Origin of the sequence: Pseudomonas sp. MWU349, assembly GCF_017947325.1 — a bacterium.
Lineage (GTDB): Bacteria > Pseudomonadota > Gammaproteobacteria > Pseudomonadales > Pseudomonadaceae > Aquipseudomonas > Aquipseudomonas protegens.
On the sequence record NZ_JAFEVP010000003.1, the window covers coordinates 112,427 to 227,529 of the forward strand.

At 61.7% G+C, this 115,103-nt stretch carries 102 protein-coding genes and 3 tRNA genes (1 of these 105 cut by a window edge); 63 read left to right on the forward strand and 42 right to left on the reverse strand.

The annotated features are described in order from the left end of the window. Positions 1-59: 59 nt before the first annotated feature. The gene (recN, locus tag KCG88_RS12580) at positions 60-1,733 is read right to left on the reverse strand and encodes a DNA repair protein RecN (RefSeq protein ID WP_011059186.1); all 1,674 of its coding nucleotides are present in this window, start codon (positions 1,731-1,733) and stop codon (positions 60-62) included. 250 nt (positions 1,734-1,983) lie between these two features. Between recN and grpE the strand changes: the two genes are divergently transcribed. The 8 genes from grpE (at position 1,984) to KCG88_RS12620 (ending at position 12,483) form a co-directional block, all read left to right on the forward strand. Beyond that, positions 1,984-2,550, forward strand: a complete 567-nt coding sequence (grpE, locus tag KCG88_RS12585; RefSeq protein ID WP_047283881.1) for a nucleotide exchange factor GrpE — start codon at positions 1,984-1,986, stop codon at positions 2,548-2,550. Positions 2,551-2,652: 102 nt separating this feature from the next. Then, the gene (gene dnaK, locus KCG88_RS12590; RefSeq protein WP_047283882.1) at positions 2,653-4,569 is read left to right on the forward strand and encodes a molecular chaperone DnaK; all 1,917 of its coding nucleotides are present in this window, start codon (positions 2,653-2,655) and stop codon (positions 4,567-4,569) included. A gap of 322 nt (positions 4,570-4,891) precedes the next feature. After that, complete coding sequence (dnaJ, locus tag KCG88_RS12595) at positions 4,892-6,016, forward strand: molecular chaperone DnaJ (RefSeq protein WP_015634112.1); 1,125 nt, start codon at positions 4,892-4,894, stop codon at positions 6,014-6,016. Positions 6,017-6,026: 10 nt separating this feature from the next. Next, on the forward strand, positions 6,027-6,833 hold the full coding sequence (gene dapB, locus KCG88_RS12600) for a 4-hydroxy-tetrahydrodipicolinate reductase (protein WP_047283883.1): 807 nt from the start codon (positions 6,027-6,029) through the stop codon (positions 6,831-6,833). Positions 6,834-7,089: 256 nt separating this feature from the next. Beyond that, positions 7,090-8,226, forward strand: coding sequence for a glutamine-hydrolyzing carbamoyl-phosphate synthase small subunit (carA, locus tag KCG88_RS12605; RefSeq protein ID WP_210712492.1), 1,137 nt, complete (start codon positions 7,090-7,092; stop codon positions 8,224-8,226). 129 nt (positions 8,227-8,355) lie between these two features. Next, the gene (gene carB, locus KCG88_RS12610) at positions 8,356-11,577 is read left to right on the forward strand and encodes a carbamoyl-phosphate synthase large subunit (protein ID WP_047283884.1); all 3,222 of its coding nucleotides are present in this window, start codon (positions 8,356-8,358) and stop codon (positions 11,575-11,577) included. After that, the gene (gene greA / locus KCG88_RS12615; RefSeq protein WP_011059193.1) at positions 11,574-12,050 is read left to right on the forward strand and encodes a transcription elongation factor GreA; all 477 of its coding nucleotides are present in this window, start codon (positions 11,574-11,576) and stop codon (positions 12,048-12,050) included. The genes carB and greA overlap by 4 nt, the downstream gene beginning before the upstream one ends. 28 nt (positions 12,051-12,078) lie before the next feature. Then, positions 12,079-12,483 (forward strand): MFS transporter, encoded by a 405-nt coding sequence (locus tag KCG88_RS12620; protein WP_210712493.1) that lies wholly within the window; start codon positions 12,079-12,081, stop codon positions 12,481-12,483. Positions 12,484-12,495: 12 nt separating this feature from the next. On the opposite strand, the gene KCG88_RS12625 is transcribed toward KCG88_RS12620, so the two are convergent. Beyond that, positions 12,496-12,804 (reverse strand): YhbY family RNA-binding protein, encoded by a 309-nt coding sequence (locus tag KCG88_RS12625; RefSeq protein ID WP_007920867.1) that lies wholly within the window; start codon positions 12,802-12,804, stop codon positions 12,496-12,498. A gap of 104 nt (positions 12,805-12,908) precedes the next feature. Between KCG88_RS12625 and rlmE the strand changes: the two genes are divergently transcribed. From rlmE to KCG88_RS12715, 18 genes are all read left to right on the forward strand, one after another. Beyond that, complete coding sequence (gene rlmE / locus KCG88_RS12630) at positions 12,909-13,538, forward strand: 23S rRNA (uridine(2552)-2'-O)-methyltransferase RlmE (RefSeq protein ID WP_047283886.1); 630 nt, start codon at positions 12,909-12,911, stop codon at positions 13,536-13,538. Between the two features lie 201 nt (positions 13,539-13,739). Next, complete coding sequence (ftsH, locus tag KCG88_RS12635; protein ID WP_011059197.1) at positions 13,740-15,644, forward strand: ATP-dependent zinc metalloprotease FtsH; 1,905 nt, start codon at positions 13,740-13,742, stop codon at positions 15,642-15,644. An 8-nt stretch (positions 15,645-15,652) separates the two neighbouring features. Beyond that, entirely contained in the window at positions 15,653-16,504 is an 852-nt protein-coding gene (folP, locus tag KCG88_RS12640) for a dihydropteroate synthase (protein ID WP_047335680.1), read from the forward strand. A gap of 16 nt (positions 16,505-16,520) precedes the next feature. Next, complete coding sequence (glmM, locus tag KCG88_RS12645) at positions 16,521-17,858, forward strand: phosphoglucosamine mutase (RefSeq protein WP_047335681.1); 1,338 nt, start codon at positions 16,521-16,523, stop codon at positions 17,856-17,858. 66 nt (positions 17,859-17,924) lie between these two features. Beyond that, the gene (gene tpiA, locus KCG88_RS12650) at positions 17,925-18,680 is read left to right on the forward strand and encodes a triose-phosphate isomerase (RefSeq protein ID WP_011059200.1); all 756 of its coding nucleotides are present in this window, start codon (positions 17,925-17,927) and stop codon (positions 18,678-18,680) included. Positions 18,681-18,684: 4 nt separating this feature from the next. After that, on the forward strand, positions 18,685-19,068 hold the full coding sequence (gene secG / locus KCG88_RS12655) for a preprotein translocase subunit SecG (RefSeq protein WP_015634120.1): 384 nt from the start codon (positions 18,685-18,687) through the stop codon (positions 19,066-19,068). A 29-nt stretch (positions 19,069-19,097) separates the two neighbouring features. Continuing rightward, positions 19,098-19,183: transfer RNA gene (locus tag KCG88_RS12660), tRNA-Leu, on the forward strand. A 96-nt stretch (positions 19,184-19,279) separates the two neighbouring features. Then, a tRNA-Met gene (locus KCG88_RS12665) sits at positions 19,280-19,356 on the forward strand. A gap of 130 nt (positions 19,357-19,486) precedes the next feature. Continuing rightward, the gene (rimP, locus tag KCG88_RS12670) at positions 19,487-19,945 is read left to right on the forward strand and encodes a ribosome maturation factor RimP (protein WP_041120545.1); all 459 of its coding nucleotides are present in this window, start codon (positions 19,487-19,489) and stop codon (positions 19,943-19,945) included. Positions 19,946-19,992: 47 nt separating this feature from the next. After that, positions 19,993-21,474, forward strand: coding sequence for a transcription termination factor NusA (gene nusA, locus KCG88_RS12675; protein ID WP_011059201.1), 1,482 nt, complete (start codon positions 19,993-19,995; stop codon positions 21,472-21,474). Positions 21,475-21,501: 27 nt separating this feature from the next. Further along, complete coding sequence (gene infB / locus KCG88_RS12680) at positions 21,502-24,018, forward strand: translation initiation factor IF-2 (protein ID WP_047335682.1); 2,517 nt, start codon at positions 21,502-21,504, stop codon at positions 24,016-24,018. A gap of 159 nt (positions 24,019-24,177) precedes the next feature. Then, the gene (rbfA, locus tag KCG88_RS12685; protein ID WP_011059203.1) at positions 24,178-24,579 is read left to right on the forward strand and encodes a 30S ribosome-binding factor RbfA; all 402 of its coding nucleotides are present in this window, start codon (positions 24,178-24,180) and stop codon (positions 24,577-24,579) included. A gap of 3 nt (positions 24,580-24,582) precedes the next feature. Continuing rightward, positions 24,583-25,500, forward strand: a complete 918-nt coding sequence (gene truB, locus KCG88_RS12690) for a tRNA pseudouridine(55) synthase TruB (protein ID WP_011059204.1) — start codon at positions 24,583-24,585, stop codon at positions 25,498-25,500. A gap of 115 nt (positions 25,501-25,615) precedes the next feature. Further along, entirely contained in the window at positions 25,616-25,885 is a 270-nt protein-coding gene (rpsO, locus tag KCG88_RS12695; RefSeq protein WP_011059205.1) for a 30S ribosomal protein S15, read from the forward strand. Positions 25,886-26,082: 197 nt separating this feature from the next. Continuing rightward, entirely contained in the window at positions 26,083-28,188 is a 2,106-nt protein-coding gene (gene pnp / locus KCG88_RS12700) for a polyribonucleotide nucleotidyltransferase (RefSeq protein WP_015634122.1), read from the forward strand. Between the two features lie 118 nt (positions 28,189-28,306). Next, a tRNA-Thr gene (locus KCG88_RS12705) sits at positions 28,307-28,382 on the forward strand. 427 nt (positions 28,383-28,809) lie between these two features. After that, complete coding sequence (locus KCG88_RS12710; protein WP_047335683.1) at positions 28,810-29,340, forward strand: hypothetical protein; 531 nt, start codon at positions 28,810-28,812, stop codon at positions 29,338-29,340. 321 nt (positions 29,341-29,661) lie between these two features. Next, on the forward strand, positions 29,662-29,958 hold the full coding sequence (locus KCG88_RS12715; RefSeq protein WP_047283892.1) for a DUF6388 family protein: 297 nt from the start codon (positions 29,662-29,664) through the stop codon (positions 29,956-29,958). A 40-nt stretch (positions 29,959-29,998) separates the two neighbouring features. On the opposite strand, the gene nadC is transcribed toward KCG88_RS12715, so the two are convergent. Further along, a complete protein-coding gene (nadC, locus tag KCG88_RS12720; protein ID WP_047283893.1) occupies positions 29,999-30,847 on the reverse strand; it encodes a carboxylating nicotinate-nucleotide diphosphorylase in 849 nt (282 codons plus the stop codon). Between the two features lie 363 nt (positions 30,848-31,210). Between nadC and KCG88_RS12725 the strand changes: the two genes are divergently transcribed. The 5 genes from KCG88_RS12725 (at position 31,211) to KCG88_RS12745 (ending at position 37,757) form a co-directional block, all read left to right on the forward strand. Continuing rightward, positions 31,211-33,439 carry a DUF1631 domain-containing protein gene (locus KCG88_RS12725; RefSeq protein ID WP_047335684.1) on the forward strand — a complete coding sequence of 743 codons (2,229 nt, stop codon included), beginning with the start codon at positions 31,211-31,213 and terminating at the stop codon, positions 33,437-33,439. A 63-nt stretch (positions 33,440-33,502) separates the two neighbouring features. Continuing rightward, complete coding sequence (gene ampD, locus KCG88_RS12730) at positions 33,503-34,063, forward strand: 1,6-anhydro-N-acetylmuramyl-L-alanine amidase AmpD (protein ID WP_047283894.1); 561 nt, start codon at positions 33,503-33,505, stop codon at positions 34,061-34,063. After that, positions 34,060-34,896 (forward strand): regulatory signaling modulator protein AmpE, encoded by an 837-nt coding sequence (gene ampE / locus KCG88_RS12735; protein ID WP_047283895.1) that lies wholly within the window; start codon positions 34,060-34,062, stop codon positions 34,894-34,896. Before ampD ends, ampE begins: the two co-directional genes overlap by 4 nt. 262 nt (positions 34,897-35,158) lie before the next feature. Further along, entirely contained in the window at positions 35,159-37,189 is a 2,031-nt protein-coding gene (locus tag KCG88_RS12740) for a methyl-accepting chemotaxis protein (RefSeq protein ID WP_210712494.1), read from the forward strand. Positions 37,190-37,385: 196 nt separating this feature from the next. Further along, the gene (locus tag KCG88_RS12745) at positions 37,386-37,757 is read left to right on the forward strand and encodes a hypothetical protein (RefSeq protein ID WP_047283897.1); all 372 of its coding nucleotides are present in this window, start codon (positions 37,386-37,388) and stop codon (positions 37,755-37,757) included. Here the strand turns inward: KCG88_RS12745 and KCG88_RS12750 are convergent. Together KCG88_RS12750 and cra are read right to left on the reverse strand one after the other, a co-directional pair. After that, positions 37,743-38,534 (reverse strand): TatD family hydrolase, encoded by a 792-nt coding sequence (locus KCG88_RS12750; protein WP_047335686.1) that lies wholly within the window; start codon positions 38,532-38,534, stop codon positions 37,743-37,745. The genes KCG88_RS12745 and KCG88_RS12750 overlap by 15 nt on opposite strands. Positions 38,535-38,537: 3 nt before the next feature. Next, positions 38,538-39,533: a catabolite repressor/activator gene (gene cra, locus KCG88_RS12755; RefSeq protein ID WP_210712495.1), complete on the reverse strand. Its 996-nt coding sequence runs from the start codon at positions 39,531-39,533 to the stop codon at positions 38,538-38,540. Between the two features lie 301 nt (positions 39,534-39,834). On the opposite strand from cra, the gene ptsP reads away from it, so the two are divergent. The 4 genes from ptsP (at position 39,835) to KCG88_RS12775 (ending at position 47,085) form a co-directional block, all read left to right on the forward strand. After that, the gene (ptsP, locus tag KCG88_RS12760) at positions 39,835-42,696 is read left to right on the forward strand and encodes a phosphoenolpyruvate--protein phosphotransferase (RefSeq protein ID WP_210712496.1); all 2,862 of its coding nucleotides are present in this window, start codon (positions 39,835-39,837) and stop codon (positions 42,694-42,696) included. Next, complete coding sequence (pfkB, locus tag KCG88_RS12765; protein ID WP_210712497.1) at positions 42,696-43,637, forward strand: 1-phosphofructokinase; 942 nt, start codon at positions 42,696-42,698, stop codon at positions 43,635-43,637. The genes ptsP and pfkB overlap by 1 nt, the downstream gene beginning before the upstream one ends. 11 nt (positions 43,638-43,648) lie before the next feature. Further along, positions 43,649-45,394, forward strand: a complete 1,746-nt coding sequence (locus KCG88_RS12770) for a PTS fructose-like transporter subunit IIB (RefSeq protein WP_210712498.1) — start codon at positions 43,649-43,651, stop codon at positions 45,392-45,394. A gap of 149 nt (positions 45,395-45,543) precedes the next feature. After that, positions 45,544-47,085, forward strand: coding sequence for an alkaline phosphatase D family protein (locus KCG88_RS12775; protein WP_210712499.1), 1,542 nt, complete (start codon positions 45,544-45,546; stop codon positions 47,083-47,085). A 144-nt stretch (positions 47,086-47,229) separates the two neighbouring features. Here KCG88_RS12775 and KCG88_RS12780 read toward each other — a convergent pair whose 3' ends face one another. Then, positions 47,230-49,761, reverse strand: a complete 2,532-nt coding sequence (locus KCG88_RS12780) for a sulfite reductase flavoprotein subunit alpha (protein ID WP_210712500.1) — start codon at positions 49,759-49,761, stop codon at positions 47,230-47,232. A 156-nt stretch (positions 49,762-49,917) separates the two neighbouring features. Next, on the reverse strand, positions 49,918-52,224 hold the full coding sequence (locus KCG88_RS12785; protein ID WP_210712501.1) for a TonB-dependent siderophore receptor: 2,307 nt from the start codon (positions 52,222-52,224) through the stop codon (positions 49,918-49,920). Between the two features lie 207 nt (positions 52,225-52,431). Here KCG88_RS12785 and KCG88_RS12790 point away from each other — a divergent pair, with 207 nt between their 5' ends. From KCG88_RS12790 to KCG88_RS12805, 4 genes are read left to right on the forward strand one after another with little or no spacing between them, the layout of a single operon-like run. Further along, the gene (locus KCG88_RS12790) at positions 52,432-53,112 is read left to right on the forward strand and encodes a Fe2+-dependent dioxygenase (RefSeq protein WP_041115955.1); all 681 of its coding nucleotides are present in this window, start codon (positions 52,432-52,434) and stop codon (positions 53,110-53,112) included. Between the two features lie 3 nt (positions 53,113-53,115). Further along, positions 53,116-53,901 carry a tetratricopeptide repeat protein gene (locus KCG88_RS12795; RefSeq protein WP_047283907.1) on the forward strand — a complete coding sequence of 262 codons (786 nt, stop codon included), beginning with the start codon at positions 53,116-53,118 and terminating at the stop codon, positions 53,899-53,901. 55 nt (positions 53,902-53,956) lie between these two features. After that, positions 53,957-54,220 (forward strand): ribbon-helix-helix domain-containing protein, encoded by a 264-nt coding sequence (locus KCG88_RS12800; protein ID WP_047283908.1) that lies wholly within the window; start codon positions 53,957-53,959, stop codon positions 54,218-54,220. Continuing rightward, complete coding sequence (locus tag KCG88_RS12805; RefSeq protein WP_210712502.1) at positions 54,217-54,495, forward strand: type II toxin-antitoxin system RelE/ParE family toxin; 279 nt, start codon at positions 54,217-54,219, stop codon at positions 54,493-54,495. Before KCG88_RS12800 ends, KCG88_RS12805 begins: the two co-directional genes overlap by 4 nt. A gap of 70 nt (positions 54,496-54,565) precedes the next feature. Here KCG88_RS12805 and KCG88_RS12810 read toward each other — a convergent pair whose 3' ends face one another. The 5 genes from KCG88_RS12810 to KCG88_RS12830 form a co-directional block, all read right to left on the reverse strand. Further along, positions 54,566-55,729, reverse strand: coding sequence for a type III PLP-dependent enzyme (locus tag KCG88_RS12810; protein ID WP_047335701.1), 1,164 nt, complete (start codon positions 55,727-55,729; stop codon positions 54,566-54,568). Between the two features lie 678 nt (positions 55,730-56,407). Beyond that, the gene (locus KCG88_RS12815; RefSeq protein ID WP_047283911.1) at positions 56,408-57,565 is read right to left on the reverse strand and encodes an ABC transporter ATP-binding protein; all 1,158 of its coding nucleotides are present in this window, start codon (positions 57,563-57,565) and stop codon (positions 56,408-56,410) included. After that, complete coding sequence (locus KCG88_RS12820) at positions 57,562-58,215, reverse strand: ABC transporter permease (protein WP_011059225.1); 654 nt, start codon at positions 58,213-58,215, stop codon at positions 57,562-57,564. The genes KCG88_RS12815 and KCG88_RS12820 overlap by 4 nt, the downstream gene beginning before the upstream one ends. A 12-nt stretch (positions 58,216-58,227) precedes the next feature. Next, positions 58,228-59,121, reverse strand: a complete 894-nt coding sequence (locus KCG88_RS12825) for a glycine betaine ABC transporter substrate-binding protein (RefSeq protein WP_047283912.1) — start codon at positions 59,119-59,121, stop codon at positions 58,228-58,230. A 24-nt stretch (positions 59,122-59,145) separates the two neighbouring features. Further along, entirely contained in the window at positions 59,146-59,862 is a 717-nt protein-coding gene (locus KCG88_RS12830) for an ABC transporter permease (protein ID WP_047335702.1), read from the reverse strand. A 349-nt stretch (positions 59,863-60,211) separates the two neighbouring features. Between KCG88_RS12830 and KCG88_RS12835 the strand changes: the two genes are divergently transcribed. After that, on the forward strand, positions 60,212-61,795 hold the full coding sequence (locus tag KCG88_RS12835; protein ID WP_015634141.1) for a peptide chain release factor 3: 1,584 nt from the start codon (positions 60,212-60,214) through the stop codon (positions 61,793-61,795). A gap of 261 nt (positions 61,796-62,056) precedes the next feature. Next, on the forward strand, positions 62,057-62,299 hold the full coding sequence (locus KCG88_RS12840) for a hypothetical protein (RefSeq protein WP_199521933.1): 243 nt from the start codon (positions 62,057-62,059) through the stop codon (positions 62,297-62,299). Positions 62,300-62,403: 104 nt separating this feature from the next. Here the strand turns inward: KCG88_RS12840 and KCG88_RS12845 are convergent, their stop codons facing one another. The 11 genes from KCG88_RS12845 to KCG88_RS12895 form a co-directional block, all read right to left on the reverse strand. Continuing rightward, positions 62,404-63,375 carry a peptide ABC transporter ATP-binding protein gene (locus tag KCG88_RS12845; protein ID WP_011059230.1) on the reverse strand — a complete coding sequence of 324 codons (972 nt, stop codon included), beginning with the start codon at positions 63,373-63,375 and terminating at the stop codon, positions 62,404-62,406. Continuing rightward, positions 63,375-64,343 (reverse strand): ABC transporter ATP-binding protein, encoded by a 969-nt coding sequence (locus KCG88_RS12850; RefSeq protein WP_011059231.1) that lies wholly within the window; start codon positions 64,341-64,343, stop codon positions 63,375-63,377. The genes KCG88_RS12845 and KCG88_RS12850 overlap by 1 nt, the downstream gene beginning before the upstream one ends. A gap of 10 nt (positions 64,344-64,353) precedes the next feature. Continuing rightward, positions 64,354-65,265, reverse strand: coding sequence for an ABC transporter permease subunit (locus KCG88_RS12855; protein WP_011059232.1), 912 nt, complete (start codon positions 65,263-65,265; stop codon positions 64,354-64,356). Between the two features lie 11 nt (positions 65,266-65,276). Beyond that, the gene (locus tag KCG88_RS12860) at positions 65,277-66,287 is read right to left on the reverse strand and encodes an ABC transporter permease subunit (protein ID WP_011059233.1); all 1,011 of its coding nucleotides are present in this window, start codon (positions 66,285-66,287) and stop codon (positions 65,277-65,279) included. Between the two features lie 73 nt (positions 66,288-66,360). Beyond that, the gene (locus tag KCG88_RS12865) at positions 66,361-67,956 is read right to left on the reverse strand and encodes an ABC transporter substrate-binding protein (RefSeq protein WP_047283915.1); all 1,596 of its coding nucleotides are present in this window, start codon (positions 67,954-67,956) and stop codon (positions 66,361-66,363) included. Between the two features lie 78 nt (positions 67,957-68,034). Then, positions 68,035-69,441, reverse strand: a complete 1,407-nt coding sequence (locus tag KCG88_RS12870; protein WP_047283916.1) for an OprD family porin — start codon at positions 69,439-69,441, stop codon at positions 68,035-68,037. A 166-nt stretch (positions 69,442-69,607) separates the two neighbouring features. Continuing rightward, positions 69,608-71,209: an ABC transporter substrate-binding protein gene (locus KCG88_RS12875; protein ID WP_210712503.1), complete on the reverse strand. Its 1,602-nt coding sequence runs from the start codon at positions 71,207-71,209 to the stop codon at positions 69,608-69,610. Between the two features lie 309 nt (positions 71,210-71,518). Continuing rightward, positions 71,519-73,144, reverse strand: coding sequence for an ABC transporter substrate-binding protein (locus KCG88_RS12880; RefSeq protein ID WP_047283918.1), 1,626 nt, complete (start codon positions 73,142-73,144; stop codon positions 71,519-71,521). Positions 73,145-73,257: 113 nt separating this feature from the next. Beyond that, positions 73,258-73,665, reverse strand: coding sequence for a hypothetical protein (locus tag KCG88_RS12885; RefSeq protein WP_210712504.1), 408 nt, complete (start codon positions 73,663-73,665; stop codon positions 73,258-73,260). A gap of 265 nt (positions 73,666-73,930) precedes the next feature. After that, a complete protein-coding gene (locus KCG88_RS12890; protein WP_047283920.1) occupies positions 73,931-74,494 on the reverse strand; it encodes a cupin domain-containing protein in 564 nt (187 codons plus the stop codon). A gap of 195 nt (positions 74,495-74,689) precedes the next feature. Then, entirely contained in the window at positions 74,690-75,406 is a 717-nt protein-coding gene (locus KCG88_RS12895) for an SIMPL domain-containing protein (protein WP_047283921.1), read from the reverse strand. Between the two features lie 229 nt (positions 75,407-75,635). Here KCG88_RS12895 and KCG88_RS12900 point away from each other — a divergent pair, with 229 nt between their 5' ends. The 3 genes from KCG88_RS12900 to KCG88_RS12910 all read left to right on the forward strand — a co-directional run bounded on the left by KCG88_RS12900 (position 75,636) and on the right by KCG88_RS12910 (position 79,277). Beyond that, positions 75,636-76,898 carry an ATP-binding protein gene (locus KCG88_RS12900; RefSeq protein WP_015634149.1) on the forward strand — a complete coding sequence of 421 codons (1,263 nt, stop codon included), beginning with the start codon at positions 75,636-75,638 and terminating at the stop codon, positions 76,896-76,898. Next, complete coding sequence (locus KCG88_RS12905; protein ID WP_011059240.1) at positions 76,891-77,451, forward strand: response regulator transcription factor; 561 nt, start codon at positions 76,891-76,893, stop codon at positions 77,449-77,451. The genes KCG88_RS12900 and KCG88_RS12905 overlap by 8 nt, the downstream gene beginning before the upstream one ends. Before the next feature lie 98 nt (positions 77,452-77,549). Then, complete coding sequence (locus tag KCG88_RS12910; RefSeq protein WP_047283922.1) at positions 77,550-79,277, forward strand: ABC transporter ATP-binding protein/permease; 1,728 nt, start codon at positions 77,550-77,552, stop codon at positions 79,275-79,277. Between the two features lie 96 nt (positions 79,278-79,373). Here the strand turns inward: KCG88_RS12910 and KCG88_RS12915 are convergent, their stop codons facing one another. Next, positions 79,374-79,565 carry a hypothetical protein gene (locus KCG88_RS12915; RefSeq protein WP_210712505.1) on the reverse strand — a complete coding sequence of 64 codons (192 nt, stop codon included), beginning with the start codon at positions 79,563-79,565 and terminating at the stop codon, positions 79,374-79,376. A gap of 13 nt (positions 79,566-79,578) precedes the next feature. Continuing rightward, on the reverse strand, positions 79,579-81,219 hold the full coding sequence (locus tag KCG88_RS12920) for a phospholipase (RefSeq protein ID WP_210712506.1): 1,641 nt from the start codon (positions 81,217-81,219) through the stop codon (positions 79,579-79,581). Between the two features lie 244 nt (positions 81,220-81,463). Between KCG88_RS12920 and KCG88_RS12925 the strand changes: the two genes are divergently transcribed. Then, complete coding sequence (locus KCG88_RS12925; protein WP_047283925.1) at positions 81,464-82,405, forward strand: AEC family transporter; 942 nt, start codon at positions 81,464-81,466, stop codon at positions 82,403-82,405. 54 nt (positions 82,406-82,459) lie between these two features. Here the strand turns inward: KCG88_RS12925 and KCG88_RS12930 are convergent, their stop codons facing one another. From KCG88_RS12930 to gatC, 6 genes are all read right to left on the reverse strand, one after another. Then, positions 82,460-82,840 carry a carboxymuconolactone decarboxylase family protein gene (locus tag KCG88_RS12930; protein WP_011059245.1) on the reverse strand — a complete coding sequence of 127 codons (381 nt, stop codon included), beginning with the start codon at positions 82,838-82,840 and terminating at the stop codon, positions 82,460-82,462. Next, positions 82,837-83,901: a calcium/sodium antiporter gene (locus tag KCG88_RS12935; RefSeq protein ID WP_080965378.1), complete on the reverse strand. Its 1,065-nt coding sequence runs from the start codon at positions 83,899-83,901 to the stop codon at positions 82,837-82,839. Before KCG88_RS12935 ends, KCG88_RS12930 begins: the two co-directional genes overlap by 4 nt. Positions 83,902-83,951: 50 nt before the next feature. Then, positions 83,952-84,326 (reverse strand): septal ring lytic transglycosylase RlpA family protein, encoded by a 375-nt coding sequence (locus KCG88_RS12940; RefSeq protein WP_011059247.1) that lies wholly within the window; start codon positions 84,324-84,326, stop codon positions 83,952-83,954. Positions 84,327-84,513: 187 nt separating this feature from the next. After that, a complete protein-coding gene (gene gatB, locus KCG88_RS12945) occupies positions 84,514-85,959 on the reverse strand; it encodes an Asp-tRNA(Asn)/Glu-tRNA(Gln) amidotransferase subunit GatB (protein WP_210712507.1) in 1,446 nt (481 codons plus the stop codon). Between the two features lie 10 nt (positions 85,960-85,969). After that, complete coding sequence (gene gatA, locus KCG88_RS12950) at positions 85,970-87,421, reverse strand: Asp-tRNA(Asn)/Glu-tRNA(Gln) amidotransferase subunit GatA (protein WP_047335709.1); 1,452 nt, start codon at positions 87,419-87,421, stop codon at positions 85,970-85,972. A gap of 16 nt (positions 87,422-87,437) precedes the next feature. Continuing rightward, on the reverse strand, positions 87,438-87,725 hold the full coding sequence (gene gatC / locus KCG88_RS12955; protein WP_011059250.1) for an Asp-tRNA(Asn)/Glu-tRNA(Gln) amidotransferase subunit GatC: 288 nt from the start codon (positions 87,723-87,725) through the stop codon (positions 87,438-87,440). A gap of 211 nt (positions 87,726-87,936) precedes the next feature. Between gatC and mreB the strand changes: the two genes are divergently transcribed. The 8 genes from mreB to tldD all read left to right on the forward strand — a co-directional run bounded on the left by mreB (position 87,937) and on the right by tldD (position 99,114). Beyond that, positions 87,937-88,974, forward strand: coding sequence for a rod shape-determining protein MreB (gene mreB, locus KCG88_RS12960; protein WP_002555108.1), 1,038 nt, complete (start codon positions 87,937-87,939; stop codon positions 88,972-88,974). Positions 88,975-89,116: 142 nt separating this feature from the next. Beyond that, complete coding sequence (gene mreC / locus KCG88_RS12965; RefSeq protein ID WP_072451275.1) at positions 89,117-90,214, forward strand: rod shape-determining protein MreC; 1,098 nt, start codon at positions 89,117-89,119, stop codon at positions 90,212-90,214. Then, positions 90,214-90,705, forward strand: a complete 492-nt coding sequence (gene mreD / locus KCG88_RS12970) for a rod shape-determining protein MreD (RefSeq protein ID WP_011059252.1) — start codon at positions 90,214-90,216, stop codon at positions 90,703-90,705. Before mreC ends, mreD begins: the two co-directional genes overlap by 1 nt. Before the next feature lie 43 nt (positions 90,706-90,748). After that, positions 90,749-91,354, forward strand: coding sequence for a Maf family protein (locus KCG88_RS12975; protein ID WP_210712508.1), 606 nt, complete (start codon positions 90,749-90,751; stop codon positions 91,352-91,354). Between the two features lie 56 nt (positions 91,355-91,410). Continuing rightward, entirely contained in the window at positions 91,411-92,868 is a 1,458-nt protein-coding gene (gene rng, locus KCG88_RS12980; RefSeq protein WP_047283930.1) for a ribonuclease G, read from the forward strand. A 75-nt stretch (positions 92,869-92,943) separates the two neighbouring features. Then, positions 92,944-96,747: a YhdP family protein gene (locus KCG88_RS12985; RefSeq protein ID WP_210712509.1), complete on the forward strand. Its 3,804-nt coding sequence runs from the start codon at positions 92,944-92,946 to the stop codon at positions 96,745-96,747. Positions 96,748-96,805: 58 nt separating this feature from the next. Next, the gene (locus tag KCG88_RS12990; protein WP_210712510.1) at positions 96,806-97,645 is read left to right on the forward strand and encodes a carbon-nitrogen hydrolase family protein; all 840 of its coding nucleotides are present in this window, start codon (positions 96,806-96,808) and stop codon (positions 97,643-97,645) included. A 26-nt stretch (positions 97,646-97,671) separates the two neighbouring features. After that, entirely contained in the window at positions 97,672-99,114 is a 1,443-nt protein-coding gene (tldD, locus tag KCG88_RS12995; RefSeq protein WP_011059257.1) for a metalloprotease TldD, read from the forward strand. A 49-nt stretch (positions 99,115-99,163) separates the two neighbouring features. On the opposite strand, the gene yjgA is transcribed toward tldD, so the two are convergent. After that, the gene (yjgA, locus tag KCG88_RS13000) at positions 99,164-99,685 is read right to left on the reverse strand and encodes a ribosome biogenesis factor YjgA (RefSeq protein ID WP_011059258.1); all 522 of its coding nucleotides are present in this window, start codon (positions 99,683-99,685) and stop codon (positions 99,164-99,166) included. 108 nt (positions 99,686-99,793) lie between these two features. Between yjgA and pmbA the strand changes: the two genes are divergently transcribed. The 6 genes from pmbA (at position 99,794) to KCG88_RS13030 (ending at position 105,162) form a co-directional block, all read left to right on the forward strand. Next, positions 99,794-101,140 (forward strand): metalloprotease PmbA, encoded by a 1,347-nt coding sequence (gene pmbA, locus KCG88_RS13005; protein ID WP_210712511.1) that lies wholly within the window; start codon positions 99,794-99,796, stop codon positions 101,138-101,140. Between the two features lie 238 nt (positions 101,141-101,378). Continuing rightward, on the forward strand, positions 101,379-101,774 hold the full coding sequence (locus KCG88_RS13010) for a hypothetical protein (protein WP_047283934.1): 396 nt from the start codon (positions 101,379-101,381) through the stop codon (positions 101,772-101,774). After that, complete coding sequence (locus KCG88_RS13015; protein ID WP_210712512.1) at positions 101,767-103,143, forward strand: class II fumarate hydratase; 1,377 nt, start codon at positions 101,767-101,769, stop codon at positions 103,141-103,143. The genes KCG88_RS13010 and KCG88_RS13015 overlap by 8 nt, the downstream gene beginning before the upstream one ends. A gap of 28 nt (positions 103,144-103,171) precedes the next feature. Further along, positions 103,172-103,621 carry a hypothetical protein gene (locus KCG88_RS13020; RefSeq protein WP_047283936.1) on the forward strand — a complete coding sequence of 150 codons (450 nt, stop codon included), beginning with the start codon at positions 103,172-103,174 and terminating at the stop codon, positions 103,619-103,621. 1 nt (position 103,622) lies between these two features. Beyond that, a complete protein-coding gene (locus KCG88_RS13025; RefSeq protein WP_047283937.1) occupies positions 103,623-104,234 on the forward strand; it encodes a superoxide dismutase in 612 nt (203 codons plus the stop codon). 34 nt (positions 104,235-104,268) lie between these two features. Beyond that, positions 104,269-105,162 (forward strand): ZIP family metal transporter, encoded by an 894-nt coding sequence (locus tag KCG88_RS13030; protein WP_047283938.1) that lies wholly within the window; start codon positions 104,269-104,271, stop codon positions 105,160-105,162. Positions 105,163-105,191: 29 nt separating this feature from the next. Here the strand turns inward: KCG88_RS13030 and KCG88_RS13035 are convergent, their stop codons facing one another. The 10 genes from KCG88_RS13035 to KCG88_RS13080 all read right to left on the reverse strand — a co-directional run bounded on the left by KCG88_RS13035 (position 105,192) and on the right by KCG88_RS13080 (position 112,262). Next, the gene (locus KCG88_RS13035; protein WP_047283939.1) at positions 105,192-105,464 is read right to left on the reverse strand and encodes an HPr family phosphocarrier protein; all 273 of its coding nucleotides are present in this window, start codon (positions 105,462-105,464) and stop codon (positions 105,192-105,194) included. 16 nt (positions 105,465-105,480) lie between these two features. After that, positions 105,481-106,338 carry an RNase adapter RapZ gene (rapZ, locus tag KCG88_RS13040; RefSeq protein WP_011059266.1) on the reverse strand — a complete coding sequence of 286 codons (858 nt, stop codon included), beginning with the start codon at positions 106,336-106,338 and terminating at the stop codon, positions 105,481-105,483. A gap of 2 nt (positions 106,339-106,340) precedes the next feature. Then, positions 106,341-106,805 (reverse strand): PTS IIA-like nitrogen regulatory protein PtsN, encoded by a 465-nt coding sequence (gene ptsN / locus KCG88_RS13045; RefSeq protein WP_011059267.1) that lies wholly within the window; start codon positions 106,803-106,805, stop codon positions 106,341-106,343. A 12-nt stretch (positions 106,806-106,817) separates the two neighbouring features. Beyond that, on the reverse strand, positions 106,818-107,123 hold the full coding sequence (gene raiA / locus KCG88_RS13050) for a ribosome-associated translation inhibitor RaiA (protein WP_011059268.1): 306 nt from the start codon (positions 107,121-107,123) through the stop codon (positions 106,818-106,820). Positions 107,124-107,248: 125 nt separating this feature from the next. After that, positions 107,249-108,742 carry an RNA polymerase factor sigma-54 gene (locus tag KCG88_RS13055; RefSeq protein WP_011059269.1) on the reverse strand — a complete coding sequence of 498 codons (1,494 nt, stop codon included), beginning with the start codon at positions 108,740-108,742 and terminating at the stop codon, positions 107,249-107,251. Between the two features lie 182 nt (positions 108,743-108,924). Next, entirely contained in the window at positions 108,925-109,650 is a 726-nt protein-coding gene (lptB, locus tag KCG88_RS13060) for an LPS export ABC transporter ATP-binding protein (protein WP_011059270.1), read from the reverse strand. Continuing rightward, on the reverse strand, positions 109,650-110,195 hold the full coding sequence (gene lptA, locus KCG88_RS13065; protein ID WP_011059271.1) for a lipopolysaccharide transport periplasmic protein LptA: 546 nt from the start codon (positions 110,193-110,195) through the stop codon (positions 109,650-109,652). The genes lptB and lptA overlap by 1 nt, the downstream gene beginning before the upstream one ends. Further along, entirely contained in the window at positions 110,182-110,754 is a 573-nt protein-coding gene (gene lptC / locus KCG88_RS13070) for an LPS export ABC transporter periplasmic protein LptC (RefSeq protein WP_047283940.1), read from the reverse strand. The genes lptA and lptC overlap by 14 nt, the downstream gene beginning before the upstream one ends. Before the next feature lie 9 nt (positions 110,755-110,763). Beyond that, the gene (locus KCG88_RS13075; RefSeq protein WP_011059273.1) at positions 110,764-111,288 is read right to left on the reverse strand and encodes an HAD family hydrolase; all 525 of its coding nucleotides are present in this window, start codon (positions 111,286-111,288) and stop codon (positions 110,764-110,766) included. Then, positions 111,288-112,262, reverse strand: a complete 975-nt coding sequence (locus KCG88_RS13080) for a KpsF/GutQ family sugar-phosphate isomerase (protein ID WP_011059274.1) — start codon at positions 112,260-112,262, stop codon at positions 111,288-111,290. The genes KCG88_RS13075 and KCG88_RS13080 overlap by 1 nt, the downstream gene beginning before the upstream one ends. A gap of 264 nt (positions 112,263-112,526) precedes the next feature. Between KCG88_RS13080 and KCG88_RS13085 the strand changes: the two genes are divergently transcribed. The 4 genes in view from KCG88_RS13085 to KCG88_RS13100 are tightly spaced (at most 11 nt apart) and all read left to right on the forward strand, a layout consistent with a single transcriptional unit that may run on beyond the window. Then, on the forward strand, positions 112,527-113,336 hold the full coding sequence (locus tag KCG88_RS13085; protein WP_011059275.1) for an ATP-binding cassette domain-containing protein: 810 nt from the start codon (positions 112,527-112,529) through the stop codon (positions 113,334-113,336). After that, on the forward strand, positions 113,336-114,133 hold the full coding sequence (gene mlaE / locus KCG88_RS13090; RefSeq protein ID WP_011059276.1) for a lipid asymmetry maintenance ABC transporter permease subunit MlaE: 798 nt from the start codon (positions 113,336-113,338) through the stop codon (positions 114,131-114,133). Before KCG88_RS13085 ends, mlaE begins: the two co-directional genes overlap by 1 nt. Further along, positions 114,133-114,600, forward strand: a complete 468-nt coding sequence (gene mlaD / locus KCG88_RS13095) for an outer membrane lipid asymmetry maintenance protein MlaD (protein ID WP_011059277.1) — start codon at positions 114,133-114,135, stop codon at positions 114,598-114,600. The genes mlaE and mlaD overlap by 1 nt, the downstream gene beginning before the upstream one ends. Before the next feature lie 11 nt (positions 114,601-114,611). Next, positions 114,612-115,103 carry the 5' portion of an ABC transporter substrate-binding protein gene (locus KCG88_RS13100; protein ID WP_019093344.1) on the forward strand. Its footprint extends 162 nt past the window's final position, so the window shows 492 of its 654 coding nt (coding positions 1-492); the start codon lies at positions 114,612-114,614; its stop codon lies beyond the right edge, outside the window.

Sequence of the window (115,103 nt, forward strand, 5' to 3'; positions counted from 1 at the left end):
GAAGGCGACCCTAGGGTCGCCTTCGTGTTTTGTGCCTATATAAAAGAAGCGCTGAAGGTTCAGGCCTTGGCGGTCACCACCATTTTCTTGGCGTGGGCCAGAGATTCCTTGGTCAGGTCGATGCCGCCGAGCATCCGCGCCACCTCCTCGACCCTCTCATTCTTGCCCAGTTTGGAGACTGCGGTATGAGTGGCATCGCTGCCGCGCACCTTGTGCACGAACAGATGCTGATGCCCCTGGGCGGCGACTTGCGGCAGGTGTGTCACGGTCAATACCTGGCCACGTTCGCCGAGGCGGCGCAGCAGCTGGCCGACGATCTCGGCTGTCGGGCCGCCAATCCCCACGTCGACTTCGTCGAATACCAGTGTGGGAACCCGCGAGGTCTGCGCGGTGATGACCTGGATCGCCAGGCTGATACGTGACAGCTCACCGCCGGAAGCGACTTTCGCCAGGGCCTTGAGGGGCTGCCCGGGGTTGGCGCTGACCAGCAGTTCCACCTGTTCCAGGCCGTTGGGCAGCAGTTCATCGCTGCTGTTGGCGCGCAGCTCGATGGTGAAGCGCCCGCCGGGCATGCCCAGGCGCTGGATTTCCTGCTCCACCGCGCTGGCCAGGCTGGTCGCGGCCTGCTGACGCAACTGGCTCAGCTCCTGGGCTTTCTCCTGATAATGGCGAGCGAAGGATTGCAGCTCTTCGCCCAGCCGTTCGATGGATTCGTCATTGGCGTCCAGAGTCTCGATTTCATCCAGCAGGGTTTGCTGCATGGCGGCGAGTTCGAAGGGCTGGATGCGATGCTTGCGCGCCAGGGTATAGATGGCGTCGAGGCGTTCTTCGAGTTGTTGCAGGCGTGCCGGATCAGCGTCGAAGTGGTCAAGGAAGCGATTCAACTCGCCCACGGCTTCTTCGACCTGGATCTGCGCGCTGGCCAGCAGGTTGGTGGCCTCCCCCAGGGAGCCCGAGGAGTTGCCGATGCTCGACAGGCGGTTGAGGCTGACAGTCAGGGCGTTCAGGACATTGCCTGAATCACTTTCGCTGCATTGCTCCACCACCTGACGGCAGATGCCCAGCAGGGTTTCGGCATTGGTCAGGTTCTTGTGCTCCTGCTCCAGCTGTTCGAGTTCGTTTTCCCCGAGTCCCAGGTTTTCCAGTTCTTCGAGCTGGTAGCTGAGCAGTTGGTGGCGAGCGCGCTGCTCGTCGCCGGAGTTGGACAGGCGCTCCAGCTCCAGGCGGGTCTGGCGCCAGCGCTGCGCAGCCAGTTGCACCTGGCGCGCCAGGTCGGTTGCGCCTGCGTACTCATCCAGCAGGCGCCTATGGGTATCGGTCTTGAGCAGCGACTGGTGTTCATGCTGGCTGTGGATATCGATCAGCAGTTCGCCCAGGGCTTTCAAGTCTCCGAGCGGGCAGGGCGTACCGTTGATATAGCCGCGGGAACGTCCCTCGGCCGTGATGACCCGACGCAGGATGCACGGGCCGTCGGTGTCCAGGTCACGCTCGGCCAGCCAGGCGTGGGCCTCGGGGATATCCGCCAGATCAAAGGTGGCGAGGATATCGGCCTTGTCGGCCCCGGGGCGTACCACGCCGCTGTCGGCACGATCACCCAGGGTCAGGCCGAGCGCGTCGAGCATGATCGACTTGCCGGCACCGGTCTCGCCGGTAATGACGCTCATCCCGCGATCGAGTTCCAGATCCAGGTGTTCGACGATGGCGTAATTGTGTACGGACAGGTGCACCAGCATTAAGGCCGCTCCCAAACTAGATGTCTGGTTATTTATACAGTGTTTTGTTTCGAGCTGACAATGCCCTTCCTTAGCTCGATTCGCTTGGTGACAAGGTTTTTTTAGAGCGTTGGGAAATGCTCCAGAGACGGCTTTCTGCGCCGGGAATGACTTTTGCTGTGGCTGTGGGCTTGAACCTTGAAAATGCGACCCCATATAGCTGGGCAGAAGAGTGAGCCTGGCTCACAGACGATATTGAAAGGAGAATTTCATGGCTGACGAACAGACGCTGGATACGCAAAATCTAGACGCCAATCAGGCTCCCGAGGCATCGGGTGATGACCTGGCGGCTCGTGTACAAGTGCTCGAAGAGCAGCTGGCTGGCGCGCAGGATCAGGCTTTGCGTGTTGCTGCCGATCTGCAGAACGTCCGCCGCCGCGCCGAGCAGGACGTGGAGAAAGCTCACAAATTCGCGCTGGAGAAGTTTGCCGGCGACCTGCTGCCGGTGATCGACAGCCTGGAGCGTGGCCTGGAGCTGTCCAACCCGGACGACGAAAGCATCCGCCCGATGCGTGAAGGCATCGAGCTGACCTTGAAGATGTTCCACGACACCCTCAAGCGTTATCAGCTGGAAGCCATCGATCCACACGGCGAACCCTTCAACGCTGAACAGCATCAGGCCATGGCCATGCAGGAAAGCGCGGACGCCGAGCCGAACAGTGTTCTGAAAGTGTTCCAGAAGGGCTACCAGCTCAACGGTCGCCTGCTGCGCCCGGCCATGGTCGTGGTCAGCAAGGCTCCTGCACCGGTTTCGCCTTCGATTGACGAAAAGGCTTGAAAACGGCTGTAGAGCCCCCATTTATCAGTCAAGCGTTTAAGTGCTACCGCAGTTTGCCACCACAGCTGCGGCATCCAAATCCAAAGTTTCGGGAGAGTTAACATGGGCAAGATTATCGGTATTGACTTGGGGACCACCAACTCGTGCGTCTCCATTCTTGAAAACGGCAACGTAAAAGTTATCGAAAACGCTGAAGGCGCGCGTACCACGCCGTCGATCATCGCGTACGCCAACGATGGCGAAATCCTGGTAGGTCAGTCGGCCAAGCGTCAGGCTGTCACCAACCCGCACAACACCCTGTACGCAGTAAAGCGTCTGATCGGTCGTCGCTTCGACGAAGAAGTTGTGCAGAAAGACATCCAGATGGTCCCTTACAAGATCGTCAAGGCTGACAACAACGACGCATGGGTTGAAGTGAACGGCCAGAAAATGGCTCCGCCACAGATCTCGGCTGAAATCCTCAAGAAAATGAAGAAGACCGCCGAAGACTACCTCGGCGAAGCCGTGACCGAAGCGGTCATCACTGTTCCGGCCTACTTCAACGACAGCCAGCGCCAGGCGACCAAAGACGCCGGCCGCATCGCAGGCCTGGACGTCAAACGTATCATCAACGAACCAACCGCAGCCGCTCTGGCCTACGGTATGGACAAGGCCAAGGGCGATCACACCGTGATCGTTTACGACTTGGGCGGTGGTACTTTCGACGTTTCGGTGATCGAAATCGCTGAAGTCGATGGCGAGCACCAGTTCGAAGTGCTGGCCACCAACGGTGACACCTTCCTCGGTGGTGAAGACTTCGACATCCGCCTGATCGACTACCTGGTTGATGAGTTCAAGAAAGAAAGCGGCATGAACCTCAAGGGTGACCCGCTGGCCATGCAGCGCCTGAAAGAAGCTGCCGAGAAGGCCAAGATCGAGCTGTCCTCGAGCCAGCAGACCGACGTCAACCTGCCGTACATCACTGCAGATGCCACCGGTCCTAAGCACCTGAACGTGAAGATCTCCCGCGCCAAGCTGGAGTCGCTGGTTGAAGACCTGGTTCAGCGCACCATCGAGCCTTGCCGTATCGCTCTGAAGGACGCCGGTATCGACGTTGGCTCGATCAACGACGTGATCCTGGTCGGCGGCCAGACCCGTATGCCGCTGGTACAGAAAGCCGTAACCGATTTCTTCGGCAAGGAAGCTCGTAAGGACGTCAACCCTGACGAAGCCGTTGCCATGGGTGCTGCGATCCAAGGTGCGGTACTGGCCGGTGACGTGAAAGACGTTCTGCTGCTGGACGTCAGCCCGCTGACCCTGGGTATCGAAACCATGGGTGGCGTGATGACCGCGCTGATCGAGAAAAACACCACGATTCCAACCAAGAAATCGCAAGTGTTCTCGACGGCCGATGACAACCAGGGCGCAGTGACCATTCACGTGCTGCAGGGCGAGCGCAAGCAAGCCGCGCAGAACAAGTCCCTGGGCAAGTTCGATCTGACCGACATTCCACCTGCTCCACGTGGCGTGCCGCAGATCGAAGTGACTTTCGACATCGACGCCAACGGCATTCTGCACGTAGGTGCGAAGGACAAGGCCACCGGCAAGACTCAGTCGATCGTGATCAAGGCCAACTCGGGTCTGTCGGATGAAGAGATCCAGCAGATGATCCGTGACGCTGAAGCCAACTCGGAAGAGGACCGCAAGTTCGAGGAGCTGGCCACTGCCCGTAACCAGGGTGATGCGCTGGTGCACTCGACTCGCAAGATGGTGGCCGACGCCGGTGATAAAGTGACCGCGGAAGAGAAAACCGCAATCGAAGCCGCCGTGGTTGCCCTGGAAGCTGCTGTCAAAGGCGACGACAAGGCCGCCATCGACGCCAAGGTCGAAGAACTGTCGAAAGTCTCGGCCCCGGTTGCCCAGAAGATGTACGCCGAACAGGCTCAGCCTGCAGAAGGCGCGGCACCGCACGCCGAGTCCGCTGAAAAAGCCGACGACGTCGTCGACGCCGAGTTCGAAGAAGTAAAAGACCACAAGTAATGGCTTGTTGGTCGGCCGGTTGACTGCCTTCGGGCGGTGACTGGTAGGATGTCGCCGCGCGGGAGCTTGCTCCCGCGTTGGCGTGTCTGGAGTCAGCGAAATTTTGACGGCGTACAAGCTCCGTTTGTGCGCTGGCGGTCAGGTCGGAGAAGCTCCTGCTTTCCGGCTGTGATGACCGCAATGGTCGACCCGCAACCGGGTTGGCTTTCCAAGACCAGGATCGTTGAATTGACGTGAGTTGGGTCCGGGCCTGTATTGGGGCTCAGCGAGTTTGGCAGAGCTCAGGAGGGTTTGCCGGACGTCCTTAAGAGTGCAAAGACTTATGGCAAAGCGTGACTATTACGAAGTGTTGGGTGTGGAGCGTGGCTCCAGCGATGCGGAGCTGAAAAAGGCTTACCGTCGCTTGGCGATGAAGCATCACCCGGACCGTAATCCCGGCGACAAAGCGTCGGAAGACATGTTCAAGGAGGCCAACGAGGCCTACGAAGTACTGTCCGATTCCAGCAAGCGTGCCGCGTATGACCAGTACGGCCACGCTGGTGTCGACCCAAGCATGGGTGGCGGGGGTGCCGGCTTCGGCGGGCAGAACTTCTCCGATATCTTCGGTGACGTGTTCAGTGATTTCTTCGGTGGCGGTCGCGGCGGTTCCCGTGGCGGTGCGCAACGCGGCAGCGACCTGCGTTACACCCTGGAGTTGAACCTGGAAGAGGCGGTGCGTGGCACCACGGTGAATATCCGTGTGCCGACACTGGTCAACTGCAAGCCATGCGACGGTTCGGGCGCCAAGAAGGGGTCTTCCCCTGTCACTTGTCCGACCTGTGGCGGTATTGGTCAGGTGCGCATGCAGCAGGGCTTCTTCTCGGTGCAGCAGACCTGCCCGCGCTGCCATGGCCAGGGCAAGATTATTTCCGATCCGTGCGATTCCTGCCACGGCGAAGGTCGGGTCGAAGAGTACAAGACGCTGTCGGTGAAAGTGCCGGCAGGTGTCGATACCGGCGACCGTATTCGTCTGTCCGGCGAAGGCGAGGCGGGGACCCAGGGTGGCCCGACCGGCGACCTGTATGTAGTGATCAATGTGCGTGAGCACGCGATCTTCCAGCGCGACGGCAAGCACCTGTTCTGTGAAGTGCCCATCAGCTTCGTAGATGCGGCGTTGGGTGGCGAGCTGGAGATTCCGACCCTGGACGGTCGGGTCAAGCTGAAGATTCCCGAAGGGACTCAGACCGGCAAGCAGTTCCGGATTCGTGGCAAGGGCGTTGCTCCCGTGCGTGGCGGCGGTGCCGGCGACCTGATGTGCCGGGTTGCGGTGGAGACGCCAGTGAATCTGAGTCGTCGTCAGCGCGAGCTGCTGGAAGAGTTGCGTGGTTCGCTGGACGACGACAATTCTCACTCGCCGAAGACCACCGGCTGGTTTGAGGGCGTCAAGCGCTTCTTCGGCGACCTGTAAGGAGTAACGCATGCGACGTATAGCAGTGATGGGCGCCGCGGGGCGCATGGGCAAGACCCTGGTCGAGGCCGTGCAACTGCGTTCGCCGCTCTCGGGGCTGACCGCGGCGATCGTGCGTCCGGGCAGTTCTCTGGTGGGGGCGGATGCGGGTGAGCTGGCATCCCTGGGGCGTCTTGGCGTGCCGATGTCCGATAGCCTGGAGAAGGTGGTTGATGAGTTCGATGTGCTGATCGACTTCACCTTGCCGGAAGTGATGCTCAAGAACCTGGCGTTCTGCCGCAAGGCAGGCAAGGCCATGGTGATCGGTACCACCGGCCTGGGCGCAAAGGAAAAGCAATTGCTGGCCGAGGCGGGCAAGGAGATTCCGATCGTCTTCGCTGCCAACTTCAGTGTTGGGGTCAACTTGTCGCTGAAGCTGCTGGATATGGCGGCTCGGGTGCTGGGTGATGATGCGGATATCGAGATCATCGAGGCGCATCACCGGCACAAGATCGATGCGCCATCGGGCACCGCCCTGCGCATGGGTGAGGTGATCGCCAGCGCCCTGGGGCGCGATCTGCAGCAGGTCGCGGTGTATGGTCGTGAAGGTCATACCGGCGCCCGTGAGCGTGAAACCATCGGCTTCGCCACGGTTCGTGGTGGCGATGTGGTGGGGGATCACACCGTGCTGTTTGCCACAGAGGGCGAGCGCCTGGAGATTACCCACAAGGCCTCCAGTCGCATGACCTTCGCCAAGGGCGCGGTGCGTGCCGCGCTGTGGCTGGACGGGCGCGAGGCCGGCCTTTACGACATGCAGGATGTGCTGGATCTGCGTTGAGATGCATCTGAAGTGGGGTTGAGGCTGTCCTTCAGCCCCACTTCGTACCGCTAGGCGATGTTCTGTCGCATTCCTCTGCCTTTAGGGCTCATTAGCGGTGGACCGAAAAAGCCTTTTTCTGTAAGCTACAGCTTTAGTGTGTCCACTAAAAGCGCGCAGATAATTCGACGAAGAAGCGGGGTGACGTGTCTATACGTCATTCCGCTTTTTTGCAGCCTGCGATCGCCCTTTCAGGCTCTATTTACGGGAGGTCTTCTTGACTAAGCCAGCCATACTCGCCCTTGCTGATGGCAGCATTTTTCGTGGCGAAGCCATTGGAGCCGACGGTCAAACCGTTGGTGAGGTGGTGTTCAACACCGCAATGACCGGCTATCAGGAAATCCTTACCGATCCTTCCTACGCCCAGCAAATCGTTACCCTGACTTATCCCCACATCGGCAACACCGGCACCACGCCGGAAGATGCCGAGTCCGACCGCGTCTGGTCGGCTGGCCTGGTCATCCGTGACCTGCCGCTGGTGGCCAGCAACTGGCGTAACACCCTGTCTCTGTCCGATTACCTGAAAGCCAACAACGTGGTGGCAATCGCCGGTATCGACACCCGTCGCCTGACCCGCATCCTGCGTGAGAAAGGTGCACAGAACGGCTGCATCATGGCCGGTGACAACATTTCCGAAGAGGCGGCGATCGCCGCAGCGCGTGGCTTCCCTGGCCTCAAAGGCATGGACCTGGCGAAAGTCGTCAGTACCAAGGAAAGCTACGAGTGGCGTTCGACTGTCTGGGATCTGAAGACCGACAGCCACGCCACCATCGAGGCTTCCGAGCTGCCGTACCACGTGGTTGCCTACGACTACGGGGTCAAGCTGAACATTCTGCGCATGCTGGTAGAGCGCGGTTGCCGCGTGACCGTGGTGCCTGCCCAGACGCCAGCGAGCGACGTCCTGGCTCTCAAGCCTGACGGCGTGTTCCTGTCCAACGGCCCAGGTGACCCCGAGCCTTGCGACTATGCCATCAAGGCGATCAAGGAAATCCTCGAAACCGAGATTCCGGTGTTCGGCATCTGCCTGGGTCACCAACTGCTGGCCCTGGCCTCGGGTGCCAAGACCCTGAAAATGGGCCACGGCCACCACGGTGCCAACCACCCGGTGCAGGACCTGGACAGCGGCGTGGTCATGATCACCAGCCAGAACCACGGTTTTGCGGTGGATGAAGCCACGCTGCCGGCCAACGTCCGGGCGATCCACAAGTCGCTGTTCGACGGCACCCTGCAAGGTATCGAGCTTACCGACAAGAGCGCGTTCAGCTTCCAGGGCCACCCTGAAGCCAGCCCGGGCCCGAACGATGTGGCGCCGCTGTTCGACCGCTTCATCAACGAGATGGCCAAGCGACGCTAAGCGCTCGCCTTGAAAGTGTAGCGAGCAGCGCTTGAGGGCGGCCCCGGCAAATCCGGCGGAGCCCCTCAGGCGCCTCAGAGAATGTTCAAGACGGCTTGCCGACTGACCTGCGGATTTGAGTGACAACCCATGCCAAAACGTACAGACATTAAAAGCATCCTGATTCTTGGCGCTGGCCCGATCGTGATCGGCCAGGCCTGTGAATTCGACTACTCCGGCGCCCAGGCTTGCAAGGCCCTGCGCGAAGAGGGTTACCGGGTCATCCTGGTGAACTCCAACCCGGCCACCATCATGACCGACCCGGCCATGGCCGACGCCACCTACATCGAGCCGATCAAGTGGCAGACCGTTGCCAAGATCATCGAAAAAGAGCGTCCGGACGCGCTGCTGCCGACCATGGGTGGCCAGACTGCGCTGAACTGCGCCCTGGACCTGGAGCGTGAAGGCGTCCTGGAGAAGTTCGGCGTAGAGATGATCGGCGCCAACGCCGACACCATCGACAAGGCTGAAGACCGTTCGCGCTTCGACGCTGCCATGAAGTCCATCGGCCTGGCGTGCCCGCGCTCCGGTATTGCCCACAGCATGGAAGAGGCCAATGCGGTCCTCGACAAGCTGGGCTTCCCTTGCATCATCCGTCCATCCTTCACCATGGGTGGCACCGGTGGTGGCATCGCCTACAACCGCGAAGAGTTCGAAGAAATCTGCGCCCGCGGTCTGGACCTGTCGCCGACCAAGGAACTGCTGATCGACGAATCCCTGATCGGCTGGAAAGAGTACGAGATGGAGGTGGTCCGCGATAAGAAGGACAACTGCATCATCGTCTGCTCCATCGAGAACTTCGACCCGATGGGCGTGCACACCGGTGACTCCATCACCGTGGCTCCGGCACAGACCCTGACCGACAAGGAATACCAGATCCTGCGTAACGCCTCCCTGGCGGTGCTGCGCGAGATCGGCGTGGAAACCGGCGGTTCCAACGTGCAGTTCGGCATCTGCCCGAACACTGGCCGCATGGTCGTGATCGAGATGAACCCCCGGGTATCCCGCTCCTCGGCGCTGGCTTCGAAAGCCACCGGCTTCCCGATCGCCAAGGTCGCGGCCAAGCTGGCTGTGGGCTACACCCTGGACGAGCTGTCCAACGACATCACCGGCGGCAAGACCCCGGCGTCCTTCGAGCCGTCCATCGACTACGTCGTGACCAAGCTGCCACGCTTCGCCTTCGAGAAGTTCTCCAAGGCCGACGCGCGCCTGACCACCCAGATGAAGTCGGTGGGTGAAGTCATGGCCATTGGTCGGACCTTCCAGGAATCCCTGCAGAAAGCCCTGCGCGGCCTGGAAGTGGGCGTTTGCGGCCTGGATCCCAAGCTCGACCTGAGCAATCCGGAAAGCATGAACGTGCTCAAGCGCGAGCTGACCGTGCCCGGCGCCGAGCGTATCTGGTACGTGGCGGATGCCTTCCGTGCCGGCATGACCGTCGAGCAAATCTTCGGCATGAACATGATCGACCCTTGGTTCCTGGTGCAGATCGAAGACCTGATCAAGGAAGAAGAGAAGGTCAAGACCCTGGGCCTGTCGGCCATTGACCGCGACCTGATGTTCCGCCTCAAGCGCAAAGGCTTCTCCGATCAGCGTCTGGCCAAGTTGCTGGGCGTGACCGAGAAGAACCTGCGTACCCACCGCCACAAGCTGGAAGTGTTCCCGGTCTACAAGCGCGTCGACACCTGCGCCGCCGAGTTCGCCACCGACACCGCGTACCTGTACTCCACTTATGAAGAAGAGTGCGAGGCCGCGCCGTCGACCCGCGACAAGATCATGATCCTGGGTGGTGGGCCAAACCGTATCGGCCAGGGCATCGAGTTCGACTACTGCTGCGTACACGCCGCCCTGGCGCTGCGCGACGATGGTTACGAAACCATCATGGTCAACTGCAACCCGGAAACCGTTTCCACCGACTACGACACTTCGGATCGCCTGTACTTCGAGCCGGTGACCCTGGAAGACGTGCTGGAAATCGTCCGTGTCGAGAAGCCAAAAGGCGTGATCGTGCAGTACGGCGGCCAGACTCCGCTGAAACTGGCTCGTGCCCTGGAAGCCGCCGGCGTGCCGATCATCGGCACCAGCCCAGACGCTATCGACCGCGCTGAAGACCGTGAGCGTTTCCAGCAGATGGTCGAACGCCTGAACCTGCGTCAGCCACCAAACGCTACCGTGCGCAGCGAAGACGAAGCGATTCGTGCCGCCGCCAAGATCGGTTACCCGCTGGTGGTGCGTCCGTCCTACGTGCTGGGCGGCCGGGCGATGGAAATCGTCTACGAGGAAGATGAACTCAAGCGCTACTTGCGCGAAGCGGTGCAAGTGTCCAACGACAGCCCGGTGCTGCTGGATCACTTCCTCAACTGCGCCATTGAAATGGACGTGGATGCGGTCTGCGATGGCACCGACGTAGTGATCGGCGCCATCATGCAGCACATCGAGCAGGCCGGCGTTCACTCCGGTGACTCCGCGTGCTCGCTGCCGCCTTACTCGCTGCCGGCGCACATCCAGGACGAGATGCGCGAACAGGTCAAGAAAATGGCCCTGGAGCTGGGTGTGGTTGGCCTGATGAACGTGCAGCTGGCCCTGCAAGGCGATCAGATCTACGTCATCGAAGTGAACCCGCGCGCTTCCCGGACCGTACCGTTCGTTTCCAAGTGCATCGGTGTCTCCCTGGCGATGATCGCTGCTCGTGTGATGGCCGGTAAGACCCTGAAAGAGCTGGGCTTCACCAAGGAAATCATTCCGAACTTCTACAGCGTCAAGGAAGCGGTATTCCCGTTTGCCAAGTTCCCGGGCGTCGACCCGATCCTCGGCCCAGAGATGAAGTCCACCGGCGAAGTGATGGGCGTGGGCGACACCTTCGGCGAAGCCTTTGCCAAGGCCCAGATGGGTGCCAGCGAGGTGCTGCCGACCGGCGGTACTGCGTTCATCAGCGTGCGCGACGATGACAAGCCTCTGGTTGCGGGCGTGGCCCGTGATCTGATCAACTTGGGCTTCGAAGTGGTCGCTACTGCGGGCACCGCCAAGCTGATCGAGGCGGCCGGTCTGAAAGTGCGTCGTGTGAACAAGGTGACTGAAGGTCGTCCACATGTGGTCGATATGATCAAGAACGACGAAGTCACTCTGATCATCAACACCACTGAAGGTCGTCAGTCGATTGCTGACTCCTATTCCATTCGTCGTAACGCCTTGCAGCACAAGATCTACTGCACCACCACCATTGCTGCTGGCGAAGCTATCTGTGAAGCGTTGAAGTTCGGTCCGGAAAAGACCGTGCGTCGCTTGCAGGATCTACACGCAGGATTGAAGGCATGAATAAATACCCAATGACCGTCCAGGGCGCGCGCGCCCTGGAAGAAGAGCATGCTCACCTGACCAAGGTCGTGCGTCCGAAGCTCAGCCAGGACATCGGTACGGCCCGCGAGTTGGGTGACCTGAAGGAAAACGCCGAATACCATGCCGCTCGCGAACAGCAGGGCATGGTCGAGGCGCGGATCCGCGATATTGAAGGCCGCCTGCAGAACTCGGTGGTCATCGATGTCACGACCATTCCCCATACCGGCAAGGTGATCTTTGGCACCACGGTAGAAATCGCCAACGTCGAAACTGACGAAAGCGTTACCTACCAGATCGTGGGTGAGGACGAGGCTGACATCAAACTCGGTAAAATTTCCGTCGGCTCGCCGATCGCTCGCGCCTTGATTGCCAAGGAAGAGGGTGATGTGGTGGCGGTCAAAACGCCTGGTGGCGTTATCGAGTACGAGATTGTCGAAGTCCGTCACATCTGAAAGAAGGCGCCCGCTGCATGCGGGCGCCATGCTTTGGCAGCTGGCCCAGATGTTATGGGTCGGCGGCTTGTGGTTGTTGCATCTCGGCTTGCTGCCCGCCCTGGGGCAGATTGGCCTTGCCCCCTTGCTGATCGAAGAAGTCTCGTCGCTGCTCAGTGCGTTGCTGGTAGGTTTTTCGGCGGCGTGCCTGGTCCTGCAGATACTGGTATTGATCCAGTCCGAAGGGCTGAGGAGCTTGTGGCGGGATATTCGGGGGCAACTGCTATTGATGGCGATGTATGCGTGTGCGATGTATTTCGTCGTACGCATCTGGTTGCCGGAAGCTCAGCGCTGGCAGTTGTTCAGCTATCTGGTCCTGGGTTTTTCCGGGCTGGTACTAGTGTTGCAACCAGTGCCAGGATGGGGTGGCAGGGTGCGCCAGGCACACCCTTGACCCGAGTCGACGTCAGTGGAAACGATGGACGTTCGACAATTGCTTGTTTACCTTGGCGTTCTTGCGGTAGATCAGCGCCATCTTGCCGATGACCTGCACCAGATCCGCTTTGCCGGCTTTGCACAGTTCGGCAATGGCTTCCAGGCGCGACTCGCGCTCGAGGATGTTGAGCTTGATCTTGATCAGCTCGTGATCGCTCAAGGCGCGTTCAAGTTCGGCTAATACACCTTCGGTCAAACCGTTGTCAGCCACAGTCAATACTGGTTTCAGATGGTGGCCAATGGATTTGTACTGTTTCTTCTGCTCTTGAGTGAGCGGCATAATCTGACCCCTGCGTCTGATCTTGTAAAAAGCGGCGGCCAGTTTACCCGAGCGAGTCCGGGACCGCCCAGTTAATCACGACCCGTTTTATTTTGAGGTGGCCCGTGGCCCGTTCCAAAACTAGCCATAACTGGCTGAAAGAGCACTTCAACGACCCATTCGTCAAAATGGCGCAAAAAGATGGGTACCGTTCCCGTGCCAGCTACAAACTGCTGGAGATCCAGGAAAAGGACCGCCTTATCCGTCCTGGCATGAGTGTGATCGACCTGGGGGCCGCCCCGGGTGGCTGGTCGCAGGTGACCAGTCGTCTGATTGGTGGCCAGGGGCGCCTGATTGCCTCGGACATCCTGGAAATGGACAGCATTCCCGATGTGACCTTTATTCAAGGGGATTTCACTGAGGATGCGGTATTGGCGCAGATCCTCGAGGCGGTCGGAAATTCTGAAGTTGACCTTGTGATTTCCGATATGGCCCCCAATATGAGTGGGTTAGCAGCCGTGGATATGCCGCGAGCGATGTTCCTGTGCGAGTTGGCGCTGGATCTTGCAGGTCGGGTCTTGCGTCCAGGTGGTGATTTTCTGATCAAGATCTTCCAGGGGGAAGGCTTCGATGAGTACCACAAGAGCGTGCGGCAGATGTTCGAGAAAGTGCAGATGCGCAAACCGACGTCGTCCCGTGATCGTTCTCGGGAGCAATACCTGCTGGGGCGCGGCTTCCGTGGTCGTAGTGAGTAAGTAAGAGTTTTGACTGGGGTGATAGGATTTTCGTATTTCGCCCCGTCAGATTAAGCGCATATTGTGTAGTCTAAGTTTCACATAGGGTTACAGACAGCGCCTGCCAGAGCTGTAGGTAATGTAGTAAGTTAGGCCGGTGAATATCATGCGAAGCGCGCGCCAGTAGCGGAGCTTGCTTCAGAGGGTAGTTAATTGAACGACATGGCAAAGAATCTGATCCTGTGGTTGATCATCGCCGCCGTCCTGGTGACGGTGATGAACAACTTCTCCAGCCCTAACGAGCCGCAGACCCTCAACTATTCCGACTTCATCCAGCAAGTTAAGGATGGCAAGGTCGAGCGCGTAGCGGTTGATGGCTACGTGATTACCGGCAAGCGCAACGATGGCGACAGCTTCAAGACCATTCGTCCTGCCATTCAGGACAATGGCCTGATCGGCGACCTGGTGGACAACCACGTGGTGGTCGAAGGCAAGCAGCCTGAACAGCAAAGCATCTGGACTCAACTGCTGGTGGCCAGCTTCCCGATCCTGGTGATCATCGCGGTGTTCATGTTCTTCATGCGCCAGATGCAGGGTGGTGCCGGAGGCAAGGGCGGGCCGATGAGTTTCGGCAAGAGCAAGGCGCGCTTGCTGTCTGAAGATCAGGTGAAAACTACCTTGGCTGACGTTGCCGGTTGCGACGAGGCCAAGGAAGAAGTAGGTGAGTTGGTTGAATTCCTCCGTGACCCAGGCAAGTTCCAGCGTCTGGGCGGTCGTATCCCTCGCGGCGTGTTGATGGTGGGCCCACCAGGTACCGGTAAGACGTTGCTGGCCAAAGCCATCGCTGGTGAAGCCAAGGTGCCGTTCTTCACCATTTCCGGTTCCGACTTCGTCGAAATGTTCGTCGGTGTGGGTGCCAGCCGCGTCCGTGACATGTTCGAGCAAGCCAAGAAGCATGCTCCTTGCATCATCTTCATCGACGAGATCGACGCCGTCGGTCGTCACCGTGGCGCCGGCATGGGCGGCGGTCATGATGAGCGTGAGCAGACCCTCAACCAGTTGCTGGTTGAGATGGATGGTTTCGAAATGAACGACGGCATCATCGTGATCGCCGCCACCAACCGCCCTGACGTACTGGACCCGGCCTTGCTGCGTCCGGGCCGTTTCGACCGTCAGGTCGTGGTTGGCCTGCCGGACATTCGCGGTCGCGAGCAGATTCTCAAGGTGCACATGCGTAAAGTGCCAATGGGCGACGACGTCGCACCTGCGGTAATCGCCCGCGGTACCCCGGGTTTCTCCGGTGCCGACCTGGCGAACCTGGTCAACGAGGCCTCGCTGTTTGCGGCACGTACCGGCAAGCGCATCGTTGAAATGAAAGAATTCGAACTGGCCAAGGACAAGATCATGATGGGCGCGGAGCGCAAATCCATGGTCATGTCCGAAAAAGAGAAGCAGAACACGGCTTATCACGAAGCCGGCCATGCCATTGTTGGCCGTGTCGTGCCCGAACATGATCCGGTCTACAAGGTGTCGATCATCCCTCGCGGTCGGGCCTTGGGTGTCACCATGTTCCTGCCGGAAGAAGATCGCTACAGCCTTTCCAAGCGTGCGTTGATCAGCCAGATCTGCTCGCTCTACGGCGGTCGTATCGCTGAAGAAATGACCCTTGGCTTCGATGGCGTGACCACAGGCGCCTCCAACGACATCATGCGTGCCAGCCAGATCGCGCGGAACATGGTGACCAAATGGGGTCTTTCCGAGAAGCTTGGTCCGCTGATGTATGCCGAGGAAGAGGGTGAGGTGTTCCTGGGGCGCAGTGCGGGTAGCCAGCATGCGAGCCTGTCTGCGGAAACGGCGAAACTGATCGATTCCGAGGTGCGCAGCATCATCGATCAGTGCTACGGCACCGCCAAGCAGATCCTGACGGACAATCGCGACAAGCTGGACGCCATGGCGGACGCCCTGATGAAGTACGAAACCATCGACGCCGATCAGATCGACGACATCATGGCAGGACGTACTCCACGCGAACCTCGTGATTGGGAGGGCGGCTCGGGTACTCCTCCTCCAGTCGTACAGAATGAGCGTCCGGAAACACCCATTGGCGGCCCAGCAGCCGACCACTAAGGTTTTAAATGACTTCTGTTCCTTCCTCCACCCGGTTGCCTTGCGGCAACCGGGTTCTTGATTTGGCCCGTGCGCATGTCATGGGCATCTTGAATGTAACTCCCGATTCCTTCTCTGATGGTGGCCGCTTCAGCCAGCTTGATCTGGCTTTGCAGCATGCCGAGGCCATGGTCGCGGCCGGTGCTACGCTGATTGACGTCGGTGGCGAATCCACTCGCCCGGGTGCCCGTGCGGTATCGCCGCTGGAGGAGTTGGAGCGCGTCGCGCCTGTGGTCGAGCGTATCCACCGTGAGTTGGATGTGATCATTTCTGTTGATACCTCGACACCGGCGGTGATGCGTGAAACCGCTCGCCTCGGCGCAGGGCTGATCAATGACGTTCGTTCGTTGCGCCGGGAGGGTGCCCTGGATGCGGCGGCCGCCACTGGCTTGCCGGTGTGTCTGATGCACATGCTGGGTGAGCCTGGCGATATGCAGGACAACCCGCATTATCAGGATGTGACCCGAGAGGTTGCCGAGTTCCTGGCTGAGCGCATGGCTCAGTGTGCGTCAGTGGGCATCGGTCCAGAGCGGATTGTGCTCGATCCGGGCTTCGGTTTTGCCAAGACCCTGCAGCACAACCTGAGCCTGTTCAAGCATATGGATGCCTTGCATGCCCTTGGGCGCCCGTTGTTGGTTGGGGTGTCGCGCAAGAGCATGATTGGCCTGGCCTTGAATCGCCCCGTAGGTGAGCGATTGCACGGCAGTCTGGCGCTAGCGGCCCTGGCAGTGGCCAAGGGCGCGAAAATTATCCGTGTCCATGATGTCGCCGAGACAGTGGATGTGGTGCGAATGATTGCGGCAGTGGAATCCGCCGAATAAGAATGATGGAGTACTTATGACTAAAAAATACTTTGGCACCGACGGCATCCGCGGTCGTGTAGGCGAATTTCCTATCACTCCTGATTTCATGCTCAAGCTCGGCTGGGCCGCCGGCATGGCATTTCGCAGCATGGGCGCTTGCCGCGTGCTGGTAGGCAAGGACACGCGTATTTCCGGGTACATGTTCGAGTCTGCACTGGAGGCCGGGTTGTCTGCAGCTGGTGCCGATGTGATGCTCCTGGGGCCCATGCCGACTCCGGCCATTGCTTACCTGACGCGCACTTTCCATGCGGAGGCGGGAATCGTTATCAGTGCCTCGCACAATCCTCATGATGACAACGGCATCAAGTTCTTCTCGGGTGAAGGCACCAAGCTGCCTGACGAGGTCGAGCTGATGATCGAAGAGTTGCTGGATACGCCGATGACCGTGGTCGAGTCGAGCAAGCTCGGCAAGGTATCGCGGATCAACGACGCTTCCGGGCGCTATATCGAATTCTGCAAAAGCAGCGTGCCTTCCAGCACCAGCTTCGCTGGTTTGAAAGTTGTTCTCGACTGCGCTCATGGTGCGACCTACAAGGTGGCGCCAAGCGTGTTCCGGGAGTTGGGGGCGCAGGTTACTGTGCTGTCCGCGCAACCCAATGGCTTGAACATCAACGAGAACTGCGGCTCGACCCACATGGGCCAATTGCAGGCGGCTGTCCTGGCCGAGCATGCGGACCTGGGAATCGCCTTTGATGGCGATGGTGACCGGGTGCTGATGGTCGATCAGACCGGCGCGATCGTGGATGGTGATGAGTTGTTGTTCATCATCGCTCGCGACCTGCATGAGCGTGACAAGCTGCAAGGCGGCGTGGTTGGAACGCTCATGAGCAACCTGGGGCTGGAGCTGGCCCTGGCGGACTTGGGTATCCCCTTTGTCCGGGCCAACGTCGGTGACCGTTATGTGATCGCCGAGCTGCTGGAGCGCAATTGGCTGGTAGGTGGTGAAAACTCCGGGCACATCGTGTGCTTCCGTCATGCTACTACCGGGGATGCGATCATTGCCGCGCTGCAGGTGCTGATGGCGCTCAAGGCTCGTGGTGAAAGCCTGGCCCAGTCCCGTCAGGGGCTGCGCAAGTGTCCTCAGGTACTGGTCAATGTGCGCTTTGGCGGCGGCGAGAACCCGGTCGAGCATCCTGCGGTGAAAGAGGCTTGCGAGCGTGTCACGGCCGCTATGGCGGGGCGTGGTCGGGTTCTGTTGCGCAAGTCGGGTACCGAGCCTCTGGTGCGCGTGATGGTTGAAGGCGACGACGAAGCTCAGGTTCGCGCTTACGCCGAAGAGCTGGCGAAACTGGTTGCTGAAGTTTCTGCCTGATTTCGGCTTGCCAGTGTTGTTTTGGTTGGGTAACATCTGCGCCCACTTTGACCGACGAGGTACAGCATGCGTCGCCCTATGGTAGCTGGTAACTGGAAGATGCACGGTACCCGCGCCAGCGTCGCTGAGCTGATCAACGGCCTTCGTCATCTGGCCTTGCCAAGCGGTGTTGATGTCGCGGTATTCCCGCCTTGCTTGTATATCAATCAAGTGATTGATGGCTTGAAGGGCAAGTCGATTCAGGTCGGCGCGCAGAACTCTGCGGTGGAATCCATGCAAGGTGCATTGACGGGCGAGATAGCCCCGAGTCAGTTGGTGGATGCAGGTTGTTCCCTGGTGCTGGTTGGGCACTCCGAGCGCCGCCTGATCATGGGTGAGCGTGACGCGACTCTCAATCGCAAGTTCGCAGCGGCGCAGGCCTGTGGCTTGAAGCCGGTTCTGTGTGTAGGGGAGACCCTCGAGCAGCGCGAAGCCGGGAAGACTCTAGAGGTTGTCGGGCGTCAGCTGGGCAGCATCATCGAGGAGTTGGGTGTTGGTGCGTTCGCCAATGCTGTTATCGCTTACGAGCCGGTCTGGGCCATTGGTACCGGGCTGACTGCGACACCGCAACAGGCGCAGGATGTGCACGCAGCTATCCGCGCGCAGTTGGCGGCAGAAAATTCTGAAGTGGCACGAGGTGTGCGGCTTCTATACGGCGGCAGCGTGAAGGCGGCCAATGCGGTCGAACTGTTCGGCATGCCGGATATCGATGGGGGGCTCATTGGTGGAGCTTCCCTGAATGCAGATGAGTTCGGTGCGATCTGTCGCGCCGCGGGAAACTGAAAAAATGCTGGAAACAGTCGTAGTCGTTTTTCATCTGCTGGGTGCCCTGGGCGTAGTTGCTCTGGTTTTGCTGCAGCAGGGTAAAGGTGCGGATGCTGGCGCGTCTTTCGGTGCAGGTGCTTCAAATACTGTGTTCGGAAGCCAAGGTTCCTCTACCTTTCTTAGTAAGTTTACTGCTATACTTGCCGCCGGTTTCTTCATAACCAGCTTGGGGTTAGGTTACTTTGCTAAAGAGAAAGCTCACCAGCTGACTCAAGTAGGTTTGCCAGATCCAGCAGTGCTTGAAGTACCAAAGCAAAAACCGGCTTCTGATGATGTCCCGGTGCTCCAAGAGCAAAAGTCGGCCAACAGCGCGACTGACGTACCTCCAGCTCCAGAGCAGAAGTAAGAAGAGTTTCACGCAGTAACGTAGTCTATGCCGAGGTGGTGGAATTGGTAGACACGCAACCTTGAGGTGGTTGTGCCCATAGGGTGTAGGGGTTCGAGTCCCCTTCTCGGTACCAATTATCAGGAGAGCCCGCTGTTGCGGGCTTTCTTGTAGGTGGAAGGTTACATTGACCCAAAAAGGGATCAGTCGTATACTTCCGCCCCAGCTTTGTCGCGGGGTGGAGCAGTCTGGTAGCTCGTCGGGCTCATAACCCGAAGGTCGTCGGTTCAAATCCGGCCCCCGCAACCAGTTTTAGCGGAGCCCCTTTTCAGGGGCTTTTTGTTAGCTGGACACTTTACAACGCCGCTATTCAACGGCGTTTCCGGGATGGGCGCTTCGCCCATTTTTTATTTGCACAAGCATGCACGAGGGGGTTCAGGTGTCGAGCAAGCTAGAACAGTTGCAGGCCTTGTTGGCCCCGGTGGTCGTGGCCCTTGGCTATGAATGCTGGGGTATTGAGTTTTCGGCTCAGGGTCGCCACTCATTGTTGCGCGTTTATATCGATAAAGAAGGCGGCGTGCTGGTGGACGATTGCGCCATCGTCAGCCGTCAGATCAGTGGTGTTCTCGACGTAGAAGATCCGATCTCCGTTGAATACACCCTTGAAGTTTCCTCTCCTGGCATGGAACGCCCACTGTTCACTCTTGAACAGTTTGCCAAGTATGTCGGTGAGCAAGTGAAGATCAAACTGCGCTCGCCCTTCGAAGGTCGGCGTAATTTTCAGGGCCTTCTCCGCGGGGTGGAGGAACAGGATGTCGTGGTGCAAGTGGATGACCATGAGTTCCTGTTGCCGATCGATATGATCGACAAGGCCAACATAATTCCCAGTTTTGACTGAGACGCGGATCCCGCGGATCCAATGGCTTGCGAAAGGCGAGGCGTACGATGAGCAAAGAAGTACTGCTGGTTGTTGAGTCGGTATCCAATGAAAAGGGTGTACCGGCAAGCGTAATTTTTGAAGCGCTGGAGCTGGCCCTGGCCACTGCTACCAAGAAGCGTTTTGAGGACGAAGTAGACCTGCGTGTGGAAATCAATCGCCACACTGGTTCCTACGAAACTTTCCGTCGCTGGACGGTGGTCGAAGAAGCCGACCTGGATGATCCAGCGGTCGAGACCTGGTTGAGCAAGGCTCGCGAAACCCATCCCGATGCCAAAGTCGGTGATGTGATCGAAGAAAAGATCGAATCCATCGAGTTCGGCCGCATCGCTGCCCAGACCGCCAAGCAGGTCATCGTGCAGAAGGTTCGCGAAGCCGAGCGCGCACAGGTAGTTGATGCCTATCGCGAGCGCCTGGGGGAAATCATCTCCGGCACCGTGAAAAAAGTGACACGTGACAACGTGATCGTCGACCTGGGTAACAACGCCGAAGCGTTGCTGGCCCGTGAAGACATCATCTCCCGTGAGACTTTCCGGGTTGGCGTGCGCCTGCGCGCGCTGCTCAAGGAAATCCGCACCGAGAACCGCGGCCCGCAGCTGATCCTGTCGCGTACCGCGCCGGAAATGCTGATCGAGCTGTTCCGTATCGAAGTGCCGGAAATTGCCGAAGGCCTGATCGAAGTAATGGCCGCCTCCCGTGATCCGGGTTCGCGGGCCAAGATCGCAGTTCGCTCCAAGGACAAGCGCATCGACCCGCAGGGCGCGTGCATTGGTATGCGCGGTTCGCGCGTCCAGGCCGTTTCCGGTGAGTTGGGTGGCGAGCGTGTGGATATCGTCCTGTGGGATGAGAACCCGGCGCAGTTCGTGATCAACGCCATGTCGCCGGCCGAAGTCGCGGCAATTATCGTCGACGAAGATGCCCATGCCATGGACATCGCCGTTGGCGCAGACAATCTGGCTCAAGCCATCGGTCGTGGTGGTCAGAACGTGCGTCTGGCCAGCCAATTGACTGGCTGGACCCTGAACGTGATGACCGAATCGGACATCCAGGCCAAGCAGCAAGCAGAAACCGGCGACATCCTGCGCAATTTCATCGACGAGCTGGAAGTCGATGAAGAACTGGCACAGGTTCTGGTTGATGAAGGCTTCACCAGCCTGGAAGAGATTGCCTACGTACCGCTGGAAGAAATGCTCAACATCGACGGCTTTGACGAAGACATCGTCAACGAGCTTCGCGCTCGGGCCAAGGATCGCTTGTTGACTAAAGCCATCGCTACTGAGGAAAAGCTGGCAGACGCCCATCCGGCCGAAGACCTGCTCTCGCTTGAGGGTATGGACAAGGATTTGGCGATGGAACTGGCGGTGCGCGGCGTAATTACCCGCGAAGACCTGGCCGAGCAGTCTATTGACGACCTGCTCGACATCGACGGCATTGACGATGATCGTGCCGGCAAGTTGATCATGGCCGCCCGAGCCCACTGGTTCGAGTAATTAGGCGCGGCCTGAGGAGAGAAGTGCATGACGCAAGTCACGGTGAAACAACTGGCCGATGAGGTCAAAACACCGGTAGAGCGCCTGCTGCAGCAGATGCGTGAGGCAGGTCTGCCGCACACCGCCGCCGAGGAACATGTGAGCGACAGTGAGAAGCAGTCGTTGCTGACTCACCTGAAAAGCAGTCACAAGGCGAAAGTGGAAGAACCACGCAAAATTACTTTGCAGCGCAAGACCACCAGCACCCTGCGGGTTGCTGGCAGCAAGAGCATCAGCGTTGAAGTGCGCAAGAAGAAAGTCTTCGTACAGCGCAGCCCGGAAGAAATCGAAGCCGAGCGTCAACGCGAACTGGAAGAGCGTCGCGCAGTAGAAAATGCTGCTCGTCAGAAGGCTGAAGAAGAAGCCAAGCGTCGCGCCGAAGAAGAAGCGCGTCGCCAGCCTGCTCCGGTGGCCGAGCCGGTTGCTGCGCAAGCGGCAGCTCCTGCTCCAGCGCCTGTAGTCGAGCCTGTGCAGGAAGCTCCGGTAGCCGCTGCGGCTCCAGCAGCTGACGCGCGCAAGAAAGACGAACAGCGCCGTCCGGATAAGACCCGCAACGACGACAATCGTCGTGGCGGCGATGGCGAGCGCAAAAATGCTCCGCATCGTGCTTCGGTCAAGGAAAAGGCCCCAGCGCCGCGCGTTGCCCCACGTACCACCGACGAAGAAAGCGATGGCTTCCGTCGTGGTGGTCGCGGCAAGGCCAAGCTGAAGAAACGCAACGCTCACGGTTTCCAGAGCCCAACCGGGCCAGTGGTACGTGACGTGCAGATCGGCGAGACCATCACTGTGGGCGAACTGGCCCAGCAGATGTCGGTCAAGGCTGCCGAAGTCATCAAGTTCATGTTCAAGCTGGGTACTCCAGCCACCATCAACCAGGTTCTGGACCAGGAAACTGCCCAGCTGGTTGCTGAAGAACTGGGCCACAAAGTGACCCTGGTCAGCGACACCGCCCTGGAAGATTCCCTGGCCGAGTCCCTGAAGTTCGAAGGTGAAGCGGTTGCCCGTGCGCCGGTCGTGACCGTAATGGGCCACGTTGACCACGGTAAGACCTCGTTGCTGGACTACATCCGTCGCGCCAAAGTGGCCGCGGGCGAGGCCGGCGGCATCACCCAGCACATCGGTGCCTACCACGTAGAAACCGAGCGCGGCATGGTCACCTTCCTCGACACCCCTGGTCACGCCGCGTTTACCGCCATGCGTGCCCGTGGTGCCAAGGCCACCGACATCGTGATCCTGGTGGTTGCAGCGGACGACGGCGTAATGCCGCAGACCGTTGAAGCTGTTCAGCACGCACAAGCTGCCGGCGTTCCGCTGGTGGTTGCGGTGAACAAGATCGACAAGCCGGGCGCTGACCTGGACCGCATCCGCAGTGAGCTTTCGGTTCACGGCGTGACGTCGGAAGACTGGGGTGGTGATACTCCATTCGTACCGGTCTCCGCGAAAATGGGTACCGGTGTCGACGACCTGCTGGAAGCGGTTCTGCTGCAAGCCGAAGTCCTGGAACTCAAGGCGACTCCTTCGGCCCCGGGCCGTGGTGTCGTGGTCGAGTCCCGCCTCGACAAGGGCCGCGGCCCGGTAGCTACCGTGCTGGTTCAAGACGGTACGCTGCGTCAAGGCGACATGGTGCTGGTCGGCTCGAACTATGGTCGCGTGCGCGCCATGCTCGACGAGAACGGCAAGCCCATCAAGGAAGCCGGTCCTTCCATTCCGGTCGAGATCCTCGGCCTGGACGGTACTCCGGACGCTGGCGACGAGATGAGCGTGGTTGCCGACGAGAAGAAAGCCCGTGAAGTGGCGCTGTTCCGTCAAGGCAAGTTCCGTGAGGTCAAGCTGGCCCGTGCTCACGCCGGCAAGCTGGAAAACATCTTCGAAAGCATGGGCCAGGAAGAGAAGAAGACGCTCAACATCGTCCTCAAATCCGACGTCCGTGGTTCGCTGGAAGCTCTGCAAGGCGCTCTGAACGGCCTGGGCAACGACGAAGTGCAAGTGCGCGTAGTGGGCGGCGGCGTCGGTGGTATCACCGAAAGCGACGCCAACCTGGCACTGGCCTCCAACGCTGTACTGTTCGGCTTCAACGTGCGTGCCGATGCCGGCGCACGGAAGATCGTCGAGCAGGAAGGTCTGGATATGCGTTACTACAACGTGATCTACGACATCATCGAAGACGTCAAGAAAGCCCTGACCGGTATGTTGGGCAGCGACGTTCGGGAGAACATCCTGGGTGTTGCCGAAGTTCGCGACGTGTTCCGCTCGCCGAAGTTTGGCGCGATCGCCGGTTGCATGGTCATCGAAGGTGTCGTGCACCGTAACCGTCCAATCCGCGTACTGCGTGAAGACATCGTTATCTTCGAAGGCGAGCTGGAATCCCTGCGCCGCTTCAAGGATGACGCCTCTGAAGTACGTGCCGGCATGGAATGCGGTATCGGCGTGAAGAGCTACAACGACGTCAAAGTCGGCGACAAGATCGAAGTCTTCGAGAAGGTCCAGGTTGCTCGCAGCCTCTAACTCGCGCACTTCAAGAGCCCTGATGGCCGCTCGCATGCAAATGCACGGCGCCCTCGGCGGCCTCTAAACGCAACGCCCGGTCTGGCTTCCGCCAGGCCGGGCGTTTGCCGCTTTCAGACCACACGGGTTTCACCGTGAGGCAGTAACAGGTAACAAGACATGGCAAAAGAATACAGCCGTACCCAACGTATCGGTGATCAGATGCAGCGCGAACTGGCGCAACTGATCCGTCGTGAAGTCAAGGATCCCCGCGTCGGCCTGGTGACCATCACCGCCGTGGAAGTCAGCCGCGACGTCGGCCACGCGAAGATCTTCATCACCGTGATGGGCCAGGAGAACGCCGAGCAAATCGCCCAGAGCATCAAGGTGCTGAACTCGGCGGCAGGTTTCCTGCGCATGCAATTGGCCAAGGAAATGAAGCTGCGCAGCGTGCCGCAACTGCACTTCCATTACGACGAGAGCGTGGCCCGCGGGGCGCACCTGTCGGCCCTGATCGAGCGTGCCGTGGCTGAAGACAGCCAGCATGGCGACGCGCCTGCCCCTGAAGACGCCAAGGAGTAAGCGGTGGCTCAGGTCAAGCGTATCCGTCGTAACGTCAGCGGCATCATCCTCCTGGACAAGCCGCTGGGCTTCACCTCCAACGCGGCGCTGCAGAAGGTCCGTTGGCTGCTCAATGCCGAGAAGGCCGGTCACACCGGTAGCCTCGACCCCCTGGCCACCGGCGTTTTGCCGCTGTGCTTTGGCGAGGCCACCAAGTTCTCGCAATACCTGCTCGATTCCGACAAGGGTTACGAAACCCTGGCTCAGTTGGGCAAGACCACCACCACCGCGGACGCTGAAGGCGAAGTTTTGCAGACCCGCGAAGTGACCGTTGGTCGTGCCGATATCGAGGCGGTATTGCCGGAATTTCGTGGCGAAATCAAGCAGATACCGCCGATGTACTCGGCCCTCAAGCGCGATGGCCAGCCACTCTACAAACTGGCTCGTGCAGGGGAAGTGGTGGAGCGCGAACCGCGTTCTGTTACTATTGCGCGCTTGGAATTGCTCGCCTTCGAAGGTGACACCGCTCGCCTGGCGGTGGACTGCAGCAAAGGCACCTATATCCGTACCCTGGTGGAAGATATCGGTGAAAAGCTCGGCTGTGGTGCCTACGTTGCAGAACTGCGACGGACCCAGGCCGGACCTTTCAGCCTGGCGCAGACGGTCACCCTGGAAGAGCTTGAAGCCGTGCACGCCGAAGGCGGCAACGAAGCGGTAGACCGCTTCCTGATGCCATCGGACAGCGGCCTGCTGGATTGGCCGCTGCTGCAATTCTCGGAGCACAGCGCGTTCTACTGGCTCAACGGCCAGCCGGTACGTGCCCCGGATGCACCGAAGTTCGGCATGGTGCGGGTACAGGATCACAACGGTCGCTTCATCGGTATCGGTGAAGTGAGCGAAGACGGGCGCATCGCGCCACGTCGACTGATTCGGTCAGAATGACCGGACGAGGGTGGCTGTTAACAGGCACGGTCACTACTCATTTATAGATACAGGGATTTGTCCCTGGCCTGTTGAAACTGTTCTTGAACAGTTTCCTGATATAAGGATTGCCCACATGGCACTCAGCGTTGAAGAAAAAGCTCAGATCGTAACCGACTACCAGCAAGCTGTTGGTGACACTGGTTCGCCAGAAGTGCAAGTTGCACTGCTGACCGCCAACATCAACAAACTGCAAGGTCACTTCAAAGCCAACGGTAAAGACCACCACTCCCGTCGTGGCCTGATCCGCATGGTAAACCAGCGTCGTAAGCTGCTGGACTACCTGAAAGGCAAGGACCTGAGCCGTTACAGCACCCTGATCGGTCGTCTGGGTCTGCGTCGCTAATCAGCGATTGCGCTATGAGGTTGGTTGTTTGCCATGCGTCAGCGGTTTTTCCGCCGGCGTATGGCAGGCTCCCAGCCTCAAGTTTTATCTGCTGCACTGTTTTACCTGGACAATAAAGGCTGGGCCGATTCCCCGCATTGCCCAAGAATTTCGCAAGAATCAAGTTTCCCCAAGAGCCACAAAGAAGGTAGGACACCGTGAACCCGGTAATCAAAAAATTCCAGTTCGGTCAGTCGACCGTAACCCTCGAGACTGGCCGTATCGCCCGTCAGGCCTCCGGCGCAGTATTGGTCACCGTTGACGACGACGTCAGCGTATTGGTGACCGTGGTTGGCGCCAAGCAAGCCGATCCAGGCAAGGGCTTCTTCCCTCTGTCTGTTCACTACCAGGAGAAGACTTACGCTGCCGGTAAGATCCCTGGCGGTTTCTTCAAGCGCGAAGGCCGTCCTTCCGAGAAAGAAACCCTGACCTCGCGTCTGATCGACCGTCCGATCCGCCCTCTGTTCCCAGAAGGCTTCATGAACGAAGTGCAGGTAGTCTGCACCGTGGTTTCCACCAGCAAGAAGACCGATCCGGACATCGCTGCGATGATCGGTACCTCGGCTGCCCTGGCGATCTCCGGCATTCCTTTCGATGGCCCGATCGGCGCCGCTCGCGTGGCATTCCACGAAAGCACCGGCTACCTGCTGAACCCGACCTACGAGCAACTGGCTGCTTCGAGCCTGGACATGGTCGTGGCCGGTACCGAAGAAGCCGTACTGATGGTTGAGTCGGAAGCCAAAGAGCTGACCGAAGACCAGATGCTGGGCGCCGTACTGTTCGCCCACGACGAATTCCAGTCGGTGATCAAGGCTGTCAAAGAGTTGGCCGCCGAAGCTGCCAAGCCTACTTGGGACTGGGCTGCTGCCCCAGAAGCCACCGAACTGCTGGGCGCTATCCGTGCCGAGTTCGGCGAAGCCATCTCCCAGGCTTACACCATCACCGTCAAGGCCGACCGTTACGCTCGCCTGGGCGAGCTGAAAGACCAGGTCGTCGCCAAGCTCTCCGGTGAAGAAGGCCAGCCTTCGGCGTCCGACGTCAAAGCCGCTTTCGGCGAGATCGAATACCGCACCGTTCGCGAAAACATCGTCAACGGCAAGCCTCGTATCGACGGCCGCGACACCCGTACCGTACGTCCGCTGAACATCGAAGTTGGCGTACTGCCCAAGACTCACGGTTCGGCCCTGTTCACCCGTGGCGAAACCCAGGCCCTGGTGGTTGCGACCCTGGGTACTGCCCGTGACGCACAGCTGCTGGACACCCTGGAAGGCGAGAAGAAAGACCCCTTCATGCTGCACTACAACTTCCCTCCGTTCTCGGTGGGCGAGTGTGGTCGCATGGGCGGCGCTGGTCGTCGTGAAATCGGTCACGGCCGTCTGGCCCGTCGTTCGGTCCAGGCCATGCTGCCAGCCGCCGACGTGTTCCCTTACACCATCCGCGTAGTATCGGAAATCACCGAGTCCAACGGTTCCAGCTCCATGGCTTCCGTGTGCGGTGCTTCCCTGGCGCTGATGGACGCTGGTGTACCCATGAAGGCGCCGGTTGCCGGTATCGCCATGGGCCTGGTCAAGGAAGGCGAGAAGTTCGCAGTCCTGACCGACATCCTGGGTGACGAAGACCACCTGGGCGACATGGACTTCAAGGTAGCCGGTACCGCCAAAGGCGTCACCGCGCTGCAGATGGACATCAAGATCAAGGGCATCACCGAAGAGATCATGGAGATCGCCCTGGGCCAGGCCCTGGAAGCTCGCCTGAACATCCTCGGTCAGATGAACCAGATCATCGGTCAGTCCCGTACCGAGCTGTCGGCCAACGCTCCGACCATGATCGCGATGAAGATCGACACCGACAAGATCCGTGACGTCATCGGTAAAGGCGGCGCCACCATCCGCGCGATCTGTGAAGAAACCAAGGCTTCGATCGACATCGAAGACGACGGCTCGATCAAGATCTTCGGCGAAACCAAGGAAGCTGCAGAGGCCGCGCGCCAGCGCGTTCTGGGCATCACCGCGGAAGCCGAGATCGGCAAGATCTACGTCGGCAAGGTTGAGCGCATCGTTGACTTCGGTGCCTTCGTCAACATCCTGCCGGGCAAGGACGGTCTGGTGCACATCTCCATGCTGAGCGACGCTCGCGTTGAGAAAGTCACCGACATCCTGAAAGAAGGCCAGGAGGTGGAAGTGCTGGTACTGGACGTGGACAACCGCGGCCGTATCAAGCTGTCCATCAAAGACGTGGCGGCAGCCAAGGCTTCGGGCGTTTAATCACCCTTTAGCCTTACGCTGAACAAGCAGACGCCCCGACTGGTTCGGGGCGTTTTGCTATCTGCCATAAGGCCTTCTGGTTGCTGGCCCGGAGCGCGGGTGCTAGGTTTTAGCCCACGCCGGTGTAGCTCAGTCGGTAGAGCAGCGCACTCGTAACGCGAAGGTCGCAGGTTCGATTCCTGTCTCCGGCACCACATTTCGGGTTGAGAGCAGTTTATGGCTGTCTAAACCCACCCTCCCAACAAAGTTCGCCAGGCTTTGAATAAGCGCCCTTGAAAGGCAGGAAACTACGGAGCACCCGCAAAAGTGTGCTTTGGAAGCTTCAGAGGTTCCCGGTGCTATTCAATTGAGCGCTCCTATAGTTGTTTGTGGACGTGCGCCTCTTTGTTCATGCGGATTTAGCAGTCAAGAGAGACTTGTATCAACGAAGACTCTCTGCGCCTGTACTCAGCACCCCGTACTGAGTTTCCAGTGGTTTGCTCGGGGTTATCTGGTTTCGGTGTTTTTGTGTCTGGACGAGGTTAGTTGCCCAGTTGTTCAAACCTGTGCAGGTCATGAACCGGGTGGTAGCAGCCAGGGGCATTGCGCATAATGACGCCCGCAAATCATGGAGTGACCGGTGTGAAGAAGTGGAAGTTGGCATTGGCCGGCGTAGTGTCGCTATCCCTTGCAGCCTGTGAGAAAGGACCCTCTTATGAGTTTGAGGGGGAATATTTTGCCGCTGAAGGCGAAGACTGCACGACGCCAACGAATACCAAAGACCTGGAGCAATATTTCTTAAGAATAACCAAGCAGGTACAGGGTGGAAGTGTGTTGTATTCCGCTGAGTTTCCTGCCGCTTCGAGGGCACGGCTGCCTGTTGTCAGCGTACAAAGCGTTTCACCAAGCGATGATAATGAACTGACTTTCAATTTCGCTGAAACCAAGGTGCCGCAGAGTCGTCCAGAGAGTCCGACATTGAATTTCGTAGTTACTGTCATCCCTAACCAAAGCAAGGAAGGGTATCTATGGCTGACTAAAGCCGGGATCCTCATAGCCAAGGATGGAGAAGTAAAGGAGTTCGATATTCTCGATAATCTAAGAAGGCTTATCGACGTCGGGCAGACAGGCGCTTGCTTGAGAAAAGGAACAGCTACGGCTGTGGGGTCCTAGCTCCGTAAGCGGGTGAAACACCGGCATGAAATATCGCTGCGCCTGCATTTGCGAAATCTCGTTCTCTGAAGATTCTGCCGAGCTGGCGTCTGCCGATGGCTTGGAAAACCTGGAGTTTTTCTCCAATGGGTGCATCAGGTCATATAAATCGTGGACCAAAGGTCCTATATTCGGTCCCTGTCTGAGTACCAGCATGCTGTTTTCAGATGATCCAGAATGGTTCTGAAGGCCAGATAAATCGAAGTTCACAACGGTTTTTTGCGGCAGAGAGATCCCAACGATCCAGATCCATCTTCCATTCCCACGATCAGAGAGAACGAGATGATTCCTAAAGAGGCAAGAATCGACGTAGCGCTTGAAAGGTACCTGGCTGCCACGCCTTCCTTGCAAGAGGAAATCAGCGCCCTGAGCCCGGAAGAGCAGAAGCAGCAGGCGCAATGGGCGTTCGAGGACGAGGCGGAGTCCCGCGGCATCGAGCCATGGGAACTGGTGCTCGATCTGGTGGCAGAAACACCGGAGGAACTGAAGGCCATGCGCCTGGAGGTGCATCAGGAAGTTGCTGAGGCGCTGGGCATGGACCTGGAGGACTATCTGCAGCTCAACGAGATCGACAGTTGAGCACGACGCCAGCCTGAACCAGGCTGGCGTTTTTCATGGCTCAGAGGCTCAAGCGCATGGACAGGTCCAGCGCTTTCACGTCCTTGGTCATGGCACCGATGGAAATGTAATCCACCCCGGTCTCGGCGATCGGGCGCAAGGTGCTTTCGTTGATCCCGCCACTGGCTTCCAGCTTGGCCTTGCCGGCGTTCAGGCGCACGGCCTCGCGCATGTCGTCCAGGCTCAGTTCGTCGAGCATGATGATGTCGGCCCCAGCGGCCAGGGCCTCCTTCAGTTCCATCAGGCTTTCCACTTCCACTTCCACCGGCTTGCCCGGGGCGATCCTGTGGGCGGCGCTGATGGCCTGGGCGATACCGCCGCAGGCAGCGATGTGGTTTTCCTTGATCAGGAAGGCGTCATACAGGCCGATGCGGTGATTGTGGCAACCGCCACAGGTGACCGCGTACTTCTGTGCCAGGCGCAGGCCCGGCAGGGTCTTGCGGGTATCCAGCAGCTTGACCTGGGTATCGGCGACAAAGTCCGCCAGGTACCGCGCGCGGGTGGCTACGCCGGACAGCAGTTGCAGAAAGTTCAGGGCACTGCGCTCTCCGGTGAGCAGCGAACGGGCCGGGCCTTCAAGGTGGAACAGCACCTGGTTGGGTACCACCCGTTCGCCGTCGGCTACTTGCCAGTGCACAGCGACCCGCGGGTCCAGCTGGCGAAAGACCGCATCGACCCAGGCGGTGCCGGCGACTACTGCGGCTTCGCGGGTAATGATGGTGGCTTTGGCCAGACGTTCGGCCGGGATCAGTTGCGCGGTGATGTCGCCGCTGCCGATGTCTTCCAGCAACGCACGGCGCACGTTGGCTTCGATTTCGGCGGTCAGGTCGGCGAGGCGTAGATTCGGCATAACGGGCTCCACAAACAAAGTGCGCCGATTATAGGGCCAGGGGATCAGCGAACCCAAGGTGGCAAATGCCTGTCAGGCATTGGCGAACCTGTCCTGGGTGGCTTTGTCTGATGAATAGGAGTGAATTTTCTTGAGCTGCTAAGGGTTATTTCGGAGGGGGCCACAGAGTGTGCTGGCGCAAGAGGGGACTTTTACAAGATAATATGACTTGTAATTGACGTCATAGCTTTGACGTGTCTTTGGCTTCCCCCTAAATGAAGTGCAGTGGAGTGCATGCGCCTCCGCTGTAAGCCGACTGTGAGCGTCGTCGGCTTGACTGAATCTTGATCTCGAACCGAAGAAACACCTTTCCAGGAGGCTTGGATGCACAACGACGGGAATGTAGTGCCTTTGCACAAGGCCGCTACAGATCAGGCGACCGCTTCGCCGCTTGCCCGCCTGCCTGTGATTCTGCTTCAGGTCCGAGACAAGGCCGCCCAACAATTGCGCCACGGCTTGCAGGAACTGTTCGATAACGCTGACGACACCCTGTTCGAAATGGCCGATCGGGCCCGCAACAACGTCGAGCAAAACACCCTCTTCGAAGCCATGCGCGACCTGCGGCTGAAGCGCAAGAGCATCGAGCGCGGTTTCCTGGAGGCGTTCTTCCAGGCTTTTGCCAGCCTGGTGCAGTATGACCCGGCCCTGGCCATTCCCCATGCCGTGGTCTACGACCCATCGCTGGATCCGTCCCACGATGACCTGGAAAAGACCGTCGCGGTGGATGCCATGGTGGCCAAGGTGCTCAACCGTGATGGCTTCGCCCTGGGGCAGTTGACGGAGCGCCTGAGTGTGCTGCTGGGGCGGCGCCTGGTGGATGGGGACAACCCCCTGGGGCCGGCGCTGCTCTGCGAGTATTTCCTCCAGGCCGGGCGCAGCCTGGGGGTGGAAATCAAGGTCAAGCTGATCATCCTCAAGTTGTTCGAGCGGTATGTGCTCAGTGATGCCGAACAACTATATGCCGAAGCCAACCAACTGCTGATCGCCACCGGGATCCTGCCGGAACTGATGCCTGCTCCGGCCCGCCGGGCGGCCGATCGGGCCCAGGCCGAGGCCCGTGCGGCAGCGACCGAGGGGGGCGCAGCGAAATCCAGCCAGTCGCAGCTCGACGAGAGCGTGCAGGAAGTTTTCGCCGCCCTGCAGACCCTGTTGTTTCATGTGCGTGGCAGCGTGGCGCCGACCCTGGAAGCCAGCGCCGAAACCCAGCCGATTTCCACCCGCGACCTCATGCGCCTGCTGTCGCACCTGCAGCAATACGTGCCGGCGCCCAGCGCCCAGGACGATTTCGACCTGCGCAACCAGTTGGAGCAATTGCTGACACGGGTCAGCGTCAAAAGCGGCAAATCCCGGGTGGTGGATGTGGCCGATGAAGACGTGATCAACCTGATCGCCATGCTCTTTGAATGCATTCTCGATGACCGTAACCTGCCGGACTCGCTCAAGGCGCTGATTGGCCGCCTGCAGATTCCCATGCTCAAGGTGGCGGTGCTGGACAAGAGTTTCTTCAGCCGCGGCAATCACCCGGCCCGGCGCCTGCTCAATGAGATTGCCGCTGCAGCCATGGGCTGGGGCGGTTGCGATGACCATCAGCGCGACAGTCTGTACCTGCGGATCGAGCAAGTGGTGCAACGCCTGCTCAGCGAGTTCAGCGATGATCCTGCAATCTTCTCCGAGCTGCTGGCGGACTTCCTGGCCTTCACTGCCGACGAGCGGCGTCGCGCCGAGTTGCTGGAACAGCGTACCCGCGACGCCGAGGAAGGGCGGGCCAGGGCCGAGCTGGCCCGGCGCCGGGTAGAGCAGGCCCTGAATGACGCCCTGCTGGGCAAGGTGTTGCCGCAGAAGGTGGTGGATTTTGTCCGCGAAGCCTGGAGCCAGGTGATGCTGCTCAGTTGCCTCAAGCACGGCGACGATTCACCAGAGTGGCGAACGGCGGAGCAGACCCTGCTGGAGCTGATCTGGAGCGTACAGCGCCATGAACAGCCGGATACTGCCATGCGCCTGCTGGCGCTGGTGCCAGGGTTGCTCAAGGGCCTGCGCGAGGGGTTGAGCGCAGCGGCTTTCGATCCTTTCGCTACCAGCGAGTTCTTCAGCCAGCTGGAGCTCCTGCACTTGCAGGCATTTGAGCGCGAGGCCCAGGCCCCGCAACAGCAGGGCGCCGTCCTGGAAGCAGACCCTGCGCACATGATCGTGGTGGCCGAAGAGATTGTCCTGCCCAGTGCCGAAGAGGGACCGTTGGAAGTCGCGCCGCTGGCGTTGCCGGCCAACGACCCCAGCGTGCAATGGGTGGATCAACTGCGGCTTGGGGCCTGGGTCGAGTTCCTGGAAGACGAGGACAACACCCTGCGCTGCAAACTGGCGGCGATTGTTCCCCATCCGGTGGCCAAATACGTGTTCGTCAACCGCACCGGCATGAAGGTGCTGGAGCGTACGCGCATGGGCCTGGCCCTGGAGTGCCAGCGCGGCGCAGTGCGCGCACTGGATGACACCCTGCTGTTCGATCGCGCCCTGGAATCGGTGATCGGCAACCTGCAGCGACTCAATCACGGCAAGTGATCGCAACCCGAGGGGATAACGCGGCATACTGGGCCACCCAAGGCTTTAGTTGAAGGAATCGGTATGCGGCTGGACCCTGCCACGGGGTGGTGTCATGGCGTACGGCATTGCCCGTCACCCAATTTCAATGAACGCCCGGCGGGTGAGATTTCCCTGCTGGTGATTCACAACATCAGCCTGCCGCCCGGGCAGTTCGGCACCGGCAAGGTGCAGGATTTCTTTCAGAATCGCCTTGATGTCACAGAGCATCCCTATTTTGCCGGGATCGCCGATCTGCGTGTTTCTGCGCATTTTCTGATCGAGCGTGACGGCGCCGTCACCCAATTCGTTTCCTGCCTGGATCGGGCCTGGCATGCCGGCGTCTCGAGCTTCCAGGGGCGTGAGACCTGCAACGACTTTTCCCTGGGCATCGAACTGGAAGGCACCGATGATCAGCCATACAGCGATGCTCAATATCACTCGTTGATCAGCCTGAGCAGGCAACTGCGCCGGGCCTTCAGCGATATCACGCCACAACGGATCTGTGGGCATAGCGACATCGCGCCCGGGCGCAAGACCGACCCGGGCCCGGGATTCGACTGGGCACGCTTTCGTGCCGCCTTGGAGAAGGGGGAAGGACAATGAGTTTTCTGGTGTTGCTGTTGGCGGTGTGGATCGAGAAGTTCTCGGCCCTGCGTCAGCGGGTGCAGCGTGATGGCTGGTGGCTGGGGGAACTGGCACGGCTGGAGTCGAGCCCGCGTATGGCTGGGCATCCGTGGTGGCTGCTGATCGTCATGGTGTTGCTGCCGGTGGCGCTGCTCGGGCTGTTGCTGCTGGTGCTGGAGCCGATCGCCTATGGCCTGCTGGCGCTGCCGGTGCACCTGCTGGTGGTGATCTACGCCCTGGGGCGCGGCGACTTGCTGGGTGAGCTGGGCCCGTTCCGTGATGCCTGGCGGCGTGAGGATCTGCAAGCGGCCGCCCATGTCGCAGCACGTGACCTGAACATCTGTGCCGAAAATGGCGAACAACTGCTGGAGCGAGTACAGGCCCACCTGCTGTGGCAGGCCTTCCAGAGTTTCTTCGCGGTGATCTTCTGGTACTTCCTGCTGGGGCCAGTGGCGGCCCTGAGCTATCGCCTGCTGGCTCTCGCCGCCGAACATGGCAAGAACCCCGCCCTGGTCGAACGCGCGGGGCAGTTGCGACATGCCTTCGACTGGTTGCCGGTGCGCCTGCTGGCGGCGAGTTTTGCCCTGGTGGGCAACTTTGTCGCGGTCGGCCGGGTAATGCTGCACGAACTGCTCAACTGGCATATCAGTGCCGCACAGTTGGTGGAAAAGGTCGGCCTGGTGGCCGCGGAAATCCCGCCGCCGGAAGTCGGGCCCGAAGGTATCAACAGCCTGGATCGTATCTGGGAGCTGTTGTTGCGGGCGGCGGTGCTGTGGTACGCCGGCTTTGCCCTGTGGACCGTCCTGATCTGAGGTAATCAAGGGGCCGGCCCCAACCGCCCACCGAGGGTTTTCTGGCGCAGCGCATCGCCCAGAGTGCGACGGCTGCGCCGTCGATCGGCAGCAAGCTCCCTCGCCACAGCCCGCGAGCCTCCCCTGGATGCCGCGCTGGCGGTTAACTTTAAGTTACAAAACCTCCCACGAAATTGAGCTATACAGACGGAGCGCCGAATAGTGGCTATCTGCTGCCTTCGCCTGCCTGCCAATAACAATAAAAGAAAAGGGAGACTTCTTTGTGAAGAGCTTGCTCTATCCCGCTGTCGCGCTGATGAACCGCCTGAGCTTCGGCATGAAGTTCAGCCTGATCAGCGTGCTGTTCTTTCTACCCATGCTGGTGACCAACTTCTATCTGGTGCGCGACTCTTACCGCGAATTCCAGGGCACCCGGGTCGAACTGCAAAGCCTCGACCTGCTCGGCAGCAGCCTGACCCTGCGCCGAGACCTGGAAACCCTCAACAACCTGGTGCAGATCAACGCCAGCCTCGGTCAGTCCGGCAAGGCAGGGGACCTGGAAGGCAAGATCGTGGCCCTGGAGAAATCCGTGCTGGAGCGCTTGCAGGCCTTGCAGGCGGTGACCACGGACCCACAGCAGGTGGAGGTCTTCAACGCCAAGCGCGACGAACTGATTGCCGCCTTCAAGACCCAGCAAGTGGAAAGCTCGCTGCTGAACAAAAGCGGCCTGATTGGCAAGTTGCTGGGCAGCGCGCAGTTATTCAGCCAGATCATCGCCAGCCAGTCGGGCCTGAGCCGCGATGGCCAGGGTGACATTCGCCAGCTCAGCGAGCTGATCACCAGTGTCACCCCGCAGGTTACCCAGATCCTCGGTGAAGGCCGGGCCATGGGCGCCTACTCCCTGGGCCAGGGGTTCCTCAATTCCTCGTCCAGCACGCGGTTCGACGAGTTGCTGGTGCAGATCGAAAAGCTCCAGGCCGAATACGGGCTCAAGTTGCAGGATGCCCTGGGGTCCAGCCGCGCTGCCCACGATGCTCTGGACACGCTGGCCACGACCAGCAAGGGCAGCCTCAAGCAGGCCAGCGAGCTGTTCGAGGAGCAGGTGGTGATGGCCGATACCCTGGATGCGCCCTGGCAGGCCTTCTACGACCAGGTCAGCGGCCTGATGGCGCAGACCTACCAGCTCAATGAAGGCACCTTGAAATTCCTGGATGTCGAGTTGCAAAAGCGCCTGGAGCAGAACCGTCGCCACATGGTGCTGCTGGTGGTGGCCCTGGCCCTGGTATTTCTCTCCATCGTCTACCTGTACGGCGGCTTCTATGCTTCCACCCGCACCACTCTGCGGCGCCTGGGGGCGATGATGGACAAGGTGGCGGCGGGGGACATGACTGTCAGCTTCACCGCCCACAGCCGCGATGAACTGGGGGAACTGGGCAGTGTGTTCAACGGCACCGTGCTGAAAATCCACGACCTGATCGAGCGGGTCGGTCACACCGTCAGCGAAGTGGAGCGCCAGGCCGGGCAAGTGCAGAGTGTGTCGGCCCAGAGCAATCAGGCCGTGGCTGGCCAGCGCACCCAAATCGAGCAAGTGGCCACAGCGATGAACCAGATGTCCGCCACCTCCCAGGAAGTCGCTCGCAGCGCCGCGGCGGCGGTCAGCAGCGCCCACAGCGTGAATGACGAAACCATCAGCGGCCGCGGGCTGGTGGAGTCCCAGCAGGGCAGCATCGCCCGGCTCGCCAGCGAGATCGATCAGTCGGTGCTGGTGATCAACCAGTTGGCCAGTGACAGCCAATCCATCAGCCGGGTACTGGAGGTGATCAAGAGCATCGCCGAGCAGACCAACCTGCTGGCCCTCAACGCCGCCATCGAGGCGGCGCGCGCCGGTGAGCAGGGCCGGGGCTTTGCCGTGGTGGCCGATGAAGTGCGGACCCTGGCCAAACGCACCCAGCAGTCCACCGAAGAGATCGAGGACATGATCGGCAAGCTCCACGGTGGCGTCAGCGCGGCAGTCAAGGCCATGGGCAGCAGCCATGCCATGGCCAACGGTACGGTGGACCAGTCGGAAAAAGTCCAGCAGGCGCTGGAGAATATCCTTGGGGCGGTAGGCATGATCGTCGACCAGAACCAGCAAATCGCCGCGGCCGTAGAGCAGCAGACCGCGGTGGCCCACGACATCGACCAGAACATCGTCGAGATCAATCGTGCCGGTGAGCGCACTGCCGAGGGCGCGCACCAGACCGAGGATGCCAGCCGGCAGCTGTCGGCCCAGGTGGTGCAACTGAAGCAATTGATCGGCGCTTTCCGCGTCTGAGCAACCGGCATCCGCTATTGGCGAGGCCCCGGAAACCCGGGGCCTCGCGGCTTTGCATACAAACTGTAGTAAATGAATGCTTTGTTTGTCGCGTGTTTCCTGTTTTCCTGCGCGTCTGATTTTTTCGCCCCGGTACTGCCGGAGGCCGTTTGACCAGTTGGCCATGCGCCTTGCATGACCCTGAGGAAATACGTTGATGACTGCCACTTCTGGAATCCAGGGCCGCTGCGCCCATTGCCAGACACTCCTTGAACTCGAACCCTGGCAACTCAATGCCATGGCATTGCAGGAAGCCTTCAACTGCAGCCATTGCCACAAACCGCTGAAGCTCAGTTGCCCCGACCAGATCAAGCGCCTCAGGTCCCTGGGCTCGCTGGCCACCCTGCGCGCGACCATGATCGTGCTCTGTGCCACGGTGATATTGGTGACGCTGGTGCTGGAGTGGGTCGGGCTGGTAAGCCTGGCTCAGCAACTGAGCGTTTCGGCATTGATGCTGGTGAGCTACCTGTTGGTGATGATGGCTGCCCGCCGGCGCCAGCGCCGACCGTTGCAGCTACAGGCCGGCTGAAGGCCAGCCAAACAGCTCGCAGGCGTTGCGGGTGCTGGCGCTGGCCAGTTGCTCGGGCGTGATGCCGATGATCTGCGCCAGGGCGGCGCAGATGGCCGGCAGATGCTGGGGGCTGTTGCGCTGGCCGGGAAACATGGCAGGCGCCATGTCCGGCGAGTCGGTTTCCAGCACCAGGGCGTGCAGCGGCAGCTCGGCGATCACCTTGCGCAGGCGCAGGGCCTGGGGCCAGGTCGCGGCGCCCCCCAGACCCAGCCTGAACCCCAGCTTGAGGTATTCCCGGGCTTCCTCGCGGCTGCCGGCGAAGGCGTGGATGATGCCGCCACGCTTGAGCTTGAAGCGCTTCAGGCTGGCGATCACCGCTGCGTGGCTGCGCCGAACATGAAGCAGGGCGGGCAGCTGGAAATCTGCCGCCAACTGCAATTGCGCTTCGAAGAGTGCCTGTTGGCGCTCGCGGTCCAGGTGCGCAAGAAAGTAGTCCAGGCCGATCTCGCCCACCGCGCACACTTGCGGGTGCCCTGCCAGCCGGGTCAGCCAGTCACCCAGTTGCTGGAGATGTTCCGGGCGGTGATCGTCCAGGTACACCGGGTGCAGGCCAAAGGCCGCGTACAGCTGCGAGTCGCTTTGCACCAGATCCCAGAGCCGCTGCCAATTGGCCTGATAGACCCCCAGCACCACCATTCGCGAGACGCCCAGGGCGCGGCTGTCTGCCAGCAGCGTCCCGCGATCGGCATCGAAATCCGCGAAATCCAGGTGGGTGTGGCTGTCGATCAGCTCCACGGTTCAGCCCTGTTGGATGCGCTGTTTGAAGGTCCGCGCAATGGCCTGCACGCCGGGCTGGTAATGCGCCTCTTCAATGGCGGCCAGGGCCAGTTGCAGGGCTTTTTCGGCGATCAGTTGATGCTGCTGGGCCATGGCATTGACCGGCAACGGCAGGAAATCCAGCAACTGGGTATCGCCAAAGGTGCCCAGGCGCAGCGGCCGGGATTTGAGCGGGAAGTCATGCAAGGCATCGAATACCCCTTGCAGCAGGACATAGGAGGTGGTCACCAGGGCGTCCGGCAGATGGCCCAGGCGCTGCAGCAATTCCTCCATCAACTGGCGGCCGCAATCGCGACTGAAGGCTTCGCCATGCTCTATCAGCACCTCGCCGCCGAAGCCCTCGAGGGCCTGGCGGAAACCGGCGGCGCGCTCCTGGCTGATGCTCAGTTCCGGGCGCGCGCCGATCAGCACGATCTGCTTGGGTTCAGGCTCAAGCAGGCTCTGGGTCAGGTGCAGGCTGGCTTGCAGGTCATCGCTGATCACCGAGCAGAACAGCTCGGGCGGCATCACCCGGTCGATGGCGATGACTGGCAGGCCCTGGGCCTGCAACTGCTGGTAGCTGTCGTCTTCCGGCGGCAGGCAGCTGGCGACGAACAGCGCGTCACAACGCCGGGCGCGGAACAGCTGGAGCAATTGCCGCTCGCTGTCCGGAGCGTCGTCGGAGCTGGCGATCAGCAGCTGGTACCCTCGGGCCCGGGCGCCTTGCTCCAGCAGCTTGGCGATGCGTGCGTAGCTGGGGTTCTCCAGGTCCGGGAGAATGAAACCCAAGGTACGGGTGTGCCGGCTGCGCAAGCCGGCCGCCTGGGGGTTGGGAGTAAAGCCGTGTTCTTCCACCACCGCCCGCACCCGTTCCACGGTGGCGTTGCTGATGCGTTGTTGTTCGGCCTTGCCGTTGATGACGTAACTGGCGGTGGTCACAGACACACCGGCCAGGCGAGCGATATCACTGAGTTTCAACCCGGGATTTCCTTGTTTTTGGTGCTTGCCCCGATATTTTCGCCAATCCTACCTGATCTGGGCAGGCGACCAACGTCGGAACCGGCAATCGACCAGAAGGACTTCAAGCGCTCGAGATTATGGAGTAACGTACCAAACTTGCTAGATTAAACGTTTCAGCAAGCGTATTTTCTAGGCCCAAGCCCGAACGGAAAACGCCCCTGCCAGGCACCGAGTCCCGTTTGTGGCAGTAAAGACGCCTACGCTGCTTACTTAAAACAATACCTAGCGCCGCCCCCTGCCGCGCTAAATAGGAGAAGCCATGCTCGAGCTCACTGTAGAGCAGATATCCATGGGCCAGTCGGCTGTGGATAAGTCCGCGGCGCTGCACTTGCTGGCCGACACACTGGTGGCGGACGGCCTGGTGGCCGAGGGTTACCTGGCTGGCCTCCAGGCCCGCGAAGCCCAGGGCTCGACCTTTCTTGGCCAAGGCATCGCCATTCCCCACGGCACCCCGGAGACCCGCGACCAGGTCTTTGCCACCGGCGTGCGCCTGCTGCAGTTTCCCGACGGCGTGGATTGGGGCGACGGGCAGATCGTCTACCTGGCCATCGGCATCGCGGCCAAATCCGACGAGCATTTGCGACTCCTGCAACTCCTGACCCGCGCCCTGGGTGAAACCGACCTGGGCCAGGCCCTGCGTCGCGCCAGCTCCCCCCAGGCCCTGCTCAAGCTGTTGCAGGGCGCGCCCCAGGAACTGGCGCTGGACGCACAGATGATCGGCCTCGGTGTGGCGGCGGAAGATTTCGAAGAGCTGGTCTGGCGCGGCGCTCGCCTGCTGCGCCAAGCCGAGTGCGTGAGCAATGGCTTTGCCGCGGTGCTGCAACAGGTGGAGGCACTGCCCCTGGGCGACGGCCTGTGGTGGCTGCACAGCGAGCAGACGGTGTTGCGCCCCGGGCTGGCGTTCGTCACCCCGGACAAGCCCATCCGCTACCTGGGCCAGCCCCTTAGCGGCCTGTTCTGCCTGGCCAGCCTGGGGGAAGCCCACCAGGCCCTGCTGGAGCGCCTGTGTGCGCTGCTGATCGAAGGCCGTGGCCAGGAACTGGGCCGCGCCACCAGCAGCCGCGCAGTCCTGGAAGTGCTGGGCGGCGAGTTGCCCGCGGACTGGCCCAGCGCCCGTATCGCCCTGGCCAACGCCCACGGCCTGCATGCGCGCCCGGCCAAGGTGCTGGCGCAACTGGCGAAAAACTTTGAGGGCGAGATCCGCATCCGTATCGTCGATGGCAAGGATTCTGCGGTCTCGGTCAAAAGCCTGAGCAAGCTGCTGAGCCTCGGGGCCCGGCGCGGCCAGGTACTGGAATTGATCGCTGAACCGAGCATTGCCGCCGATGCTTTGCCCGCGTTACTGGCAGCCATCGAAGAGGGCCTGGGCGAAGAGGTCGAGCCATTGCCGGCTGTCAGCACGCCTCGGCAAGAGCCACAAGAAGTCGTCGAGCCGCTCAGCGCGCCGGCCTCCGGCAGCCTGATCCAGGCCATCGCCGCCGCGCCCGGCATCGCCATCGGCCCGGCCCATATCCAGGTCCAGCAAAGTATCGATTACCCACTGCGGGGCGAGTCCACCGCCATCGAGCGCCAACGCTTGCAGCAGGCCCTGGCCGAGGTCCGCGAGGACATCCAGGGGCTGATCCAGCGCAGCCAGGCCAAGGCCATCCGCGAGATCTTCATCACCCACCAGGAAATGCTCGACGACCCCGAACTGAGCGATGAAGTGGACACCCGCCTCAAGCAGGGCGAAAGCGCCGAAGCGGCGTGGATGACCGTGATCGAAAGCGCCGCCAAACAGCAGGAAGCCCTGCAGGACGCCTTGCTCGCCGAGCGCGCCGCCGACCTGCGGGACATTGGCCGCCGGGTGCTGGCGCAACTGTGCGGCATCGAAACCCCGGCCGAGCCGGACCAGCCCTACATCCTGGTGATGGATGAAGTCGGCCCTTCGGACGTGGCGCGCCTCGATCCGGCCCGGGTCGCCGGCATTCTCACCGCTCGCGGCGGCGCCACCGCCCACAGCGCCATCGTCGCCCGGGCCCTGGGGATTCCGGCCCTGGTGGGCGCGGGGGCCAGCGTGCTGCTGATCAAGTCCGGTACGCCCTTGTTGCTAGACGGTCAACGCGGGCGCCTGCATGTCGACGCTGATAGCACGACCTTGCAACGGGCGGCCGAAGAGCGCGACAACCGCGAGCAACGGCTCAAGGCGGCCGCCGAGCAACGTCATCAGGCGGCCCATACCACCGATGGTCACGCGGTCGAGGTGTTCGCCAATATCGGTGAAAGCGCCGGTGTCGCCGCCGCCGTGGAAAACGGCGCCGAAGGCATCGGCCTGCTGCGCACCGAACTGATCTTCATGGCCCATCCCCAGGCCCCGGACGAAGCCACCCAGGAAGCCGAATACCGCCGTGTACTCGATGGCCTCGCCGGGCGTCCGCTGGTGGTGCGTACCCTGGATGTAGGCGGCGACAAACCGCTGCCTTACTGGCCCATCGCCAAGGAAGAAAACCCCTTCCTCGGCGTGCGCGGCATCCGCCTGACCCTGCAACGGCCACTGATCATGGAAGCGCAATTGCGCGCCTTGCTGCGCTCGGCGGACAACCGCCCCCTGCGGATCATGTTTCCCATGGTTGGCAGCGTCGAAGAGTGGCGCCAGGCCCGGGACATGACCGAGCGCCTGCGCCGGGAAATCCCCGTGGCCGACCTGCAACTGGGGATCATGATCGAAGTGCCGTCCGCCGCCCTGCTGGCGCCGGTGCTGGCCAAGGAAGTGGACTTCTTCAGCATCGGCACCAACGACCTGACCCAGTACACCCTGGCCATCGATCGTGGCCACCCGACCCTTTCCGCCCAGGCCGATGGCCTGCACCCGGCAGTGCTGCAACTGATCGACATCACCGTGCGTGCCGCCCACGCCCACGGCAAGTGGGTCGGGGTCTGCGGCGAGCTGGCGGCCGACCCGCTGGCGGTGCCGGTGCTGGTGGGCCTGGGGGTGGATGAACTGAGCGTTTCCGGACGCAGCATCGCCGAGGTCAAGGCGCGGATCCGTGAACTGCGCCTGGCCCAGGTACAAACCCTTGCTCAACAGGCCCTGGCCGTCGGCAGCGCCAACGAAGTGCGCGCCCTAGTGGAGGCCATGTAATGGCGAAGATTCTTACCCTGACCCTCAACCCGGCGCTGGACCTGACGGTGCAGTTGGCGCGCCTGGACGCAGGTCAGGTCAACCGCAGCGACGCCATGTACACCCACGCCGCCGGCAAGGGCGTGAACGTGGCCCAGGTGCTGGCCGACCTCGGCCATCAACTGACCGTCAGCGGCTTTCTCGGGGAAAACAATCCACAGGCCTTCGACCTGTTGTTTGCCCAGCGCGGGTTTGTCGACGCCTTTATCCGTGTGCCCGGGGACACCCGCAGCAACATCAAGCTGGCCGAAAGTGACGGGCGCATTACCGACATCAACGGCCCTGGACCCGTGATCAGTGAGGCGGCGCAACAGGCCCTGCTTGGGCGCCTGGAACAGATCGCTCCCGGGCATGACGCGGTGGTGGTGGCCGGCAGCCTGCCGCGCGGGGTCAGCCCCGAATGGTTCCAGGCCCTGCTGCGGCGTTTGAAAAACCTCGGTCTTAAAGTCGCCCTCGACACCAGCGGCGCCGCCTTGCGTGCCGGCCTGGCGGCGGGCCCCTGGCTGGTCAAGCCCAACACCGAAGAACTGGCGGATGCCCTGGGCAGCCCGGTGGTTTCAGTGGCCGGGCAGGCCGAGGCTGCGCGCCAGTTGCACGCCCAGGGCGTGGAGCATGTGGTGATTTCCCACGGCGCCGAGGGGGTCAACTGGTTCAGCGCCGCGCCGTCCCTGCAGGCTTTGCCGCCCAAGGTCCATGTGGTCAGCACCGTAGGCGCCGGCGACTCGCTGCTGGCGGGCATGCTCCACGGCCTGCTCGGTGCCCAGCCTTTGGAACAGACCCTGCGCACCGCCACGGCGATTGCGGCCATGGCCGTCACCCAGATCGGTTTCGGCATCAGCGACAGGGCGCAACTGGCCCGGCTGGAGCAGGGGGTGCGCGTGCACCCCCTCATAGAACAATAAGAGGGTTGCCCATGAAGTTAGCCATAGTTACCGCCTGCCCCAATGGCATGGTCACCAGCGTGCTCTGCGCCCGCCTGCTGGACGCCGCGGCGCAGCGCCAGGGCTGGAGCACCAGCGTCGAAGTGCACGATCAAGCGCACCCGGAACGCCAACTCTCAGCGGCCACCATTGAGGCCGCTGAGTGGGTGCTGGTGGTCAGCACCGGGCCTGTGGATATGTCGCGTTTTGTCGGCAAGCGGGTGTACCGCAGCAGCCCGTCCCAGGCCCTGCAGGATGTCGATGCAGTGCTGCGTCGCGGCGCTGAAGAGGCCCAGGTCCATGTCGCCACCGAAGCCCGTGCCGAGCCGGTGGTCGAAACAGGCAAACGCGCCCCGCGGCTGGTGGCGATCACTGCCTGCCCGACCGGTGTGGCTCACACCTTCATGGCCGCCGAGGCCCTGCAGCAGACCGCCAAGCGCCTGGGCTATGACCTGCAAGTGGAAACCCAGGGCTCGGTAGGCGCGCGCAATCCGCTGAGCGCCCAAGCCATTGCCGAGGCCGACGTGGTGCTGCTGGCGGCGGACATCGAAGTGCCCACTGAGCGTTTTGCCGGCAAGCGCATTTATCGCTGCGGCACCGGCGTGGCCCTGAAACAGTCCGAGGCGACCCTGAACAAGGCCCTGGCCGAGGGCCAATTGGAGTCCACCGCTGCAGGCGCCCAGGCACCGGCCAAGCAGGAAAAGACCGGGGTCTACAAACACCTGCTGACCGGGGTGTCGTTCATGCTGCCGATGGTGGTGGCGGGTGGCCTGATGATTGCCCTGTCCTTTGTCTTCGGCATCACCGCGTTCAAGGAAGAGGGCACCCTGGCCGCGGCGCTGATGCAGATCGGCGGCGAGACCGCCTTCAAGTTGATGGTGCCGCTGCTGGCGGGTTATATCGCCTACTCCATCGCCGACCGCCCAGGCCTGGCGCCGGGAATGATCGGTGGCATGCTTGCCAGCACCCTGGGCGCGGGTTTTATCGGCGGCATCGTCGCCGGCTTCCTCGCCGGTTATGCGGCCAAGGCGATCAATAAATATGCGCGCTTGCCGCAAAGCCTGGAGGCGCTGAAACCTATCCTGATCATTCCGCTGCTGGCCAGCCTGTTCACCGGGCTGGTGATGATCTACGTGGTGGGCAAACCCGTAGCGGGCATGCTCGAAGCCCTGACCCACTTCCTCGACAGCATGGGTACCACCAACGCGATTCTGCTGGGGGTACTGCTGGGCGGCATGATGTGCGTCGACCTGGGCGGGCCGATCAACAAGGCGGCCTATGCGTTCTCGGTGGGGCTGCTGGCGTCCCAGAGTTATGCACCGATGGCCGCGACCATGGCCGCGGGCATGGTGCCGCCCATTGGCCTGGGCATCGCCACCTTCATTGCCCGACGCAAATTTGCCCAGACCGAGCGCGAAGCCGGCAAGGCCGCCCTGGTATTGGGCCTGTGCTTTATCTCCGAAGGCGCGATTCCGTTTGCCGCCAAGGACCCGCTGCGAGTGATCCCGGCGAGCATCGCCGGCGGCGCCCTGACCGGGGCTTTGTCGATGTACTTCGGCTGCAAACTGATGGCGCCCCACGGCGGCCTGTTCGTCATGCTGATCCCGAATGCCATCAACCACGCCCTGCTGTACCTGCTGGCGATTGTCGCGGGCAGCCTGCTGACGGCGCTTGTCTATGCGCTGGTGAAACGACCAGAGACCGTCGAACTGGCCCTGGAACCGGCCAAGGCGGCCTGACCTTCATGGCACATCCGTTGCGGCGCAATCCCGCAACGGCACCCGTTGTAGCCGCGGCTGCAGGTTGATTACGGCCTTCAGCTCCTTGTCACACCCCCTTCATCCCCACTGTCTAAGGTGTGCTTTTTGACCATTGTCAGGGAGTCACCATGAGCGAGTTCAACCTCGGCCGTCGTCGGATCATGCAAATCGCCGGGGCGGGGCTGTTGATGCCGAGCCTGGCGCCGGCGGTGATCGCTTCGGTCAAGGATCGGCCGCAGCTCACCGACGGGGTGCAGTCCGGGGATCTGCTGGGGGATAAGGCGATGATCTGGAGCCGCAGCGACCGCCCGGCGCGGATGGTGGTGGAGTGGGACACGCGAAGCATGTTCAGCAACCCCCGGCGTTTTGTCTCGCCCCTGGCCGATGCGCGCACGGATTTTACCGCGCGGGTGGAGTTGACCGGGCTGCCGGCCAACCAGGCGATCTTCTATCGGGTGACCTTCGAGGATGCCCAGTCCGGCGTGGCCAGTGAACCCTGGTTCGGCCATTTGCGCAGCGCGCCTTCGCAACGCCGGGACATCCGTTTTGTCTGGAGCGGCGACACGGTGGGGCAGGGCTTCGGCATCAACCCGGATATCGGCGGCATGCGCATCTACGAGGCCATGCGCCTGCGCCTGCCGGACTTCTTTATCCACAGCGGCGACACCATCTACGCCGACGGCCCGGTGCCGGCGCAGTTGACCGTGGAAGACGGGCGCATCTGGCGCAATATCACCACCGAGGCCAAGAGCAAGGTGGCCGAGACCCTCGACGAATACCGGGGCAACTACCGCTACAACCTGATGGACGAAAACCTGCGCCGCTTCAACGCCGAGGTGCCGCAGATCTGGCAGTGGGACGACCATGAGGTGGTCAACAACTGGTCGCCGAGCAAGCAGTTGGACGAACGTTACGTGGTCAAGGACATCCAGACCCTGGTGGGCCGCGCACGCCAGGCCTGGCTGGAGTATTCGCCCATGCGCCGGCAGAGCGCCGATGGCGGCGGGCGCATCTATCGCAAGCTCAGCTATGGGCCGTTGCTGGATGTGTTCGTGCTGGACATGCGCAGCTATCGCGGCCCCAACGATGACAACCTCGGCGGCGAGAAACCTTTCCTCGGTCGCGAGCAACTGGATTGGCTGAAGCGTGAGCTCAAGGATTCACAGGCTCAATGGAAAGTGGTGGCGGCGGACATGCCCATTGGCCTGGGCGTGCCCGATGGCGAAGTCAGCCCCGGGGTGGCGCGCTGGGAGGCGATCGCCAACGGCGACCCGGGCCCGGCCCAGGGCCGCGAGCTGGAGATTGCCGAGCTGCTGGCGTATTTGCGCAAGCATCAGGTGCGCAACCATGTGTGGCTGACGGCGGATGTGCACTACTGCGCGGCCCACCACTACCACCCGGATCGGGCGGCGTTCCAGGATTTCGAGCCGTTCTGGGAGTTTGTCGCCGGCCCCCTGAACGCCGGGAGTTTCGGGCCCAATGTGCTGGACAAGACCTTCGGCCCGGAAGTGGTGTTCCAGAAGGAGCCGCCAGCGCAGAACACTTCACCCTTTGCCGGCTTCCAGTTCTTTGGCGAAGTGCAGATCGATGGGCAAACGGCGGAGCTGAAGGTGATCCTGCGGGACCTGGATGGCGTGGCGGTGTACGAGCACAACCTGCAACCGGCGTAACCATCCCCGCCAACGCCCCGTCCCGTAGGAGCCAGCTTGCCGGCGAAGCGGCCCTTGAGCCTTGCGCCGTTCGGGCGGGCGCTTTCGCTGGCAAGCCAGCTCCTACACAGGGACAGCAGGATTGGTGCCGGCGAAGCGTTCGGCTCAATAGACGTCGCGGCGATAGCGCCCTTGCTCGATCAGGCGTTCGACCTGGTCTGCACCCAGTACCTCGTTGAGCACTTGGTCCACCCCGGACGCCATGCCCTGCAAGCTGCCGCAGATGTAGATCGCGGCGCCGTCGGCCAGCCATTTTTTCAGCTCGTTTGCTGCCTGGCGCAGGCGGTCCTGGACGTAGACCTTCTCGGCCTGGTCCCGGGAGAACGCCAGGTCCAGGCGGCTCAGGTCGCCTCGGGTCAGCCATTCCTGCAGTTCATCCTTGCAGTAGAAATCATGCTCGGCATTGCGCTCGCCAAAGATCAGCCAGTTGCGTTGCTGGCCCTCGGCGATCCGTGCCTTGAGCAAACTGCGCAAACCCGCCAGCCCGGTGCCGTTGCCCAGCAGAATCAGCGGGCAAGGTTCGGCGGGCAGGTGGAAGCCGCTGTTGCGCCGGACCCGCAGGCTGATGCTCGAACCCACCGCAGCATGCTCGGTGAGCCAGCCGGAACCGATCCCCAGGCTGCCATCGGGGTGGCATTCCTGACGCACCAGCAACTCCAGGTAGCCGTCGGCGGCAATCGAGGCGATGGAGTATTCGCGCATGCTCAGGGGCACCAGGGCGTCCACCAGAGCCTGGGCGTGCAGGCCGATCAAATGGGCGCGGTTTTCCGGAAGCTGGCGGCTGCCCAGGGCTTGTTCGAGGCTCTCCTGCAGGCCGTCCAGGTGCACCGGGGTGCTGCCGGAGAGGCCCAGGCCAGCGAGGAAGTCCGCCACCGCGCCACGGCTGTTGCGCGGCATGACTTCCACCAGGTCGCCGGCCAGCCAACTGCTGGCGCTGGGAGCCAGCAGTTGCAGCAGGTAGACCCCGGAGCCGCTGCTCTCGGGGTTGAGCAGGGTGCGGCTCTTCAGGGTCCAGTTGTCGAAGGCCGGGGCCTGCCACAGGTCTACCGGGGCATGGCCGGTGAGCTGGCCCAGTTGCTGCTGCCAGTGGCGCAGGGCGTAGCTGTCGCCGCTGTCCACCTCGATGGGGGCGAACAGGGTGCTGCCGCCCTGGTTCGATAGCCAATCGTGCAGGCGCCGGGCGAAGCCGCAGAAGTGCCGGTACTGGCGGTCGCCCAGGCCGAGCACGGCGTATTGCAGGCCCGGCAGCGACAGTTCGCGGCCCAGCCATCTGCGTTCGAAGCCGCGGGCGCTGTCCGGTGCTTCGCCGTCGCCGAAGGTGCTGACCACGAACAGGGCTCGCTGGGCGTCACGCAGGTCCTGTTCGCTGAGGTTGCTCAGCGGCTGGACCTTGGTCGCCACCCCGGCAGCCTGCAGTTGCCCGGCGGTCTGCCAGGCCAGTTGCTCGGCGAAACCGCTCTGGCTGGCGAAGCCGATCAGCCACGCCGAGCCGTTGGGGGCGGTACTTTCCAGGCCCTGGCGGGCCTGCTTGATCTGGCGCTTCTTGCGTCGGCGATCCAGGTACAGCAGCCAGCCGGTGACGAAGAACAGCGGCATGGCCAAGGAGGCCAGGGTCAGCAGGATGCGCCCCACCAGGCCGAAGTAGCTGCCCACGTGCAGCGCGTAGACGCTGGTGAGCAACTGCGACTTGAGGCTTTTGTCGGCGTAGCGGTCATGACGGCTGATCACCCCGGTGGCCGGGTCCAGGATCAGTTGGTTCAGGGCGCGATCGTGGGGGGAGGTCTTGAGCAGGTAGAACACAGTCGCCGGCTGCCCGGCCACGGCAGGCATACGGATGTTGTAGGCATCGAGGTCCTTGCCGGCGGCGCTGTAGATGCTGCTCCACATGGCGTTGTAGTCCGCCACTGGGGCCGGCCCCTTGGGCGGCGGGCCACCGCGGCCGCCACGATGGCGTTCGCTGTGTGGCGCATCGGAGAGCAGCTTGGTCAGGCCCTCTCTGTACCAATCGTAGGACCAGTACAGGCCGGTGAGGGCGAACAGCAGGTAGAACAGCAGGCACCAGGTGCCGAACACGGCGTGCAGGTCCCAGTTGAAGCCGCGGCCTTTCTTGGCCCAGTCCAGGGTCAGCCATACCCGCCAGTTGCCGACCTGGCGCGGCCAGCGCAGGTACAGCCCGGACAGGCAGAAGAAGATCAGGATCAGGGTGCAGGCGCCGGTGATCTGCCGGCCGGTGTCGCCGATGGCCAGGAAGCGGTGCAATTGCAGCATGAAGCCGAAGAAGTCCTGGCCGACGGCGTCGCCCATGAACTCGCCGGTATAGGGGTCGAAGTAGCGCATCTGGCCACGGCGTTCCCCCGGCGGCGGGGTGAAGAACACCCGCGCGGCGTTGTCGCTATCGGTCTCGACCCAGAGCATGGACACCGTCTTGCCTTCGGCGGCCTGGATCTTGTCCACCAGTTCGGCGGGCGGCAGCACCCCGGCCGGGAGCTTGTCCACTTGCAGCACCGATGGGTTGAGGGCGCGCAGGATTTCATCCTGGAACGACACGGTCGCCCCGGTGATGCCCATCAGGGCCAGGACCAGTCCCGCGCTGATGCCGAAGAACCAGTGCAGCTGGAACAGGGTTTTCTTCAACACGTCACTCGCCTTGTTCGTCCAGAGAGAGGAAACACGGCGCGCATTATGCCGTGTGTTGTCGAGAAGCATTCGTTTTTACACGCAAAAGCCCCAGGCACTGAAATGCGTGGGGCTTGGGCGCCTGTGGCCGTGGCCACAGGAAGGTCTTGCGCTGGATCAGAAGTGGAAGTTGGCACTCATCAGCGCGGTACGGCCAGCCGCCTGGTTGGCGAAGTGCGCCGCGTAGGCCTTGTCGTAGTAGGTCTTGTCGGTCAGGTTCTGCACGTTCAACTGCAGGTCGACGTTCTTGGTCAGCTTGTAGCTGGCCATGGCGTCGTAGCGGGTGTAGGACGGCACGTACAGGCTGTTGTTGTTATCGCCCCAGACCTTGTCGACGTAGAAGGCGCCACCGCCGATGGTCAGCTTCTGGGTCAGGTTATAGGTGGTCCACAGGCTGAAGCTGTTTTTCGGCGTATTTGGCAATTCATTGCCCTTGGCCGGGTTGGCGAGGCTACTGACTTTACCGCTGCGATCACCGCTAGCGCCCGGATCTACGATGGTGCTGTCCAGGTAGCTGTAGCCAGCGAACACTTGCCACTTGTCGGTCAGCTTACCGCTCGCAGTCAGCTCAAGGCCGTCAACTCGGGTCTTGCCGGCGTTTTCATAGGTGTAGTTGCTGCTCAGAACCCGGGTGTTTTCCTTTTCGGTACGGAAGATCGCACCGGTCAGTGCCAGACGCTCGTTGAACAGGTCCCACTTGGTGCCGATCTCGTAGTTGACGGTTTCCTCGGGTTTCATGTCGCTGACGATGCTGGTCGGCGTGCCGGAAGTGGTGGGAAACGGGTTGGTCTCGGCGCCGTTGTCCAGGGTGCTGCCGACCGGTGTAGCCGAGGTGGCATAGGAGATATAGACGCTGCCATTGTCCTGCGGCTTCCATACCAGGCCCAGCTGGCCAGTCACGAATTCGCTGGTGTCCTCGGCCTTGAAGGTGGTGGTACGCGCGGTGTTCTTGGTCTTGGCCTGGGTTTCGAAGTGGTCGTAGCGCAGTCCCATGTTGACCAGCCACTGCGGGGTCAGCTCCAGAGTGTCGGCAAAGTAGATGGCCCGGGTGGTGCCTTCGGTGTCGGTGCCCGCGTAGTTGCGGCTGATGGTGCCGGCATAGGCGTCATCCGGAGTCGGATTCGACAGCGAAGTACAAACGCCAGCAGGCTGCGGCACGTTGCACTTGATATTGGCGTTGTTGGAAACGGTGTAGCCACTTTTGCTCGAGGACTCGTCGGACAGTTCGATGCCGGCGGAGAAGTTGTTCTTGAAGCCGCCCAGCAGGAACTCACCATACAGATCGGTCTGGTTGGTGGTGGTGTCGGTGTTCGACACCCGGGTGTTGGCCCGGCGCCAGACGGTGCCACTGCGCACGTTGCCCTGGCTGTCGTCCGGCTGGGTCAGGATGTAGTCCTGCATGCTGGTGCCGTGACGGAAAGTGTTCTTCAGGGTCAGAGAGTCATTCAGGTCGTGCTCAATGGCGAAGGTCGCGGTATCCACGCGGGACTTGCGGAAGTCGCGGTCGGTCAGGCCATAGAAGTTGCTGCTGTCGCCGCCGTTGACTGGTTTGTCCGGGTGGGCCGCGGTGTGGGCGGTACCCATGGAATAGCCGTAGGGAATGCCCGAGTCCGGCAGGTCATCGCTTTCCAGGTGGTAGTAATCGAGGAATACCCGGGTGTCAGTGCCTAGGCCGAAGGCCAGGGACGGGGCGATGCCCCAGCGGTCGTAATTGACCTTGTCTCGTCCGGCGACGTTGCTTTCATGGCTCATCAGGTTCAGACGGCCGGCGGCGGTATCGCTGAACTGGTAGTTGCCATCCAGGGTATAACGCTGGGTCTGATCGGAGCCCCAGGTGAAGCCGCCGTCCAGGGAGTTGCCCAGGTGTGCCTTCTTGCTCACCAGATTGATGCTGCCGCCAGCGGCGCCACGGCCGCCCATGGCCGAGTTAGGCCCTTTGCTGACTTCGATGTTTTCAACTGCGAAGACTTCGCGGCTTTGGGCACCTGTGTCACGAACGCCGTCCAGGTAGGTGTCGCTTTGGGCGTCGAACCCCCGTATGAACGGCCGGTCGCCCTGGGGGTTGCCGCCCTCACCGGCACCGAAGGTGATACCGGGCACGGTACGCAGGGCGTCTTGCAGCGAGGTGGCCGCGGTGTCCTTGAGTACTTGCTGTGGCACCACGGTCACCGAGCGTGGGGTGTTCACCAGCGGCGCGGTGTACTTTTTCGAGGAGGAGTTTTCGACCTTGTAGGACGTCTGGTCCTGCGCCTCACCGGTAATGCTGGTGGCTTCCAGGGCAATGGCCTTGCCCGAAGTCTTCTGCTGAGTCTCTTCAGCCGCCTGGACCATATGGCCTGCGGAGCCGGCGGTGATCGCCACGCCAATTGCAGACGCCAGAAGGCGTGGTGAACTGACAGCGGATAGTGGTGGTTGGCGTGACATGTTTTTCCCCTCCCCAAGGATTTGAGGCGGCGGAATATAGGGGAAAGAAACATTTGTTATCAATTGCGAAATATTGCTATTCGCACTTAATTTACATTCTTTACAATTTGCCTTTACGGTTTTTACGTTCTCATACGTCCTCGGGGTTTTACACAGTCAATAAGAATCAATATCATTGACAGTCTTTCGCTCTGCAGGTACCTGGCCATGTTGCTGCACATTCCCGGCGTGTTCACCCGTGACGAGGTCGGGCGCATCCGTGAAGCCCTGGAACAGGCGGACTGGGCGGACGGCAAGATCACCGCCGGTTACCAGTCGGCCAAGGCCAAGCACAACCTGCAACTGCCGGAAGGCCACCCGCTGGCCCAGGAGATCGGCGCGGCGATGCTCGATCGCCTGTGGCAGAACCCGCTGTTCATGTCCGCCGCCTTGCCGCACAAAGTGTTTCCACCGCTGATCAACTGCTATACCGCCGGCGGCAGTTTCGATTTTCATATCGACAACGCGGTGCGCCAGCCCAAGGGCAGCCCGGAGCGGGTGCGTACGGACCTGTCGTCGACCCTGTTCTTCAGCGACCCCGAGGATTATGAAGGCGGCGAACTGGAGATCCAGGACACCTTCGGCCTGCAGCGGGTCAAGCTGCCGGCGGGGGACATGGTGCTGTATCCAGGCACCAGCCTGCACAAGGTCAACCCGGTGACCCGGGGCGCTCGCTACGCCTCATTCTTCTGGACCCAGAGCCTGGTGCGCGAAGACAGCCAGCGCGCCTTGCTGTTCGAGATGGACGGCGCGATCCAGGAGTTGACCCGGGACGTGCCCGACCATCCTTCGCTGATACGCCTGACCGGCACCTACCACAACCTTCTGCGTCGCTGGGTCGAGGTGTAAGCCGTGACTTTTCAACTTCGCCGCGAGGAGCTCCTCGACGGTGCGCAACTGAGCGCCATGCTTGAAGAGAGCCCGGCCCGCGCCGCCCAGGCGGTGCTGGCCGCTGCTTCCGAGGGCCTGCTGGAAGCCCAGGCGCTGCTGGGGCAGATCCTCCTCGACGGTCGCGGCATCCAGCAGGATCAACCCCTGGCGGTACGCTGGTTCGAGATCGCCGCACAACGCGGGCACCTGATGGCGCGCAACATGCTCGGGCGCTGCCATGAGCACGGCTGGGGTTGCCCGGCGGATGCGGCCCGCGCGGCCGGGCACTATCGCCTGGCCGCCGAAGCGGGGCTGGACTGGGGGCTGTACAACTACGCCAACCTGTTGGCCACCGGTCGCGGCGTGGTACAGAACCATGCCTTGGCCCTGGCCTGCTACCGTCGTGCGGCGGACCTTGGCCATGCCAAATCGATGAACCTGCTGGGGCGCTACCTGGAGGAGGGGCTGGTGTGCCAGGCCGACCTTGAAGCGGCGCGGGACTGGTACCGGCGCTCGGCCGAAGGCGGGGATTTTCGCGGGCAGTTCAGCCATGCGGCGGTGCTGGCCGATGCCGGGCGTATCGACGAAGCCGTGGCGTGGCTGCAACGGGCTCTGGTCGGTGGCAACCTGAATTTCCTCCGGGTGGCATGCGCCGCGCTGCTCAAGGCCACGCACCCCGAGATTCGCGACCTGGCCCAGGCCTATCAGCGGCGGGCAGCGCAATTGGGTGACGAACGGGATGGAGAGCGGCTTGCTGTGTTGTCTTAAATCACTATGATTCAAAGCTAATCGCTTTTAATCATTCTGATGCAGGTCTTGCCTCATGCCCGCGACAAAAGTACTGACCGCTCACATTCCCTTGGACCTGGCTGACAAGGTCGATCAACTTGCTTCTCGCCTGGAACGCTCCCGGGCCTGGGTCGTGAAGCAGGCGTTGGTGGCCTGGGTTGACCAGGAAGAAGAGCGCCGTCGACTGACGCTTGAGGCCTTGGCAGATGTCGATGCTGGAAGGGTTGTCGATCATCAGTCAGTGTTGGCTTGGGCGCAGAGCCTGTCTGGCGACAACCCTCTGCCCTTACCAAAATGAGACAGCTGAAATGGACGAGCAAGGCCCTATCCGATCTGGCTCGGCTTTTTGAGTTTCTCGCCCAGGTCAATCGTTCTACTGCTGCTCGGACCGTGCAATCGCTGGTGCAGGCTCCAGATGCTCTTCTATCTAACCCTCGATTGGGAGAGCAGTTGGAGGAATTCAAACCGAGGGATGTTCGACGATTGCTGGTGGGGCATTACGAGATGCGTTATGAGATTCAAGGCATAGCCTTGTCCATCCTGCGTATTTGGCATGTCCGGGAAGATCGTTGAATCACTGAACTGCGCGCACAAAAAAGCCCATGACAAGTCATGGGCTTTTTCTTGCAGCTAGCTGCCGTCTTTAAACGTAGAAGGCCTTCAGCGGCGGGAAGCCGTTGAATTCCACCGCGCTGTAGCTGGTGGTGTAGGCGCCGGTGGACAGCCAGTACAGGCGGTCGCCGATGGCCAGGTTCAGTGGCAGGCCGTACTTGTAGTTCTCGTACATGATGTCGGCGCTGTCGCAGGTCGGGCCGGCGATCACCACTTCTTCCACTTCACCTTTCTTCTCGGTCCAGATCGGGAACTTGATGGACTCGTCCATGGTTTCGATCAGGCCGGAGAACTTGCCCACGTCGGTGTACACCCAGCGCTCAACGGCGGTGCGGGATTTGCGCGCCACCAGTACTACTTCGCTGACCAGGATGCCGGCGTTGGCGATCAGCGACCGGCCTGGCTCAAGGATGATTTCCGGCAGGTCGTCGCCGAAGTCTTCCTTGAGGAAGCGGATGATTTCCTCGGCATAGGTTTCCAGGCTGTTGGTGCGGGTGATGTAGTTGGCCGGGAAGCCGCCACCCATGTTGATCAGCTTCAGTTCGATGCCGTCTTCTTCCTTGAGGCGCTCGAAGATCACCTTGACCTTGGCGATTGCAGCGTCCCAGACGCTGATGTCGCGCTGTTGCGAGCCCACGTGGAACGACACGCCGTAAGGCACCAGGCCCAGGTCGCGGGCGAGGATCAGCAGGTCCATGGCCATGTCGGTCTGGCAGCCGAACTTGCGCGACAGCGGCCAGTCGGCGGTGGTGGAGCCTTCGGTGAGAATGCGCACGTAGACTTTCGAACCCGGGGCGGCCTTGGCGATGTTGCGCAGGTCGGCCTCGGAGTCGGTGGCATACAGGCGCACGCCCTTGTCATAGAAGTAGCGGATGTCCTTGGACTTCTTGATGGTGTTGCCGTAGCTGATGTTGGCCGGGTTGACGCCGCGGCCCAGAACCTTGTCCAGCTCGTAGATCGAAGCGATGTCGAAGCTGGAGCCTTTTTCGTGCAGCAGGTCGATGATCTCGACGGCCGGGTTGGCCTTGACCGCGTAATAGACCTTGGCGAATTCGAAACCGGCGCGCAGGTCGTCGTAGGCCTGGGCGATCATCTGGGTGTCGATGACCACGAACGGGGTTTCTTGCTGGTCGGCGAAAGACTTCATTTTCTGAAAGGTTTCGCGCGCGAAATAGTCTTCGACGTTAATCGACATGCGTTGGGAACTCCTACTGGCAAACGTTGGTAATCAATGGGTTTAAGGACATGTCATTGATGACAGTGCCTTGTGAACGTCCTCCGTATCCCCACTTTGGTTCGCCTACTTCCCAAGGCATGTCGCCGAAAGCAAAAAGGCCATGGGAAATCTGCCCTTGGCCTTGCTGTCTCGTCGTCAGTACTTGAGCCGGATGGATCGTTTCCAGCATGGACGTTCGGCGCGAACTTTAGGCGGTGAGGGGGCTGAGATCAACAAAAAATGTCGCGTTTTTGCACTTGTCTGACGTGCGTTATCGACACCTCTCTTTGTAGCCGACACAGATGACGGACAGATGTTCCCGAAGAATTCGCCAGTGTTAAAAATACCTGCACGTTCGACGCTTTTGCGTGCCAAATAGCAGGGAAGTATGAAGGCGGCAACATCGGCGACGTTAGCGGCTAGAGGGCGGTGTGAGGGGGATTTTGGCCGTTTCGGAGGGGGGCGCAGGGCAGCTCTGACCGGGGCGGCTGTTGATATTTTTTTCCGGCGTGTGGGCGGGCCAAAAACACCTGGTGGCGAGGGCGCTTGCTCGCGCCGGATGCGCAGCAGCCCCATTCTTTTTGCAAAGAGGGGCCGCTTCACGGCCCAGCGGGAGCAAGCGCCCTCGCCACAGGTTGGTTATTGGCTATTTATTGATCAGGCGACCACTGATTCAGCCGGCGAGACGATATTGGTCTTCATCCCCCGCGAACGCCCGGAGCTCAGGTAGGCGGCAATCGACTCTTGAGTCACCTCGCCCAGGAACACCCGCTCGGCATCCATCACCGGCAGCCACGAGCGGTTGAACTCGTACATGCGCGACAGAAGAATCCGCAGGTGTTCGTCGTAGGCGGCTGTAGCGTTGAACTCCCGCAGGAACTGGGCGCAGGTGCCGGTCTGACGGTGCAGGTCGCGACGACGTACATAACCCAGAGCCTTGTTCTCGGCACAGGTCACCACCACGTAGCGCCGGTCGTGTTCGTCCATCAGTTCCAGGGCGTCGGCCACCGGGGTTTCCGGGCTGACCGACGGGGCGTTGTCCGCCGCGTCTTCGGCCTTGACCAGCAACAGGCGTTTCAAGGTGCTGTCCTGGCCGACGAAGTTGCTGACGAAATCGTCCGCCGGGTGCGCCAGCAGGGTGTCGGGGTGATCGATCTGCAGCAGCTTGCCGGCACGGAAGATGGCGATCTTGTCCCCCAGCTTGATGGCTTCGTCGATGTCATGGCTGACCATGATCACGGTCTTGTTCAGCGCCCGCTGCATCTCGAAGAATTCGTTCTGGATCATCTCGCGGTTGATCGGGTCCACCGCGCCGAAAGGCTCGTCCATCAGCAGCAGCGGAGCGTCCGCCGCCAGGGCGCGGATCACCCCGATGCGCTGTTGCTGGCCACCGGACAGTTCCCGTGGGTAGCGATGCAGGTACTGCTTGGGTTCGAGCTTGATCATGCTCATCAGCTCGCGGGCCCGGTCATGGCATTTCTGCTTGTCCCAGCCCAGCAGGCGCGGCACCACCACGATGTTTTCCTCGATGGTCATGTTGGGGAACAGGCCGATCTGCTGGATCACGTAGCCGATGTTGCGGCGCAGGGTCACTTCGTCGAGATCGGTGGTGTCCTCGCCATTGATCAGCACCTTGCCCGAGGTGGGCATGATCAGGCGGTTGATCATTTTCAGCGTGGTGCTCTTGCCGCAGCCGGAGGGCCCGAGGAACACGCAGATCTCGCCTTCATTGACGGTCAGGCTTACCGAGTCGACGGCTTTGACATCCTTGCCGTTGCTGCGAAAGGTCTTGGTCAGGTTTTGAAGTTCGATCATTTCAGGAGTCCTTTTGGAGTCAGCGAGCGTTGCAGCCATTGCAGAAGCAGGTCGGCGAAGATGGCCAGGAGACTGACCAGCACGGCGCCAACGATCAGCATCGACATGTCGCTGCGGCTGATGGAAGCAAGAATGAGTACGCCCAGGCCGCCGGCGCCGATGGTGGCGGCGATGGTCATGACGCCTATGTTCATCACCACCGCGGTGCGCACCCCGGCGAGGATCACCGGTACCGCGATCGGTAACTCGACCATGCGCAGGCGCTGGCCGAAGGTCATGCCGATGCCGCGGGCGGCTTCACGAATGCCCGGTTCGACGCCGGTCAGCGCCAGGTAGGTGTTGCGCATGATCGGCAGCAGCGAATAGAGGAACACCGCGGTGATAGCCGGCAGCGGGCCCAGGCCCTGGCCGAACTTGGAGTAGAACGGCAGCAGCAGGCCGAACAGGGCGATGGATGGGATGGTCAGCAGCACGGTGGCGCTGGCCTGCAGCGGGCCGGCAAGGGTCGGGAAGCGGGTCATCAGCACGCCCAGGGGGACGCCGAAGACGATGGCCAGGGTGACGGCGATGCCCACCAGGGTGATGTGCTGCCAGGTCAGGTGCAGGACCTGGGCCCAATCGAGATGGGAAAAGGCGTTCAGGAATTCCATGTCTTCTCCTCTTTAGTTGATCGGGTGCTGGCGCAGGAAATCTGCGGCCACGGCGGATGGGCTTTCATGGTCGACGTCGACCCGCGCGTTCAACTGGCGCATGGTTTCGTCGTCGAACAGCGCCGCCAGCGGCTTGAGCTCTGCGGCCAGTTGCGGGTGGGCGTCGAGGTAGGCCTGGCGTACCACCGGCGCGGCGGTGTAGTCCGGGAAGTAGTGCTTGTCGTCTTCCAGCAGTTTGAGCTTGAAGGCATTGAGGCGCCCGTCGGTGGTGTACACCAGGCCGGCGAACACCTGGCCGTTGCGCAGGGCGGTGTAGACCAGGCCGGCGTCCATCTGCCGGGTGTTCTTGCGGGTCAGGGCCATGTCATAGAGCTTGACCATCCCGGCCATGCCGTCGGAGCGGTTGGCGAACTCGGTGTCCAGGGCCACCAGGCGGTTTTCCTTGGTGTTTTCGGCCAGGGCCTGGGTCAGGTCGCTGATGCTATTGATCTGCGGATGTTCCTTGGCCACGTTCTCTGGCAGCGCCAGGGCATAGGTATTGCTGAACTTGGACGGTGACAGCCAGACCAGGCCTTTTTTCGCATCCAGTTCTTTCACCCGGGCGTAGGACTGCTGGCTGTCGAGTTTCTCGTCGATGTGGTTGTAGGCCACCAGCGAGACTCCGGTGTATTCCCAGATCAGGTCCAACTGGCCACTTTCCTGGGCGCTGCGGGCCAGGTTGCTGCCCAGGCCCCCGGTGACGCGGGTGTCGTAGCCCTTGCTGCGCAAGTACTGGGAGGTGATCTCCGCCAGCAGGGTCTGTTCGGTGAAGACCCGGGCGCCGATGCGGATCAGCGGTTTTTCCGCGGCGTGGGCCAGTGTGCTGAAAAGCAGGGCACAGCCGAGTATCAGGCTTAATTTCTTCATGTCGGTTCCTTGGCTCTGACGGGCTTAAGACGGGCGCAGACCACGTTCCAGCCAAAGTCGGCTGGCCAGGGTCACCAGGCCATCGAGGAGCAAGGCCAGCAGCGCGGTGCAGGCGGCGCCGAGCAGCAGTTGCGGCTGATTGTTCAGGGCGATGCCGGGGAAAATCAGGCTGCCCAGGCTGTTGGCGCCGATCAGGAAGGCCAGGGGCGCGGTGCCGACGTTGATCGCCAGGGCCACCCGCACACCGCCGATGATGATCGGCACGGCATTGGGCAATTCGACTTTCCACAGCACCTGGCGCGGCGTCATGCCGATGCCGACCGCGGCTTCCTTGAGGGAGCCCTGGACGTTTTTCAGGCCTTCATAGGTGTTGCGCACGATGGGCAGCAGGGAGGCGAGGAACAGCGCGAAAATGGCCGGGCCACTGCCGATGCCGAGGACCCCCAGAGCGATGGCCAGGACGGCCAGGGGAGGGACGGTGTTACCGATGTTGAACACTTGCATGAAGCGTTCGGCGCGTCCGGCCATGTTCGGGCGGCTGAGGACGATGCCGGCGGGGATCCCCACCACCAGCGCGGCGAGCATTGAAGCCAGGACCAGGAACAGATGAGCTTGCAGGTAGAACAACAGATCGTCGCGGTAGTGTTCGATCGTAGTGATGCCGATCCAGTGGACCAGCAGGGCCAGGAGGGCGATTACCGCAGCGCCTCCTATCAGCCCTTTGCCATAGCGAATAGCCACAGGCGGACTCCTTTTTTCAGTCGGCGGGCACTTTCCCGTGTGGCAGGGCCATTCCTGGCTGCCGGGAAAATACGCGCGAAAAGCAGCTCGTCGAGCGCCGGCAGAGCGGCGGGTGAACGGGCCATGAGCGCAGCTTCGTCAAGCTAACGTGCTGATATTTCAGCCCCTGACGACAGTGCGTGACAGGGGAGTGGACGTCTCCACGTTTTAAAAGGTTCCATAATTGGCAGCATTTAGCCACCGTTCATCTGCCGTCCGGTCGCCCGGGTGACGGGGGGAGCTGTGGCCCGCAAGGCTATGTCTGGGCTATAATCTGCGCCCTTTTTTGATCACCGCCAGGCGATTTCCCATGACCCAACAGGCCGCCGAAGTCGCGAAACGCCGCACTTTCGCCATTATTTCCCACCCGGATGCGGGTAAGACCACCATCACCGAGAAGCTGTTGCTGATGGGCAAGGCCATTGCGGTGGCGGGTACCGTCAAATCGCGTAAGTCCGACCGCCACGCCACTTCCGACTGGATGGAGATGGAGAAGCAGCGGGGTATTTCCATTACCACGTCGGTCATGCAGTTCCCCTATCGCGAACACATGATCAACCTGCTGGACACCCCCGGCCACGAAGACTTCTCGGAAGACACCTACCGCACCCTGACCGCGGTGGACTCGGCGCTGATGGTGCTCGACGGCGGTAAGGGCGTAGAGCCACGGACCATCGCCCTGATGGACGTTTGCCGCCTGCGTGATACGCCCATCGTCAGCTTCATCAACAAACTCGACCGGGACATTCGCGACCCGATCGAATTGCTGGACGAAATCGAAGCGGTCCTGAAGATCAAGGCTGCCCCCATCACCTGGCCGATCGGTTGCTACCGCGACTTCAAGGGCGTGTACCACCTGGCCGGCGACTACATCATCGTCTACACCCCGGGCCACGGCCACGAACGCACCGAAACCAAGATCATCGAGAAGCTCGATTCCGACGAAGCCCGCGCCCACCTGGGTGACGAGTACGAGCGTTTCATCGAGCAGCTGGAGCTGGTGCAGGGTGCCTGCCACGAGTTCAACCAGCAGGAGTTCCTCGACGGCCAGCTGACCCCGGTGTTCTTCGGTACCGCCCTGGGCAACTTCGGTGTCGACCACGTGCTCGACGCCGTGGTGGACTGGGCGCCGCTGCCGCTGGCCCGCGTTGCCAACGAGCGCAGCGTGGCCCCCCAGGAAGAGAAGTTCTCGGGCTTCATCTTCAAGATCCAGGCGAACATGGACCCCAAGCACCGCGACCGCATCGCCTTCATGCGCATCTGCTCGGGCAAGTACGAGAAGGGCATGAAGATGCGCCACGTGCGCACTGGCAAGGACGTGCGCATCGGCGACGCCCTGACCTTCTTCTCCTCCGAGCGTGAGCAACTGGAAGAGGCCTATGCCGGCGACATTATCGGCCTGCACAACCACGGCACCATCCAGATCGGCGACACCTTCACCGAAGGCGAGGCGCTGGGCTTCACCGGCATCCCGCACTTCGCCCCGGAGCTGTTCCGCCGTGTGCGTCTGAAGGACCCGCTCAAGTCCAAGCAACTGCGCCAGGGCCTGCAACAGCTGGCCGAAGAAGGCGCGACCCAGGTGTTCTTTCCCGAGCGCAGCAACGACATCATCCTCGGCGCCGTGGGTGTGCTGCAGTTCGACGTGGTGGCCAGCCGCCTGAAGGAGGAATACAAGGTGGAGTGCTCCTACGAGCCGATCACCGTGTGGTCCGCCCGCTGGATCGAATGCAGCGACAAGAAGAAGCTCGAAGAGTTTTCCAACAAGGCGGTGGAAAACCTGGCCCTGGACGGCGGCGGCCACCTGACCTACCTGGCGCCGACCCGGGTCAACCTGGCGCTGATGGAAGAGCGCTGGCCGGACGTGAAATTCCGCGCCACCCGCGAACACCACTAAGTTCGCCGGTCACCCCCGAGCCCCGCTGTGCAGACAGCGGGGCTTTTTTTTGCGCGCAGGATTGGCCTGCCGCCGGCGCCTACGGGGTGTGGTGTTTTAAAGGGAGCGCCGTTAGTCGGAAGGGCTTTGGCGGCTCGGGAATCGATAGGGAGCTATCTGGAAAAGCCGGGATATCACGACTAGGTTTCAGACAGTGCTGTGGCCGCTGCAAGGCTGGCGCGCAGCCTTCGATGATTCACCTATGAAAGGATGGAATCGGCTATGAGAATTTTCCAACGCATTGTGCTGTTGATCAAAGTGCTGGTGATGCTGTCGCTCGGAACCTCGGCGGCTTGGGCCCACAACCTGATGCAGGTGAGCGAGCCGGGTTACTCCTCGAACCAGAGCGCACCGGTGCAGATGCTTGCCAAGTCCGAATCGGAGCCGGGCGATGAAGGTCAGGGTGGCAGTTCCGGCGATGACGACCAGACCACCGACGAGGATGACGGCGACAGCCAGGGCTAAAAGAAACCCCCAGCGACGGACTGATGCGCAATCCGTTGCCGGGGGCGGGTCGAACAAGGTTCAGGCGCTCCCGGAGGCATCCGGGAGCGCCTTTTTCATGGCCGCTACAGCACGAATTGCTCGGCGTAGTGGCAGGCCACCTGGCGGCTGTCGAGCTGGCGCAGGGCCGGCTCTTCAGTGCTGCAACGCTCGGTGGCATAAGGGCAGCGCTTGTGGAAGGCGCAGCCCGGTGGTGGGTTCAGCGGGTTGGGCAGCTCGCCGACGATCTTGATCTTCGGCTTGTCCGGGTCCGGGTGGATGGTCGGTGTCGCCGACAGCAGGGCCTGGGTGTAGGGGTGCAGGGGGCGGGTGTAGATGTCCTCCTTGGGGCCCATTTCCACCGGCCGGCCGAGGTACATCACCAGCACCTGGTCGGCCACGTGGCGCACCACTGCCAGGTTGTGGGAAATGAACACGTAGGCGGTGTTGAATTCCTGCTGCAGGTCCATGAACAGGTTCAATACCTGGGCCTGGATCGATACGTCCAGGGCCGAGGTCGGTTCGTCCGCCACCAGCACCTTGGGCTGCAGCATCATTGCCCGGGCCAGGGCGATACGCTGGCGCTGCCCCCCGGAGAACATGTGCGGGTAGCGCTGGTAATGTTCGGGGCGCAGGCCGACCTGCTTCATCATCGCCTGGACTTTTTCCCGGCGTTCGGCGGCCGACAGCTTGGTGTTGATCAACAGCGGCTCGGCCAGCTGGTCACCGATCTTCTGCCGCGGGTTGAGCGAGGCATAAGGGCTCTGGAACACCATCTGCACGTCTTTGCGCAGTTGCTTGCGCTGGGCCTTGTCGGCACCGGCGACTTCCTGGCCGGCGATCTTCAGCGAGCCGGAAGAGGGTTCCTCGATCAGGGTCAGGGCCCGCGCCAGGGTGGATTTGCCACAACCGGATTCCCCGACCACAGCCAGGGTCTTGCCGGCTTCCAGCTCGAAGGACACGCCGTTGAGTGCGCGCACGGTGGCGTGGCCCTTGAACAGGCCACGGGACACTTCGTAGTGACGGGTAAGGTCGCGGGCGGTAAGAACGACGGCCATTACGCCACCTCCTGATTCAGCGGGTAGAAGCAGCGCACCAGGCTGGCGGCTTTCGGGTCGAGGCTGGGGCGCTGGGCGCGGCAGTTGTCTTGCACGTAGGGGCAGCGCGGCGACAGCAGGCAGCCTTGGGGCCGGTCATAGCGCCCGGGGACGATACCCGGCAGGGTCGACAAGCGAGTGGCGCCGAGGCTGTGCTCGGGAATCGCCGCCAGCAGCGCTTCGCTGTAGGGGTGCGCGGGGATGTCGAACAGCTCCGGTACCTGGCCCACCTCAACCGCCTGGCCGGCGTACATCACGCACACCCGCTGGGCGGTTTCGGCGACCACGGCGAGGTCGTGGGTGATCAGCACCAGGCCCATGTTCTGCTCTTTTTGCAGGTTCAGCAGCAGGTCCATGATCTGCGCCTGGATGGTCACGTCCAGGGCGGTGGTGGGTTCGTCGGCGATCAGCAGCTTGGGCTCGCCGGCGATCGCCATGGCGATTGCCACCCGCTGGCTCATGCCGCCGGACAGTTGGTGCGGGTAGGCGTCCATGCGGCTGGCGGCGCCGGGGATCTCGACCTTTTCCAGCAGTTCGATGGCGCGCTTGCGTGCGGCCTTGCTGGACATCTTCAGGTGCAGGCGCAGCACTTCCTCGATCTGGAAGCCCACGGTATAGCTGGGGTTCAACGCGGTCATCGGGTCCTGGAAGACCATGGCCAGGTCCTTGCCGACGATCTGCCGGCGCTGGCGCGCGCTGAGCTTGAGCATGTCGCGGCCGTCGAAGCTTAGGGCATCGGCGGTGACGATGCCGGGGTGCTCGATCAGGCCCATCAAGGCCATCATGGTCACCGATTTGCCGGAGCCAGACTCGCCGACGATGGCCAGCACTTCTCCCTTGTCGACCTTGAGGTCGAGGCCATCGACCACCGGCACCGCCGTGGCGTCGCCGAAACGGACATTGAGATTCTTGATTTCTAGCAGTGACATGGGAATCTCCTCAGGCGGCGTTCTTGAGTTTCGGATCCAGCGCATCGCGCAGGCCGTCGCCCATCAGGTTGATTGCCAGCACGCTGAGCAAAATGGTCAGGCCCGGCAGGCTCACGACCCACCAGGCGCGTTCGATGTAGTCCCGGGCCGAGGCCAGCATGGTGCCCCACTCCGGAGTCGGCGGTTGTACGCCCAGGCCGAGGAAGCCCAGGGCGGCGGCGTCGAGGATCGCCGAGGAGAAGCTCAGGGTGGCCTGGACGATCAGCGGTGCCATGCAGTTGGGCAGCACGGTGATGAACATCAGGCGTGGCAGGCCGGCACCGGCCAGGCGCGCGGCGGTCACGTAGTCGCGGTTGAGTTCGCCCATCACTGCGGCGCGGGTCAGGCGTACATAGGACGGCAGGGACACCACGGCAATGGCGATCACGGTATTGATCAGGCCTGGGCCGAGGATGGCGACGATGGCCACGGCCAGCAGCAGCGAGGGCAGGGCCAGCATGATGTCCATCAGGCGCATGATGGTCGGGCCCAGCAAACGCGGGAAGAAGCCGGCGAACAGCCCGAGGAGGATCCCCGGGATCAGCGACATCACCACCGACGACAGGCCGATCAGCAGCGACAGGCGCGAACCCTGGATCAGGCGCGAGAGCAGGTCGCGGCCCAGTTCATCGGTGCCTAGCAGGAACTGCATCTGGCCGCCTTCGAGCCAGGCCGGAGGGGTCAGCAGGAAGTCGCGGTACTGCTCGCTGGGGTTGTGCGGCGCCACCCAGGGCGCGAACAGTGCGCAGAACACGATCAGCAGCATGAACAGCAGGCCGGCCACCGCGCCCTTGTTGCGGGAGAAGTGCTGCCAGAATTCTTTGTAGACGGACGGATAGAGCAGGCTTTGATCGACTGCTACTGAGGAAGTTGGAGTGCTCATTAGTCTTGATCTCAGCGCTGATGACGGATGCGTGGGTTGGCAAAGCCGTAGAGGATGTCCACCACGAAGTTGACCATGATCACCAGGCAGGCGATCAGCAGGATGCCGTTCTGCACCACGGGATAGTCCCGGGCGCCGATGGCTTCGATCAGCCACTTGCCGATGCCCGGCCAGGAAAAGATGGTTTCGGTCAGGACCGCACCGGCCAGCAGGGTGCCGACTTGCAGGCCGACCACGGTCAGCACCGGAATCAGCGCGTTGCGCAGGCCGTGGACGAACACCACCCGAGCCGGCGACAGGCCCTTGGCCTTGGCGGTACGGATGTAGTCCTCACGCAGTACTTCGAGCATCGAGGAGCGGGTCATCCGCGCGATCACCGCCAGCGGAATGGTGCCCAGCACGATGGCGGGCAGGATCAGGTGCTGCAGCGCGTCGAAGAAGGCGTCGGTGTCTTTGGCCAGCAGGGTGTCGATGAGCATGAAGCCGGTTTTCGGCTCGATGTCGTATAGCAGGTCGATACGCCCGGAAACCGGGGTCCAGCCCAGGCTTACCGAGAAGAACATGATCAGGATCAGGCCCCACCAGAAGATCGGCATCGAATACCCCGCCAGCGAGATCCCCATCACCCCATGGTCGAACAGCGACCCTCGCTTCAAGGCGGCGATCACCCCGGCCAGCAGGCCGAGCACGCCGGCGAACAGCAGGGCGGCCATGGACAGTTCCAGGGTCGCGGGGAACAGCGAGGTGAATTCGCTCCAGACGCTGGTGCGGGTGCGCAGGGACTCGCCCAGGTCGCCGTGGGCCAGCTTGCCGATGTAGTCCAGGTACTGGGCGTACAGCGGTTTGTTCAATCCAAGGCGTTCCATTGCCTGGGCATGCATCTCAGGGTCGACCCGACGCTCGCCCATCATGACTTCCACGGGGTCGCCGGGAATCATGCGTATCAAGGCGAAGGTCAGCAAGGTGATGCCGAAGAATGTGGGTATCAGCAACCCCACACGGCGGGCAATAAAACTAAACATCTTCTGAAGTACCTCAATCAGCCGGTTAGGCGTTCCCGCCATCCTTGGGGTCAAGGACGGCGGGCGTTTCTTATTACTTCACTTGGGTGGTAGCGAAGTTGTTAGTGGTCAGGGGGCTAATGTGATAACCCTCGACGTTCTTGCGCATGGCGGTGAACATTTTCGGATAGGCCATGGGGATCCACGGTTGATCCTGTTCGAAAACCAGCATGGCCTTTTCATAGAGCTCGGCGCGTTTGGCGGGTTCAGCGTCGGAGCGTGCTTCGTCGATCAGCTCCTGGAACGTCTTGTTGCACCAGCGGGCGTAGTTTTCGCCGTTTTTCGCCGCGTCACAACTCAGGTTCGGGGTCAGGAAGTTGTCCGGATCGCCGTTGTCCCCGGCCCAGCCCGCCGACACCATATCGTGTTCGCCGTTTTTCGCACGCTTGAGCATCTCGCCCCACTCCATCACGCGGATGTCGAGCTTGAGGCCCACCTTGGCCAGGTCGGCCTGCATCATCTGTGCGCCGAGCATCGGGTTGGGGTTGGTCGGGCCGCCGCCGTTGCGGGTGAACAGGGTGATAACCGTACCCTCCGGTACACCGGCTTCCTTGAGCAGCGCGCGGGCCTTGTCCAGATCCCGGGGCGGGTTCTTCAGGCTGTTGTTGAAGCCCAGCAGGGTCGGCGGATATGGGCCGGTGGCCACCAGGGCGTTGCCCTTGCCGTACAGGCTGTTGACGTAGGCTTCCTTGTCGAAGGCGATGTCGATGGCTTTGCGTACCCGTACATCGCTCATGTATTTGCGCGTGGTGTTCATGGCGATGTAGCCGGTGGTCATGGCCGCCAATTCATCGACCTTGAGGTTGGCATCGGCCTTGATGCTGGGGATGTCGTCGGGCTTGGGGTAGAGGGCGATCTGGCATTCGTTGGCCTTGAGTTTCTGCAGGCGCACGTTGTTATCGGTGGTGATCGCCAGCACCAGCGGGTCGGCCGGCGGCTTGCCGCGGAAGTAGTCCGGGTTGGCCTTGAAGCGTACCTGGGCGTCCTTGGCGTAGCGGGTGAAGATGAACGGGCCGGTGCCGATGGGCTTGCTGTTGAGCTCAGAGGTCTTGCCTTCCTTGAGCAGCTTGTCGGCGTATTCGGCCGGGAAGATCGACGAGAAGGCCATGGCTACGTCGGCGAGGAAAGGGGCTTCGCGGCGGGTCAGGGTGAAGACCACGGTGTGGTCGTCGATCTTCTCGACGCTTTTCAGCAGTTCCTTGAAGCCCATGCTTTCGAAATAGGGGAAGCCCACGCTGGACTTGTCATGCCAGGGGTGCTTAGGGTCCAGCTGGCGCTGGAAGCTCCAGAGCACGTCGTCGGCGTTCATCTCGCGCGTGGGGGTGAAGTAGTCGGTGCTGTGGAATTTGACGCCCTTGCGCAGGTGGAAGGTGTATTGCAGGCCGTCGGGGCTGATGTCCCAGGATTCGGCCAGGGCCGGCTCGATGTCAGTGGTGCCGGGCTTGAAGTCCACCAGGCGGTTGAAGATGGTTTCCGCCACTGCGTCGGCCGTGACTGCAGTCGTGTACTGGACCATATCGAAGCCTTCCGGGCTGGCTTCGGTACAGACCACCAGGGGTTTGGCTGTGGCGCCCAGAGCGACGCTCAGCAGGGCGGCGCCAACGGCCGCTTTCAGGGGAAGCATTTTCATCAGGAACCCTCTGCAATCGATTGAACCAGATTAGCTTGAATGGCGGATTCGTCATGAATCCGCCCTTCAACTGGTGGGTTAGAGAATATTGAACGGGACGGTGGTAACCAGTCGGAACTCGTTGATGTTGCCGTCGGCCTGGTTCTCGCTGGCGCGGTGCGTGGTGTAGGTGGCACGGATCGCGGTGGCTTTCAGCGGGCCGCTCTGTACGGCGTAGGAAGCACCGATGCCGTATTCGTAGTGGTGCTCGCCGTCCATGGTGCGTACGCCATAGACCGTACCGTCTGCCTTGACGCCGCTGTAGGCAGTGCCGTTGTAGTGGGTACCGTCGATGCCCCAGCCACGGGCCTGGTAGATGTTGAACTTGAGGCCGGGCACGCCGTACTCGGCCATGTTCAGGCCGTAGGCGATCTGGAAGGATTTCTCGTTCGGGCCGTTGAAGTCCGAGAGCAGGGAGTTGGCCAGGTAGATGCCGTTGGTTTCGTGCAGGTAGTCGAAGTACTCGTTACCGTTGATTTCCTGGTACGAGAAGGTAAGGCTGTGGGCCTGGTGGGTCAGGCCGAGGGACAGCGAGTAGGTGTCGTTGTCGATCTCGCCCATCTTCTTCTTGCCGGTATCGACGGTCTTGTAATAGTTCAGGCCGGTGGTCAGGCTCAGCACCGAGCTGTCGCCCAGCTCGTGGGTGGCGCCGAAGTAGTACTGGTTCCAGAAGTCTTCCACCTTGGAGGCGTAGAGGCTGGTCTTCAGGCTTTTCAGCGGCTGGTAGTTGGCGCCGACCAGGCTTACGCGATCGGTCTCGGCACCGTTGCTGTTGTACTCGGAGCTGAACTTGGACAGGCTCTGTTCGGTCCGTGGCGATACCCGGTCGAAGCTGCCGGCGTCGAACGACAGGTTGTTGAACTCTTCGCTGTGGATGCTCACCCCTTCAAAGCTCGAAGGCAGCGGACGGTTGCCGATGACGTCGACGATCGGCGTGCTGAAGTTCTGCCGGCCGGCGGTCAGGGTGGTGTTGGACACGCGGAACTTGACGTTGGCCAGGCCCAGCTTGCTCCACTGGCCCACGGCGTCGCCGTCGGAGTGGGTCAGGGTGCGGTTGTTCTTGCCGGCGATGTCCTTGCGGTCACGATCCAGAGCAATAGCGTTGTAGGCGGCGACTTCCGTGCTGACGCCCACGGTGCCTTGAGTGAAACCCGAGGTGTAGTTGAGGATGGTGCCCTGTACCCAGTTGATACGGCGCGGGGTCGAGGTCTCAACACCATTGTGGTTGTACGAAAAACGGTCGTTACGACGTTTCAGCTCGTTGGCGTACCAGTTGCGCGTGGTACCCGACAGGCTCTGCCCTTCGATAAAACCCTTGGTCTCAGCCTGGGCACTGGTGGCGTTGAGTTCAGTCGGGACGAAGTCCTGGCTGACGTTCTCCGCATAGGCCGAGGCGGTGATGCTACTGATAGCCAAGGCTAACAATGCGCTGCTGCTCAGTTTCATGGGTGAAGCTCCTTTGTTTTCTTTTTTAAATGCCGGTTTTTTTGGGCCGGCTGGTTTTTGGAACTCATTCAAGGCATCGCAAACGTTTGCATGTGGCTTGATCGCCGAATTCAGGCAAAGCGCCTGCGTGAGGGCGAAAATCGCCCCCAGGGTTTTGGCTCATCGGTTATGGGGCTAGGCTGACACCCGAAAAGGAGTTGCGGCCGAAAGGACTGACCTTGAAACCTTCGACTTTTGCGCTCAGCGGCTGATTGATCGTCGAGTGGGCCACGGGTGTGATAGGGACCTGTTGCTTGAGCAGTTGCTGGGCCTGTTTGTACAGCAGGCTGCGCTGTTCACGGTCGGTGACGACCTTGGCCTGCTTGATCAGCTTGTCGTACTGCGGATTGCACCACATGGAGTAGTTGTTGCCGCCAATGGCGTCGCAGCTGTACAGGGTGCCCAGCCAGTTGTCCGGGTCACCGTTGTCGCCGGTCCAGCCGATCAGGCTGATGTCGTGTTCGCCGTTCTTGGTGCGCTTGATGTACTCGCCCCACTCGTAGCTGACGATCTTCACCTTGAGGCCGATCTTCGCCCAGTCGGACTGCAGCATCTCGGCCATCAGCTTGGCGTTGGGGTTGTAGGGGCGTTGTACCGGCATGGCCCAGAGGGTGATTTGCGTGCCTTCCTTGACCCCGGCGGCCTTGAGCAGCTCCCGGGCTTTTTCCGGGTTGTAGGCGGCGTCCTTGATGGTTTCGTCGTAGGACCACTGGGTCGGTGGCATGGCGTTGACTGCCAGCTGCCCGGCACCCTGGTACACGGCGTTGAGGATGCTTGGCTTGTTCACCGCCATGTCCAGTGCCTGGCGCACTTCGAGCTGGTCGAAGGGTTTGTGCTGCACGTTGTAGGCGATGTAGCCCAGATTGAACCCGGGCTTTTCGATGACTTGCAGTTTCGGGTCGTTTTTCAGGGTGTCGATATCGGCGGGGCGCGGGTGCAGGGTCACCTGGCATTCGCCGGCCCGCAGCTTCTGCACCCGTACCGAGGCGTCGGTGTTGATGGCGAAGATCAGCCGGTCGAGCTTGACCCGGCTTGGGTCCCAGTAGTGCGGGTTGGCGCTGTAGCGGATCTGCGAGTCTTTCTGATAACGCTGGAACACGAAGGGCCCGGTGCCAATGGGTTTCTGGTTGATCTGGCTCGGGGTGCCGGCCTGGAGCAGTTGCTCGGCGTATTCGGCGGAAAGGATCGCGGCGAAGCTCATGGCCAGGTTCTGGATGAAGGCCGCGTCCACCGTGTTGAGGGTCATGACGACGGTCAGCGGATCGGTCTTTTCGACCCGGGCGATGTTCTTGTTCAGGCTCATGCCGTTGAAGTAGGGAAACTCCGTCGGGTAAGCCTTGCGGAACGGATGTTCGGCGTCGAGCATGCGGTTGAAGGTGAACAGCACGTCGTCGGCGTTGAGGTCTCGGCTCGGCTTGAAATAGGGCGTGCTATGGAACTTCACCCCTTCGCGCAGGTGGAAGCGGTAGGTCAGGCCGTCCTCGGAAATGTCCCAGCTCTTGGCCAGCGCAGGCTGCACGTTGGTGGCGCCTCTTTCGAACTCCACCAGGCGGTTGTACAGCGGCTCGGCGGCATCGTTGTCGGTAGCTGTGGTGTACTGGGCGGTGTCAAAGCCCGCCGGGCTGCCTTCGGAACAGAACACCAGGCTGCGTTCGGCGGCGATGCCGAGCGAACTGGCGGCCAACAGGCCACTGCCCAGCAGGGCCGGGAAAATCCAGGAATGATGCATGACCGTACTTCTCCATTTTTGTTGTGATGAACAATGGGCCATGACTCCTTCCTGGAGCCTGTACAGGCCATTGATGCCAAACCACTACGCGCGGCGGGTGCCCGTTGGCAGACGCAGCTTCGCCTTGCACCGACCTTAAGGGTCGAGGGCCGGGCGGTAACTGCGTCAAACCTGAAATGCCTGTAGGAATCGGCTCTGAATTCGCAAGACTGTGCGCCAGTGGCGGGTCGTTGCGCAGTAGAGACCGAGCCCCGGCGGGCTGGGCCGGTAAAACAACGGCGACGTCATGGACGTCGCCGTTGCAGAACCTTATTTGCCGATGCTGACGCCGTAGAAGGAGTTCAAGCCAAAGGGGCTGATTTTGAAATCCTGCACGTTGGCGCGCATGGGTTGGAACACCGTCGAGTGAGCGATAGGTGTCATCGGTACTGCATCTTTGAGGATGTGTTGCGCCTGCTTGTACAGCTCGGTGCGCTTGGCTACATCAGAGGTAGCCTTGGCTTGCTTGATCAGGGCGTCGTAAGGCTTGTCGCACCATTTCGAGAAGTTGTTGCCGTTCATTGCATCGCAACCGAACAGGGTGCCGAGCCAGTTGTCGGGGTCACCATTGTCGCCGCTCCAGCCGATGATCATCGCCTGGTTCTCGCCGCCCTTGGAGCGCTTGATGTACTCGCCCCACTCGTAGCTGACGATGTTCACTTTCAGGCCGATCTTCGCCCAGTCCGACTGCAGCATCTCGGCCATCAGCTTGGCGTTGGGGTTGTAGGGGCGTTGTACCGGCATGGCCCACAGGGTGATCTGGGTGCCTTCCTTGATGCCGGCTTCCTTGAGCAGCTCCTTGGCTTTCTCGGGGTCGTACTTGGCGTCCTTGATGGTGGTGTCATAGGACCACTGGGTAGGAGGCATGGCGTTGACCGCCAGCTGGCCGGCGCCCTGGTACACCGAATCGATGATCTGCGGCTTGTTCACCGCCATGTCCAGTGCCTGGCGCACCTTGAGGTCGGCCAGCGGGTTGGCATCGGTACGGCCCTTGAGGACCGGCATTACGTTGTAGGCGATGTAGCCGAGGTTGAAGCCTGCCTGTTCAGGCATCTTCAGGGTCTTGTCTTCCTTGAGGGCCTTGAGGTCGGCCGGACGCGGGAAGAGGGTGACCTGGCATTCGTTCTTCTTCAGCTTCTGGATACGCACCGAGGGGTCGGTGGTGATGGCGAAGATCAGGTTGTCGATCTTCACGTCTTCAGGCTTCCAGTAGTCCTTGTTGCCGGTGTAGCGGATGTTCGAGTCTTTCTGGTAGCTCTTGAACACGAAGGGGCCAGTGCCGATCGGCTTCTGGTTGATGTCGCTGGCCTTGCCTTCCTTGAGCAGCTTGTCGGCGTATTCGGCGGACTGGATCGAGGCGAAGCTCATGGCCAGGTTCTGGATGAAGGCCGCGTCCACGGTCTTGAGGGTGAACTTGACGGTCTTGTCGTCGATTTTCTCGACCTTGGTGATGTTGGTGTCCATCCCCATATCGGTGAAATACGGGAACTCGGTGGGATAGGCCTTACGGAACGGCATGTCCTTGTCGATCATGCGGTTGAAGGTGAACAGCACGTCGTCGGCGTTGAAAGTACGGGTCGGGGTGAAGTACGGCGTGGTGTGGAACTTGACGCCTTCGCGCAGGTGGAAGGTGTAGGTCAGACCGTCGTCCGAGATGTCCCAACTGGTGGCCAGGCCCGGAATGACCGCGGTGCCGCCGCGTTCGAACTGGCTGAGGCGGTTGTAGAGGGTTTCGGCTGAGGCGTCGAAGTCGGTTCCGGTGGTGTACTGGCCAGGGTCGAAACCGGCCGGGCTCCCTTCAGAGCAGAACACCAGGTTAGTCGCCGCTTGGGCGAAGGGTGCGCTGGCGAGCAAGCCGGCGCTGACTAATAACGGAAGGACTGCTTTCTTGAACATGGTGGCCTCATGATTTGTTGTCATTTTTGGTGTTGAGGGCGACCTTGTGAGTCGACCCGCCGATACTTATGCAGCCCTCATACCCAATGCAAGATGCAGGGCTGCCACAAGTCTCAAAGAGTGGAACGAACGTACAGGAATGACGCATTTGTATAAATCTTGACGCATTTGATCGTTTGCGCCGGTGTTTTGTGGTGCATGTGCTGCCTTTTCACGGGGCAATCGAAGCTCATCGCGCCTGTTCTTGGTGCGGCGCTGCCTGGTGTGCGGGGCGATGCTTGGCCCAGGCGCCCGAGCTTGTCTGTCCGGATGAGGGAAGGCGGCTGGGTGAGGGAGGCCGTGGAGAACGGATGCCCGCAGTTTTGCTGGCGATGGCGGGTGCTTGGCACATCGTCGCAGGTGCTGAATTCGGGGCTCGCAGTGAGGTTGTCACTGTGGAGGTCGCTCTGGGGTTGTGACGGCGTAGTGCCGCGGATCAGACCCGTTGTCTGCCAAACCTGGAGCGGAAAGGTCTTATCCATGCAAACCTCATTTTTTCTTTTTCTAGGGCATATCTGAGGATTGGCCTTGTGGGCCATGGAAACTCGCCTTCTTATGGGGAGTGGATGCAGCCCCATGGACCCTGTGCGGCGACGGCGATCGCTTTGTTGTGTTGTTGATAGTCGATTCGCCGATGCCGAAATTAAGTCATGCTGAAATCGTGGTCAACGAAAATTAAGCGTGACTAACATTTCTCATTGTGCACGGGGTTGTCCCAGGGGTTCGACTGGCGGCCGTGTGCGGGACTCAGGCCGCGGAATGGTCGTCGAACAGGCCCATGGTGGTGACGGTCAGGACTTCTGCCGGGCCATCGCCGACGTTGGCCAGGCAATGAGTCTTGGTGGCATCGAAGTGCACCGAGTCACCGGCACTCAGGGGGTATTGACTGCCCTCGATGGTGTAGACGATCTGTCCTGAAAGCACGTAGGAGAACTCCGAGCCGTCATGGGAAATCAGCTCGGACTGGTAGCCCACCGGTATGTTCATCTTGACCGCGTTGATCAGGTTTCCGGGAAAGGAGCTGGACAGGCGTTCGTAGGCCAGTGGCTGGCCTTCGATGGTGTAGCGCACCCGCTTGCCGTCGTGGGAGTCGGGTTGCGCCTGGATCGGCTGGTCGAACAGGGCGTTCAGCGGAACATTCAGAGACTTGGCGATATTGACCAAGGAAGAGATCGATACACCTGTGAGATTACGCTCTGCCTGGGAGAGGAAGCTGGCGGTCAGACCGGATTCGCTGGCGATCTGGCGCAGGGTTTTCTTGGCGGCGCGGCGATAGCGACGCAGGCGTTCGCCGATGCGATCTGCGGTCATTGAGGAGACTCTTATAGGAAAGGAGCAGTATACCCGGCGCACGTCAGCAACATCTGAGTCGCTGCGTGCCGAGGGGCATAACTCTAACATCACCGAGCCGGGTTCCTCCGGGGCCGGGTTGAAATAACCGGTAACGAAAAACGGCGATAACCTTGATGTCGAAGGTTATCGCCGTTGCAAAGCGCAAGGAAAAAGTCAGGGCATCAACACTTCGATGGCGCCGTCGGCGGTCATGCTGACCTGGCTGGTGCCGGCCTCGACTTCTGGCGTTACCGGTGCCGAATCCATGCTGGCGGCCTTCATCATCATCGGCGCGCGCATATAAGGCTGGGGATAACCATTGCTGTTGAGGTTCAGGTTGACGATCTTGTAGCCCTTGCCGCCCAGGGCTTCGGTGGCCAGTTGGGCGCGGGCCTTGAAGGCCTTGACCGCATCCTTGAGCAGGGTGTCTTCGCTGGCCCTGCGGGTCGGGTCGGCGATGGCGAAGTCCATGCCACCCATCTTCAGGTCGCCCAGCAGTTCACCGGTGAGCTTGGACAGTGCGGCGAAGTCGGAGCTTTCCAGGCGCAGCTCGGCGCGCTCACGCCAGCCCGTGATCTTCTGGCCCTTGCCGTCGTAGATCGGGTAGCTGTTGCGACTGCCCTGGCGCAGGGTCACATCCTTGACCTGGCGCGCCTGGTCCAGGGCCTTGTTCATGGTGGTAGTGATTTCTGCGGCGAGCTTGGCCGGGTCGGTGTTCTGCGATTCGCTGTAGAGGGTCACGATCATCAGATCCCGAGCTACTTCCTGGCTGACTTCGGCGCGCAGGGAAATCTGGTTGTAGTGCAGTTCATCGGCGGCCAGGGCGGGCAGGCTGGTGAGGGTGCCGGCGCTGAGGGCGAGAAGGGCGACGCTGCGACTGAAATGCTGCATGAAAACTCCTTGAGTGCGGTCCGCAGGATAAGGTCAGAGCCTGGGTGAAACCTTCAGACTGTGGTTTTTATTCCTCGTTGCGGCCAATTACAACTTTGATACACATGATCGCCATGGATCGTCCGCGGCCGCTCAAGCCAGTGTGGCGCTTTGCCGCAGTTTTGCCTGCGCCGGGGGCTGCTTGGTTATACTCCCGGCGATTGCCCTGGAGCGCTCATCAGGAGAGCTCATGCTCGCCCCCGTAAAATTGCTGTCCGCAACCCGTCAGAACCTCTGGCGCCTGACCTTTATCCGTACCTTGGTGCTGGCCGCTCAGGCCGGTTCCGTGGGGCTTGCCTACTGGCTGGACCTGCTGCCGCTGCCCTGGTTGCAACTGGGCGTGACCCTGATGTTTTCCATGGTGCTGTGCGCTTTCACCGCGATCCGCCTGCGCACCTCGTGGCCGGTGACGGAGCTGGAGTACGCCCTGCAACTGGCCTGTGACCTGTTTATCCACAGTGTCCTGCTGTACTTCTCCGGTGGTTCCACCAACCCCTTCGTTTCCTATTACCTGGTGCCCCTGACCATCGCCGCGGTGACCTTGCCCTGGCGCTACTCGGTGGTCCTGTCGGGTATCGCCCTGACGCTCTATACCCTGTTGCTGGCGCGTTTCTACCCGTTGCAGACCTTCCCCATCGCCCGGGAGAACCTGCAGGTCTACGGCATGTGGCTGAGCTTTGCCCTGGCTGCGGCGGTGATCACCTTCTTCGCTGCACGCATGGCGGAGGAGCTGCGTCGCCAGGAAGAACTGCGGGCTATCCGGCGCGAAGAGGGGCTGCGCGACCAGCAATTGCTGGCAGTGGCGACCCAGGCCGCCGGCGCCGCCCATGAATTGGGCACGCCCCTGGCGACCATGAGCGTGCTGCTCAAGGAAATGCGCCAGGACCATTCCGACCCGCTGCTGCAGGATGACCTCGGCGTGCTCCAGGACCAGGTCAAGTTGTGCAAGGAAACCCTGCAGCAACTGGTGCGTGCGGCCGAGGCCAATCGCCGCCTGGCGGTGGACATGCAGGAAGTCACCCAGTGGCTGGACGAAGCCTTGAACCGTTGGCACCTGATGCGCCCGGAAGCCAGCTACCGTTTCCATCTGTTGGGCGAGGGGCCGGTGCCGCGCCTGGCGCCGCCGCCGGACCTGACCCAGGCCCTGCTCAACCTGCTGAACAATGCCGCCGATGCCTGCCCCGAAGGCCTGGAAGTACGCCTGGACTGGGACGCGGAAAACCTCACCATCAGTATTCGTGACCACGGTGCCGGAGTACCCTTGGCCATCGCCGAACAGATCGGCAAACCGTTTTTTACCACCAAGGGCAAAGGCTTCGGCCTGGGCCTGTTTTTGAGCAAGGCCAGCGTGACCCGCGCTGGAGGCTCAGTGAAACTCTACAGTCATGAGGAAGGCGGAACGCTCACCGAGCTGCGCCTGCCCCGTGCCGCCCGAGGAGACGACCATGAGTGAAGAGATCCAAGTCGAAGGCGAGGAACTGCCGCACCTGTTGCTGGTGGATGATGACGCCACCTTTACCCGCGTGATGGCCCGAGCCATGAGCCGCCGCGGTTTTCGCGTGAGCACCGCCGGTTCCGCCGAGGAGGGCCTGGTCATTGCCCAGCAGGACCTGCCGGACTACGCCGCGCTGGACTTGAAGATGGATGGCGACTCCGGGCTGGTGCTGTTGCCCAAGCTGCTGGAGCTGGACCCGGAGATGCGGGTGCTGATTCTCACCGGCTATTCGAGCATCGCCACCGCGGTGGAAGCGATCAAGCGTGGCGCCTGCAACTACCTGTGCAAGCCCGCGGATGCCGACGATGTACTGGCCGCGCTGCTCTCCGAACACGCCGATCTCGACACCCTGGTGCCGGAAAACCCGATGTCGGTGGACCGCTTGCAGTGGGAACACATCCAGCGCGTGCTGACCGAACACGAAGGCAACATCTCCGCCACTGCCCGGGCCCTGGGCATGCACCGCCGTACCTTGCAGCGCAAATTGCAGAAACGTCCCGTGCGTCGCTGAACCGCGACTGAACGAATGTCCGCTGGACGTCGTGAAAAAGCGAGCCGATCTACTATGATCGGCTCAACGCTTGCCTTTCTTCCTATCGAGCCTCAACGATGAATCAGAACGCTGAATACTCCGCGGTCAACGATGCCGTGCGCGGGCAATTCTTTCGCCGGGTCTGGGCCATGATCACGCCCTACTGGCGCAGTGAGGAAAAGGGCAAGGCCTGGCTGTTGCTGGTTGCAGTGATCGGCCTGTCGCTGTTCAGCGTGGCCATCTCGGTGTGGATCAACAGCTGGTACAAGGACTTTTACAACGCCTTGCAGAAAAAGGATGAAGCGGCGTTCTGGCACTTGATCCTGTATTTCTGCGGGATTGCTGCGGTGGCGATCCTGGGGGCGGTGTACCGCCTGTACCTGACCCAGATGCTGACCATCCGCTGGCGGGCCTGGCTTACCGAGAAGCATTTTGCCCGCTGGCTGGGCCACAAGAACTATTACCAGCTGGAGCAGGGCGGCTACACCGACAACCCGGACCAGCGGATTTCCGAAGACCTCAACAGCTTTACCAGCAATACGCTGTCCCTGGGCCTGGGGCTGATCCGCAACATTGTCAGCCTGGTGTCCTTCTCGATCATCCTGTGGGGGGTATCCGGCAGTATCGAGGTGTTCGGCTACACCATTCCCGGCTACATGTTCTGGTGCGCGCTGGTTTACGCCGCTGTCGGCAGCTGGCTGACCCACTTGATCGGGCGCCGCCTGATCGGCCTCAACAACCAGCAACAGCGCTTCGAAGCCGACCTGCGTTTTTCCATGGTGCGGGTACGGGAGAATGCCGAAAGCATTGCCCTGTATGACGGCGAGAAAAACGAGAACCAGCGTCTGAGCAGCCGTTTTGGCAAGGTCTGGCACAACTTCTGGGACATCATGAAGGTCTCCAAGCGCCTGACCTTCTTCACCGCCGGGTATGGCCAGATTGCGATCATTTTCCCCTTTATCGTGGCAGCCCCGCGGTACTTTTCCGGCAAGATCGAGCTGGGTGAGCTGATGCAGATCAACTCGGCATTCGGGAACGTTCAGGAGAACTTCAGTTGGTTCATCAGTGCGTATTCGGACCTGGCGGCCTGGCGCGCCACCTGTGATCGTTTGCTGAGTTTCCGCCAGGCCATGAGTGATAACGAAGAACGGACCCCGGCCATCGACGTGCAGCATCAGGGCGAACAATTGCGCGTACGTGACCTGGGCCTGGATCTGGCCGATGGCCGGCATCTGCTGGCTGGCGCTGAAATGACCGTGAACCCAGGTGAGCGGCTCATGCTCAGCGGCCGTTCCGGCAGCGGCAAGAGTACCTTGCTGCGGGCCATGGGCCGGCTGTGGCCGGCCGGGCACGGGAGCATCCTGCTGCCGAACCAGCGTTCCCTGTTCCTGCCGCAAAAGCCCTATCTGCCCATTGGCAGCCTGCGCGAAGCCTTGAGTTATCCACAATCTGGCGACAGCTACCCCCAGGAGCGTTATGCCCAGGTCCTGGAAACCTGCCGCTTGCCCCATCTGGTGGCGCGGCTGGACGAGAGCAATCACTGGCAGCGCATGTTGTCACCGGGCGAGCAGCAGCGCCTGGCCTTTGCCCGGGCCCTGCTCTATGCACCGCAGTGGCTGTACATGGATGAAGCCACCTCGGCCATGGACGAAGAGGACGAAGCCACCTTGTATCAGGCGCTGATCGATCAGTTGCCGGGCCTGAGCATTGTCAGCGTCGGCCATCGCAGCAGCCTCAAGCGCTTCCATCCACGGCTCGTTCGTATCGAGCAAGGGCATCTGCGGGAGCAGGCTCTCACGGCCTGACGGCGGGCCGAGCACCAGCCTCAAGCCCAGCGCCATGCACCGCCGGTGCAAGGGCGCTGCGCCGTTTGCGAGCGAGCCTGTTCCTACAGGCCGCGATCAGCCTTGGTGCAGGATCGAGCGGTCCACACGTATGGCCAACTGGCCGCTGCCCGGCTTCGCGTTGAAGGCCACGTTGCCGTGTTCATCCACGCTGGCTCGGGCGATCGGGGCGCCGTTGAGCAGCAGCTCCAGTGGTGCATCCTTGAGGGACTGGCCGGAGGCCAGTTGCAGTTTCAGGTTGATAGCCATGGTGGTCTCCTTATCAGGCGTTGCTGTCGATGAAGTGGCTGGCGTTCTTGTCGATGGAGCCGACCAGCTCCGGTGAACCACCACGGAACTGGCGGAACACATTGCGCCCGGTGGCGCTGCTGTTGCTGGTGCTGGCCGGGATGCTCAGGGTTGGCTGGAAGCTGTCGCTCAATTCCACATAGGCCGACCAGGGGCCGATGTAGGACTCGTTCAACCCGTTGGTTTCGCTGAGGGCGTAGCGCACCGCGTGGCCTGGCAGCCAGTTGGGTTCGCTGGGGCTATGGCTCTGCCAGCCATCGGCGAGAATTGCCGGAACCGCACTGGGGGTTTCCAGGTAGCCGGCCGGCTTGTTCGGGCTGTAGTTCTGCAGCAGCAGGTAGGTGCTCCAGCCCCACCAGTTGTCGATGGTCTTGCTGTCATTGAGGTTGTTGACATCGCTGCGGCGCAGGACCTTGTCACCACTCATCACGAACAGTGGCGAGAAGTTGCCGGTTTTCGCGGCCTTCAGGTCCGGCAGGGTTTTCAGGGCTGCGTAGCTGGCGGGCGCCGGAAGGCTGCCGCTGAGGTAGCTGGCGAAGATTTCGTCTGCCGAACTCTGCACGGCCAGCTTCACCTGCTGGCGATTGCGATGGTCGACGCTGTCGAAGTAGCGCTTGTCGCCATAGGCGTGCCAGCGATCGCCCTGGGCGTTGCTGACATTCAGGCCGAACTTGCTGTCCTCGTCATGCATGAAGCGGGTAATCAGCGAACCCAGGTCGCTGGGGGTGACGACTGCCGCCACCTGTTTGCGCGGCACCCGTACGTGGCCGGAAGAAAACAGATCGGTGAGGAAATGGTCGGCGAAGGCGTTCATTGCGTAAGCCAGTTCCAGTTGCTTGTCGTCCGCGCTCTTGCCCGCCAGTACCGCTTGCTGCAGCGCTGCGGTATGGCCTGCGGTGTAGGCAGCCAGGGCCCACTCGCCGAAGTGATCGGCGTTGTTGGCCGCCAGTTTCAGGTAGCGCCCCAGGGGGAACAGGGCGGATACCACGCTGCCGCCGCCGGTAATCTTGTTCCACTCCTCGGACAGGGTGTCGCCCAGGGCGTCATAGGCTTCATGGGGCTGCTTGCCGTCGCGGATCGCCTGGTTGGCGGCGACGATTTCCTTTTGCATCACCGCAAGGATCTGCCGGGCTTCGTCTTTCGCAGCCGGCAGTACCGCAAGGGAGTTGAACGCCGCCATAAAGCGCTGCACTCGATCACTGGGGGTTGCGCCTTCGCAGATCGGCTGCTCGGGAATGCCATAGAAGTCGCCCCCCAGGGCCACCACCTGGCCGTAGGTCAACGCCAGGCCGTTAGGCAGGTGCAGTTCGACCTGCCACGCCGGGATGGCCGGTGCATCCTTGACGAAGCGCAGCAGGGTGCTGTCGCCGATGGCTGTGTGTTCGCCGCCCTCGAAACGCAGCTGTGGCTGGCCCTTGGTGGCTTTTTGTGCAGAACGAGGCAGGTCTTCCGGGCGGTGGTACTTGATGGTGTGGTGGCCATCGGCGACCAGCACCAGGGTGTCGCCATCGCCGGAAATGGCGATGCCTTGTTCACTGAACAGGCGGTCCAGGTCGGCGACGATCTTGCCGGCGTGTTGTGGCTGTTGCTGCTTCTGTGCAGAGAGTCCTGACATTTCTAGCTCCTTGATATGTCATGGGGGTATTTCCTTGTTTGGCTGTATATATATACAGTTAAATCGAGCATAGAGGAAAACGCTTTCCCGTCAAGAAGCGAATGCATTGCTGCAGCATTTTTTCCTTTTCCGTCTCCCGCAATCGCACCCGCAGGCGGGCCCCGGGGCAGCGAGGTTCCAGACGCCAGCGTGCGGATTGAATTATCATTAGCGCCCTAACGACAGGTTCAAGGTCCACCCGCCCATGCTGGCTATTTTTCTCGAAACCCTGACGATCACGGCGCCGGTCTTTGCCATGTTGCTGCTCGGCCTGTTGCTCAAGCGGGTGGAATGGATCAACGACAACTTCATTCATACGGCCTCGGCCCTGGTGTTCAACGTCACCATGCCGGCGCTGCTGTTTCTCGGCATTGTCCATGCCGACCTGCATTCATCGTTGAAACCCGGGGTGCTGATCTATTTCTCCTTGGCCACCCTGGCGTGCTTTGGTCTGGCCTGGGGCTGGGCGATCTGGCGTTGCCCCAAGGCCGACCGCGGGATCTATACCCAGGGTGCGTTTCGCGGCAATAACGCGATCATCGGCCTGGCCCTGGCAGCCAGCATGTACGGCGATTACGGAATTTCCCTGGGGGCAGTGCTCGCAGCCCTGGTGATCCTGTTCTACAACACCCTCTCGACCATCGTCCTGGCGGTCTACAGCCCGGTGATCAAGTCCGATCCCTGGAGCATCTTCAAGAGCGTTGTCAGCAACCCGCTGATTGTCAGCGTGCTGGTGGCCGCACCGTTCGCCTACTGGCAGATCGGCATTCCCAACTGGCTGGAAACTTCGGGGCGCTACCTGGCGCAGATGACCCTGCCCCTGGCGCTGATCTGCATTGGCGGCACCTTGTCCCTGGCTGCCTTGCGCAACAGCGGTGAGCTGGCGATGAGTTCCAGTTTGCTGAAGATGGTCAGCCTGCCGGCCCTGGCAACCCTGGGGGCCTGGCTGTGCGGGTTTCGCGGGGCGGAGTTGGGGATCCTGTTCCTGTACTTTGGCAGCCCCACCGCGGCGGCCAGTTTTGTCATGGCCCGCGCGGCCAATGGCAACCATGAACTGGCGGCGGCGATCATCGTCATCACCACAGTGATGGCGGCGGTGACCACCAATATCGGGATTTTCCTGTTGCAGTGGGGTGGGTGGATCTAGGTTTTGCCGCGAGCCGGCTCCTACACGGCCATTGCGTAGGAACCGGCGGCGGGGTCACTGCGGTTGCTGATAGGTGTCTATCACTTCCTGGGCCGCGCGAAATGCATCGATGGCCGCCGGCACCCCGGCATACACCGCACAATGCAGCAGCGCTTCACGAATCTCTTCGACACTGCAGCCGTTGTTCAGTGCGCCGCGCACGTGGCCCTTGAGTTCCTGTGGGCACTTGAGTGCGGTCAGGGTCGCCAGGGTGATCAGGCTGCGGGTCTTGAGCGGCAGGCCCTCACGGTTCCACACACCGCCCCAGGCATGCTCGTTGACGAAGTCCTGCAAGGGCTGGGTGAATTCGGTGGCATTGCCCAGGGCGCGATCGACGAACGCATCGCCCATGACCTGGCGACGCATCTGCAACCCGCTTTTCTTGTTCTCGCTCATGGTGCTTCCTTCTTGTGTTGGCGGCGCCAGGCTCGCAGCGAACTGAACAGCAGGAACGCCACCAGCGCTGGCAGGACGAAAAACAGCATCAGGTGTTCCAGCTTGCCGGCCAGAGGCATGCCGGTGGTGAAGGACACCACATGCAGCCCGTAAGCCAGGTACAAGCCCAGGAACAGCAGGCCTTCGGCCCGGGTCACGCGGTATCCGGAATAGAACACCGGCAGGCACAGCACGGCCACGCCGAGCATGACCGGCAGGTCGAAGTCCAGGGCATTGGGCGAGACCGAAAGAGGTGTCGGTGCCACCAGGGCGGTGAAGCCCAGCACTCCCAGCAGGTTGAACAGGTTGCTGCCGATGATGTTGCCCACGGCAATCTCGCGCTGGCCGCGCAGGGCCGCCAGCAGCGAAGTGGCGAGTTGGGGCAGGGAGGTGCTGACGGCGATCACGGTCAGGCCCATGACCCGCTCGGACAGCCCCAGGTCGTCGGCCACGGAGACGGCGGCGCCCAGCAGCAAGTGCCCGGCGAAGACCAGCAGGCCGAGGCCGAGCAGGACCATCAGCAGGCTGCTGATGCGCGGTGCCCAACTGCGCTGGCCGGCCGGTGCGGGTGAGTGGGGGCGCTGCGAATGGCGGGACTGGCGCAACAGCAGGCCCAGGTACAGCACCAGGGCTGCCAGCAGGATCAGGCCGTCGCTGGGGCTGAGTTGTTCGTTGTAGGCCAGCACGAACACCAGCAGGCTGGCGCCGATCATCAGCGGGATGTCCAGGCGCACCAGTTGCCGCGAGACCCGCAGCGGGATGATCAGCGCGGACAGGCCGAGGGTCACCAAAATGTTGAAAATGCTGCTGCCGATCACGCTGCCCACGGCAATGTCGGTGTTATCGGCCAGGGTTGCCTGCAGGCTGATGGCCATTTGTGGCGCGCTGCTGCTGAAGGCGACGATGCTCAGGCCAATGATCAGTGGGCGCATGTGCAGGCGTGCAGCCAGGCGGATGGCCGCGCGCACCAGCAGTTCGGCGCCGGCGATCAGCATCAGCAGGCCGCTGATGAGCTGGATCAGGCTGAGCAGGGGCAGTTCGGCAAAGGCGGTAATGGCGTGGGCTCCCGGGGTCAGTCGCTGAGGGCTTGGACGCGGACTTTGGCAGTTCCGCTGCGCAGCATGTCCAGTTGTTGGGCGGCGGCGCGGGACAGGTCGATCAGGCGGCCTCGGGTGTGCGGGCCTCGGTCGTTGATACGTACCACAACGCTCTTGTCGTTGCCCAGGTTGGTGACCTGTACCCGGGTGCCGAATGGCAGTTCGCGGTGGGCGGCGGTCAGGCCGTTCTGATCGAAGGGCTCGCCACTGGCGGTGCGATTGCCGTGGTGCCGAGCGCCGTAATAGGAGGCGGTGCCGGTGGCGTCATAACCCCGGGGGTCGATGACGTGGCTGGTGGCGCAGCCGGTGAGCAGAGCGAGCAGGGCGCTAGTGGCAACCAGACGCTTCATTCGGGAGCTCCGATGGTTGATGTGGCGAGGGAGCGTACTCCCGCTGGTCTGTCTGGCAGACCGCAAGCCGTCGGCGATGTTCCTTGCTGGAACGGCGCCGGCCGGTTTGCAGTCGCTGTGGGACCGAACGGGAGCACGCTCCCTCGTCACGCGCAAGCAGCCTGGGCCGCTTGCGGTTAAACCGCGATCAGCCCTCGAGCTTGCTCTTGAGCAGCTCGTTGACCTGTTGCGGGTTGGCTTTGCCTTTGGACGCTTTCATCGCCTGGCCGACGAAGAAGCCGAACATCTTGCCGCGCTTGGCCTCATCGGCGGCACGGTACTGTTCGACCTGTTCGGCGTTGGCCGCGAGCATCTCATCGAGCACCGCCGAGATCGCGCCGCTGTCGGTGACTTGCTTGAGGCCCCGCTTGTCGATGATCTCGTCGGCGTTGCCCTCGCCATTGGCCATGGCTTCGAACACGGTCTTGGCGATCTTGCCGGAGATGGTGTTGTCCTTGATCCGCAGCAGCATGCCGCCCAGTTGTTCAGCCGAGACCGGGGCTTCGTCGATTTCCAGGCCCTGCTTGTTCAGCAGGCTGCCCAGCTCGACCATGACCCAGTTGGCGGCGAGTTTGGCGTCACCGGCGATGCTGGCGACCTTCTCGAAGTAGTCCGCCTGCTCACGGCTGGTGGCCAGCACGCTGGCGTCGTAGACCGACAGGCCGAACTGCTCCTGGAAGCGCTCGCGTTTCTGTGGTGGCAGCTCAGGCAAGGTGGCGCGTACCTGGTCGAGGAAGGAGTCCTCGATGACCACGGGCAGCAGGTCCGGGTCGGGGAAGTAACGGTAGTCGTTGGCTTCTTCCTTGCTGCGCATCGGACGGGTTTCGTCCTTGTTCGGGTCGTACAGGCGGGTCTGCTGGATCACCTTGCCACCGTCTTCGATCAGCTCGATCTGGCGCCGGATCTCGGAGTTGATGGCCTTCTCGATGAAGCGGAACGAGTTGACGTTCTTGATCTCGCAGCGGGTGCCGAACTCGACCTGGCCCTTGGGGCGGACCGAGACGTTGCAGTCACAACGCAGGGAGCCCTCGGCCATGTTGCCGTCGCAGATGCCCAGGTAGCGCACCAGGGCGTGGATCGACTTGACGTAGGCCACGGCTTCCTTGGCGCTGCGCATGTCAGGCTCGGAAACGATTTCCAGCAGCGGCGTGCCGGCGCGGTTCAGGTCGATGCCGGTGGCGCCGTTGAACTCTTCGTGCAGGCTCTTGCCGGCGTCTTCTTCCAGGTGTGCGCGGGTGATGCCGACGCGTTTCACGGTGCCGTCTTCCAGGGGAATGTCCAGGTGGCCCTTGCCGACGATCGGCAGTTCCATCTGGCTGATCTGGTAGCCCTTGGGCAGGTCCGGGTAGAAGTAGTTCTTGCGGGCGAACACGTTGTGCTGGCCGATCTCGGCGTCTACCGCCAGGCCGAACATCACCGCCATGCGCACCGCTTCCTGGTTCAGCACTGGCAGCACGCCGGGCATGCCCAGGTCGACCAGGCTGGCCTGGGTGTTGGGCTCGGCACCGAAGGCGGTGGAGCTACCGGAGAAAATCTTCGATTGAGTGGTGAGCTGGGTATGAATCTCCAGCCCGATCACGACTTCCCATTGCATGTGTGTCTCCTCAGAAGCCGGTTGGGGTGCGGGTGTGCCAGTCAGTGTTCAACTGATACTGGTGCGCAACGTTGAGCAAGCGGCCTTCCTGGAAATACGGGGCGAGCAGTTGCACGCCGACCGGCAAGCCGTCGACGAAGCCGGCCGGCATCGACAGGCCCGGCAGGCCCGCGAGGTTGGCGGTGATGGTGTAGACGTCTTCAAGGTATGCAGCGACCGGGTCGCTGCTCTTGGCGCCGAGCTTCCAGGCCGGGTTGGGCGTGGTCGGGCCGAGGATGATGTCGACTTCGTTGAACGCGCTCATGAAGTCGTTCTTCACCAGGCGGCGGATTTTCTGCGCCTTGAGGTAGTAGGCATCGTAGTAGCCGGCGGACAGTGCGTAGGCACCGACCATGATCCGGCGCTGCACTTCGCTGCCGAAGCCTTCGCCGCGGGAGCGCTTGTACAGGTCTTCCAGGTTTTCCGGGTTCTGGCAACGGTAGCCGAAGCGCACGCCGTCGAACCGCGACAGGTTGGAAGAGGCTTCCGCCGGGGCGATCACGTAGTACGCGGGGATGGCGTGCTGCATGTTCGGCAGGCTGATTTCCTTGATCACCGCACCGAGCTTTTCCAGCTCCTTGATGCTGTTGTGGATCAGCTCGGCGATGCGCGGGTCCAGGCCGGCGCTGAAGTATTCCTTCGGCACGCCGATGCGCAGGCCCTGCAGCGAGCCGGTGAGGCCGGCGCTGTAGTCCGGTACCGGTTCATCGATGCTGGTGGAGTCGTTCGGGTCGAAGCCGGCCATGCCTTGCAGCAGGATCGCGCAGTCTTCGGCGGTGCGCGCCAGTGGGCCGCCCTGATCGAGGCTGGAAGCGTAGGCGATCATGCCCCAACGGGAAACGCGACCATAGGTCGGCTTCAGGCCGGTGAGGTTGGTGAAGGCGGCGGGCTGGCGGATCGAGCCGCCGGTGTCGGTAGCCGTGGCGGCTGGCAGCAGGCGCGCAGCGACCGCGGCGGCGGAACCACCGGACGAACCGCCGGGGACGTGTTCCAGGTTCCACGGGTTTTTCACCGCGCCGTACCAGCTCGACTCGTTGGCCGAGCCCATGGCGAATTCGTCCATGTTGGTCTTGCCCAGGGTCACGGCCCCGGCAGCGGCCAGCTTGGCGACCACGGTGGCGTCGTAGGGCGCCTTGAAGTTGTCGAGCATCTTCGAGCCGCAGCTGGTGCGGATGCCCTGGGTGCAGAACAGATCCTTGTGGGCGATCGGCGCGCCCAGCAGGGCACCGCTCTCACCATTGGCGCGACGCTCGTCGGCGGCCTTGGCCTGGGACAGTGCCAGGTCCTGGGTGAGGCTGATGAAGCTGTTGATCTTAGGATCCAGCTCGGCGATGCGCGCCAGCAGGGTCTGGGTCAGTTCTACAGAGGAGAATTTCTTGTCGGCGAGGCCGCGGGCGATCTCGGCCAGAGTCATGTGATGCATTGCAGGCTCTTTCCCTTTAGTCGATGACTTTCGGAACCAGGTACAGGCCGCTTTCGACCGCTGGTGCGATGGACTGATAGGCCTCGCGATGATTGGACTCGGTCACAACGTCTGCGCGCAGGCGCTGGCTGGCTTCCAGGGGGTGAGCCAGGGGCTCGATACCGTCGGTATCGACTGCCTGCATTTCATCCACCAGCCCGAGAATGCTGTTCAGGGCGGAGGTGATGTGTGGAAGATCGCCTTCATTGAGCTTGATGCTGGCCAAATGAGCGATTTTTTCCACGTCGGAGCGTTCAAGCGCCATGGGATTCTCCAGTGGAAAACAAAAACGGATTTCGTCCGCGTGTTAGATTGTCGGAACACTACCGCATTTCTACGGTCTTATGGCCGCGATTGTGGGGGTTGGTGCACAGAAAAGCGGCCAATTTAACATATTGGCGCCTTGCCCAAAATCCCTGTCGTTGTTAGAGTTTGCCGCACTTTTTTACCCACGCGTTGCCTAGGGTCCCTTTCCCATGTTCAAGAAACTGCGTGGCATGTTTTCCAGCGATCTTTCCATTGACCTGGGCACTGCCAACACCCTTATTTACGTGCGCGAGCGCGGTATTGTCCTGAATGAACCATCGGTTGTGGCCATTCGGACCCACGGTAATCAGAAAAGTGTTGTCGCGGTTGGTACTGAGGCCAAGCGCATGCTCGGTCGTACCCCGGGCAACATCGCAGCCATTCGTCCGATGAAAGACGGCGTGATCGCCGACTTCAGCGTTTGCGAAAAGATGCTGCAGTACTTCATCAACAAGGTTCACGAAAACAGCTTTCTGCAGCCCAGCCCGCGTGTGCTGATCTGCGTTCCATGCAAGTCCACCCAGGTTGAGCGTCGCGCCATCCGTGAATCGGCCCTTGGCGCCGGTGCCCGTGAAGTGTTCCTGATCGAAGAGCCGATGGCCGCTGCGATCGGTGCCGGCCTGCCGGTTGAAGAAGCCCGCGGTTCGATGGTCGTGGACATCGGTGGTGGTACCACTGAAATCGCCCTGATCTCCCTGAACGGTGTGGTCTACGCCGAATCCGTACGGGTTGGCGGCGACCGCTTCGACGAAGCGATCATCACCTACGTGCGTCGCAACTACGGCAGCCTGATCGGTGAATCCACCGCCGAGCGCATCAAGCAGGAAATCGGCACCGCCTACCCGGGCGGCGAAGTGCGTGAAGTCGACGTCCGCGGCCGTAACCTGGCCGAAGGCGTGCCACGTGCCTTCACCTTGAACTCCAATGAAGTGCTGGAGGCTCTGCAAGAGTCCCTGGCAACCATCGTTCAGGCGGTGAAAAGCGCCCTGGAGCAATCGCCTCCGGAACTGGCCTCGGACATCGCCGAGCGCGGCCTGGTGCTGACCGGTGGTGGCGCGCTGCTGCGTGATCTGGACAAGCTGCTGGCCCAGGAAACCGGCCTGCCGGTGATCGTTGCCGAAGACCCGCTGACCTGTGTTGCTCGCGGCGGTGGCCGTGCATTGGAAATGATGGACAAACACACCATGGACCTGCTCTCCAGCGAATAACTTCGCCGGTTGCATCTATGCTGTTGCGCTCACAGGCAGCACTTTGCAGTGCTGCCTGTGGCGTTTATCTTCTGTCAATCTGCATCCAGGCCGGTTTGATGCCGTATGAATAAACACAACATTTGCCTGGGAGGAGCGGCTTATTAAACCGCTTTTCGCCAAAGGCCCCTCATTAGGCGTGCGCCTCCTGGTGCTGGTCGTTCTCTCGGTCGCACTGATGGTGGTCGATGCCCGCTTCACACTGCTCAAGCCAGTGCGTAGCCAAATGTCGCTGGTGTTGATGCAGTCCTACTGGATCACCGACCTGCCGCAGCGGCTATGGCAAGGCGTGGCCAGTCAGTTCGGCAGCCGTACCGAGCTGGTCGCTGAAAACGAAAAACTCAAGACCGAAAACCTGCTGTTGCAGGGGCGCATGCAAAAGCTTGCCGCCCTCACCGAGCAGAACGTGCGCCTGCGCGAGTTGCTTAATTCCTCGGCGCTGGTCAACGAGAAGGTTGAAGTGGCCGAGTTGATCGGCATGGACCCGAACCCCTTTACCCACCGCATCATCATCAACAAAGGTGAGCGCGATGGCGTGTTCCTCGGCCAGCCGGTGCTCGATGCCCGTGGCCTGATGGGCCAGGTGGTGGAGTTGATGCCCTACACCTCCCGCGTACTGCTGCTCACTGACACCACCCACAGCATTCCGGTGCAGGTCAACCGCAACGGCCTGCGCGCCATCGCCAGCGGCACCGGCAATCCGGAGCGCCTGGAGTTGCGCCATGTGGCCGACACCGCGGATATAAAGGAAGGCGATCTGTTGGTCAGCTCCGGTCTGGGCCAGCGTTTCCCCGCCGGCTACCCGGTGGCCACGGTCAAGGAAGTGATCCACGACTCCGGCCAGCCGTTCGCCATTGTGCGGGCGGTACCCACCGCTGCGCTGAATCGCAGCCGCTACCTGCTGCTGGTATTCAGCGATCCGCGTACCGCCGAAGAGCGTGCCAACGATGCCGCCCAGGCCCAGGAAGCCCAGGACCAGCAGGGCGCCAGCGCCGCGCCAGTGGTCCCGGCCACCGTGCCCAAGCCGGCCGCGGCGGCAAATGCCGGTGCGGCGCCTGCCACTGCGACTCCTGCTGCGCCGGCGACCCCGGCCAAACCCGCGGCTCACGCTCCGGCCAAGCCGGTCCATAAACCTGTGGTGAAACCGGCCGCTGCCAAACCACCGGCAGCAGCACCGGCTACCACCGGAGGAAGAGAATAATGGCGGGTAGCACCTATTCGCGAAATGGCTGGATCGTCTGGTTGACCTTCCTTATCGGGCTGCTGCTCAGTGTCTCGCCCTTGCCGCAGTTCATGGAGATCCTGCGTCCGCTGTGGCTGGCGCTGTTGCTGGCGTTCTGGGCCCTGGCCCTGCCGCACAAGGTCGGCATGGTCACTGCCTGGTGCCTGGGGCTGGCAGAGGATGTGCTCTACGGCACCCTGCTGGGGCAGAATGCCCTGATCCTGACGCTGATCACCTTCCTTGTACTGTCTCTGCAGCAGCGCCTGCGGATGTTCCCGATGTGGCAGCAGAGCCTGGTGATCCTGGTGATCTTCGGCCTGGCGCAGTTGGTGCAACTCTGGCTCAGCGCCCTGACCGGCAACCGCCAGCCGACCCTGGCCCTGGTGCTGCCGGCCCTGGTCAGTGCCTTGTTGTGGCCCTGGGTCAGCTTCGGCCTGCGCGGCTTGCGTCGACGTTTCAAAATCAATTAATTCGGTCAGGCATTGGCCCGCACCTCGACAGGGAGATGTCTTGATGAATCCGCTTTACCTCGCTTCCGGTTCGCCTCGTCGGCGTGAGTTGCTGACGCAGATCGGCGTGCCGTTCACCGCCATCAGTGCGGATATCGATGAAACCCCGCTGGCCGATGAGTCTCCTGCCGCCTACGTCGAGCGCCTGGCCCGAGGCAAGGCTGCGGCGGGGCGCGGGCTGATCACCAGCAGTGAATCCCAGGCCCCGGCCTGTGTGCTGGGGGCCGACACCGCGGTGGTGCTCAATGGGCGGATCCTCGGCAAACCGCTGGATCAGGCGGATGCCCTGCAGATGCTCATGGCGCTTTCGGGGCGTGAGCATGAAGTGTTCACCGCCATTGCCCTGCTTGACGGTGAACGCTGCGAGTCGCGAGTGGTGCGCAGCCTGGTACGTTTTCGCCCGATCTCGCCTGCAGAGGCCGCGCTCTACTGGGCCAGCGGCGAGCCCTGCGACAAAGCCGGTGGCTATGCTATCCAGGGACTGGCAGCGGTGTTTGTCGCCGGCCTCAATGGCAGTTATTCCGCGGTAGTCGGCTTGCCGGTGTGCGAAACCGCAGAACTGCTCGGGCATTTCGGCATACCCTGTTGGCAAAACCTTCCAGTGCGCTAAAGCGCCGTACCCGATTGCTGCGGCCCTCTATGAACACGCCTGAACGAGACACTGCCATGAGTGAAGAGATTCTGATCAACATCACGCCGATGGAATCACGCGTGGCGGTGGTCGAAAACGGAGTGCTGCAAGAGGTTCACGTCGAGCGCACCCAGCGCCGGGGGATCGTCGGCAATATCTACAAGGGCAAGGTGGTGCGGGTCTTGCCGGGCATGCAGGCGGCCTTCGTCGATATCGGCCTGGACCGGGCGGCGTTTATCCACGCCTCGGAAATTTCCACCCGCGAAGGCACGGCGGTAGAGAGCATCAGCGCGCTGGTACACGAAGGGCAGAGCCTGGTGGTGCAAGTCACCAAGGACCCCATCGGTTCCAAGGGCGCGCGCCTGACCACTCAGTTGTCGATCCCTTCCCGCTATCTGGTGTACATGCCGCGTACCGCCCATGTCGGTATCTCGCTGAAGATCGAGGACGAAGCCGAGCGTGAGCGCCTGAAGCAGGTCGTCAGTGATTGCGTGGCCCAGGAAGGCATCAAGGAGGCCGGTGGTTTTATCCTGCGCACCGCCGCCGAAGGCGCCGGCGCCGATGAGATCATGATGGACATCCGTTACCTGCGCCGGCTCTGGGACCAGATCGGCACGCAGATCAAGACCATCGGCGCACCCAATGTGATCTACGAGGATCTGGGCCTGGCGCTGCGCACTCTGCGCGACCTGGTGAGCCCGAAGATCGAGAAGATCCGCATCGACTCCCGGGAGACCTTCCAGAAGACCACGGTGTTCGTGGCCGAACTGATGCCGGAAATCGCCGACCGCCTGGAGCACTACCCCGGCGAGCGGCCGATCTTCGACCTGTACGGCGTCGAGGACGAAATCCAGAAAGCCCTGGAGCGCAAGGTGCCGCTCAAGTCCGGAGGCTACCTGGTGGTAGACCCGGCGGAAGCCATGACCACCATCGACGTCAACACCGGGGCCTTCGTCGGTCATCGCAACCTTGAGGAAACCATCTTCAAGACCAACCTCGAGGCGGCCACCGCCATTGCCCGGCAACTGCGCCTGCGCAACCTGGGCGGGATCATCATCATCGACTTCATCGACATGGAAGATGAAGAGCACCAGCGCCAGGTCTTGCGCACCCTGGAAAAACAGCTGGAGCGTGACCACGCCAAGACCAACATCATCGGCATCACCGAGCTGGGCCTGGTGCAGATGACCCGCAAGCGTACCCGCGAGAGCCTGGAGCAGGTGCTGTGCGAGCCTTGCAGCAGTTGCCAGGGGCGGGGCAAGTTGAAAACCCCGGAAACCGTCTGTTACGAAATATTCCGAGAAATCCTCCGCGAGGCCCGGGCTTATCAGGCAGAAGGGTATCGGGTGCTGGCCAATCAGAAGGTGGTCGACCGGCTGCTGGACGAAGAGTCGGGCAACGTGGCGGAGCTGGAGGGGTTTATCGGCCGGACCATCAGGTTCCAGGTCGAAACCATGTATTCCCAGGAACAATACGACGTGGTGCTGCTCTGATTCCGCGTGTTCTATATCCGTGGAAATGGCTGGCTTCAGCTTTTTGCATGACTTTTACCCTGGGAGCCAACTGAAATGGAGCGGCTGATGCGCCTGTTCACCACGCTGATTCGCTGGGGGCTTGGCTTCTGTGCGCTGGCGCTGGTGGCGACTGCCTTGTATGTCAGCCTGGGCCGGGAACTGACCCCGCTGGTGGCCGAATACCAGCCCGAGGTCGAGGCCAAGGTGCAGCAGGCCGTGGGCTTGCCGGTACATATCGGCAGCCTGGAGGGGCGCTGGAGCGGCTTGTCGCCGATCCTGCTGGCCCACGACGTGCAGGTGGGCGAGGGCGCCAATGCGCTGCGCCTGGATCAGGTGAGCGTGGCGCCGGATATGCTCGGCAGCCTGCTGGCCCGTGACCTGCGGATCGGCCGCCTGGAGCTCAGCGGCCTGAGCCTGAGCCTGAAAGAGGGCACGGACGGCCAGTGGCAGCTTGAAGGCCTGCCGGTGCAACAGGACCAGCCGATGGACCCCCAGCAGTTGCTGGTCCGCCTGCAACAGGTTGCCGAGCTGGCGCTGCTGGACAGCCAGGTCACCTTGCAGCCTCTGGACCACCAGCCCGTGGCGCTGACCTACGTCGGGCTCAATCTGCGTAGCGGCACCAGCCGCCAGCGCCTGGACCTGCGCCTGACCCTGCCGGACGGCCAGCCCCTGGCAATGAACCTGCGCACCAGGATGCGGGCCGAAGCCTGGCGCGATGCCGAGGCCGACTTGTACCTGAGCCTGCCGCAAAGCGACTGGTCGCGTTGGGTGCCGGCCCGGCTGACCCGGGAGTGGAAGCTCTCCGAGCTCAAAGCGGGTGGCGAGCTGTGGCTGAAGTGGGCCAAGGGGGGAGTGCAAAACGCCACGTTGCGCTTGAATGCCCCGCAATTTACCGGGGCCTATGCCGAGCGCAAGCCGGTGTCCCTGAGCAACCTGGCCTTGAATGCCTACTTCCAGCGTGACGAGCAGGGCCTGCAGGTGCAGCTTGATTCCCTGGCGCTGAACCTCGGCGAGACCCGCTGGGAATCCCGTGTGCAGGTGCAGCAGCGCAACGCGACCGAGCAGCAGGAAGAACTCTGGCATGTGCAGGCCGACCGCCTGGACCTGAAGCCGATCACCCCGATCCTCGATGCCCTGGCGCCCTTGCCGGAAGGCCTGGCCACGGCCATCGACCGACTGAAAGTCACTGGTGGCCTGCGCAACGTGCTGCTCGACTACCGTCCCCAGAACACTGGCGACCAGCGCCTGAGCTTCGCCGCGAACCTAGACCGGGTTGGCTTCGATGCCTATCACGGTGCTCCAGCAGCACGAAATGTCAGCGGCAGCATCAGCGGCGACCTGGGCAAGGGCGAGCTGCGCATGGACAGCAAGGATTTCTCCCTGCACCTGTACCCGATCTTCGCCAAGCCCTGGCAGTACATCCAGGCCAACGCCACCCTGACCTGGAAGCTCGACAAGGAAGGCTTCACCCTGATTGCCCCCTACCTGAAGGTGCTGGGCGAAGAGGGCAAGATCGCCGGCGACTTCCTGATCCGCCTGCATTTCGACCACAGCCAGGAAGACTACATGGACCTGCGAGTCGGCCTGGTGGACGGCGATGGGCGCTATACCGCCAAGTACCTGCCCCAGGTGCTCAACGCCGGTGTGGATGAATGGCTGCGCACGGCGATCCTCAAGGGCGCGGTGGACCAGGGTTTCTTCCAGTACCAGGGGTCGCTGAACCATGACGCCGTCGAGGCCGCCCGCAGCATCAGCCTGTTCTTCAAGGTGCATGACACCGAGCTGGCGTTCCAGCCGGGCTGGCCACACCTGACCAAGGTCAGCGGCGATGTGTTCATCGAAGACAGCGGCGTGCGCATCGTCGCCAGCAAAGGCCAGTTGCTGGACACCAAGGTGCGGGATGTCTTCGTCAACATTCCCCATGCTGCCAGCGGGCAGGACAGCCACATGTACATCGATGGCGCCTTTGCCGGTGGCCTGGGCGATGGCGTGAAAATTCTCCAGGAAGCGCCGATCGACACCGGCTCGACCTTTGCCGGCTGGCATGGCGAGGGCGAGCTGCAGGGCACGCTGGATCTGGATATTCCCCTGGTCAAGGGCCAGGAGCCGAAGATCGTGGTGGCGTTCAAGACCGACAAGGCGCGCCTCAAGCTCAGTGAGCCTGAGCTGGAACTGACCCAGCTCAAGGGCGATTTCCGCTTCGATAGTGCCAAGGGCCTGAGTGGCGAGGGCATCAGTGCCCAGGCGTTCGAGCGGCCGGTCACGGCGCAGATCTTCGCCGATGGCAAACCGGGCAAACCCAACACTCGGGTGGTTGCCAAGGGCCAGGTTGCGGTCAAGAAGCTTACCGACTGGTTGAAAGTCGGCCAGCCGTTGCCGGTGTCCGGCGAGGTGCCCTACCAGTTGCAACTGAACCTGGACGGAGCCGACAGCCAGTTGATGGTCAGTTCCAGTCTCAAGGGCGTAGCGGTGGACCTGCCGGCGCCGTTCGGCATGGCGGCCAGCACCGGGCGCAACAGCGTATTTCGCATGACTCTGCAAGGGGCCGAGCGGCGCTACTGGTTCAACTACGGCGAACTGGCCGACTTCACCTTTGCGGCGCCCAGCGGCAAGCTCGCCGAGGGGCGAGGCGAGCTGTTCCTAGGTGATGGCGCGGCCTTGCTGCCACCGAGCAAAGGGCTGCGGATACGAGGAATTCTCTCCGAGCTGGATGTGGAGCCCTGGAAAGCCCTGGTGGATCGCTACGCCGGGCAGGATCCGGGAGGCAGCGCCAAACAGTTGCTCAGCAGCGCGGACTTCAAGGTCGGCAAGCTCAGTGCCTTTGGCACCACCCTGGACCAGGTCAACCTGTTGCTGGCGCGCAAGCCCGCTGCCTGGGAGTTGCAGATCGACAGCCAGCAGGCCAAAGGCAAGGTCGGGATTCCCGATGCCAAGGCGGCGCCGATGGCCATCGACATGGCGTACGTGCGCCTGCCGGCTGCCGATCCGGCAGCGCAGGCCGATGAAAATGCGCCCGACCCCCTGGCCTCAGTGGATCCCAAGAGCGTTCCGCCCCTGGATATTTCCATTGCCCAGCTGTTCCAGGGCCAGGACCTGATCGGCCGCTGGGCGCTCAAGGTGCGGCCGACGTCCAGGGGCATGGTCTTCAATGGCCTGGACCTGGGCCTCAAGGGCATGCAGTTGCAGGGTGAGGGCGGCTGGGAAGGCCAGGCCGGTGCCAGCAACAGTTGGTACCGGGGCCGCATTGGCGGCAAGAACCTGGCGGACGTGCTCAAGGGCTGGGGCTTCGCCCCGACCGTGACCAGTGAAGACTTTCACCTGGACGTCGATGGCCGCTGGCCGGGCTCGCCGGCCTGGGTGGGCTTGAAGCGCTTCTCCGGCAGCCTGGACGCTACCCTGCGCAAGGGCCAGTTCGTCGAAGTCGAGGGCGGGGCCCAGGCCTTGCGGGTGTTCGGCCTGCTCAACTTCAACTCCATCGGTCGCCGCCTGCGCCTGGACTTCTCCGACCTGTTCGGCAAGGGCTTGAGCTATGACCGGGTCCGGGGCGTGCTGGCGGCGAGCAATGGCGTTTACGTCACTCGAGAGCCGATCACCCTGACCGGGCCGTCGAGCAACCTGGAGCTCAATGGCACCCTGGACATGGTGGCCGACCAGGTGGACGCCAAGCTGCTGGTGACCCTGCCGGTGACCAACAACCTGCCGATTGCCGCGCTGATTGTCGGTGCGCCGGCGGTGGGCGGGGCGTTGTTCCTGATCGACAAGCTGATCGGTGACCGCGTGGCGCGCTTCGCCAGCGTCAAATACAACGTCAAAGGCCCATGGAAAGAGCCGAAAATCACCTTCGACAAACCGTTTTGAGAATCCTCGATTCGCGCCTATGGAGTAGCATGGCGGCCTACCCTACAAGGAGTTCGCCATGTCTCTTGCGGTGATTCAAATGGTCAGCCAGAGCGATGTCCTGGCCAATCTGCAGCAGGCTCGGAGCCTGCTCGAACAGGCTGCTGCCGGCGGTGCAAAGCTGGCCGTCCTGCCGGAAAACTTCGCCGCCATGGGGCGCCGCGACATGGCGGCCATTGGTCGCGCCGAAGCGCTGAGCGAAGGTCCGATCCTGCCCTGGTTGAAACAGGCCGCCCGCGACCTCAGGTTATGGATAGTGGCCGGCACTTTGCCGTTGCCCCCCGTCGATCAGCCCGAGGCCAAGTCCAATGCCTGTTCGTTGCTGGTGGATGACCAGGGGCAGTTCGTGGCGCGCTACGACAAGCTGCACCTGTTCGATGTCGATGTGGCGGACAATCGCGGACGCTACCGTGAATCCGATGACTATGCTCATGGAGACCGGTTGGTGGTGGCGGATACGCCGGTGGGAAGAGTCGGCCTTACAGTCTGTTATGACCTGCGCTTTCCCGAGCTGTACAGCGAGTTGCGCGCCGCTGGCGCCGAGTTGATCACCGCGCCTTCGGCGTTTACCGCGGTCACCGGTGCGGCCCATTGGGAGGTGCTGATTCGCGCCCGTGCCATCGAGACCCAGTGCTATGTGTTGGCGGCGGCCCAGGGCGGCGTGCATCCCGGCCCACGGGAAACCTACGGCCATGCCGCGATCATCGACCCCTGGGGGCGGATAGTGGCGCAACAGGATCAAGGTCAAGGCGTGCTGCTGGCCGAGCGCGACAGCAGCGAACAGGCGTCCATCCGGGCGCGGATGCCGGTGTTCAGTCACCGGCGCATTTTCTCGCAAGGCGTGCAACGGCTTGCATAAGTACGACGAATTTAAGGCCAAAACATATGAGCGGGTTGTTGTCCTCTGTCAGTGAACATCTACTAGCCCCGGGCGGCGTGACCATCGAAAGCTTGCAAGGCGTGCTGGGGGATCTGGCCGGCCCGGGCATCGATGCCGCCGATCTGTATTTCCAGGGGCAGATTTCCGAGTCCTGGTCCCTGGAAGACGGAATCGTCAAGGAAGGCAGTTTCAACCTCGACCAGGGGGTTGGGGTGCGTGCGCAATCCGGTGAGAAGACCGGCTTCGCCTACAGCAATGCCATCACCCTGGAGGCCCTGGGGCTCGCCGCCCGGGCGGCGCGCTCGATTTCCCGGGCCGGGCAAAACGGCACCGTGCAGGCGTTCTCGACCCAGGACGTGGCGCAGCTGTATGCGCCGGACAACCCCCTGGAAGTCATCAGCCGGGCCGAGAAGGTCGAGCTGCTCAAGCGCGTTGACGCCGCAACCCGTGCCCTGGATCCGCGCATCCAGCAGGTCAGCGTGAGCATGGCCGGGGTCTGGGAGCGGATCCTGGTGGCCTCTACCGATGGCGGCCTGGCGGCGGACGTGCGGCCGCTGGTGCGTTTCAATGTCAGCGTCATCGTCGAGCAGAACGGTCGCCGCGAGCGCGGTGGCCATGGCGGCGGCGGGCGTACCGACTACCGCTATTTCCTCAGTGAGGATCGGGCCATGGGCTATGCCCGTGAAGCCCTGCGCCAGGCGCTGGTCAATCTGGAAGCCATTCCGGCGCCGGCCGGAACCCTGCCGGTGGTGCTGGGCTCCGGCTGGTCCGGAGTGCTGCTGCACGAAGCCGTGGGCCACGGCCTGGAGGGCGACTTCAACCGCAAGGGCAGTTCGGCCTACAGCGGGCGCATGGGCGAAATGGTGGCTTCCAAGCTCTGCACCATCGTCGACGACGGCACCCTGGCCGGGCGCCGTGGTTCCCTGAGCGTGGACGACGAAGGCACCCCCACCGAATGCACCACGCTGATCGAGAACGGCGTGCTCAAGGGCTACATGCAGGACAAGCTCAATGCCAGGCTGATGGGCGTGGCCCGCACCGGCAACGGTCGCCGCGAGTCTTATGCGCACCTGCCGATGCCGCGCATGACCAACACCTACATGCTGGGTGGCGAAAGCGATCCGGCGGAAATCATCGCTTCGGTGAAGAAGGGCATCTACTGCGCCAACCTCGGCGGCGGCCAGGTGGATATCACCAGCGGCAAGTTCGTGTTCTCCACCAGCGAGGCCTACCTGATCGAGGACGGCAAGATCACCGCCCCGGTCAAGGGCGCGACCTTGATCGGCAACGGTCCGGAAGCCATGAGCCGGGTATCGATGGTGGGCAATGACCTGTCCCTGGACAGTGGCGTCGGCACCTGCGGCAAGGATGGGCAATCGGTGCCAGTGGGCGTCGGCCAGCCGACCCTGAAGATCGATGCGATCACCGTGGGTGGCACTGGGGCATAAGGAGGGAGGGCGTCGGGTGAGCTGCAGGGCAGCTCACCCGTGGCAAGGCTCAGCGCAGGCCGCGTTGAGTCTCGTCCAGCTCGCGGATGTACTTGAAGATTTTACGGCTTGAGGCCGGTGCCTTGTTATGCGCCAGCTCATGCTGGGCCTGACGGATCAGGGAGCGCAGTTGCTGGCGATCGGCGTCCGGGTATTCGCCGACGAACTTTTCCAGCACGTCATCGCCGCCGCCGATCAGGCGGTCGCGCCAACGCTCCAGGTTATGGAAGCGTTCGTTGTACTGCCGGGTGGAGGCATCGAGTTGGTCAAGCAGTTGCAGAATCGCGTCGGTGTCCTGGTCCCGCATCAGCTTGCCGATGAACTGCAGGTGGCGCTTTCGGGCGATATGGGCGACGTGCTTGGGTGCATCCGCCAGGGCCCGGCGCAAGGCGTCGGTCAGGGGCAGTTTGTTCAGCAAGTCGGGCTTGAGAGTGGTAAGGCGCTCGCCGAGATCAACCAGAGCATGCAGCTCGCGTTTGACCTGGGATTTGCTTTTCTCCCCATCGAGGGAGTCGTCGTAAGAATCAACCATGGTGGCAGTCCGCAAAGAAACGCCGCCATGATAACCAGTCGAGGGCCGCTTGTCCGGCCCGGTCGCTCGCCGGCCTTAATCGAAAGCAGAATTTGAGTGGAGAACAGCATGAGTGCAGCACAAAGCGTCGGCCCACAGGCTTTGCCGGCCCTGCAGGAGCAAGTCGAGCAGATCATCGCCGAGGCCAAGCGCCAGGGGGCCAGCGCCTGTGAAGTGGCGGTGTCCCTGGAGCAGGGGCTGTCGACTTCGGTGCGCCAGCGGGAAGTGGAAACCGTCGAGTTCAACCGCGACCAGGGCTTTGGCATCACCCTCTACCTGGGCCAGCGCAAGGGTTCGGCCAGTACGTCTGCCAGCGGCCCCGAGGCCATTCGCGAAACCGTGGCGGCGGCCCTGGCGATTGCCAAGCACACCTCCGAAGACGAAGCCTCGGGCCTTGCCGACGCGGCCTTGATGGCCAAGGACCTGCAGGACTTCGACCTGTTCCACGCCTGGGACATCACCCCCGAACAAGCCATCGAGCAGGCCCTGACCTGTGAGGCTGCGGCCTTTGCCGCCGACAGCCGGATCAAGAATGCCGACGGCACCACCCTCAGCACCCACCAGGGCTGTCGGGTGTATGGCAACAGCCACGGCTTCATTGGTGGTTATGCGTCCACCCGCCACAGCCTGAGCTGCGTGATGATTGCCGAGGCGGATGGCCAGATGCAGCGCGACTACTGGTACGACGTCAATCGCCAGGGCCAGTTGCTGGCCGACCCGGCGAGCATCGGCCAGCGTGCCGCCCAGCGCGCGGCCAGCCGGCTAGGTGCCCGTCCAGTGCCGACCTGTGAAGTGCCGGTGCTGTTTTCCGCAGAACTGGCCGGTGGCCTGTTCGGCAGTTTTCTCGGGGCGATTTCCGGTGGCAATCTGTACCGCAAGTCGTCCTTCCTCGAAGGCGCCCTGGGTCAACAATTGTTTCCGCAGTGGATGACCATCGATGAGCGCCCGCACCTGATGCGCGCCATGGGCAGCTCGGCTTTCGACGGCGATGGCCTGGCCACTTACGCCAAGCCTTTCGTCCAGGACGGCGAGTTGGTGTCCTATGTGCTCGGCACCTATTCCGGGCGCAAGCTGGGCATGCCAAGCACCGCCAACGCCGGTGGCGTGCACAACCTGTTCGTCACCCATGGCGACGAAGACCAGGCCGCGCTGCTGCGGCGCATGGGCCGTGGCCTGCTGGTGACCGAGCTGATGGGCCATGGCCTGAACATGGTCACCGGGGATTACTCCCGCGGTGCGGCGGGTTTTTGGGTCGAGAACGGCGAGATTCAGTTCGCGGTGCAGGAAGTGACCATTGCCGGCAACCTGCGGGACATGTTCAAGCAGATCCTCGCAGTGGGTAACGACCTGGAGCTGCGTAGCAACATCCGCACCGGCTCGGTGCTGATCGAGCGCATGACCGTCGCCGGCAGCTGACCGCGCCCAGCTTCACCCCCAACGCGCCACCTCCCCGAGGTGGCGCGTTTTTTATGCCCGCCATTTTTGTAGGCGCTGGCTTGCCAGCGAAAGCGTCCTGACATCCGGCACCAGGCTCAAGGGCTCATTCGCCGGCAAGCCGGGCCCTATAGGAGTTGGACAAAAATCATACAAGCCAGATTGATTTGATTCTCAATATCATTTAATAATGAAAATCATTATTCGATGAGCCCAGGTCATGAGTTCTGCCTTGCACGAGCAGCCTTACCTCGAAAGCTGGCGCTGGATGAGCCGCCAGATCCGTTGCGCACTGGAACCGGACGAGCCCCGTCTGATCGAGCATTACCTCGCCGAAGGCCGCTACCTGGCCTGCTGTACCGCGATGTCGGCCTGGACCGTCGCTGAAACTTCCTTCCGTTTATTGATCGATACCGCAACCGATACGGCGCTGCCCTGGCATTGGCGCAGCCAGTGCCTGGACCAGGCCTGGCGGCCGTTGCGCGACATGGAGCGGTTGTGTTTGTGCAATTGCCGGCTCAAGCGCTGGCAGAGCCACGCCTGGCAGTTGGCGACCTGCTCGCTGCTGCCTTCCATTCCCCTGATAGAACTGGTGCAAGGATTTCCCGATGAGTAATACCCGTATCGAACGCGACAGCATGGGCGAACTGCAGGTACCGGAGCTGGCCCTGTACGGCGCCCAGACCCAGCGTGCGGTGGACAACTTCCCCATCAGCGGCCAGCGCATGCCGGCAGCCTTCATCCGTGCGCTGATCCTGGCCAAGGCGGCTGCAGCCAAGGCCAACGTCGAGCTGGGGCAGATCAGCGAAGCCCAGGGCAAGGCCCTCGTCGATGCCGCCCAGGGTCTGCTGGAAGGTGATTTCATGCAGCACTTCCCAGTGGACATTTTCCAGACCGGCTCTGGCACCAGTTCCAACATGAACGCCAATGAAGTACTGGCAACCCTGGCCAGTCGCCTGCTGGGTGAGCCGGTCAACCCCAATGACCATGTCAACTGCGGCCAGAGCAGCAACGACATCATCCCCACCACCATTCATGTCAGCGCTGCGCTAACCCTGCATGAGCAACTGCTGCCGGCCCTGGTGCATCTGGTGGAGGTCATCGAACGCAAGGCGGTACAGGTGCACCCCTTCATCAAGACCGGCCGCACTCACCTGATGGACGCGATGCCGGTGCGCATGAGCCAGGTGCTGGAGGGCTGGGCGCAGCAACTCAAGGCCAATATCAGCCACCTGCAGGATTTGCTGCCGAGCTTGCAATCCCTGGCTCAGGGCGGCACCGCTGTGGGTACCGGGATCAATGCACATCCCGAGTTCGCTGCGCGTTTCAGCCAGCAGTTGAGCAAGCTGACCCAGGTGCAATTCACCCCGGGCAAGAACCTCTTCGCCCTGATCGGCTCCCAGGACACTGCAGTGACGGTATCCGGCCAGCTCAAGGCTACCGCGGTGTCGTTGATGAAGATCGCCAACGACCTGCGCTGGATGAACTCCGGCCCGCTGGCCGGGCTTGGCGAGATCGAGCTGGAAGGTTTGCAGCCCGGTTCGTCGATCATGCCCGGCAAGGTCAATCCGGTGATCCCTGAAGCCACCGCGATGGTCGCCGCCCAGGTCATCGGCAACGACAGCACCATCACTGTGGCCGGGCAATCGGGCAATTTCGAGCTCAACGTGATGTTGCCGATCATTGCCCAGAACCTGCTGAGCAGCATCGAGTTGCTGGCCAACTCCAGCCGCCTGCTGGCAGACAAGGCCATCGCCAGCTTCAAGGTCAACGAACCCAAGCTCAAGGAAGCGCTGTCGCGCAACCCGATCCTGGTCACGGCGCTGAACCCGATCATCGGCTACCAGAAGGCTGCAGAAATCGCCAAGACCGCCTACAAGCAGGGGCGCCCGGTGATCGACGTGGCCCTTGAACATACCGATCTGCCACGCAGCCAGCTGGAGGTCCTGCTGGACCCGGAAAAGCTCACTGCCGGCGGCGTGTAACCCACCGACACCGCTTTGGAGGCTCACCATGGAGCACTGGAAACGCACGATCGAAAGGGCCAATCGCCTCTTTATGCAGGGCGAGCTGGTGGATGCTCGCGAGTTCTACCTGCAGGCGCTGGCCCTGGCCCAGGTGCTGTTCGAGCGCTGGTCGGATGCCGACGAAGCGGTGGCGGCCTGTGTGATTTCCCATCACAACCTGGCAGAGCTGCACCTGCGCCTTAATCAGCCGGAAGAGAGCGCGGAATACCTCTGCGCCATCCACCAGCGGTTGCTGCAGACCATGCAGGACAGCCGCTTGCCCACAGCTCTGCGGGAAGCGGCCTTGCGCCAAAGCAGCAAGACCTACGTCGAGCTGCTGAATTTCATCGGTGATCACGGCGAATACCCGCGCACTCACCGTTTGCTGGACAGCAACGTCGCGGGCCTCTCAGCCGACAGCCCGCAACCAGACAACCCCTCTTGCGGAGCCCATTGATATGTCCTTTACCTTGCCTGCACTGCCTTACGCCTACGACGCCCTGGAACCGCACATCGATGCGCAAACCATGGAAATCCACTACACCAAGCATCACCAGACCTACATCAACAACCTCAACGCCGCCGTCGAGGGGACCGAATGGGCAGGGTGGGAGGTGGAAAAGCTGGTAGCCAGCGTTCAGCAACTGCCGGAAACACTGCGTGCTGCGGTAATCAACCAGGGCGGCGGGCATGCCAACCATTCGCTGTTCTGGGCGGTGATGACCCCCGAAGGTGGCGGCTATCCCCAAGGTGCCCTGGGGCAAGCCATCGAGCAGCAACTGGGTGGTTTCGAGAGCTTCAAGGAAGCCTTCACCAAGGCCGCACTCACCCGTTTCGGCAGTGGCTGGGCCTGGCTCAGCGTGACACCGGAGAAGAAACTGGTGGTGGAAAGCAGCGGTAACCAGGACAGCCCGCTGATGAGCGGCAATACGCCGATCCTCGGTCTGGATGTGTGGGAGCACGCCTACTACCTGCGCTACCAGAACCGCCGCCCGGAATACATCAACGCCTTCTACAACGTCATCAACTGGCCGGAAGTCGCTCAGCGCTACCAGGCCGCGATGGCTTGATACCTTTCCATCAAAACAAGATATAAGGCCGACTATGGGCACTGAAACACTGGCAATCAGCAGCGGGCGAATGTTCCGTTATGCCTTCGGTTCGCTGTTGCTGTTGGCGGGCACGGCGTTGCTGGTGGCTCAAGGGTTGAGCTGGCTGAACCTGGAGCCGCGCTTGCTGCGCGCCTTGCAGGGCGGTTCGATCTGCGCGCTGGGCACGGCGCTGGGGGCGGTCCCGGTGCTGGTGATCCGGCGCATGCCGGTGGCGGTGAGCGACAGCCTGCTGGGCTTTGGTGCCGGAGTGATGCTGGCGGCCACGGCATTTTCGCTGATCGTCCCCGGCATCGCTGCGGCCCAGGACCTGGGCTTGTCTGCCTGGGGCGCCAGCGGCCTGATTTGCGCCGGCATCATGTTGGGGGCCTTTGGCCTGTTCCTGGTGGATCTCAAGGTCTCGGGGGGCAGCCCGGAGGGGCTGGTCGGGACGCCTGCGCATCCGGTGATTGCCCCGCGTATCTGGCTGTTTGTCTTCGCCATCATTGCCCACAACATCCCTGAAGGGATGGCGGTGGGGGTGTCGGCCGGAGGCGGCATGCCGGATGCGGACAGCCTGGCCATGGGCATTGCCCTGCAGGATGTACCGGAAGGCCTGGTGATTGCCCTGGTATTGGCGGGGGCGGGTATGTCGCGGGTCAAGGCGTTCCTGATTGGTGCGGCTTCAGGTCTGGTGGAGCCGGTCTTTGCCTTGCTCTGCGCCTGGCTGGTGAGCCTGGCGCAGGTACTGTTGCCCCTGGGCCTGGCCCTGGCGGCGGGGGCGATGCTGCTGGTGGTCACTCATGAAGTGATTCCGGAGTCGCGTCGCAATGGCCATGACAAGCTTGCCAGTCTTGGCTTGTGTATCGGTTTCTGCCTGATGATGGTCATGGATACGGCACTCGCCTGAGGGCCGTATGTTGAGGTGCCCGCCCGGGCCTACTCGCCCTCGTCGAAGAAGTTGTTGATCAGCGCCACCAGCGCGTCCATCGCTTCCTGTTCCTGCTCGCCTTCGGTCTTCAGGTGGATCTTGGTGCCCTTGCCGGCGGCCAGCATCATCATGGCCATGATGCTTTTGCCGTCGACCATGGAGTCCGGGGTCCTGCCGGCGCGGATCTGGCAGGGGAACTGCCCGGCCACGCCGACGAATTTGGCGGAGGCACGGGCATGCAGGCCCAGTTTATTGATGATCTCGATTTCCAGAGCTGGCATCGCGGGGTAGATCCTTTCAGCTAAGGTCGCGGTGGCGAACCTGGACATTCTTCAGGGATTTTTGCAGGACCTGGCCCAGGCGCTCGGTCAGGTACACGGAGCGGTGGTGCCCGCCAGTGCAGCCGATGGCGATGGTCACATAGGCTCGGTTGCTGGCGGCGAAGCGTGGCAGCCATTTGAGCAGGTAGCTGGAGATGTCCTGGAACATTTCCTCGACATCGGGTTGCGCCGCCAGATACTCGGCCACGGGCGCATCCAGGCCTGATTGCGCGCGCAACTCAGGCTTCCAATACGGGTTGGGCAGGCAGCGCACGTCGAACACCAGGTCTGCATCCACCGGCATGCCGCGCTTGAAGCCGAAGGACTCCACCAGGAATGCGGTACCGGGTTCCGGCTGGTTCAACAGTCGCAGCTTGATGGTGTCGCGCAGCTGGTAAAGGTTCAGGTTGGTGGTGTTGACCTTGAGGTCGGCCAGATCGACGATCGGCCCCAGCAACTGGGTTTCATCGTGGATGGCTTCGGCCAGGGAGCGGTTGGCGCTGCTCAGCGGGTGGCGCCGACGGGTCTCGGAGAAGCGCTTGAGCAGGGTCTCTTCGTCGGCATCCAGGTACAGCACATCGCACTGGATATGCCGGCTGCGCACTTCTTCCAGCAATTCGGGGAAGCGCGACAGGTGGCTGGGCAGGTTGCGGGCATCGATGGACACCGCCACCAGCGGTTGCGCCAGTTCGGTATGGATCAACGCACGTTCAGCCAGTTCCGGCAGCAAGCCGGCAGGCAGGTTGTCGATGCAGTAGTAGCCGTGGTCCTCGAGAACATCGAGGGCGGTGCTTTTACCTGAGCCGGAGCGGCCGCTGACGATGATCAAACGCATGATTACTGACCGTTTTGCTCGTCCAGAACGACCTGATACAAGGCTTCGTTGCTGGTGGCGCTGCGCAGCCGGTCACGGACTTCCTTGCGATCGAGCATGCTGGCGATCTGCCGGAGCAGTTCCAGGTGTGCATCGGTCGCGGCTTCCGGAACCAGCAGGACGAACAGCAGGTCGACCGGTGCGCCATCGATGGCGTCGAAATCGATCGGAGCGTCCAGGTGCATCAGCGCACTGATGGGCGACTCGCAGCCTTTGAGGCGGCAGTGGGGAATGGCGATGCCGTTGCCAAAACCGGTGGAACCGAGTTTTTCACGGGCAATCAGGCTCTCGAAGACATCCTGCATCTCCAGATCAGGCACTTCACGGCTGATCAGGTTGGCAATTTGTTCGAGGGCGCGTTTTTTACTGCCGCCCGGCACGTTCACCAGGGAACGGCCGGGGGTCAGGATGCTTTCAAGTCGGATCATGGGAGGGGAGTGTTAGCGACCCGTGCCTTGGAGAAGGTGGAGTTGCTTTTCCTTATGCTTTTTCAGTTGGCGGTCAAGCTTGTCCGTGAGCAGGTCGATTGCGGCATACATATCGTCATGTTCTGCGTTGGCAACGACCTCCCCACCGTGGATGTGCAGGGTGGCTTCGATTTTCTGCTTCAGCTTCTCGACAGCCATGGTGACCTGCACATTGGTAATCTTGTCGAAGTGCCTCTCCAGCCGGTCGAGTTTTTCGCCGATGTAGACGCGCAGGGGTTCAGTCACTTCGAGTTGGTGTCCACTGATGTTGACTTGCATACAGCTTCTCCTTCGTTGCCAGTGCATAACGCGGCAGGCTGGGTTGCCTGCCACCTAGACTACGTTTGAAAACGACACCGGGCCCTTTTCAAACACACTCTGAAACGCTGTGGCCAGCCCTGCGGCTACATCAACCGCTTACGTTCGCTGGAAGGCGCGATCCCAAGGGATTCGCGGTACTTGGCGACGGTACGACGGGCTACCTGAATGCCTTGTGCCTCCAGTAAACCAGCGATCTTGCTGTCACTCAACGGCTTTTTCTGATTTTCCGCGGCCACCAATTTTTTGATGATCGCGCGGATCGCCGTGGACGAGCATTCACCGCCTTCCGAAGTGCTGACGTGGCTGGAGAAAAAGTATTTCAGCTCATATATGCCCCGTGGGGTATGCATGAATTTTTGCGTGGTCACCCGGGAAATCGTCGATTCGTGCATGCCCACCGCCTCGGCGATATCGTGCAGAACCAGCGGCTTCATCGCTTCATCGCCATATTCGAGAAAGCCGCGCTGGTGCTCGACGATCTGGGTGGCGACCTTCATCAGGGTTTCATTGCGGCTTTGCAGGCTCTTGATGAACCAGCGGGCTTCCTGCAACTGGTTGCGCATGAAGGTGTTGTCGGCGCTAGTGTCGGCGCGGCGAACAAAACCGGCGTACTGGGCGTTGACCCGCAGGCGCGGCACGGATTCCTGGTTCAGTTCCACCAGCCAGCGTTCGTTGTCCTTGCGCACGATGACGTCGGGGACCACGTATTCGGCTTCGCTGGATTCGATCTGTGATCCGGGGCGGGGGTTGAGGCTCTGCACCAGCTCGATGACCTGGCGCAGCTCATCTTCCTTGAGCTTCATGCGCCGCATCAGCTGGCTGTAGTCGCGGCTGCCCAGGAGGTCGATGTAGTCACTGACCAAGCGCTGGGCCTCGCCCAGCCAGGGCGTTTTCGCCGGCAGCTGGCGCAGTTGCAGCAACAGGCACTCGCCCAGGTTGCGGGCGCCGATGCCCGCGGGTTCGAATTGCTGGATGCGGTGCAGGACGGCTTCTATCTCGTCCAGTTCGATGTCCAGTTCCGGATCGAAGGCTTCGAGGATCTCCTCGAGGGTTTCGTCCAGGTAGCCCTGATTGTTGATGCAGTCGATCAGGGTCACGGCGATCAGGCGGTCGGTGTCCGACATCGGCGCCAGGTTCAGTTGCCAGAGCAGGTGGCTCTGCAGGCTCTCGCCCGCCGAAGTGCGGGTGGTGAAGTCCCACTCGTCGTCATCGCTGCTGGGCAGGCTGCTGGCGCTGGTCTGGTAGACGTCTTCCCAGGCGGTGTCGACCGGCAGTTCGTTGGGGATGCGCTCGTTCCACTCACCGTCCTCGAGGTTGTCCACCGTGGGGGCGGTTTCCTGGTAGGAGGGCTCCTGGATCTCGGTATTGGGTTTGGACTCGGTGTTGTCGGCCAGGGGGTCGCTGTTGTCGAAGTCGTCGCCTTCTTCCTGGCGCTCGAGCATCGGGTTGGACTCCAGGGCTTCCTGGATTTCCTGTTGCAGGTCCAGGGTCGACAATTGGAGCAGGCGGATGGCCTGTTGCAGCTGCGGTGTCATCGTCAGCTGCTGGCCCATTCTAAGGACTAGCGATGGTTTCATGGCAGGGGCTTAACACCTTATTTGCCGGCGCACATGCGCCATCCACTACAGGGCGCCGGAGCGCCAAACATAAGCAAATTATATGCCTGAAACTGAAGTGTTTGCCTAGAGCGCTGTAACAATAAAGTTTGTAGGGTTTTATTGTTCCCGGCGCCCTGGCGTCCAGCCCAACACATCAGCCCTTACAGGCGGAACTCATGGCCCAGATAGACTTCCTTGACCAGTTCGTTGGCCAGGATGGTCTCGGAGTCGCCTTCGGCGATCAGTTGCCCGTCGTTGACGATGTAGGCGGTCTCACAGATGTCCAGGGTTTCCCGGACGTTGTGGTCGGTGATCAGCACCCCGATGCCCTTGGCCTTGAGGTGATGGATGATCTGCTTGATATCGCCCACCGAGATCGGGTCGACACCGGCGAAGGGTTCGTCCAGCAGGATGAACTTGGGCGCGGTGGCCAGGGCCCGGGCGATCTCCACGCGGCGCCGCTCACCACCGGACAGGCTCATGCCGAGGTTGTCGCGGATGTGGTTGATGTGGAATTCCTGCAGCAGGCTTTCCAGCTCCTGGCGACGGCCGGCCTTGTCGAGCTCCTTGCGGGTCTCGAGGATGGCCATGATGTTGTCGGCCACCGACAGCTTGCGGAAGATCGAGGCTTCCTGGGGCAGGTAGCCGATACCGGCGCGTGCGCGGCCGTGCATCGGTTGGTGGCTGACATCCAGGTCGTCGATCAGGACACGGCCCTGATCGGCCTGGACCAGGCCGACGATCATGTAGAAGCAGGTGGTCTTGCCGGCGCCGTTGGGGCCGAGCAGGCCGACGATCTGACCGCTGTCGATGGACAGGCTGACATCACGCACGACCTGGCGGCTCTTGTAGCTCTTGGCCAGGTGCTGAGCTTTCAGAGTTGCCATTACTGGGCCTTTTGCTCGTCGGTTTTCTTTTTCGGCTGGATGACCATGTCGATCCGCGGACGCGGCGCGGTAACCGAGCTGCCATTGGCGCGACCGGCGTTGGCAACCTGCTTGACGGTGTCGTAGACGATCTTCTCGCCTTCGGTGGTGTTGCCGTCGTTGATGACCTTGGCCTTGTCGATCAGCACGATGCGGTTCTGCTGGGCATGGTACTGGATGGTCACGGCGTAGGCCTGGACCGGTTTCGGGTCGGTCTGCTTCTGCAGCTGCTCGAAGTAGGCGAGGTTGCCTACCGAGGTCACCACGTCGATTTCACCGGTCTTGGACCGGGTGATGGTCACGGTGTTGCCGGTGATCTTCATCGAACCCTGGGTGATGATGACATCGCCCTTGTAGGTGGCCACGCCGTTCTTGTCGTCCAGCTGGGCGTCGTCGGCCTGGATGCGGATCGGCTGTTGGCTATCGTTCGGCAGAGCCCAGGCGCTCACGCTTCCCAGTGCTGCGCCCAGACTGAGCAAAATAGGGAGGGTTTTAACGAGCCTCATACTGTCCTCTTACGTTCGATAGCAGGTTCATCCTGCCGTCTTTCAAATACGCTTTCATTCCCTTGGCCGTAGTCACGCCGTCGGCGCCGTCGATTCTAACGGCTTGCTCGGTCTGCGCATATTGCTTCTGCGGGAATACTGTCATGCGGGTCGTGGTGATCAGCAGGTTGCGGTTGCGCTCGTCGGTGCGGGAAACCCGTACCGAGTCGATCAGCTCGACCTCGGTGCCGTCCGGGTTGACCTCGCCGCGTTCGCTCTGGACATGCCAGGGGAACGTGGTGCCACGGTACATCTGCAGGTCCGGCTTGGTCAGCAGGGTCACTTCGCTGGCCTTGACGTGCTCGACCTTGTCCGAGGTCATTTCGTACTGCAGTTTGCCGTCGGGCAGGTACTGCACGCTGCGGGCGTTGATCACGTAGTAGTCGATGGCGCTTTCGTCGACCTGGGCCACCGGCTTGTCGAGGAAGCGTTCCGGGCTGATGTTCCAGTAACCGACCGCTGCGAACAGCAGGGCGATGGTCCCGAAGATCAGGATGTTGCGAATCTTTTTGCTCAGCATGGGAAGGCTCTATAAGTAAGCGGCATTGGCTGCTTCAAGGCGGTCCTGGGCACGCAGGATCAGTTCGCAGAACTCGCGGGCGGCACCTTCGCCGCCGCGGGCCACGGTGACGCCGTGGGCGTGTTCGCGGACAAACGCTGCGGCATTGGCCACCGCCATGCCCAGCCCCACGCGGCGGATCACCGGCAGGTCGGGCAAATCGTCGCCCAGATAGGCGACCTGTTCATAGCTTAGGCCCAGTTGGCCAAGAAGCTCGTCCAATACCACCAGCTTGTCTTCGCGGCCCTGGTACAGGTGGGGAATCCCCAGGTTCTTGGCCCGGCGCTCTACCACCGGGGTCTTGCGCCCGCTGATGATCGCCGTCTGCACGCCGGCGGCCATGAGCATCTTGATGCCCTGGCCGTCTAGGGTGTTGAAGGTCTTGAACTCGCTGCCGTCTTCGAGGAAGTACAGGCGTCCGTCAGTCAGCACGCCGTCGACATCGAATACCGCCAGCTTGATGTTTTTACCGCGTTGCAGCAGGTCGGCACTCATCACATCACTCCCGCACGCAGCAGGTCGTGCATGTTCAAGGCGCCGATCGGTCGGTCTTCCTTGTCCACCACCACCAGGGCGCTGATCTTGTGGTCTTCCATGATTTTCAGGGCTTCGGCGGCCAGCATGTCGGCACGGGCGGTCTTGCCATGAGGGGTCATCACCGAATCGATGGTGGCGTGGTGTATATCGATGGCCCGATCCAGGGTGCGACGCAGGTCGCCGTCGGTGAAGATCCCGGCCAGGCGGCCGTCGGCCTCCAGGATCACGGTCATGCCCAGGCCCTTGCGGGTCATTTCCATGAGCGCGTCCTTGAGCAGGGTGCCGCGTTGCACCTGTGGCAGATCGCTGCCTTCGTGCATGACGTTCTCCACCTTGAGCAGCAGGCGACGGCCCAGGGCACCACCCGGGTGGGAGAAGGCAAAGTCCTCCGCGGTGAAGCCCCGGGCTTCCAGCAGCGCCACGGCCAGGGCGTCGCCCATGACCAGGGCGGCGGTGGTCGAGGAGGTCGGTGCCAGGTTCAGCGGGCAGGCTTCGTGCTCGACGTGGACGTTGAGGTTGACGTCAGCCGCCTTGGCCAGCGGCGACTCGGGGTTGCCGGTGAGGCTGATCAACTGGATGCCCAGGCGCTTGATCAGGGGCAGCAGGGTGACGATTTCGTTGGTGGAACCGGAGTTGGAGAGGGCCAGGATCACGTCATCGCGGGTAATCATGCCCATGTCGCCATGACTGGCTTCGGCAGGATGGACGAAGAAAGCCGTGGTCCCGGTGCTGGCCAGGGTAGCGGCAATCTTGTTGCCGACGTGTCCGGACTTGCCCATGCCGACCACCACTACGCGGCCTTTGCTGGCCAGAATCATCTCGCAAGCGCGTACGAAATCTGCGTCGATATGGGGCAGCAAGCCTTCTACTGCCTGTAGTTCGAGGCGGATGGTGCGTTGTGCTGATTGAATCAGGTCGCTGGATTGGCTCATGTCTGAAATCGTATAGCCCGATGAAAAGGCGGCGATTATAGCGGTAATGAACAAATCCCTCACGCAAGTTCGTCAGGCTTTGTCTGCCGTGCGCGAGGAAAGTCTGGTTTTTGCCTGTCGTCGACCTGAACGGGGGTGGCGTCGGCCTTGGGGGCTCCGTATCAGCAGTGATATAGTTCGCCGCCAGTTCGGCCTGCCCAGGGGCATGTACTCCCGGCAGGGAGCCAAGCGTCCGAGTGATAGGCTGCATCGCAAGGAGTTTAGATGAGTGCCGATAACGCCTACGCGGTCGAGCTGAAGGGATTGTCCTTCAAGCGCGGTACGCGCAGCATTTTCAATAACGTGGATATCCGTATTCCGCGGGGCAAGGTCACCGGCATCATGGGGCCTTCCGGCTGTGGGAAGACCACCCTGTTGCGCTTGATGGGCATGCAATTGCGGCCCAGCAGCGGCGAAGTGTGGGTAAATGGCCAGAATCTGCCGAGCCTTTCGCGCAGCGACCTGTTCGACGCACGCAAGCAGATGGGCGTGCTGTTCCAGAGCGGCGCACTGTTCACCGACCTGGACGTGTTCGAGAACGTGGCCTTTCCGCTGCGGGTGCACACCCAGCTGCCGGACGAAATGATTCGTGACATCGTCCTGCTCAAGTTGCAGGCGGTGGGCTTGCGCGGCGCGGTCGACCTGATGCCCGACGAGCTGTCCGGCGGCATGAAGCGCCGGGTCGCCCTGGCCCGGGCGATTGCCCTGGATCCGCAGATCCTCATGTACGACGAGCCTTTCGTGGGCCAGGACCCCATTGCCATGGGCGTTCTGGTGCGCCTGATCCGGCTGCTCAACGATGCCCTGGGCATCACCAGCATCCTGGTGTCCCACGACCTGGCGGAAACCGCGAGCATTGCCGACTACCTCTATGTAGTGGGCGATGGCCAGGTGTTGGGCCAGGGAACTCCCGAAGAGCTGATGGACTCCGATAATCCGCGTATCCGCCAGTTCATGAAGGGCGATCCCGACGGCCCGGTGCCGTTTCACTTTCCAGCGACGGACTACCGCGCAGATCTTCTGGGGAAGCGCTGATGCGCAAAATATCGCTAATCGAGAGGGTTCGCCTCTTCGGTCGCTCAGGCATCGATGTCCTGGCGGTACTGGGGCGTTCCACGCTGTTCCTGTTCCATGCGCTGCTGGGCCGCGGTGGCATCGGCGGCAGCTTTGGCCTGCTGGTCAAGCAACTGCACTCAGTGGGCGTGATGTCCCTGGTGATCATTGTCGTGTCCGGGATCTTCATCGGCATGGTGCTGGCGCTGCAGGGCTTCAATATCCTTTCCAGCTACGGTTCGGAGCAGGCGGTGGGGCAGATGGTGGCCCTGACCCTGTTGCGGGAGCTGGGGCCGGTGGTGACGGCGCTGCTGTTCGCCGGGCGTGCCGGTTCGGCGCTGACCGCGGAAATCGGCAACATGAAGTCCACCGAGCAACTCTCCAGCCTGGAGATGATCGGTGTCGACCCGCTCAAGTACATCATTGCGCCGCGCCTGTGGGCCGGCTTCATTTCCCTGCCGTTGCTGGCGATGATTTTCAGCGTGGTGGGCATCTGGGGCGGTTCGTGGGTCGCTGTCGACTGGCTGGGAGTCTACGACGGCTCCTACTGGGCGAACATGCAGAACAGCGTGACCTTCAGTGGTGACGTGCTCAACGGTGTGATCAAAAGTATTGTTTTTGCGTTTGTAGTGACCTGGATCGCCGTTTTCCAAGGCTACGACTGTGAGCCCACTTCAGAGGGGATCAGCCGTGCCACTACCAAGACCGTGGTGTATGCCTCGTTGGCCGTACTCGGCTTGGACTTTATTCTGACCGCCTTGATGTTTGGAGATTTCTGATGCAAAACCGCACCCTGGAAATCGGTGTCGGCCTTTTCCTGCTGGCCGGCATCCTGGCTTTGCTGTTGCTTGCCCTGCGAGTCAGTGGCTTGTCTCCAACCGCGAGCACCGATACTTATAAACTTTATGCCTACTTCGACAATATCGCCGGTTTGACGGTCAGAGCCAAAGTGACCATGGCCGGCGTGACCATCGGCAAGGTCACGGCGATCGATCTGGACCGTGACAGTTTCACTGGCCGGGTAACGATGCAACTGGAAAAGCGCGTGGATAATCTGCCGACCGACTCCACTGCATCTATCCTGACTGCTGGCCTGTTGGGTGAGAAATACATCGGTATCAGCGTGGGCGGGGAAGAAGCCTTGCTCAAGGATGGTGGAACCATCCACGACACCCAGTCGTCGCTGGTACTGGAGGACCTGATCGGTAAATTCTTGCTCAATACCGTTAGCAAAGACGCCAAATGAGGAGTTTTTCGATGATCTCTATCTTGCGACGTGGCCTGTTGGTGCTGCTGGCGGCTCTGCCGTTGCTGGCCAACGCGGCAAGCACGCCTTCCGCGCATGATCTGGTACAGGACACGACCACCCGTCTGCTCGCTGACCTGGCAGCCAATAAAGAGAAGTACAAGCAAAGCCCGAACGACTTCTACAACGCCTTGAACAGCATTGTCGGTCCTGTGGTGGATGCGGACGGCATTTCCCGCAGCATCATGACCGTCAAGTATTCGCGCAAGGCCACGCCGGAGCAGATGGCGCGTTTCCAGGAAAACTTCAAGCGCAGCCTGATGCAGTTCTATGGCAATGCCTTGCTGGAGTACAACAACCAGGGCATTACGGTTTCTCCGGCCAAGGATGAAAGCGGCACCCGCACCAGCGTCGATATGCAGGTCAAGGGCAACAACGGCGCGATCTACCCAGTGTCCTACACCCTGGAAAAGATCAACGACGAGTGGAAAGTGCGTAACGTG

Coding starts and splice junctions, on each gene's coding strand:
- recN (WP_011059186.1), bottom strand. CDS start 1,733: ATGCTGGTGCACCTGTCCGTACACAATTACGCCATCGTCGAACACCTG.
- grpE (WP_047283881.1), top strand. CDS start 1,984: ATGGCTGACGAACAGACGCTGGATACGCAAAATCTAGACGCCAATCAG.
- dnaK (WP_047283882.1), top strand. CDS start 2,653: ATGGGCAAGATTATCGGTATTGACTTGGGGACCACCAACTCGTGCGTC.
- dnaJ (WP_015634112.1), top strand. CDS start 4,892: ATGGCAAAGCGTGACTATTACGAAGTGTTGGGTGTGGAGCGTGGCTCC.
- dapB (WP_047283883.1), top strand. CDS start 6,027: ATGCGACGTATAGCAGTGATGGGCGCCGCGGGGCGCATGGGCAAGACC.
- carB (WP_047283884.1), top strand. CDS start 8,356: ATGCCAAAACGTACAGACATTAAAAGCATCCTGATTCTTGGCGCTGGC.
- greA (WP_011059193.1), top strand. CDS start 11,574: ATGAATAAATACCCAATGACCGTCCAGGGCGCGCGCGCCCTGGAAGAA.
- KCG88_RS12620 (WP_210712493.1), top strand. CDS start 12,079: ATGCTTTGGCAGCTGGCCCAGATGTTATGGGTCGGCGGCTTGTGGTTG.
- KCG88_RS12625 (WP_007920867.1), bottom strand. CDS start 12,804: ATGCCGCTCACTCAAGAGCAGAAGAAACAGTACAAATCCATTGGCCAC.
- ftsH (WP_011059197.1), top strand. CDS start 13,740: ATGGCAAAGAATCTGATCCTGTGGTTGATCATCGCCGCCGTCCTGGTG.
- folP (WP_047335680.1), top strand. CDS start 15,653: ATGACTTCTGTTCCTTCCTCCACCCGGTTGCCTTGCGGCAACCGGGTT.
- glmM (WP_047335681.1), top strand. CDS start 16,521: ATGACTAAAAAATACTTTGGCACCGACGGCATCCGCGGTCGTGTAGGC.
- tpiA (WP_011059200.1), top strand. CDS start 17,925: ATGCGTCGCCCTATGGTAGCTGGTAACTGGAAGATGCACGGTACCCGC.
- secG (WP_015634120.1), top strand. CDS start 18,685: ATGCTGGAAACAGTCGTAGTCGTTTTTCATCTGCTGGGTGCCCTGGGC.
- nusA (WP_011059201.1), top strand. CDS start 19,993: ATGAGCAAAGAAGTACTGCTGGTTGTTGAGTCGGTATCCAATGAAAAG.
- infB (WP_047335682.1), top strand. CDS start 21,502: ATGACGCAAGTCACGGTGAAACAACTGGCCGATGAGGTCAAAACACCG.
- rbfA (WP_011059203.1), top strand. CDS start 24,178: ATGGCAAAAGAATACAGCCGTACCCAACGTATCGGTGATCAGATGCAG.
- rpsO (WP_011059205.1), top strand. CDS start 25,616: ATGGCACTCAGCGTTGAAGAAAAAGCTCAGATCGTAACCGACTACCAG.
- KCG88_RS12715 (WP_047283892.1), top strand. CDS start 29,662: ATGATTCCTAAAGAGGCAAGAATCGACGTAGCGCTTGAAAGGTACCTG.
- nadC (WP_047283893.1), bottom strand. CDS start 30,847: ATGCCGAATCTACGCCTCGCCGACCTGACCGCCGAAATCGAAGCCAAC.
- KCG88_RS12725 (WP_047335684.1), top strand. CDS start 31,211: ATGCACAACGACGGGAATGTAGTGCCTTTGCACAAGGCCGCTACAGAT.
- ampD (WP_047283894.1), top strand. CDS start 33,503: ATGCGGCTGGACCCTGCCACGGGGTGGTGTCATGGCGTACGGCATTGC.
- ampE (WP_047283895.1), top strand. CDS start 34,060: ATGAGTTTTCTGGTGTTGCTGTTGGCGGTGTGGATCGAGAAGTTCTCG.
- KCG88_RS12745 (WP_047283897.1), top strand. CDS start 37,386: ATGACTGCCACTTCTGGAATCCAGGGCCGCTGCGCCCATTGCCAGACA.
- ptsP (WP_210712496.1), top strand. CDS start 39,835: ATGCTCGAGCTCACTGTAGAGCAGATATCCATGGGCCAGTCGGCTGTG.
- pfkB (WP_210712497.1), top strand. CDS start 42,696: ATGGCGAAGATTCTTACCCTGACCCTCAACCCGGCGCTGGACCTGACG.
- KCG88_RS12770 (WP_210712498.1), top strand. CDS start 43,649: ATGAAGTTAGCCATAGTTACCGCCTGCCCCAATGGCATGGTCACCAGC.
- KCG88_RS12775 (WP_210712499.1), top strand. CDS start 45,544: ATGAGCGAGTTCAACCTCGGCCGTCGTCGGATCATGCAAATCGCCGGG.
- KCG88_RS12785 (WP_210712501.1), bottom strand. CDS start 52,224: ATGTCACGCCAACCACCACTATCCGCTGTCAGTTCACCACGCCTTCTG.
- KCG88_RS12790 (WP_041115955.1), top strand. CDS start 52,432: ATGTTGCTGCACATTCCCGGCGTGTTCACCCGTGACGAGGTCGGGCGC.
- KCG88_RS12800 (WP_047283908.1), top strand. CDS start 53,957: ATGCCCGCGACAAAAGTACTGACCGCTCACATTCCCTTGGACCTGGCT.
- KCG88_RS12805 (WP_210712502.1), top strand. CDS start 54,217: ATGAGACAGCTGAAATGGACGAGCAAGGCCCTATCCGATCTGGCTCGG.
- KCG88_RS12810 (WP_047335701.1), bottom strand. CDS start 55,729: ATGTCGATTAACGTCGAAGACTATTTCGCGCGCGAAACCTTTCAGAAA.
- KCG88_RS12815 (WP_047283911.1), bottom strand. CDS start 57,565: ATGATCGAACTTCAAAACCTGACCAAGACCTTTCGCAGCAACGGCAAG.
- KCG88_RS12820 (WP_011059225.1), bottom strand. CDS start 58,215: ATGGAATTCCTGAACGCCTTTTCCCATCTCGATTGGGCCCAGGTCCTG.
- KCG88_RS12825 (WP_047283912.1), bottom strand. CDS start 59,121: ATGAAGAAATTAAGCCTGATACTCGGCTGTGCCCTGCTTTTCAGCACA.
- KCG88_RS12835 (WP_015634141.1), top strand. CDS start 60,212: ATGACCCAACAGGCCGCCGAAGTCGCGAAACGCCGCACTTTCGCCATT.
- KCG88_RS12840 (WP_199521933.1), top strand. CDS start 62,057: ATGAGAATTTTCCAACGCATTGTGCTGTTGATCAAAGTGCTGGTGATG.
- KCG88_RS12845 (WP_011059230.1), bottom strand. CDS start 63,375: ATGGCCGTCGTTCTTACCGCCCGCGACCTTACCCGTCACTACGAAGTG.
- KCG88_RS12850 (WP_011059231.1), bottom strand. CDS start 64,343: ATGTCACTGCTAGAAATCAAGAATCTCAATGTCCGTTTCGGCGACGCC.
- KCG88_RS12855 (WP_011059232.1), bottom strand. CDS start 65,265: ATGAGCACTCCAACTTCCTCAGTAGCAGTCGATCAAAGCCTGCTCTAT.
- KCG88_RS12860 (WP_011059233.1), bottom strand. CDS start 66,287: ATGTTTAGTTTTATTGCCCGCCGTGTGGGGTTGCTGATACCCACATTC.
- KCG88_RS12865 (WP_047283915.1), bottom strand. CDS start 67,956: ATGAAAATGCTTCCCCTGAAAGCGGCCGTTGGCGCCGCCCTGCTGAGC.
- KCG88_RS12870 (WP_047283916.1), bottom strand. CDS start 69,441: ATGAAACTGAGCAGCAGCGCATTGTTAGCCTTGGCTATCAGTAGCATC.
- KCG88_RS12875 (WP_210712503.1), bottom strand. CDS start 71,209: ATGCATCATTCCTGGATTTTCCCGGCCCTGCTGGGCAGTGGCCTGTTG.
- KCG88_RS12880 (WP_047283918.1), bottom strand. CDS start 73,144: ATGTTCAAGAAAGCAGTCCTTCCGTTATTAGTCAGCGCCGGCTTGCTC.
- KCG88_RS12885 (WP_210712504.1), bottom strand. CDS start 73,665: ATGGATAAGACCTTTCCGCTCCAGGTTTGGCAGACAACGGGTCTGATC.
- KCG88_RS12890 (WP_047283920.1), bottom strand. CDS start 74,494: ATGACCGCAGATCGCATCGGCGAACGCCTGCGTCGCTATCGCCGCGCC.
- KCG88_RS12895 (WP_047283921.1), bottom strand. CDS start 75,406: ATGCAGCATTTCAGTCGCAGCGTCGCCCTTCTCGCCCTCAGCGCCGGC.
- KCG88_RS12900 (WP_015634149.1), top strand. CDS start 75,636: ATGCTCGCCCCCGTAAAATTGCTGTCCGCAACCCGTCAGAACCTCTGG.
- KCG88_RS12905 (WP_011059240.1), top strand. CDS start 76,891: ATGAGTGAAGAGATCCAAGTCGAAGGCGAGGAACTGCCGCACCTGTTG.
- KCG88_RS12910 (WP_047283922.1), top strand. CDS start 77,550: ATGAATCAGAACGCTGAATACTCCGCGGTCAACGATGCCGTGCGCGGG.
- KCG88_RS12915 (WP_210712505.1), bottom strand. CDS start 79,565: ATGGCTATCAACCTGAAACTGCAACTGGCCTCCGGCCAGTCCCTCAAG.
- KCG88_RS12920 (WP_210712506.1), bottom strand. CDS start 81,219: ATGTCAGGACTCTCTGCACAGAAGCAGCAACAGCCACAACACGCCGGC.
- KCG88_RS12925 (WP_047283925.1), top strand. CDS start 81,464: ATGCTGGCTATTTTTCTCGAAACCCTGACGATCACGGCGCCGGTCTTT.
- KCG88_RS12930 (WP_011059245.1), bottom strand. CDS start 82,840: ATGAGCGAGAACAAGAAAAGCGGGTTGCAGATGCGTCGCCAGGTCATG.
- KCG88_RS12940 (WP_011059247.1), bottom strand. CDS start 84,326: ATGAAGCGTCTGGTTGCCACTAGCGCCCTGCTCGCTCTGCTCACCGGC.
- gatB (WP_210712507.1), bottom strand. CDS start 85,959: ATGCAATGGGAAGTCGTGATCGGGCTGGAGATTCATACCCAGCTCACC.
- gatA (WP_047335709.1), bottom strand. CDS start 87,421: ATGCATCACATGACTCTGGCCGAGATCGCCCGCGGCCTCGCCGACAAG.
- gatC (WP_011059250.1), bottom strand. CDS start 87,725: ATGGCGCTTGAACGCTCCGACGTGGAAAAAATCGCTCATTTGGCCAGC.
- mreB (WP_002555108.1), top strand. CDS start 87,937: ATGTTCAAGAAACTGCGTGGCATGTTTTCCAGCGATCTTTCCATTGAC.
- mreD (WP_011059252.1), top strand. CDS start 90,214: ATGGCGGGTAGCACCTATTCGCGAAATGGCTGGATCGTCTGGTTGACC.
- KCG88_RS12975 (WP_210712508.1), top strand. CDS start 90,749: ATGAATCCGCTTTACCTCGCTTCCGGTTCGCCTCGTCGGCGTGAGTTG.
- rng (WP_047283930.1), top strand. CDS start 91,411: ATGAGTGAAGAGATTCTGATCAACATCACGCCGATGGAATCACGCGTG.
- KCG88_RS12985 (WP_210712509.1), top strand. CDS start 92,944: ATGGAGCGGCTGATGCGCCTGTTCACCACGCTGATTCGCTGGGGGCTT.
- KCG88_RS12990 (WP_210712510.1), top strand. CDS start 96,806: ATGTCTCTTGCGGTGATTCAAATGGTCAGCCAGAGCGATGTCCTGGCC.
- tldD (WP_011059257.1), top strand. CDS start 97,672: ATGAGCGGGTTGTTGTCCTCTGTCAGTGAACATCTACTAGCCCCGGGC.
- yjgA (WP_011059258.1), bottom strand. CDS start 99,685: ATGGTTGATTCTTACGACGACTCCCTCGATGGGGAGAAAAGCAAATCC.
- pmbA (WP_210712511.1), top strand. CDS start 99,794: ATGAGTGCAGCACAAAGCGTCGGCCCACAGGCTTTGCCGGCCCTGCAG.
- KCG88_RS13010 (WP_047283934.1), top strand. CDS start 101,379: ATGAGTTCTGCCTTGCACGAGCAGCCTTACCTCGAAAGCTGGCGCTGG.
- KCG88_RS13015 (WP_210712512.1), top strand. CDS start 101,767: ATGAGTAATACCCGTATCGAACGCGACAGCATGGGCGAACTGCAGGTA.
- KCG88_RS13020 (WP_047283936.1), top strand. CDS start 103,172: ATGGAGCACTGGAAACGCACGATCGAAAGGGCCAATCGCCTCTTTATG.
- KCG88_RS13025 (WP_047283937.1), top strand. CDS start 103,623: ATGTCCTTTACCTTGCCTGCACTGCCTTACGCCTACGACGCCCTGGAA.
- KCG88_RS13030 (WP_047283938.1), top strand. CDS start 104,269: ATGGGCACTGAAACACTGGCAATCAGCAGCGGGCGAATGTTCCGTTAT.
- KCG88_RS13035 (WP_047283939.1), bottom strand. CDS start 105,464: ATGCCAGCTCTGGAAATCGAGATCATCAATAAACTGGGCCTGCATGCC.
- rapZ (WP_011059266.1), bottom strand. CDS start 106,338: ATGCGTTTGATCATCGTCAGCGGCCGCTCCGGCTCAGGTAAAAGCACC.
- ptsN (WP_011059267.1), bottom strand. CDS start 106,805: ATGATCCGACTTGAAAGCATCCTGACCCCCGGCCGTTCCCTGGTGAAC.
- raiA (WP_011059268.1), bottom strand. CDS start 107,123: ATGCAAGTCAACATCAGTGGACACCAACTCGAAGTGACTGAACCCCTG.
- KCG88_RS13055 (WP_011059269.1), bottom strand. CDS start 108,742: ATGAAACCATCGCTAGTCCTTAGAATGGGCCAGCAGCTGACGATGACA.
- lptB (WP_011059270.1), bottom strand. CDS start 109,650: ATGGCAACTCTGAAAGCTCAGCACCTGGCCAAGAGCTACAAGAGCCGC.
- lptA (WP_011059271.1), bottom strand. CDS start 110,195: ATGAGGCTCGTTAAAACCCTCCCTATTTTGCTCAGTCTGGGCGCAGCA.
- lptC (WP_047283940.1), bottom strand. CDS start 110,754: ATGCTGAGCAAAAAGATTCGCAACATCCTGATCTTCGGGACCATCGCC.
- KCG88_RS13075 (WP_011059273.1), bottom strand. CDS start 111,288: ATGAGTGCCGACCTGCTGCAACGCGGTAAAAACATCAAGCTGGCGGTA.
- KCG88_RS13080 (WP_011059274.1), bottom strand. CDS start 112,262: ATGAGCCAATCCAGCGACCTGATTCAATCAGCACAACGCACCATCCGC.
- KCG88_RS13085 (WP_011059275.1), top strand. CDS start 112,527: ATGAGTGCCGATAACGCCTACGCGGTCGAGCTGAAGGGATTGTCCTTC.
- mlaE (WP_011059276.1), top strand. CDS start 113,336: ATGCGCAAAATATCGCTAATCGAGAGGGTTCGCCTCTTCGGTCGCTCA.
- mlaD (WP_011059277.1), top strand. CDS start 114,133: ATGCAAAACCGCACCCTGGAAATCGGTGTCGGCCTTTTCCTGCTGGCC.